Here is an 89345-nt window from a genome sequence, read left to right on the forward strand (position 1 = left end):
GAAGCACTTCGTACGCTCCGGGCATACAGGAACGCTCCAGGAATACTGGATAAACGCTTCGGGACAACTCGCCCTCTGGTGTATTGACGAGAGTCAATACTCTAAGGTGATTGGATGAACGAAGAATCCCCCGCGCTTTTAGCCGGGGGAGTGTCAATAGGTTAACATAATTGAGAAACTAACGCGGCTCCCGTTGAGCTAGTGACGATAATTTGGCGGTTGCGATCAAATAAGAGGGAACCGACTCGTACCTCTTGCTCGCTATGCTTATAAATATAGTCTTGGCAGCGTTTATCTATCGTAGACGCGATCGCACGATAAATTTGATTCACCCAATCACTCCCCTCTTTAGCGTCCAATTGCCGTAGATAGCTCAATGCTGCTTCGGTGGTGGGACTGGTAAAGACTGCCTGTAAAATCGGTGTGGGTAATCCCACTTGAGCGCAATGAGCGGTAAGAATTTCTAGGCGTCCATCGGCTAAGTGATGATGGGTATGAAAAATGCCACCCGCTAACTTTATCAGCTTACCATGATAACCAAATAATAAAATTTCTGGGATTTCCTGCAATCCCGCCGCCACTAACAACGATCCTAGCCAATTGGCTGTTTTGACTAATTGCTCCGAATTTATCCCCATTTGTCGCGCCAAACTTAAACCATTTTCTCCCACACAGAAGACTAAACAGTCGAAACATAGGGCTTTGATTTGCAGTTGTTCGCGATAAGCTTGCAGTTGTTCAGGAGCGCTTAAGGGTTGAGAAATCCCTGTCGTTCCTAAAAGTGATAATCCTTCTAGCACACCAAACGCTGCATTCGATGTCCGTTGTGCCAGTTTGCGTCCTTCGGGTAAAATAATTGTCACCTGAATTTTTTCATCTGGTGTCAGTAAGCGACTGAGATTTGTTTGTAATAATTTCTCAGCGTAGGCATAAATTGCCGCTTTTCCGGCTGCATTTAATTGTCGTCCAATTCCTTCACCACCGATTATCTGTACCTGTTCTGTTTGCTCAGATTTTCCCCATTCCACAACTGCCCAAATTGGAGTATTTCGGGTTAAGTCAAGGTTATCGCCCGGATCACTGCGGGTAATCGCTAGTGCTATTCCTTGGCGAATTCCCGCGATTTGCTCAATGGGAATTTCTGCCGTTTCTGGGGGTTCAATTAAGTCTACAGATACGGTATCGAGGGGGTTAGCTTGGCGCAACCACTGCAAAGCAGCAATCGCCGAAGCACAAGCAAAGACGGGTAGAGTATATCCAGATTTCATTGATAGTGTGAATCCTTAACCTTAATTATAATCAGTCATCCGTAGGGCGAGCTTAGGGATTAAATCGACAGATATATACCAAACTGAACAACTTGCACCCGCCCTCTTCCTAATTAACCGCGCGACGATCTTATTCATACCTATAGCAAAATAGTTTCTAAGCCTGACGGATAGCTTTCAGCACGCGCAAAACTTGCATTGACGACTCAGTTTCCATTAAATTTAGCAAGGGTAAGAGCTGATAGGTGGGTGGATTTCCCGACTGGATGTACACAAACTGATAATGCATTCCGTTTGTGGCTAATCCCCAAATCGATTCTTGATGCTCCAAATTATTATAGGCATACGTGAGTAATTGAGCCAAACCAGCCAAGGCATTCACCTGGCTATTTTTACTTTCAATAACCAACACCCATAACGATGTATGAGCCGTGAGCCGTCGCTGTTTATTTACGGCTAGAATATCCAAGCGTCCGGTAATACTGGTATCCTCATCGTCGATAGTAATCCGGGAAATATTCTCTTCCAGGGAAATTTTGACAGGAAAACGGTAGAAACCAGCCAACCGCAGTAATGGCGCGATCGCGAGAAGTTTAACTTGTCCTTCTGAGACTTCTCCGTCGATCAAATAGTTATCGAAATCCTCGCGAATTTGCCCCAATTCCTGCTGTTCAAAATCGGTTAGGGGTTCCAGGGATAACAAGGGAGTAAATGAGCTATTATATCGTCGTTGAAATCCCAGAACTCGATGAACGTCTTTTAGAGATAAATCTTTAGCGTAGAGAGTTGTCATCGGCTACTCCAACTTAAATCTTGACTCAATCTTGACAAATAAATGTACTATTCTACTTAACTTCTTGGCAGCTCAGTTGCCGCTCAGACACGCATTTGCGTAGAACAGTATGTTTCGAGCCGTTCGACACAAACGGGGGCGTGTTGCTTGCTCCCTAAGCTATTACAGGAGAAAGAGAAATCCGCAAGAGCCTTCTCTTGCTCCCAGACGTGCCATGGCACGTCTCTGCATAGCTTCCCCTGCTTCCCCTGCTTTTAGCGCTTAAGTTGACACCAATGGCAAGCCTTGCGCCCCCATACCCCACACCCTGGGTTATTTGGCATTTCCCGGTTTGTTCAACGTCGCCAAATATTTACTCAACGCTTCTCCTAACTCTTGTTCTGGGGTTTTCTTTTTCGCTGGAGGTTTTTTCGTCGGCGCAAAGCCGCCAAAGAACCACATCCAAAATAGGGCATACATTGCAATCATTAAAAAACCAGACATCATAACCGTAAATCCTAAAAGACACTCGTGAAACAAGTCTGCTGAAATTTTTCAAGATAAAATAAATTCTATCCGGATCAAAAGTCAGCTAGTTAGCACCCTCTTTTAGCGATTTCAATACGATTTTATCCTCTATTATTTCAATAGTCTGGTTTCCGACCTGAATTTGAGGATTAAATTGAGTTAAGAGAACCTCAACCTCAGGCGCTGTCCCCGATTGAACTGTCATCACCACAATAAAGCGATCGCGCCCTGTCGCCTGAATCATTCCCCCCGTCTCACTGGGTATAAATTCCAGCGTCACGCCAGAGGGTGTGATAAAGGTTCCTTGCATCGTCGCCCCTGATTCTGCCTCAAGGATAAACTGTTGACCCTGAATCGTCACGTTTTCCTGGGTATGCATAATCCAGGTTTGATCGAGTTTTTCGGCTTCAACCACTTGATCCACCAGGACAAACAACCCCGGTACACCAGATACGCCACTATAATCCACCGCCAGCGATCGCAACCAGTTATTGTGTTGTAAACTAACCATACCCGACCCATCAGCACTTGAGAGAAATCCGGTTAACTGTGCTTCATTCCCTGCCTGTTTTTCCGGTAACAACACCACATTTTCATCCCTCTGTGTCCCATCAGATGCAGATCCCGCCGTCGCCCAGCGCCCTCCTAATCCCCAAATCCGGAAACTTCCCGCATCGGGAAATGACCAATGTCCGCCTCTGGGTTTCTCTCGCTTGACAAAAATACTGGTGACAAAATCATTTTCATCCCGCCACTGATTACGGAACGTAAAGAAGCCTTTTTGTTCATCCACCAATACCCGCCCCCATACGTTTGCGGGGTTCCGGGGGGTTACATCTTGAGGATATCCAGCGAAAATATACACCGCTTCATGGGGTAATTCAATGCCAAAACTGTTATCCCCATTCTCACCCCAATGACGGTTAAAGAACCACATAACTCCCGGTAGCAGCCGTTGCGGGACTATCCCCAATCCCACCGCAAAGATAGAACCCGTGGGGCTTAAGCGATGACGCCCATAGCTGGGAATCGCCACTTCCCCTTCTTCACCCACCATCCGGGTTACATATTGGGGTAGAAACCAAGCCGCGTGCGATCGCGTCACCAACTCTTCCCCTAACACTGTCTGATACGCTTGTAGGAAGGGCATCACCGTGAGAAACCAGGGTTCTGTACTATAATGATCACCCTCAGACCCAAAGCCGCGATCGCCAATGCCAATGGTAAGATAGCGTTTAATATTCCGTTCGGCAATTTTCAGCCAACGCCGAGTCTCTACATCCCCCTCCTCCAGTAGCGCCAACGCCGCTAACCCCGCCGCCCCTCGCGCCCTAGCATTCCAGTTACTCGCCGGGTTAGGATTCCAGCCATCACCCGCCGTTCCTTTCACCAGCAGGGCGGTTTGGGAGGCTAACCAATCCGCCACCTGTTGTACCTGTTCCTCATCCCAAGCCGGATAACACAAATCATAGGCTAACGCCACTCCCGCCACTACCGTAGAATGTTCCAGTAAACGGGGTCCAGGTTGGTTCATGGAATTAATCGTAATCTGCCAAGCGGTTGCAGCGGCGGCTTGATCCTGCTGGATTAGGGAGAGGAAGCAATAACCAGCAGCGTGATAGCCCCCGTTTGGCGCATAACCCCCATAACCAATGGGTTGGTCAAGACTCCGTTGCAACTGTGCCAGAATCGCCTCACCCCTGGGCGTTTTAGCCTGTTGACGCAATTGGGGAAGTTGATCTTGGCGAAAAATTAGCCGAGGATGTTCTTGGGGACGCAGAGGACGATGATTTGCCACGGGTTGTGACCAATGGGGAAGAATAATTCCCTGGACTTCTCCCTTGACAGGTTGGTCATTTACTGTTCCAGAATAAGTGCCAATTAGTTGATTATCGTCATGCAAGCGCACTTGGATATCATAATCTGCCTGTCCTGCCAAGGATTGCCAAGGATCAGGACTAATTTGCATCTGCACATCCAGATTCCATAACCGTCCCCGTTGACTCCTCTGGAGAAGTCCCTGATGGTCAGCCTGATTGAACTTCGGCGCAAATCCCCACACTTCGCGATCGCACTTATTCGCATCACAGACTAAATCTAGAGTTATATCCTGATAAACGGGTTCCCCTTCCCACGTCTTCCACACGCCACGTTTTAGGATTAAACGGATATCCCCGGATAACATAGCTGGATCAATCATTTCTGCTGGGGAAGGATGAGAACCTCCTAGCCAGAAGAGAAATGACGCGGCTATAAAATAGAGGATTTTGTTATTCGTCATTGGTCATTCGTCATTGGTAAGGCACCTGTAGGGGCGACCCGCTTGCATAAATTAACAACTCTCATCCACTCAATTGGATCGGGTCGCCCTCTCCTCAAACTGATGCTACACAAACGAGTTTCTCCTGTGAAAAAAAAAGCGAAGCATCCTATGGCTTCCCCCATGGAACAACAAGCGAAGCATCCTCTGGCTTCCCCCTTAAGAAGCAGGGGGACGGGAGGGGGATCTATAAGGGAAGAGGGGGATCTATAAGGGAAGAGGGGGATTGCATTGTGTAGGGGCGGGTTTCACTACTATCTTTTCGGTGACACCCGGATGTGACTAAACCCGCCCCGACTCAGGTTTCTAGACTTCCCGTGAAAAGTCAGGTTAATAGGTAGGTGTTGGAAACCGCCCCTACAGACGGTCGGGTCGCCCTCTCCTTAAATTTAACTTGACACTATAGCACGTTAGTGATGATGTTTATACCCGCAAATAGTTCTGCTATTCATAACCGATACCACTCTTATTCAAGGAACGTTCAGACGTAAATTAAAATTAATTAAACCTAAATTAGCTATCGTTTTTTATATTTTTATAACATCAATGAAAAAAAGACTGGCACAAGCGAAAAAATTGAGCTAGATCCTTCATTAACTCTTACTCCGATGAAATCTGCTCAATGGTGCTTTAGCTGGTTGTTTCTGATTGCGGGTTTAATTTTGGTGGCAAAGACAGCGCCGACTACGAACGCTGAACCGATTACCGCCGCCCCTGATGGTACGGGTACAGTGATTACACCGCAGGGGAATCAGTTTTACATTTCCGGGGGAAGTCTTGATGTAAATGAGGCGAATCTCTTCCACAGTTTCCAGGAGTTTGGCTTAGATACAGGACAAATTGCCAATTTTTTGGCGAATCCAAATCTGAGGAATATTTTGGGGCGAGTGGTTGGCGGAAATCCCTCGCTGATTAATGGGTTGATTCAGGTGACAGGAGGAACGCCTAATTTATATTTAATCAATCCAGCCGGGATTATTTTTGGCACAAATGCCCAATTAAATGTTCCCGCTGATTTCATCGCCACAACCGCGACAGGTATTGGGTTTGGCGATAATCTTTGGTTTAATGCATTTGGGGATAATAATTATTCGCAATTGGTAGGAGATCCCAATCAATTTGCCTTTGATTTATCCCAATCGGGGACAATTGTCAATGCTGGAAATTTAGCCGTTTCTCCGGGACAGAGTTTAACCCTATTAGGGGGAACTGTAATTAACACCGGGGAACTAACTGCACCAGGGGGACAGATTACGATTGCGGCGGTTGAAGGGTCAAATCGGGTGAGGATTTCTCAGTCGGGACAGTTACTGTCATTAGAGATTGCTGCGCCTCGGAATCAAGACGGGATATTATTGCCAATTAGTCCATTAGATGTCGCCGAGTTATTAACAGGTTCAGCAGAAAAAGTCGAGACGGGGGTTGATGTTACCGCATCGGGAGAGGTACAACTGGCGGATTCTCAGATAACTGTGCCAAACGAAACAGGAGTCGCGATTATCTCTGGCACAATCGATGTTTCCACTATTGACGAAACCATTGACGAAACCGTAGGGGCGCACAGCAGTGCGCCCTCCTCCTCACCCTCAATTGGCAATGAAATCAATGTTATTGGCAAAAAGGTAGGGTTACTTTCCGCCAATCTTGACGCATCGGGTATCAATGGTGGCGGTACAGTGAGAATTGGTGGAGATTATCAAGGGGAAGGTACAATTCCCAATGCTGATATCACGTTCGTTAGCGAAGATTCAACCATTAATGCAGATGCTTTAACTGATGGGAATGGGGGACTGGTTATTGTTTGGGCAGATCAAATAACTCGTGCTTACGGTACTATTAGCGCCCGTGGTGGCGAAAATTCTGGTAATGGTGGGTTGGCGGAAATATCGGGTAAAGAAAACCTGATTTTCCGAGGCGTTGCTGATGTCGGTGCGGCGAATGGTGCGTCAGGACATATTCTGTTTGACCCCAAAAATATCACGATAGCTGATGGAGGGATGAATAATGTAAACCTCAATGATGCTTTTGGAGAAAATCCAGGTGAAGATGTCACCTTTGATGCAGATCAGATTTCTGGCTTAACGGGTACTGTCACTCTGCAAGCAAATAACGATATTACCGTTGATGAGGATATTGTTTCTAGCAGTATTAATGATTTAGAATTTCAAGCTGGACGTAGTATTATCCTCAATGCCACGATTGAACTCGACGGTGGCGATTTTAGTGCCTTGATTAATGATGAAAATGCGATTGCAAACTTTCACGATGCGGGAACAGCTCAATTTCAGATAAATAATGGGTCGCAGATTTTAACCAATGGTGGGAATGTCACTATTGAGCATGGAACATTTGCAGGTACAGGCGTTGGTGAAATACGTCTAGAGGGAGCAACAATTGATTCGGGAACTGGCACAATTACACTGACGGGTACAGGTAGAAATGGTACAGATAACAACTATGGACTATTCATTAATGCCAACAGCCGTATTAACTCGGACAATGGAAATATAAACCTAACTGGAACAGGGGGAAATGGTACGGGAGAAGGAAACGCTGGTATTCAAATTCAAGAGAACTCGGTAGTATCATCCACGGGAATGAGTTCGATTATCCTAAATGGGATAGGTGGAAACGGAACCAATCAAAATTATGGAATAGGATTGTTGGCTAATTCAACAATCTCTGCCGAGAATGGAGATATCAGACTAAGGGGTACAGCTGGTGGTACGGTATCCAATAATACAGGCATTAAACTTGATAACGCTTCAGTCGAATCAACGGGGACAGGGACTATTGTTTTAGACGGTACAGGTGCGAATGGGATAAATATTAATCGAGGCATATCTCTCACCGGTGGGAGTACCATCTCTTCAGTAAACGGCACGATTAACTTGACTGGTATTAGTGGTTCCGGAACTACTGGCAATGCCAGTGATGGTATTGTCCTTCGTAATAGTCTGGTAGAATCAACGGGAATAGGAAATATTAATTTAAATGGCACTGGAAGTTCAGGAGAATTATATTCAGCTGGAATAGAAATTCATGCCAACTCTACAGTTGCCGCCGTTGATGGAGATATCCGTCTGACTGGGCAAAGTGGAAGTGCTTCTAATCCTGATATGGACAATTATGGGGTTTGGATTGGTGAACTGACGCTTTTTGCAGGTACTGTCAGAACAACGGGTACAGGTAATATTACTGTAGAGGGAAATCCTAACACCAACAGCAATAACACCATCGGAATTCTCGTAGACCCTCAAGGGTTGGTTGAAACAACCGGAACAGGCACGATTACTTTACAAGGAACTAGGACTGATAATAGACCTGATATTTTGATCAAAGGGACAATCCAATCCAATAGTGGAGATATTTCTCTAATTGCTGATAGATTTCCTTTAGACACGGGCAGTTTTTCGACGGGTACGGGTTCCTTAAATTTACAGCCGTTAACTCCAGATCTAGATTTGGAAATTGGCGGAACAGGAGACGCAACTACTGTTTTCATCAACAGTAACGAACTACAAACCCTCTCAACAACCTTCACCACGATTGATATTGGTAATCCCAACAATACAGGTGTTATTACATTAAATGAGGATTCTACATCCTATCCGATTAATATTATCGGCGGGTCAACCTTAGTCGGTGCCAACCAAAACACAACTTGGGAAATAACGGGTATCGACCAAGGCAATATCGATAGCTTAACTTTCCAAAATATCGGTAATCTAACTGGTGGCAGCGCCAATGATACCTTTGTCTTTAGTGACGGTGCAAATATCACCGGCACGATTACTGGGAATGCAGGTACAGATACCCTCGATTACTCCCCCATTACCACTCCCTTAACCGTAGATTTAGCGGCACTTGGGGCAGAAGATGTGGAAGGAGTTAGGGGAAATGGCAACATCGATAGCACCTTAATCGCCACGGATACCGCCAACACTTGGATGATTACCGATACAAATCAGGGAACCGTCAATGATATAGAATTTACCAACTTCTCCAACTTGACTGGCGGTAACTCAGACGATACCTTTGTCTTCAACAATGATGCCAGTGTGAGTGGTAATTTAGATAGCAAGGTCGGAAATCTGACCTTGACTGGGGATGAAATTAATATTGCCGGAACGGTTTCTGGTACAGGAAACTTAATCATGCAACCCTTAACGCCTAGCCAAGACATTCAATTGGGGGGTGTTGATAGTGGAAATCCCGGTATTTTGGATTTAACGGCAACCAAGTTAACCCAATTGCAACCTGGGTTTACCTCAATTACGATTGGACGCACTAATAGTAGTGGTGTGATTACCTTAGCGGCTGATACTCAGTTTAACGCCCCACTCACATTACAATCCCCCACAGGTTCAGGTTCAATTGACACGCAAGGATTTAGTCTTACCACGCCTGATAATACTTCAATTACCTTACAGACAAACCAAGACATTCGCACAGGCGATATTATCAATCCCGGTGGGAAAACTGAGATTACCAGTATCGGGGGGGGTGAGATTAACCTGCTAATGAGTGGGAATTTTTCCCTCTCCAATCCCACTCTATCCACGGCTGGGGGTAACGTTACCTTAGCCAGTCCCGGAATCATCACGGCTGCGGGTTCTGGGTCAATTCAAACCCGTGGCGGCGATATTATCATCGAGGCGACTGAGATTAATCTGCCCACAATTAACTTGGATTCGAGTAACCCGAATGATACGGGAGGTAATATTAACCTAACCGCGACTACCGGGGCAATTTCTACCCGCGACTTAAATAGTTCTGGACTCAGTGGTGGTGAGATTTTCTTAAATGCAATTACAGCGATTACCACAGCAACTATTAACAGTAGTGGCAGTATTAATGATGGGGGTGATGTCACACTTGACCCCAGTGGGGATATTCAAATTGGACAGCTTAATGCTGAAGGTGGCGATAATGGCATCGGTGGTACAGTAGAGATTACAACCGGACAATTCTTCCGCGCCACCAATAGCTTCAGCAATCGCAATGAAATTGAAACCAGTCTCTCCACGGCGGGGGGTAACGGTGGCGGTGGGATTACGATTCGCCATGGTGGAAATGGCGAAATTCCTTTTATTGTCGGAGATGCAACCACGAATGGGACAATCGGCGCAATTTCCAGTGGTGAATTTACGATTAATTTAGGCGAATCTTTTCTCTTTACCCAGACTGAAGGTAATCTGCAAATTATTAGTGTTGACCGTCCAGATAACCCGCCCCCAGATAACCCGCCCCCAGATAACCCCTCTCCTGATAACCCCTCTCCTGATGACCCATCCCCTAATCCTGAAATCAATCCCGTCAATCTACTAAAATTGCCTGAAGACCCACCGCCAATACTTCAATCCCAACTTCCTGCCCGAGAATTGGATATCGTGGCAGAAGTTGAAGACTATTTTAACCGTCAGTACGAAGATTATTTGGGGCTTTTTGATACTCCGCTTATCACCCTAGCCCAATCCAAAGCTATCCTCAACCGAATTGAACAAGCAACGGGAACTAAACCTGCACTATTGTACGCTGTATTTGTCCCCAGTAACGCCCCCTCACTAATACCAACCGCCGGATTGAATCAAAACCAAAAACCAGGGAGTTCTGAGACGGAACGCGACAGGAGTCAGGATCAATTGGAATTGATTATTGTCACCGCTGAGGGGAAACCTATACGACGTTCTGTACCCGGTGCGACACGAGAAAAGGTTCTCAATACCAGTCAAGAGTTGCGTCGCGCTGTGACCAGTGTTAGCATTCCTCGTCCTTACTTACCCTTAGCGCAACAACTCTATCAATGGTTAGTTGCACCCGTTGAATCGGAGTTAAATACGCAGGAAATTAATACAATTGCCTTTCTCGTGGATAGCGGTTTGCGTTCACTACCCATGGCAATTTTACATGATGGAAATGGATTTCTATTGGAGAGATACAATATTAATTTAATGCCTAGTATCTCTTTAACCGATACTCGCTACGTGGATGTGAGAAATCTGGAAGTCTTGGCGATGGGGGCGTCTGAATTTAGTGACCAAAATCCCTTACCCGCCGTCCCGGTAGAATTATCGACAATTACTGAGAAACTTTGGTCGGGTGAATCGTTTCTTAATTCTGCGTTTACCCTAGAGAACCTAAAAGCAGTTCGCAATCGAACTCCCTTTGGTATCCTTCACTTAGCCACCCACGGTGAATTTAAATCTGGTAAACCGGAAAACTCTTATATCCAGTTTTGGGATACTAAACTATCCCTTGACCAAATCCGAGAACTGGGGTTAAGCAATCCACCTGTGGAACTGATGGTATTAAGCGCCTGTCGCACGGCTTTAGGGGATGAGGAAGCTGAGTTAGGATTTACTGGATTAGCGGTACAAGCAGGGGTAAAATCAGCCTTGGGAAGTCTTTGGTATGTCAGTGATGAAGCGACTTTAGGATTAATGACCACATTTTATTCCCAGTTAAAGCAAGTTCCGATTAAAGCTGAAGCCCTGCGACAAGCACAGTTAGCGATGATTCGGGGTGAGGTGCGATTAGAAGATGGTCAATTGGTTACTCCGAATGGTACGATTCTTTTACCGCCCCAGTTAGCTAAATTACCCGATAGAGAATTGACTCATCCTTATTATTGGAGTGCATTTACTTTAGTCGGAAGTCCGTGGTAAAAAGTACAATTGACTTATTACTTTTTCAATGCTTGTGAAATCGCCCCTTCTAATTCTCGCTTACTCAACTCAGTGATAATAAACACTTCTTGAACCGTTTTGCCAGAGCGAGCAATAATCTTATGTCCACCGCGAATGGGTACAGACACTTTTAACTCTAAGCGAGGACGATGACTCCTGGCTCGTCCAATGACAGCAGGCGTAATCGTTTGAATTCCAGTATAGGTAGTGAGACGTTCCAGAACCGGAATCAAGCCTGGTAAGTGAGTTGAGTGATTCCAAACCAATCTGCCGCCATTGGACTTACCCATGATATGTTTTTGTTTATCTAAATTGCATACTGATCCGTTTTGAGCCAAACCATTACCCCATCTCCCAGACGTGCCATGGCACGTCTCTACACAATTATGCCGCCTCCAGGGGAGCCATAGTTAATCCAGCTCGACTTAGCTGTTGGTGATAGAGTTCGGCTTGTTCCTGAGGACCAACCCAAACAATGGCTTGACCTTCAAAGTGAACCTGATTGGTCAGTTTCCAAGCATGATCACTGTTCATTCCCGGAATATACTTTACCAAGCAGTCATGGACGTGCTGAAAGGTATTGAAATCATCATCGAGAACAATCACCTTATAGTTCGGATAAAGCTTGCGGGTAACTTGACTCGATTTTTCAGGAGCTTGAGTTGGTGCAGCAGATGTCGCTGAACGAGCTGCTGAAATTATCACAGTCATAGGGCTTTTAACAAAATTCTGCTAAAAAAATTCAAAAATGCATCTTCCTAGTTTACCGCAGTTTGGGATTAGTTACTCATATTCATCATGGACGTCCACCAGAGAACCCCATCAACCAGATAAAATCCGCTGATTAGTAAAAACAGGCAATTCGATGTTCCCTGTTCCCTTTACCTAAGCCCTGAGTTGGGCAAAACCTCCATTCCATTAGGAGTTTGTAGCTTTTGTATGACAAACTCTTGATTGACCAAAGCTTGAGGATGAGCTGGATTCAATTCTAATGCCGTTTGCAAGGCTTCCAAGGCTTGAGGATATTGCTCTAAAAACCGCAGCGCAATGCCTTTCCCTGCCCAAAAATCAGCATTCTCTGCATTGATTGCGATCGCGCGATTGTAAGTATTCACGGCATCAGGGTAGCGATTTAATGCCATGAGTACCAGCGCCTTATTATACCATGCCGCCGCCGAATCTGGATTAATCCCAATCGCTCGCTCCGCTGCTGTGTTCGCCTCTTGATAACGTTGCATACGCCAATATAAGGCACTCAGATTCACCCAAATCTCTGCCAGAGTCAAGGTATCCCCCACATTCGCATCCCCTAAGAGCGCCTGTTGATAAGCCGCGAGGGCTTGATCATACTGTCCCAATGTGGTGAGAATTCGGGCATAGTTAAACCAAGCTTTCGAGGAATTGGGGTTAATATTAATCGCCTGTTCTGTCGCCCCTAGCGCCTCTTCAAACCGCCCCATAAACCACAGTGTCGCCCCCCGACTACTCCAGGGATCAGCATAGTCTGGATTGAGTGCTACCGCCCGATTAGCCGATGCCAAAGCCTCTTCAAATCGACCCAAACCTGTCAGCGCATCCGCCCGATGACTCCAAGCATAAGCCGCACCTTCTTTTCCCCAACGCCCATCTCCCTCTTGAATGGCTTGATCGCAAGCGGCTAGGGCGTCTTCATATTGACTCAGTTGATTGAGCGTGGCACATTGATTGGCTAAGGCTAAAGCATAATTGGGACTAATTTTTAGCGCCCATTCCTGAGAGGTTAATGCTTCACCCGGTTTACCAATAATTAATAAAACTTTCCCTTGTTCCGTCCAAGCCGTTGCATCCTTGGGATTAATCGCCAGAGCTTGATCATAAGAGTCGAGGGCGGCGTCATACCGTCCCAACTGAGCCAAAATTTTACCGCGATTTGTCCACGCGATCGCGGGATTTTGATTTCCCCAATCCCCATTGACTTGTAATGCGCGTTCACAGGAGGTGAGGGCGTCATAAGTCCGATCTAATTGGGACAATAACAGACACCGTTGCGCCCAAGCCAGGGAATAATTCGGATTACTTTGAACCGCTAAATCAAATGAAAATAGCGCCTTTTCCCGTCTCCCTTGTCCCCAATTGGCTAATCCTTGATGATACAACGCATAAGCCCGCGTCACTTCATCCCAGTTTTCATCAATTTGCAAAGCCGTTTCACAATCAGTCATCGCGGCTTCATAGTTTGCCAATTGAATGTGCGCCGCGCAGCGCTTTGCCCAAGCTTCAGAATGTCTCGGTTCAAGGCGAATAACCTGACCATAAGAGGCGGCGGCTTCGGCATAATTATCTAATGCCCGTTGAATATCACCTCGATCAATCCAGGCTTGAGGTTCATTGGGATTCAACGCGATCGCTTGATCACAGGCTTCTAGGGCTTGTTCATAATTTTTAGCATCTTTTTGGGTAGCACAAAGGCTAGCCCAGTAACTAAAATCTTGTAACTGTAATCCCTCTTCATTTTGGGCATTTAGACTCTGGGAGGAGGATACAGTTACCCATAAAAAGGTACTTAGAAAAATCGAAATAATTTTGTCATTTGTCATTTGTCATTTGTCGTTTGTTAATTGGTGACTCGTGACTGGGGATTGGGGATTGGGGATTGGGGATTGGTGACTCGTGACTGGGGATTGGGGATTGGGCGAAGCATTCGCGCTCTTGTGTTAGCAGAAATCCGATACATTGGGGCGCGAATGCTTCGCCCCTACAAATTGGCTTCCCCATCTTCCTATTGCCTATTTCCGACAATTATCACAATGCCCACATTTTAATCCCATCGCCTCCTTTTTAAACCCAAACGCTTTTAATAAAAACTGCCAACGACATTGGCGAGTTGTCAGGTATTGTGTCATCAGTTTCTGTACCTGAACTTGGTGGGAACTTAATTGAGCCAAAGCGCGGGAATCTGGGGATGGGTGTTTGTGATAGTGAAATGGATCTTGCCATTCCAATTGTTCAGCACTGTGCAGCAGAGCTAATGCGACTTCACCCTGGCGAAATTCCTGGGAGACGGCGGCTACATTCCCCTGTTCGGGTAGCTTTTTGACTAAGCGTTGTGCCTGTTGGTATTGCGATCGCATCTGATCGACAAAAAACTGACGCTTTTGCTTATCCTCTGAATTTAACCACCCCGTTGGCTCACTGATCAACGTCAGCGCGTCTGCGGGTTTGCCATCTCGTCCGCCGCGACCGACTTCTTGGATATATTCTGATAATAATTGGGGGGGCTGAAAATGTACCACCCAACGTACATTGGGCTTATTGATTCCCATCCCAAAGGCGCAAGTACAAACCACAAATTGAGTTTTGCCACTCAACCAAGTCTGTTCAACATCTCGGCGTTCCTGGGAACTTAACCCGGCGTGGTAGGGGGATGTAGCATAACCCCGTTCCCCAAACCATTGGGCTAATTCTTCACTATCTCGCCGCGAACGGACATAAACTAACCCAGATTGGCGATTTCTGGCTTGAATGAACTGTAACATCTTCTGGCGGCGTCCGCGTGGTGTCCAGACGATTTGCACGTCTAGGTTGAGATTTTGGCGATAGGGGCTGATTAAAAAGGCTTGGGGGTGTTTTAATTGCAACACCTTACTGATGGTGTCTTGGGCGCTAGGATCAGCCGTCGCCGTAAATGCCGCGATCGGGATTTGGCTGCCGGGGGGTTTAGACTTGAGTAGGGTGGGTCGTACTGCGCCTAGACGCCGATAAGCGGGTCGAAAGGTATCGCCCCATTGGACGAGACAATGTGCTTCATCTAGAATTAATCCATTAATTTTTAGATTGGGTTCGTGGAGTCGTTCCCAGACGGGCGCACTTAATAGGGTTTCTGGGGAGAGGTAGAGTAATCGGAGTTGCTGGTTTTCTAGGGCTTGCAGGGTTTTTCGGCGTTGTTGCGGGGCTAATTCGCTATGTAACAGGGCGGCGGGTAAGTTGCGATCGCGTAATTCCTGTACCTGATTTTCCATTAGAGCAACTAATGGTGAAATCACCAAGGTTAATCCGGTTTGTAAGAGGGCGGGAAGTTGAAAACAAATCGATTTACCACCACCTGTCGGTAAGACAATCAGTGCATCTCGCCCTTCCAAAATACTCCGAACAATCTCACCTTGAGGCGGGCGGAAATTATCATATCCCCAGATTTTTTTAAAGGCGATGCGGACATCGTTCCAGGATGTTGTTTCGGTAATGCTCATGGGTATAGAGAGACGTTAGGGATAGTTGTAGATATCTGAACCTGATCCTTGTTTGTCTTTATAGGTTATATTTTTACTGACTCAGGGAACAATGCTTTAGGGTTCGCTAGTCAGTCACTACACTAGCATAAGCCTGTTTCTATCACATTCTATAAAGTTAGATTAAATTTTTGGTGAATATTAGTTATAATTTTACATTACTAAAAGTAAAATATCTCTAACTTTAAAGATTGCTTCATTTTTAAACAAAATATGATTCTGTATCTTTGGGTTGCAGGGTAAAATGTGATCACAAGTGATCAGCTGTTCGGCATTTAAACCTTGATGTCAAAAATTGCTCTCATCCTTGGTGTGCGAGCATCTTGCTCGCTACTAATACCAACAAGAATGGAATCCTTGTCAGGGGTTTGAGGTGTAGGGGTATGCCCATTAAAGGCGTGAGAGCTGGCAAATGCATCCCCTTTATCAGGACGAAGGGGTGTTACGTTTTGCGTTTGAACGACTTCCCCTGCTTCCAGACGTACCAATTGCCTATTTCTACATGGCTGCCGCTGTTTCTTCTATTGAGAATTTAGCCAAGGTTTTGATCGACTTGTTTCAGTGCTATTTCCAGATCCGTGGTGAGCTGTTGAGCACCTTTTTTAGCCGACTGGGTGCAATACTTGGCTACATCTAAAGGAGATCCAATATTAATCTGAATATCAGAACCCCGATGAGGAATGGGTTCGCTATAACGGATGCTAACAGGTACAATTTTTAATCCCAAACCGGGTTGATTGGATTCGGCTTGCAGGGCAATTCTCGCCATACCGGGTTTAAGTGGATTAACCTCACCATGTCGAAAAATATTACCTTCGGGAAACATCACCAGTGCTTCGCCACGACGCAGGAGTTCAACACTATGCCGGATACTGCTGATTCCCGGGTGTTTCGTATTCACCGGAAACCCACCCAGGCGCCGGATAAACCAACCTTGTAATCCTTTAATTTCATCTTGCGACACCATAAACCGCAAATCCCTTCCTGTGACAGGTTTCCCAGCGGCATAAGCTATGGTTAACCCATCCCAACGCGATCGATGGGTAGGTGCTAGAATAACTGGACCAGTTTTGGGAATATTGTCTTGTCCAGTAACTTGCAGCCGCCCAAAATAAAGGGGCATGAGGATACGACGCCCCAACGGATAGAAGATTGAGGTTAACCAAGGGGAAACACTGGAGTTAACGGGAACTACTTTGGCGGAATTAACCGTCTTTAGATCGGGTTTGTCCAAGGTTGAGGACGTTTGGTTCTGTTCACGGGATTGGAGTTGCATCATAGGGGATTCAGTTTTTGCTGTGTTTCGACTCTCCACTTTTACCTTATGAGGTCTGACAACCCCTGTCGTCTACTGAAGGGACAGTTCTATTAATGTCATGGTTAAGGGTTGATTATCGCTCGCGCTGGCGTCGTTGGGCAAACCAGGATTGAAGTTGCCCTCGACACTCTGATTCCATAATGCCAGCAAGGACAGGTAAGTGATGGTTGGAGTAAGCGCTATCGGGAATATTGGCAACGGTTCGGATTGTGCCAGTTTTGGGTTCATCAGCACCGTACACCAGCAAACCTAGCCGCGCCAAAATGATCGCCCCAGCACACATGGCACAAGGTTCTAAGGTGACGTAAAGGGTACAGGTGTTTAAATGCCAGGTTTTTAAGGCTTGACCGGCTGCACGCAAGGCGAGGATTTCGGCGTGGGCGGTAGGATCATGATCGCGTTCTCGACGATTTTCTCCGGTGGCGACGAGGTTATCCTGATTATCAATAATCACTGCACCAACGGGGACTTCCCCCGCTTCACCGGCAGATTGCGCGATCGCGAGAGCCTGATTCATCCAGTGGCGATGCTTTTGATAGGCAACTTGATTAATGGGGGGTAACATTTAGAGTAGATATATGAAGAAACTTTAAACAACCCTTGACGACTTTACTCTAGTGAGAATTAAAAGCGTGTACTCTCAGAATCAATCGAGTCATTCAGCGTCTGCGGCTTCCCCAGCTTTCCAGACGCGCCATGGCGCGTCTCTACATGCTTCCCCTCACCACAATACTTATTCAGAAAGCCCTAACTATTGGGTTTTTCTGGTGCTGTGGATTATTTTACTTGTACCGTCTCTCACTGGATGTGGGATTAGTCCCAAGACAGAAGCTGGGGCGCAACCCAAACCCCCTGGTGCAGAAGAGAAAACCAGTACAGCCGTGGATGTCGCGATCGCACAAACGGGATGGGTGTTAGAACCAATAGAATATACAGGTCGAACTCAACCCCTGCGGGATGTCTCACTGCGATCTCAAATGGAAGGGCGAGTGTTGAACATCAATGTTGATATCGGTGATCCGGTTAAACAAGGACAAATTTTAGCTCAAGTTGATGACGCCTTATTGCAAACGGCTGTAACTGAAGCACAAGCCGAACTCGCCGCCCTAAATTCAGAAGTCGCCCGCGCTCAAACTCAGGTGGGAAATGCCCAAGCGAGGGCAGAACAAGCCCGGTTAGAATTGCAGCAAGCTAAAGTAGATGCGATACGGCTACAAAACCTAGCGCAAGAAGGAGCAATTTCTCGACAAGAAGCAGAATTAGCCCAAACCGCCGCCGCAACCGCGCAACAAAACCTACAAGCCACCCTTAAGCAAATTAGCACCGAACAACAAGCTGTCGCGGCGGCGCAAGGACGAGTGAAGGCGCAGCAAGCAATTTTGGCTCAAAATAAGGAACGTCAGTCCTATTCTTTACTCGCCTCCCCGATTAACGGTGTGGTATTAGAACGAGTCACCGAACCAGGAAATCTAGTTACACCGGGAAGTGAACTTCTCAAGTTAGGGGATTTTACTCAGGTGAAGGTAGAAGTTCGGGTTTCAGATAGAGAACTAGCGAATATCAAGGTGGGACAATCGGTAACGGTGAATTTAGACGCACTTGCCAATGAATCGTTTTCCGGAAAAGTGACCCGAATTTCTCCCGCAGCTGATAGTGAAGCCTTACAAATCCCTGTAGAGGTGACGATTCCTAACCCGAATCGTCAAATTGGTAGTGGACTTTTAGCACGAGTTAGTTTCACACCAAATACCCAAGCCCAAGTTGTTGTTCCGCAAACGGCGCTAGAGGTTGGCGGAGAGTCAGGGCGTGGAGATACTCAGATGGCGAAAACGAATCAGCCGACTCAAACATCAGAGAAATCAACGGTGTTTGTCGTGGTTGAAAATGGTGCTGAATCTACAGTTGAAGCACGTCAAGTAGAAATTAGCGATCGCGCCAAGGGTAGAGTGGCTATTGTATCCGGTTTAAAGCCAGGGGAACGGTTTGTAGTTCGCACTGATGCGCCGTTAAAGGATGGCGATACGGTTCGTTTGAGTATTTTATCAGTAAGCTCTTTGTAGGTTGGGCCCTTGGAACAAAACCCAACACCAACAAGCCACGGCGATTGAAATCGCTGCTACACAAACAAAGTTCGCCTACGCGGACTAAATTATAACGGGAGTATTTATATCATTTCCGGTCAAACACCGTGCATAAAAACACCTGAAACGATGGCACTGCTATATTAGTTCACGAAGCGTGGACTTGAGCTATTAGCCCGGAGTTTGAACTCCGGGCTTCGGGCGGATGTCGGGGCTATTTTAATAACACAACTTGTACAAAAACACAACCCAATCTGAATAGGTTTTCCCCTCAATCTCTCAAATAGTCTGATCACAGGCGTTACAGTGAAGAAAATAGGCGCAATCTTAAGAAAAAACCATGTCTCAAACCACGATTGAATCGGCTCCTGTTGATTTAGCTCTACCGCCAACCCAGTATGACTTACCCTGCGATGACGATATTCCCATGGAAACTCAGCGACATTTTTTACAAATGCAAATGCTTAGGGATACTCTCGTCGCGTGGTTAGCTCAACGAGAGGATGGCTATGTCGGCGGTAATATGTTCCTCTATTTTAGTGCGGCTCAAATCAAAAACCAAGACTTTCGCGGTCCTGATGTCTTTGTCGTGTTGGGAGTTACTAAAGGGGAACGACTCAGTTGGGTTGTGTGGGATGAAGGCAAAGCACCGGATGTTGTAATTGAGTTAATTTCTGATAGTACAGCCACTAAAGATAAAACCGAAAAGAAACAAATTTACCAAGACAAGGTGAGAGTACCGGAATATTTTTGGTACAATCCCTTTGATTCAGAGGATTGGGCGGGATTTAGTTTACAAGGTGGCGTGTATCAACCCATAGACTTGGATGAACAAGGGCGATTTATTAGCCAAGTATTAGGTTTAGCCTTAGTGCGTTGGCAAGGTTCCTATAAAGATATTCAAACAACCTGGCTGCGTTGGGCGACATTAGCGGGAGAGTTGTTACTCACTCCTGAAGAAGAGGCGGCGCAAGCTCAACAGCAAGCTGAACAAGCTCAACAGCAAGCTGAACAAGCTCAACAACGAGCCGAACAAGCTCAACAGCAGACTGAACAGGCTCAACAACGAGCCGAACAACTGGCTGAACGCCTACGAGAAATGGGAATTGATCCAGATGAAGTTTGAAAAGACTTAAGCCCTGAACTAAAGTTCTGGCTCAAAGCTTAAACCCGTTTAAACGGGTTCAAAGTCTTACCCCGTAGGGTGGGCATTGCCCACCAGCCAAAATTTCAGTACCATTCATAATCTTTAGGGTCAGATTATCGATGCAAAAACTTTCGGGTGCTGCGGGTGGAAGTTGGCGAGTCATTGATAAAGGAAGCAGAATTTTTGAATTATTGGAATACACGAGGCGTTTACTTGGAGAAAAACGTATGAAGACCAGTTTACTTTCAATTCAGCCTGTAGAAGGAACAAGTGAATTTAAAATTCTGATGTTGATTGGTGATAATCGCCAGCAATTTACTTTTACGGTTGAGCATCCTGAACAAGAATCATTTACAGTTATTGGTGGAGATATTGATTTCTGTAAGTTTTTCAGGTTCAATCAACATATATCAGCTAAAGTAGGGGATTTAGTCGGGCAATTTGAGCAGGGTAAAATCGTGGAATTACCTGTGAATGTGGGTGATTTTTATACTCCAGAAGCAGCGATGGAACGGCAAAGGGATTGCTGCCAAAGAGAACGGGTTTGATGATTCATCGTTGGATTTATTAGGACGATGTTCTATGTCACAGGATTTAGGCACAAACATCACATATTGTAGGGGCACGGCATTGCCGTGTCCCTACAGGTAGCAATCCATTAGGACAAACGATCTATTGTAAATTATTGTTCTTCAGGTAATTGTAATTCAGCGAAATGCTGCTTGCGTCGTTCTTCCATCACCTCAGTTCTAGGCAAATCCTCAATTGCTACTCCCTGATAAGCCAGCATCATGATATTGAGCATTAAAGAGAATTGAGCTAACTCTTGCAGTACACTATCCTCTATTATTAAGGTTCTCAATCCTATCAAGTCAACTGTGAGATTAGAGATTGTCCTTGACCCAACTTTTAAAGGCTTGAATGGCTTGGGTTCTGCCAGAACTTAGACTCTGCTGAACGTAACGATTGACTAATTCAATGATGGGGATATCTGGAAACGTGGGACTCGAGTCAGACTCTATATACTGTCCATCTGGCAAAACATTAATCTTTAGCTCTCCTCCTGCATATCGCCAGAGTTCCGGCACTCCTAGGATTTGATAATTATCCAAGTTTGTGCGAGAAGTTAGATCAATCTCTATCGCCAAGTCTGGTGGAGGATCTACTGTCAGATCAAGCCGATTTTTACCGATAATTAAGGCAGCATTTTGAATGTAAAAGCAAGCATCTGGTTCTACAGCTTGAGTCATGCACTCATTTTTTAAGGTTGTTGAACCTAATGATTCAAATACAATCTGTTGTGCGTCCAATAAAAATTTTACCATGTCGCCAATAATCTCTTTGGCTTTTTCATGTTCAGGAAGGGGAACCAGAATTTCTAATCGACCATTACTATAGGAAAGTCTCGCGGCGCGATGTTCTCCCAATTCTGTTAAAATCGTTTCAAATTGCTGCCAGCTCACATCCTCTAGTAGTAATTGATGTCCCGGTTGAACCTTTAATTGTCTTAACTCCAATAGCATGAGGATTCATCCTGTTTCTTGACAATATATCGACCTCGTAAAACACTAATTGCCGCATTCATTCCCTGACGACTCATTTCAAACATGGGTAATAAACGGGCAATTTCTCCATCCGTGATATTTTGCCACCATTGATTTGGCGTTGGATTCAACCAAGCGCAATACCGTACTGACTGCTGTACCTGCTTAATCCATACTTTAGTGCTTTCAATCCGTTCTTGGTCAAAATTCCCCCGTGCGGCTCCTGCATCGCTGACAATCAGTACAGGGATGATTGAAAATTACCTTTATTGTAGCGATCGCGCTATGGGGCATCGCGTCTGCACGGCTAGCAGTCTTGAGATTTTTTGCCTTGCTTATTGGAGTATCTTTATCAATTTAATTTACCCAAACTCATAGCCTTGATTCACCCAGTAATGCCAATCGGCGATCGCCTGCTGCGTTTGTGCATCTGCTTCTGGAGCCTCTAGCTGAATCAACGGCACTGCTAGCGTATCATCATCCCAGGTAATCTCCACAAACATTTCCTGTTCACACTCCTCTTCTGGTGCCATCCCCACCACTTCTACGGTTGCTTCTTCTTTCAGAGGGGAAATGCGTCGCTTACTGATGCAGACGGCTGTGAAGGGAAACTGCATTGTGTCCTCTAAGTAGTAGTACCAGCCCATTGCCTGCTCTTCTAGGCTGTATGCATCCACCACAATGTCCATTGTGATCCGCTCTTCTCGTTCTGCATCCCGTTCCAATTTCACCATAACCTAACTTCCATTCGTTGCTGTATGGTACACCCAAATTAAAGGTTAACGCCCCTCTGCCAAGTCAGCATAAATAAACATCTCGACTCCCAACAGGATTATAAGTCTCAGTTACTGGAGAATATAGAGTCACCGCAAACCAAGCTATATGAGGTGGATCAGCATTTAGAATCTGATATTAGTCCGAGTATAAAAGAAGTATTAGATTGGATCTCTACTAGCTCCATTAAACTAGCACAAAGGATTGTTAGTAATGCTTTAGAAGATTGCCCTAATCTGAAGCAAGTAGTAAAGAGTAACAGTAGTTTAGAGAAGCGAATAAACTGGGAGTTTGAAAAATACTTACAAAATATTTCTAACTCTTTGCGTACAAAGCATCGGAAACTCCTGGATCAACCACCAATATCTCCATTTACCACGAAAGAGGGAAGCTTATTTACTTGGGAAGAAAGAACAAAATTCAAAGCTGAGGAAGGTAGATTTTATACGTTAGCTATTCAAAGCCTTAAAGATGTCATACCTAAACGATACTCTGAAGAAATAAAACTGGAAATTATTGATTACGTCAATAATTTAAGAGACAATCTTCCCCGATAAAAATTTAAATTTATAAGCTAATTATATCTCTCCAGTACCTAGAGTGAAAAACCCAGTTTCTAAAGCATTCCACTTACGGATAATCATTAGTAAATCATATCACCATATCTAGCAGAAAGCCGTGTCTCACTCTCCTCCACTTTTCCCAATGCGCGACTTATTGAACTAATTATCCTTACTTCTTCCGGGTCTATACCTGCATCTATTGCTCGTTCTTCTGCCTGTTGCAAGTCTGCCAAAATTTGAGTGCGCCAGCTTCTCAAGACCTCAAGAGGCAAATCCTTAAAATTATCTGGATACATATTCAAATCTGCTGGTAAGTACTTACCTTAGACTTACCGTAAACAAAGCAGTCATCCGGAAAAAGACAAGTTGCTGACGTAGAGTAGCCGAAATGTAGTTCATGCTGATGTCTGTAAGCGTTTATAAGCATGAGCCTTTGCCAAACGCACCCAATGTTCTAAGAGTAAGTACCGATCGCGTTCAACTTCTTCTGAGTGGGAAAGAGTACCAGATTTATTCCGATCCAGCAATTCACTCATGCGATTCTGGAATTCAGGTGTGGGGCGAATGGCAAGGATCACGTCTGGGCTGGGTTGACTAGCCAGCAATTCGACGATCTGAATTTCGTCTTGATACGAGATGGTTTCTGCGGAGGTGAATTCCTGAAGGGCGCAATCCAGGGGTTCTGGGAGACGATCGTCCAATTGTTGCAGTTTCTCACCGAGGCGATCAGGAATTTCTAGGGTAATTTGCATAGTTCGGTGATCTAAGGATAGGAATTACATTGATTTTAACAAGCCTGCGATCGCGCTCTTTGTCAGCCATGCAGGTAATACCTAAAACCTAACATCTATCCCCACCACAGGACTTATGAATAAAGGGCGACCCGACCTAATTGAGTGGATTAGTGTTATTAATTAGATAAAGCGGGTCGCCCCTACAGGTTGTTCATTAACTCAGAAATAAAAAGCTGGCGACTTCGACAGAAGCAACCATCGGAGAACCGTCTAAGTCTAGACGCGCCCAGATGCTATTCACTTGCGGTACATTTGCCAACGCCTCTGCAACCAAGTCTGTGCGATCGCGCACATTGGCAAAGTCAGGTAAATTCTGAACAATGCGGGTGAGTTGTAGGAAGTCTGGCTGAGATAGCTGAACTGTCACAGTTACTACTCATACGGCAAGAAGACTGTTCTATTCTGGCTTAGGGTAATATTTAGTTATTACAGCTAGCATAATCCATCAGGTGTGCGTTTATTCGTCTATTTCAAAGACGACACCTTCATAAAGCAATTCAATCGGAAATTCAAATTCAATGCTGGATAGAGTGATAGTATCTCCCGCCTGGTAAGGATAGTAAAGCCACATTCTTCCCTCTCCGCGAGAGTAACGTTCGACAGAGATTGTTTCTGAGTCAATCAAGATATACTCTTGCAAACTGGGAATTGTCAAATAGTAAGTGAATTTTTCCCCTCTATCTTTAGCACTTGTACCAGGAGAGAGAACTTCTACAATAAGTTTAGGCTTTTGAATAAACTTGCGAGCGTTAAGGTCTTGAGGGTCGCAACTGACGATAACATCAGGATAGTAGTAAATGATCTTCGGACTCACTTGCACCTTTACGTCTGAGACATTAACCCGACAACCTCTGGAACCTAGATGAGGACGTAAGGCTGTGTAGAGATTCAGAGCAATATCGTTATGAGGAATCGTACTGCCTGTCATAGCAAAGACTTCACCCTTGACATATTCATAGCGAATCTCTTGCTGAGATTCCCATTCGAGATAGTCCTCAAAGCTCATTTTGGGCGATTTTTGGGGAGTGGCTATCATAACCAAAATTGTTCAAGATTGCTTTGATTGTAGCAGTAGGGGCAGGCTCAGTATCATGCGTGTCAACTTAAGCTGAAAAGTCCGGTGAGAGGGAGAGCCTGAATCATAGGGGTCAGTCGTCGGTACTCAGGCTGAGATAGCTGAACCGTTACCGTTGCTGCTCCTATAATGGTGTAAGTGTCGAGAGAATTTCTTGATTACCACAACTATTAACGTTTAGTGTGTACCCCAGGCATTAACTGACCTGGCAAAACTTTTTCTGCCACGTTAACGTTTTACAAAAGTTTACTTATTTTGATAAAATTTGTATATCTTAATACATTAATCAACCACGATTTCTGAACTGGTTTTCTAGTCCTAAGCCAATGATTGATTAATTAATCGCCAATAACCAATGACAAATAATCCATTAAGTATTAGTGCGATCGCGATTCGCCGCCATATCGGTACCCTCGTCTTAACCCTAGCCGTGATTGTGCTGGGGATATTTTTCATTCTCCAGATTCAGGTCGATTTATTACCCTCGATTACCTATCCCCGTATTGGTTTACGTTTGGGGGCGCCCGGTATCTCACCAGAGGTGGCGGTTGAGGAAATTACTAAACCCTTAGAAGAAGGATTAAGCGCGACTGAGGGCGTTGTCCAAGTCTTCTCCCAAACTCGCGAGGGACGGATCAGTTTAGACTTGTTTTTTCGACCAGGGGGTGATATTGACCAAGCACTGAATGATGCAACAGCGGCGTATAACCGCGCTCAGTCTAATTTACCCGATATTATTGAGGCACCGCGTTTATTTAAATTTGACCCCTCTCAATTACCTGTTTATGAATTGGCGCTGAAATCTCCATCCCTAAAGGATGTGGATTTGCGCGTATTTGCGGATGAAGAACTCAGCCGTGAACTGAGTGTTGTTCCCGGAGTCGCCTCCGTGGATGTGTCTGGCGGGGTAACGGAAGAGGTCAGAGTTTTGATTGACCCGAATCGTTTACAGCTATTAGGATTAGGATTAACCGATGTCCTAGATGCCCTAGATGAGCGCAATCAAGATGTGGCGGGGGGACGGATACGGGGGGAAGAGTCAGAACCCTTGACGCGGACGATGGGACGTTTCCAAGATGCGGAAGAACTGCGGAATTTGTCCTTTGAAATAGACGATACAGACGCAACAAATCCTTCTCGTCGTGTCTATCTGCGGGATTTTGCTGAGGTTATTGATGGAACGGAAGATAAACGGGTATTTGTCTTTCTGAATGGAGAACCAGCGGTTAAACTTAGTATTCAGAAGCAACCGGACGCGAATACGATCGAAGTTGTGAATGGGGTAAAAAAACGCATTGAACAGCTACGGGAATCTGGTTTAATTAAAGAGGATATTGAATTATTAGCTACCTTGGATGAGTCAATTTTCATCCAGAATTCTATTGCCAATGTGGCGAGTTCGGGGTTAGTGGGAGCCACGTTAGCGGCGTTTGCGGTGCTGTTGTTTTTGGGTTCATTGCGGCAAACCTTAATTATTGTAATTGCGATTCCCCTAGCCACCCTAGCCGCTGTGATTTTAATGCAGTTATTTGGCTTATCCCTGAACGTGTTTAGTTTAGGGGGATTGGCGTTAGGAGTCGGGATTGTCGTGGATAACGCGATCGTTATGCTAGAAACGATCGCAGCCGGGGTGTCTGATAATCCAGGTGTAGGGGCGGGTTTGACCGATACCATTGAAGAAAAAACCGATAACGGAACTAAACCCGCCCCGTCTCAATCCATCATTTCCCAAGCTGAACGGTGTTCCCAAGAGGTAGAATCAGCGCTGATTGCTTCCACCAGTACTAATTTAGTCGCTGTCCTACCCTTTTTGCTCATTGGTGGGTTTTTCTCCCTCCTGTTTAGTGAATTAATTTTAACCATTAGCTTTGCTGTCGCCGCCTCTTTGGTTGTCGCGTTGACGGTTGTACCAATGCTTTCGTCTCGCCTCTTGGCAATCCCTTGGTCAAGTGGCTTAAACCGATTTTGGCTATTGCAAGCCTTTAATCGTCGCTTTGCAGCCGCAACCCTTGGTTACAAAGGGTTCCTGGCGCGGGTGCTGCGGTATCGCCTTCTGGTAATCGCCCTCGCTGTTTTAATTCTAGGTGGGGGAAGTTTAGCCTTAGCTAGTCAAATTCCCCAAGAAATTCTGCCCCGAATTGATACCGGACAAGCCCGAATGTTTGCCCAATTTCCACCAGGAACTACCCTGGATCAGAATCGACAAGTGATGATGGCGGTGGATGATATTCTCTTAGCGCAACCGGAAGCCGAGTATGCGTTTACCACATCTGGCGGGTTTTTGTTTGGTGGGAATACATCAGAAAACCTGTTACGCGGGACGAGTACAATTGCGCTGAAATCTGATAGTAATGTCGAGACATTTATTGAACGAGTCAATCAGGAATTGCAGACGTTAAATTTAGTCCAAACTCGTCTGCGCCTGAGTCCCGGTGAAGTGCGGGGAATTATTTTAAGTAATTCGCCGGTGCGCGGGGCGGATTTAGATATTGGATTACAGGGGACAAATACGCAGCAATTAGAAGCCGCAGGGCGTCAAGTGTTAAAGGCGTTAGATGAGCGCGTTACCTTAGCAGCGTTTCGCCCGGATGCAGATGATCGCCAACCCGAAATTCAGATTCGTCCCGACTGGGAACGAGTCGCCCAATTGGGTTTAACCGCCCAGGAAATTGGCGATACGATTCAAACCGCGATCGCAGGTTCGGTATCGACTCAGTTACAACGGGGCGATCGCTTGGTCGATGTGCGGGTACAGCTTGATCAAGCGGCGATTCAGCGCGTGTCTCAGATCAAAGAATTACCCCTATTTACCAATAATAATCGTCAAATTTACTTAGGTGATGTAGCGGCGATTGATCAAGGACAAGCGCCGGGTGAAATTCAGCGGATAAATCAGCGCCAAGTGTTCTTAATAGCGGGGACATTAAATGAAGGTGCAACCTTGAGTGAGGCGTTAGCGGAAACTGATGCGGTGTTAGCCGAATTAGATTTACCAGATGGTGTATCTATTTTACCCAGTTCCGCTAGTGAAACCAATCAGCAACTCCAAAATTCACTGAAGGTGCTGGGAGGATTAGCCGCGTTTATGGTGTTTGTGGTCATGGCGGTGCAGTATAATTCCCTGATTGACCCCTTGGTGATTATGCTGACTGTACCCCTCGCCTTAGCCGGGGGAATTTTGGGACTGTATCTCACCCAAACCGCCATGGGCGCAACGGTTCTAGTGGGGGCGGTACTCCTGGTAGGGATTGTGGTAAATAACGCGATCGTGATGGTCGAGTTTGCCAATCAAATTTATGAGCGAGAAAAGGTTGACCGCAAAACAGCGATTTTGCAAGCCGCGCCTCAACGTTTACGACCGATTTTAATGACCACAATCACCACAGTTTTAGGCTTGTTTCCTCTGGCGCTGGGGATTGGGCAAGGGTCAGAGTTTTTACAACCGTTAGGTGTGGTGGTATTTTCGGGATTGTCCCTAGCAACGGGATTGACGCTATTTATTATTCCCTGTTTCTATACATTGCTTCATGATAGTTTTGGGGATAAGAATAGGAAAAAAAGAATGAAGGGAAGAACAGGGAAAAAGGTAGAGGTAACAGAGAACAGAGGTAAGACTAGAGCATCAGTGTAGTAATAGCCGTTAGAAGAAAATTATAATTGTTATAACCCGCGAAGGCGGGTTTGGTCTGTGTAGCTGCGGTTTAAACCGCCCAGCTTGATTCTCCCGCGATCGCACTTAAGGCTGGTGGGCATTGCCCACCCTACTCATCAGAATCCCCGTAAAGGACTAACTTCCAGCACACCATTCGGCTTAAACACCACCTGAAACTGAGCTAAGGGTTGGTCGGGAACAAATCCAGTTTCCTCACTGCCAATACCAGCCGCTTCTGGGTCAGCTAAATCTGCCAACGGTGTTTCCGCTACATAATCCCAAGCTGGTTGATTGGTCGGTTCGTAGTCCGCGATCGTGCCATCTTCAGTGACAGCCACTCGGTAATTTAATGGTCTTCGTGATAGCGGTGTTCCTTCCCAACGTTCGTCTAACGTGCTGTAGAGTTGATTATTTAATTGTCTCAGTAACCTCCGCTCCGTGATTTCGGGTCCTAAACCAGGTTCTTCCTGATAGCCTTGCCAAGGACTGATTTGCAACACACCACCTGGGGTAAATACCACCCGGAACAGAGCAAAGGTTTCTCGGCTTGCTGTACCGCCTTCTGTGGGAATATAGCTCAACTCCGGTAAGGGAGTTTTTGCCGCACTATCAATAGGCGTATCATCAACGGGCTTATACCCTAGAATATCTCCGTCTCCGCCAACCGTAACCTGATACTCTAAATTCTGATTTAACCCTTCCCGGTTATCCCATTCTTGATTGAGTTCTCTGTGCAGATAACGCTTCAAATAACTCAACTCCGTTGGATTCGTAATCTCTCGAGTTGAGGTTAATTCGTCCTCCAGTTCAGCCGCCGAAGGGGGACTTGAGGTGGGGGTTGGGGTGACTTGACCTGGGCTATCTGGGGTTGGAGACGTTGTTTCCGTGACCTCAGACTCAGAGGCTGGCTTGGGAGGACGCACTTCTGGGACGGGTACAAAGAATAAAGCCAACGCTGCTACAGCTAAACTCGTCACACCAATCGCAGTGGGTGCGGTTCGCTGGGCGACGGATTGGTCAGCTTTGCGATACCGTCGGGAAATCGGTTGTAAGGGTACAGCCAGATCAGGCAACGTGTGCTGATCCGCGAGGAACTGATCGATCGCCTCAACCAAATCAAATAGCTGTACCGTTGTCAAATCAAGCTGTACAGGATTTTTGCCATCTATCCCTCCCGCAGAAGTCCCTGATGCGCTATGGGAATCAGAAGTAACACCCGAAAGAACTTCTGCGGTTTGCCCCACCCTTAAATGGTGCAAGTTTTTATCCGGAAGTTGTTGTAACTGCACCAAAGGTGGTTTAGCGCCATCAAGTTGAGGGTGAGGGACGTGACTCAAAAATTCTTGAGCATACCGATTGACAGACTCAACCAAGCTCTCAAAAAAATCTCGTCCGCCGCTAATGGGCTGCGGCTGACCCATAAAACGGCATTCTGCATTAACCAGAATCGTCATCAGCGGGCGAGCATCAAGCTGGTCTCCCCCCCCTGCGGTTGTATCACTTAATCCCTCTAGAATCAGCGTACAGTTGGGCAAACTGTACTGGCGTCGAATTGTCATCGTTTTTTCCCTATGGAACCCACAACTATAGCTACGGACGCTCTCAACCTCTGGTTCGGATCATTCATCCAACTTCTCCATCAAACAAACTAATCCAAAATCGCTGCATACCAGAGGTTCCTGTACAAAACAGCAACTGAGCTAACAGCGACAATGCTAGCTCATTTAACTTTTCATCGGTATTGTACACAGAGACCTTTGCCCTTCGTGGGTTCATCCGGCTACGGAAATGCGCCCGGAACCGCTCTAGATAGGAGGACAAGCGAAAATGTTGTTCGATGGGAACCTGCTTTTGACTCAGTTGTTCGTAAGCCAGAAGCAGTTGTCGAATCACAACCGTCATGCGGCGAGCCAGATAACTGGCTATAATCACTAAGGCTTTAGCTTCTTCTAGATTCAGGGGACGGCGCGTGTGAGAGCGTCGCAAGGGATTGGTGCAGCGTAGACGCCAAAGAACCACACGATTATTGATAATGTCCTGAAGTTCTAGCTGTTTGGCGACTAGCAGCATCGCTTCAGAACCTCCCAGTTCCAACGCTTCAATGGCAAGTAAAATCAGGTCAATCTGCTGCCGACTTCGTGACGGGCATCCCCGATCTGAGATACCGGGATCGGGTAAATTATCTAAAATTACGGGATGGGATGGAGCAGTAGAACTGTTTGTCGGCATTACGCTTACAGAAAGAATCATTCTAAGTAGCGATTGTAGGTGAACTCGTCTTCTATACAGAAAGAATTTGCAAGTGAACTACCCAACACTGACCTGATCCTTTGTGATCCTTCGCTCTTCTCAGGACAGGAGGTGTAGTGTGGGCTTCTAGATTCAGGGGGGAATACCTCATGAGAGATTTACGTCCGCTCTTGGGTCTTACTTCCCCTCCACTAGCACAGACGGCTGTTCCATCCGCCTGTAATATTCTGATACCTTCTGCTCTAATATTGGTATTGGTCGAGGCGTTACTATCTCTATGATGATGAGTCCCACAGCTCGGACAAGTCCACTCCCAATACTGCTCGGATAAGCCTTGAGCAGAAGGGCAGGTAGGTTGGGTTGAGGTAACGAAATCCAACGTTTTACTGGGTTTGTTGGGTAACGCTTGCGCTCTACCCAACCTACAATTTTTCTTAACCGAGCAGTATTGAGTCCGCTCCCTCATCTCCAGTTGCATCTCATCAACCTGGTAGTAGCAGTTAGAGCAACGTTTAGAGCGAGGAAACCATCTATTAATCTCAACTAACTTACCGCCCTTTTTCTCAAGCTTGTAAGATAGGCAGTTAACCAATATTCCCCAACCCAGATCAGATATTGCCTTGGCTCGCTTGTGCTTACAAACTATGCCCTTGACATGCAGGTTCTCTACTACAACAACTTGACTTTCGTTGATGAGCTTACGAGAAAGCTGATGTAGAAAATCCTGTCGTGAGTTACTAACTTGGTTATATACCCTAGCTACGACTTTTTTATATCTGTTCCGTGAATTACCCACCTTCTTTTTTTTAGCTAATTTCTGCTGTTTACACTTTAGGTTTTTCTCATGTTTGGCTAAATGTTTAGGATTTACGTCGTTAAGTACAACCAGACTTTGACGACTTTACGCAGCACTTCATATAACCTCCTTATTGTCTATGTTACCATTACCACTTAGCTACAGTCGGTGTTAACACACTTACTGATTCGCCCTTTCCGATGCCATCATGGCACAAGGACTCACCATTGGTCTGCTTCCATCCATTTAATTGTTAAACTGTTTAGTCAAGCCCCTTATCTACCTATGGATTTAAAGTCGCTGATTCGGGATATTCCAGATTTTCCTAAACCTGGAATCATGTTTCGGGATATCACCCCCCTGCTGCGCCACCCAGAGGGTCTACGCTACACGATTGACATCCTGGCTCAAACCTGTAAAGAAGCAGGACTCACGCCAGATTATGTCGTCGGGATGGAATCCCGTGGCTTTATTTTTGGTCCTCCCCTCGCCTATCAACTCGGCGCTGGGTTTATCCCTGTCCGTAAACCCGGTAAACTCCCATCCGCCGTGCATACCATTGAATATGAACTCGAATATGGTATGGATCGCTTAGAAGTTCATCAAGACGCCTTTGATTCCGGTTGTCGTATTCTGATTGCCGATGATTTAATCGCTACAGGAGGCACCGCCGCCGCTACCGCCAAGCTGGTGCAAAAAATTGGCTGTGAACTGGTGGGCTTTAGTTTTATCATCGAACTAAGGGATTTACAGGGGCGTCAGAAGCTGCCTGATGTGCCGGTTGTTACCTTGATTGAGTATTAAGGGCATGAGCAATGGGTGATGGGTTACATTCTTCAGTAAAGCAATAAAGACGAATGACTTCTTCAACACAGGATTCTTCAATTCGCCATGGCTTAAATGAGGCGTGGGCGGGGTTCATCCGGATTGTCTCCAGTGAGACGTTTCTCTACATCGTCAAACGTCTCTTGCAAGCCTTATTAACCTTATTTCTGGCATCGGCGCTCAGTTTTGCCATCATTCAATTGTCACCGGGCAATTACTTGGATACCCTGCGGCAAAATCCCCAGATTTCCCCGGAACGCATTGAGGAACTCCGACAGCAATTTGGCTTGGATCAACCTGCCTACAAACAATATTGGCGTTGGCTGGTGCGAGTTGTGACTCAGGGAGATTTTGGTGAGAGTTTTGTTTATTTTCGTTCCGTATCATCCCTACTCTGGGAACGCATCCCAGCCACCTTACTGCTCGCCATTTCCTCGATTATTATCACTTGGGCGATCGCGATTCCTTTGGGGATTATTGCCGCCGTCAAGCAAAGCCGCTTTGCCGATCGCGCCTTACAGGTGATTAGCTATACCGGTCAAGGCTTTCCTAGCTTTATTACTGCCCTGTTGCTGCTCATTATCGCCCAATACACCTCACCGCTTTTTCCGGTGGGTGGCATGACCAGTATTAATCATGCGGATTTGTCACCCATTGGTAAAGTACTCGATATTGGATGGCACATGATTTTACCAACCCTTGCCCTCTCAATCACCAGTTTTGCCGGACTTCAACGAATTACCCGAGGGGCAATGTTGGATGTTTTGCGGCAAGATTATATCCAAACAGCCCGTGCCAAGGGACTTCCAGAAAATCGGGTGATCTATGTCCATGCCTTACGGAATGCGGTTAATCCCCTGATCACCATCCTGGGTTTTGAATTTGCTAGTTTGTTAAGTGGTGCGTTTATTGCCGAATTTTTCTTTAATTGGCCCGGTTTAGGACGGTTGACGTTACAAGCCGTCACCGCCAAAGACACCTATCTGGTGATGGCAGCCTTGATGATGGCGGCGGTGATGCTGATTGTCGGTAATTTACTCGCTGATTTGCTGCTCAAATTTGTTGATCCGCGCATTCGCCTAGAAAATCTTAAATAATCGGAATATGAATTATAAATCCCCTGTTCCTTGACCAAGAACGTCGCTTACATATCAATGCTCGAATAAAGGACAAATTTTACCCTTCGCTACCCTCGATGAAACCTGATTTGTAAAGGCGGGTTTAGGGGCGGGTTTAGTCGCATCTTTTGTGAGGGAAGAAACGATAAGAGTGAAAAGAACCACTACAGAATGCATGAAGCACGACGTAGCTTGCTTCTCGCGAAGCGAGTATGATAAATGACAAATGACCCATCAAAATGTTTAGCCAAATCTATTACTTAATTCTTTCTCGAGTTGACGGGCGCTATCTTGCTGCCAAACCTACCCCTAGGGATAGTGAGATGGGAGCAGGGTACTTATTGATGTTTCGCGAACAGTTTGAAGCCCTCAGCTATCTGAATACCCACGCGGCTGATCTGAGCGATCGCTTTGCCGTTGAGTCTGTTTCCGGAACTCAGTTAAAAGGATTGCTCCAACGCTGGGGATTTCATGGCGTGGGTATTGTGCAAGACCCCCTGATTCCCAAAATAGAGTTTCTCTCTTATGAGGGGTGATATCAATCGCTTCGTTCTAAGGATAGATATTTTCAGCAGATTCTTAAAAAAAATAATTCAACATGGCTCTAAATTCTATCTTTAGATTAGCTACAAGACTGATGCCATTAGTCCAAAATGAACGAATATATTATCGCTCAACCAATATCCTGACAATCATAATCTGAGATTGATGACTGTAATGCCTGTAGCCGAATCTCGTACATGCCTCACCACAACAAACAACCGTTGGGCGGTTGCGTTTTTGCATCAGATGGTGTAATGCAGAAAGCCGTAATACCGCTTGACGACGTGCTTTGTAGGGAATGCAGATGTATTTTTTAGCGATCGCAGCAACAAGGCAACGGAAACTTATACATAAGGCGTTGGGTCGCTTTAATTGAAACTCTTTATCTTTCAACTTACACCCCAGTCAAATCAGGACATTATGACGTTTCAAGTCAATCGGTTTGATAGCCAAGACTCTCGGCGTACTCAACCTAGAAAAGGAGTGAAGTCCAGAGGGCTAATCCAAAAACTTAAACACTATATCTTTTTATTGGGCGTAGGAATTTCTTGGGGAATCGCCACCCCCCTGAATGCGGCTGAACGAATCACCTTGCAATTAGGACCGTTTCAGCAATTGGTGGCAATCGAGGATCTAGAAACATGGGCGCAAACGGGTCAGTTACCGCCAACTCTCACACCCTACCGTTCCTTACTCACCCCCCAAGTCCAGCAGGTACTCAACAGACGCCTGCAACTCGACCCCAATCTGGCTGAGAAATTTATCAATGACTTGCTGCTTTCAGCCGATGGCGCCCGCTTACTGGATCAAATTGGTGGGGTACTTCCTGATAGCAGTCTCGATCAGTTAAAAGCCGCTCTATTTTTAGCTGCACGCCAAGCGAATGGATTGTCGGTGCTAAGTTTTTTAAGAGCTTACCCGGAGGAGACAGTCACGATCAATGCCTCATCTGCGATCGCGATTGTTTTGCAAATGAATAGACCTTACTTACAAAGTCAACTGGTCAATCCGATCCTGGAGGAGGAACTCACTGTTGCGGATACCCCAGAGTTTTCGGCGGACTTTGATCCGACGGTGACCGGTTATCAATATGTACGGGAACGAACTCTGAGGCTACGCGATCCCGATCGCGATCGTTCTATTCCTGTAGATATTTACTGGGTTGGTGATACTTCAGGACCTTTGGTCATTCTCTCCCACGGTTTTGGTTCTGACCGCAAATTTTTAACCTACCTAGCGCGTCATCTGGCGTCTAATGGTTTAACCGTTGCGGCTATAGAACATCCCGGCAGTAATTTTAGCTGGCTCAGTGGGGTTTCTCTAAGCAGTAACATTGGGGAGGTGCTACCCCCATCGGAGTTTATTGACCGTCCTAAGGATGTCAGCTTTGTCTTGGATCGTCTGGCGAGAATTAATCAAGGCTATGGAGCATTCCGGGGCAAATTGAATACGGAACAAGTTACTGTTATCGGTCACTCTCTAGGCGGCTACACGGCTTTAGCTTTAGCAGGAGGACAACTAAACCTAGAGGAATTGCGGCAATTTTGTCACAAGCGTAGTCCTCTAGAACGCTCACCCGCTGACTGGTTTCAATGTTCCGCCACAGACTTACAGGAAGACAAGGTGGAGTTACGCGATCGGCGGGTGGTTCAGGTGATGGCTCTTAATGCCGTCACTGGACATTTATTTGGCAATACGGGTCTAGCTGAGGTAGAAATTCCTACTTTGATGTTAACGGGAACCGATGACGCGATCACTCCCTCTCTGGAACACCAACTTCGAGCCTTTGATCAGTTAAGCGGACCTAAGTATCTGCTGGTGGCGCTGGGGGGGACTCACTTAAGTGTGACAGATCGCGCCAGTCTCAATGAAGCGATAACTAACAGTACGTTGGTGAGGGAACTAACGGATAAAGAAGCAGAACCCCTGCGCCAGCTTTTTCGAGGTGTGAGTTTAGCCTTTATTAAACAGCTAACCCCTGAAGCCCAACTCTATAAACCCTTCTTGACACCAGCTTACGCTCAATCTCTTTCGAGTCCCAGCTTATCCCTACGCCTGAGTACTCAACTCCCGCCAAGCTTAACCACTTGGTTCCAAGTGTTAACCGTGAGTAACCAGAAGATTGCCATCCGCTTCCCCACCCTAAATCACGGTGCGATCGGGACGCTTTTTTCACCCTTTGCCAACTCTCCCAAGGTTCTTACCCAGACAGATTGCTGCACAGGACAACTTAATCAGATTTTTACGAATTTTATGAATACCTATAATCGGCGTTTAACGGGTATTAGCTAACCGCTTCTATCCCTTGCCAGCTTAAACTACACCCTCTAGAGCGTCGAGCCAGTAACCACTGGTGAACTGCTCAGGCTTACTTCGTAGAAGCCTGAGCTTCTGATCTCACAGGGGAATGCCTCAGCTTGGGCTTACGTCCTAGATGCTAAGATAACCATAGATTGCTTCCGTTCCTCTATAAATCCGCTGTCTATCCCTACCCTACTTCGCCCTTGGGTAGAGACTTCCGCGTCACGTTAACCGGGATAAGAAGTACCGGGACTAGCGCTCTAGGAGATTTCAGATGTGGACTCGATTGGCTTAATTGTACGCTATTGATATATAATTAAAGACTGGCGATATTAAACGCTCTGACCCCAGGTAGGCTAAATAAAATTTATTTGTGATCGGACTTGCCAACACTTGGTTAAGTTTGCTACCTTAGTTAAGCGAGTTAAGCGCCAAGGATAACAAGCCGGGATAGCTCAGTCGGTAGAGCAGGGGACTGAAAATCCCCGTGTCGGCGGTTCAAGTCCGCCTCCTGGCATCAATATATCATACTAAAAAGCGCTGCACTGCGAGAGTGTAGCGTCTTTTGGTATTTGTGTACTAATTGTTGCTAAAGGGAGGTTTTTAGGGGTTTTGGGCTGAAATGAATATCGTTTGGATATTATTTGTCCCTTGGGTCAATTTGCTGCATCCATTGCCTAGCTAGATCGAGTGGTTTCGGAGCGAATTTTTCTGGTACTCGAATGGCGATCGTTTATGGCTCCGGAACTGCGATCGCACTCACTATTCCCGCGTAATGCTGCCAGATTGTTTTCGGCGAATTTCCAACCCAGGCAGCAACCTGCGCCACCGGGACACCCTCCTCAAGGCAAAGAGTAATAAAGGTCGCCCTGGTGCAATACTGTTTTCGGTATCTGATGGGTAATTCCCCCAACACCGATCGCCATGCCCGATTCAGAAAATTGTGTGGGTCAATAGCTAGTCCCTGTTTGGATTGAAAGATTAGTTGGTTTGGGTCGGGCGGATCGGGCGCTCTGTCTTCCAGCAAAAACCGAATGGCTTGGTTAATCGGGAAGCGTCGGGGCTTATGGGTCTTGGTGTCTTTGCGGACTCCATTTACCAGCGCCTCTTTAAATGTTATGAACTTGAAGCTTTGATCAACGTGCCGCCATTGGAGAGCGATCGCTTCGCTTGTCCTGCACCCAGTCCAAAATAAAAACCTCACGAAGTCCGTATAATAGCTGTAGTAACGGTTCGACTCAAACCCTTTGATAATGGTGTACTGTTCCATTCGGGTGAATGGGTCTGGTGTAGAGGTGCTGGGTTGAGATTTTGGAAGCATAGCAAACGGATTGGATTCAATTAAGCCTTCCTCTACTGCCCACTCACACGCCGATCGAAGCTGGCTTAAAATTCGCCGCACGCTTCCCGGCTTGTAGTTTTTAGTCAGCCAGTTTTTAAAAATTATAGCTTTATCCAAGGTTGCGGGGTAGGCGGTCAGTCGATCGCGTACCCGTTTGTAGTCAGTGTCCTTGGTGGTCTGACTTACTGTCCGAGTCTCAACGTATGCGTCCCAAATTTCCACTAGTGGGGTTTTGTTCTGGGGAAGCTGCAATGGGTTTCTGTATCGATTGAGAGTGATATCGAATCGCTCAAATACGATGTCTGACTCTATTTGTCCGGCTTTGGCTAAGGCTATTTTACGGTTTCGGGCAGTGTCAGCGAGATTTAAAGAGAGATATCTCGTGGGGCAAAATCGGGGAAGGCGTAGACGCAGCCGTCCCCGCACTGACTCAACAGTTACCGACCCCTTAGGGTTACGACTCATCGATCACCTCCAAGTCCTGGGGCGCGATAGCCTTCTTTGGCGGCTCACCATATTTTTTGCGAATCCCTTTACCGGGAAATCCATCCCAGAAAACGTACCATTTGCCGTTTTTGCATTTTGAAGAAAGTTTGCCAGTCCAAGACCCAAACTTAATCCTAGTACCCGTCCTTAAATGACATAGAATTTTTATCCTTAATGCCTCCAGTTCCTCTGGGGTCGCGGTTCTTAGTTTTGACGAACCCACGGAGTCGGGGAAACGAATTTCAATTTGGCGGGGGCTAAGTATCTTCTTTGTAACAATTCCGGTTGTACCCAAGTCGCCATTTTCCCTAGATCGGCAAACCCTATCCCCTACTTCTATCTGATCAAATATATCTGGAGTGGTAACGGTTTCAGCGCCAGGGGCTTCATTGTCGGTATCGGTAACTGGTTCAGCGCCAGGGGCTTCATCGGTATCAGTAACTGGTTCAGCGCCAGGGGCTTCATCGGTATCAGTAACCGGTTCAACGCCAGGGGCTTCATCGGTATCAGCAATTGAAGTGATGCGGCGCATCACCTCATCTTTCTGACGCTGGGACATAACCGTGGTAAATGCTGCCAAGACTTCTTCTTGAATATCTGGATAGTTAGCCAGTTGAATCAGGCATTTCTGCACACATTCCCATCGTTCCGTGCTGGGGTTATTTGGATCGTCTACGCGATCGCACAGTTCCGCACCCCCTAGCCGATCCATCAAAAGATCATTCGGCTTCCACAAACCCAACGCTCCGGTTCCCATTACTGATTGTTTGAGCGGGCGGATATTTTCAAGCTTCCATGCCCAGCGTCCAGGCTCCCACAATCCATAAGCCAATTCCTGGTCTGGCTGTTCGTTGATGAATCTTTCATCCATGAAAATGCAATCAGCTAATTCCGCCACGGCTATTACCTGGCTGGTGGGGAAAAGCGCTGGGTCATCCTGCTCTTTGACGATCCGCTTAAATGAATGCTTATCAATTTCCTGAGGAGCATGAATAAGAACCGTCCCACGATAATTTGTCTTTTGCCCACGGGTTTCATATCGTTTTCGCCCCTGGGCGATAAGGGTGGCGAACGGTTGCCGAATTGATAGGCCGCGACAGTTGGCTAACTGATCTTTAGTGATCACTTCAGGATCGGTAGTGGATCGGGGGGTGATCGGCAGAGGATCTTTTGGGTGATCGCTTGTATCTGACGGCTGTTCCTCTTGCTGTGATTGGGTTTCAGGTTCCACCCCTTCTCGTGCGATCGCACCTTCTGAATTTTCCTCGGTCACCTTACTTAATTGAAGATTTGGATTTTCAGTGATCACTGGATCTTTCGCCGTACCCAAGTCGCTGCAATCCCCTGGTAGAGCGAGTCCCGAGAAAGATCCATTTGAGTGATCATCAAAAGATCCGCTAGTGATCCGATCCTCAGGCGATGGATCACTTGGAGCATCGATGCCATCGCCGTCCCAATCGCCACCGCCATTATCATCGCCGTCCCACTCTAAGAAATAGACCGTTTTCCGATCCTGGGACTTGCGGCACGAGCTGATTATTCCAGCGGCGGATAGCTGCCCCGCCGCACGGCGTATCGAAGCTTTTGCTCCTCCGCAAAACTCCATTAGCTCCTCAATTTCGTATCGGGTATTGCGATGAGCGGATAAAAACTTGACGATCCTATCTTTTAAGCTGGAAGACTCATCCTGCTTTTTGTACTCGCCGTGCCAAATAAAGCGGCGGAACTCGGCAACAAACTCTAACAAGTAACGGGCTAAGCATCGACCTCTAAATTTTTCAATGGACAATATCTTCCAGGGGCTATCTTGTCCAGGATGATCTGGGTCTGGAGCTAGTGACAGGACTGCTGTAGCACTGGCTTTAATCGCTCCAGTTCCACGCAATCCGCCCTCAGCGTTACTGTGATGGATCATAAGCACCTGTTTGCCCCGTTCCTGAGCGATTTTGTTGATCAGCAGGATTGGGCGGGCGTATTCAGCATCATTTTCCGAATAAAGGCTCCCACTAGAAACAGAGAATAAGGAATCAATAAGAACAATATCCGGATCAAATTCCGATAGGTATCTGTTGAAGGCTGCGCCATTTTGAATGTTCCAGCGATCAACAAAGCTTACGTCAAGGGATTCATCATAACCCCGAGCCATCAAGGTGGGTATGGTATCCGAGATGTTTTCATCGGTTTGGATGATTAAAACTCTTCTTTTCTTCGATGTTACGGGGAACCCCTCCCAAGGGATTCCCTTGAGAAGACAGTACAACAAATCATAAGCAAATGTTGTTTTGAATCCTCCTCCTGGGGCATGAAGAATCGTAAGCCCGACCTGTCTTAGCAGTCCCTGGAGAACCCACTTAGTATAGTCAACACCTTTCGCTAAAAGTTGGCTAAAGCTCTGTAGTTCTCCAGCCCCCTCGCTGTAAATAAGATACTTCATCCATATTTCATCGACCTCTTTGGCTGAAAGCTTGAAGCTTTTGGCGCATTCCTTTAATTTGAGGTACTTTAAGCTCGGGTCTTCTTCTGTTAGTTCGATCCGTTCAATCGCTGCAATAAGGCGCTTGTGGTATGCCCCTATCTTGTCCTCCTTTTTCAGGGGAATGGCGAAAGTTTCTTCTAGTCGATTTCGAGCTTTCTCTATGCACTCTTCTACTGTGTAATATGGATCGGCTCCAATGGTCGCGATGAAATTACCGGATTCAATAAGTTTACGGCAAAAAAACTTATTCATCACTAACATTGCGTAACGGTCAATGTTGACCGCTGACACCGTGCGTCCTATCAACTGCGCTATCTTGCCCTGTCCTCCTACTTTGTCTAACTTTTTATGGTCATACAAGTAAGAGGTGATAGTCATGAAATCTGTCGGCTTTTCCTCTTCGTATAGAGTTAATGCCGCTCGGTAGATTTCTTGGTGAGCGCCGACAAAGAAGGCTTCTGGGGTCAGGATGTTGACCACTCTAGTCATGGCTTCGGGGTCAAGTATGATGCCCCCTAAGATGTCTTCTTCCGCATCTATATTTGATGGTGGAAGCGTGCTAAGATAGGAGTCAAGTTGAAGATTAAGTGTAGATTCTGTCATTTTTTTGGGGGGGTATTTTGTTACCCCCTTTTCCTTGGTTTGGTTTACAGCAAAAGTTAAAGGCGAATATCTTTGACTTCAAAAGGGATGTCGTCGTCCTCGACCTCTCCCGTGGCAACGATAATGGATTCTCTCTCTGGTTCCTTTGAAGGCCGCAACAACTTCAAATACTCTGGGATTGGCGGCATCTCTGCAATGCCTTGAGCGCGAAAAAAATCTCTCAGTTGATTGTACTGATTTGTTAGTTCTTGCAATTTGTTGATCGACAATTCCACGGCATTCTCAAGTCGATATTTTTCGCGATAAAGGTCTTCAGCGGGTTTTCCGATTGCCGCCGTCGCCTTTTTTCTCAAGGTATCTACAATTTCATTTATCGATTCCTGCCACTCTTCATCCGTTGCCAGTGATTCCGGATCTAAATCTTTGAAGTCGGGTTCAACTTCAAAGCCAATCCGCTCATTACAGTAGTTTCCGGTGGAAACTAAAAATTCTGCGGTTATTTTTGTGATTCGTTTTATTCTGGGCATTTTATTCTTTCTTCTGTCCTTCTAGATGGGCTAATCTTTCCGCTCGATCAAAAAGAGACAAATAATCATCTCTATGCAAATCGCGATCAAATCCAGCAGATCCGATTAGTTCAGCGAAAAGCACACAAGTAGTGAAATTCGATTCAGAGCAAAGATTCCAGGCAGAATCACAATAGGTCTTGGCTCTATCAATTAAGGAGCCAATGCCCCAAGCGGTCAGATCGCTATTTCGCCTCTTATATCTTTCTGCGGATGCACTACCAATTAGGGCAATCACGATAAACTGCTCAAATTTTCCTCGATCCATTGACTTCCTCTATTCGCTCATTATTAAGAAGTGATTGCAGATCCGCTTCGTTAATTACCCTCCAGTTAGTTTTCCCAATAGTTTGAAAGAGCTGATAGTAATAGCCTTTTCCCTCCCAGCAAGGCTCGAACCAAGCAGTTTGTGCTTTGTTTAAACCGAAGTAAGCTGAGACGGTTTCCAAAAGATAAGGAAAGTCATCGCAAACCGTAAAGAAGCTGTCGGGTAAGTCGTCGGCTATTACTACGGCTTTATTCGCCCTTAGGGGGTGAATTTTAAGCAGGCATTTTGACGCTTGTGGCGTGTTTCGTCGCCAATAAAAAAGTTGTCGATGAGCAATAGTGTTGTTGGATTGGGTGTCTTGTTGGTCTTCCTCAAAGAATTCTTCTAGTGCTCCCATGGTTTTTAGGTAAAAAAGGGGAGTTGCCTCCCCTACTCCAATAGAAAAAATAAGATTCTTGTTCGCTTTTAGGCTAGAACTCGCCGGCTATCGGGCGATCGCGTGATTGTTCATGGGCAAAATTTGTCAATTGAGGTCAGGGTATTGTTGCTAAGGAGTAGAGAAAAGATGAGCTTGTGACACGGGCGTGGTTGCTCGCCGGCTATCGGGCGATTAGCGAAATTGGCTCATAGGCAAAAAAGTTAAATGCGATCGCGCTCACACAGAACGCGGTATCCTATAGGGCGCATAAGAGGAGTCCCCGTACCACCGAGCTCCTCTTTTGCGCTTGTGGTTTGGCTAAAACCGGGCGATTCGCCCGGTTATGTGTACAATGGTAGAGCGAAACGTCGGTTTTGACAACCTTGGAAAAGTGCTGGAGCTAATAAGAAAAAGAAACGGTATGACCCAGGCTGAATTTGGACGTGTACTCGGATGGGACGAGCGCACGGTTCGTCGCTACGTGCGTGGCGAGTTAAATGCACGGCTGGATGTTGTCCGAGTCAAAGCTTTCTTTAAGCTTTTAGCCGAAGCAGGAATGAGTCTTGACGACCTACCAGACCCACCACCATGAACCAAACATCACGATTTCTCAAACTCTCAACGCTAACCCTTAACTTAGACCGCATTGACTGGATCGACTGGAACTCCCAAGGCGACTCAGGCGAAGATTCCACGCCATGCATTCAGATCGTCTATGGATGCGAGTACCTGTTTTTGTCGCAGGACAGTGAGGACGCGGCAATCCTTCGCGACTACTTCAAATTGATATCGATAGAGCACACGGTGCCTCAGCAAAAGGTAACAGGCTTGGATTCTGACTCTGACCAGCAACAAATCTATCAAGTCATAGGAGAGGCGTTAGCAAAAGAACTGGAGGCATTCGACGATGAGACAGCTTAAACCTAATGGCGCAAGCCGCATTCAATTTGAAGTTAGGTTTTACGGGCTTACCTGGCAAGAAGCCCGATCAATTCCGCGTCATATCAACGACCAGCTCATCAAGGCAAAAAAACCGGAAGAAATAGAGCGAATAATTTCCGAGTTTGAAGCGGAACTTGCCGCTTTGCTAAATCCCTGTGACGACTTTTTGATCTGCGACTCGGCGACGGAATTGATGGCAGATGTCTTACGCAGTAAGGAGTTTGAATTTTCAGTCGTTTGCGGCATCAACGACATTGGCGATTCCCACTCGTATATTCAGATAGGACAAGATCGGTACGACCCGACACACCAAAAATTCGGAGATGAATACAAGGAAGATGCCGACGAACCACATATTCCATATCCGATAAGGGAATGGAACCTTCTTGGACAACTTCAGGAACAGCAAGTGAAACATCAAATTGATACAGAGTTGAAAAGTAAAATTCAGGATTTTCTTGAACGTGAATTACTGGTTACGTCCTATATTTGGGAAAAACAATCAAATCCTTTTGATGACACTACCGCCGAATCTGTGAGTTCACATGCCCCCTCAGAAGCTGGTTTTGATTCGTGGGTGGAGACGCATCAGATCGTTATAAATGATGTTACTTTATTTGAGGAAGACGAAGATAGCATTTTAGTAAAAGTTGACCTCACGGCTTTTTACTCAGAAGGCAATGAAGATGATGAAGATAATGTTCCGGAAGACAAATGGGATTCAAGTCCTTGTACTTATTATGTGAGAGTCCAAGGAAAAAGTATGGAAATTGAGGCAATGGACTAAGTAAGGTAATTATGCCGATGAAACGTGAGCTATACCCGCCCGATTGGGACGCGATCGCACTGGCGATTAAGTCCGCAGCCGGGTGGCGCTGCGAGTTTTGCAGCAGAATTTGCCGGCGACCGGGGCAGGACTGGAAAGCTTTCATCCATGAAAATCACCTGGAGCAGTTGAGCGCGATCGGCTTGGACTTAAAAAAGCAGCGATACACTCTCACCACCGCCCACTTGAACCATCAGCCCCATGACTGCCGCCCCGAAAACCTTCGGGCAATGTGCAGCGGTTGCCACCTTCGATACGACAACCGCCACAGACAGCGGGTAAGTCATGCCCTGCGATCGCGTTCCAGATCACCAATCGCCTTCTCTTGACACCACCGCGTACTTTTCTTAGGGTTACTGCGGGCTACAGCTATCACTAACCGTCGCGCCGTCTCCTTACTTCCCGCCAGTAATTCCAGTCGTCTCTGTAATTGTGGATCTAACTTGCGCCCCTTTTTGCCCGCTGGCGGTTTCCACCCAGGTTTCCGTTGTTCACGGGCGGTCACTATCAACCAAACCATCAACGCTCCAGCTACCAGTAGACACAAGCCGACAAACGCTACAATCATGGCAGTACACTGATTTAGGTCATACTTCAGTTGTACTGCGATCGCTAAACTTCCGTCACTTCCAAATTATAGTGAGCAAAGTTTAGCGATTGTTTAATATGCGGCTAATTATTTGTCTAGTCGTCGCTGCGATTTTGGCAACAGCTTATCTAAGAAAACGACACAAACAACCCACGCCATTTCAAAGATTAGCATTACCCCGCCAAGAACCCAGCCCACAGTTAAAGGCTAAATTGATCAATGCCGTTGGAGCGGAAAAGGCAGAAGAGCTAGTTTCCAGAGCCAGATTCAGCGACCCAGACAGAACCGAGGCGTACTACTGGTGGAAAGCCTGGATAGGGCTTAATCGCCGCGAATAATTCCAATTGGAATGGAACTACTTATGTTTTCAAAAATTCGATAAGTTTTGAAGCCAAAAACAAGCTTGTAAAATCTATCGCGAACCCATATATGCCCAACGCCTGAAAAAGTCAACTCGTATTTTTTTTCCAGGAAAACGGGTGACGGCAGTTGAGTGATTGGATTAAGTTCAAGAATGTCTTTTTTGAAATTCTTTAGATCTAGCGAATTTTGCAAATCTTTTGTGCAGTTAGGAACTTCAAATCGTGGAAACTGCCGACGCCATCTTTGCATTAGCCTGATAGAGGCTTCGTTCCGCCAAACAACAAGGTCATTCTTATTGTAAATTATTCCTGCTGGTCTTTGAAGTGTATGCAAGTATTCAAAGATCGTCAAAATTTGAGTCAGATTCAAATGAGTCTGCATTTTTATGTAAAATAGAAATATTGATATTTTTGTCTAGCTGATTATCCGTCGCATTGGCGATCGCCTCAACTCGCCGTACAAAAGACTCAATTTCATCGCATCGTTTGTCTAGCGATGATTTGAGTCGATCCATTTCGCCACGCAACTCAACAAATCGTTTATCAATTGTGGTCTTGGAGACGTAGAGCCCAACAACCACAGCCACTATTATTTCTATGATTGATGAATCCATTTATAAAGTAGAATTCCCCTCATCGGTGACTTTAGAAACCATAAACTTAACTGTGTGATTTGCTATGTTTACAAAATCACCATGATACACGGGACAGCCTTTGTCAGTTTCTTGTACTGCCGAACCATCTAGTGATCGCAACCCGTTAACTACAGTTTTATTCTTAGACCCAGTTTTCCCGTCCCCATCCCAAATCCAAAAGTGTGGATTTTTATTGTCGTTGACTAATGAAACGGTACAATGGGTTGCAGAGATAGTCCTGTCGTTAATTATAAACTTGATTTCCCGTTCTTTGGTAAAGATTCTGCCAATCCTAAAAGCCTTGAGATTGGTTACTTCTACAGGATTTAATTTATCAATCTGAATGTAAAACTCATGCATTACAAAATTATATCTGGGTATTGAGCAAAAGAAGCTGTCCCATCTTTCTTGATCACTTCTGCCGCCGTTGCTGTTCCTTGAACATATTGAAGTGCATTAGATATCTTTAATGAGCTAAATTCCGTTAACTCAATAAAACTTTCAAAATTTATTCCCGCAGGAAAATTAAATATAAGTCCGGCATTGTAATTACTGAGGTTGGCAAAACCTACATTGCTAAAGTTTGCATCTGATCTGCTCCTAATTTTTATAAAGCCCTTCTGTTGTAGTTGATTGGTAGATATTTTCATCTCTTTGATTGCCTTCAGTCTACTGTCAGATGATAGATCAATGCACCAAATGCTACCTTCCGGGAAAAATTCAATATTTTCTAATGAAACACGAGAATTTCGGCTTACTGTCATTAAATCATTTAAATTCCTAAATCCTAGATCTTTTAAAGTAACTTCCCGCGCCGTTATATAGCAGCACCTTAGAAATTGCGTTCGTTCATCTTCTTCCCCCTCTACTGGAGGGGAGTTCAGCCTAACCGTGTCAAAAACTGGCTTTGCTCCAGTTTCTGGATTGATCAAACCTTGCAAAGTAATCCCAAAATCGGGGAGATCAACAAGGTAACAATGTTGCTCTACAACACCTTCCTCTACTTCGATTATTACTGAGTTGTCTGGGGAATCTTGCTTGTACCTGGATGGATTATTGGTGTACAGAAGATTGCGCCTTACCCAATTCAATGCCCCAACGTCTTCCGGACTTTTTCCATTCAATGTTAGGAATGGAGTTTCTGGGTTGCCGTCGTTCACCCCATTGGGGGACAATCTCAAGGTTAAAACCCCGTATTCAATAGGAACGGCTTCTTTATATGTGGTAGACCATTCGATTGTATTTGAATCATAGATAAAATCCAGTATTGTTCTTCCATTTCGATTTACTCGATAGTCACCATCCCAGGCGATTCCATCGCCAACAAAATTGTCAAACAGGTCATATTTTGTCGCCCCTGAATTATCTATGATTAATCTTCCCGTAGCCCCGTTTATTAAATTAGTGAATTTAAGCTTAAGAGGGAAATCTGCCAAGAAATTACCTGGACTGGCTACGTCTTCTATATCGCCAGATATTTTCCCTTTCAGGTCAAGCTTAAAGGCGGCATCCCAATTGGCAATTTTTGTAACACTGTCAATTGCTATTCGTGCACCCGAAAACTCAGCGTCTAACCGAAATAGGTCTGGTGTATTGTAAAAAATGGTAGTCATCTTATCCTAAAAATTATATCTAGCTTGTACGGCGGACTTCCAGACAAAATAATTATTTGTCCATTTGAAAAAATAGTAAAAGTTCCAAACTTATCTCCATCTAAGTTTGTGTAAGTTATTTGATTGACTGGTCTAAAGGATTCTGGCAGAATTCCCGCAAGATCGTTTGTTAGGTTAACAGATGTGATAGTTGCCTTGAGTTCCGCAAAATCTCCAGACGAAACAAGACTCGTTGACAAAATAGACCATTCTGGCTGCCAAGCAACCAAGCCCGACTCAATATTTTCGTAAATAGTCCAGTGATATCGAGTTACCACTCGTTTTAGCTCGATATAAAGCCTATAAGGAACTCTAGCGGAGTCGAAAATTACCCTGACAGGCTCATCGCTTCTAAACGGAAAGCTCTCAGAAGCCCAAGTTAAGCCTTGAATTCCGACTTCTTTCCAGTAAGCTCGAATATACCCTAAAAAATCTCCTTGTTTCCCAAATTCAGAAAAGCGAAATATCAAGTCAGAACTACTTAGCTGCTCTGTGGGTTGTAAAAGTAAAAATCCTTCTTGGCTCTTGACTTCTCTGACTTGATATGACATTAAGGCGCAACGATTGTTTTTCCGGCTGGAACTGCTGTCGTCCGTGTCGTCCGCAAAATCGTCAGGGCATCGTTTGGGCGTGCACTTTGCAGATCGGCTTCAAGTACTTTAACGACCTGCTGTGCTGTCGGATCGTCAGCTAAGTAAGCCACTGCCAAATCTGGTAAGTCGGCGTTATTTGTCCCGTCTGCATAAATAAAATCCGTCCCGTCCCACACGGCGTTAATATCAGACCCAATTCCGTTTAAATTCGCTGGATCAGGAGATCCTAGTACTATTATGTTTACGTCTGCCATTTGTTTCTGTAACCTCTCTTAAATGGGCGTCTTCTCTTCCAACTCCGATAGGTTAGTCTATCGTGGAGTTTTTGCAGACACGATTTTTTTGCCGTCCCATGTCTGACCAATAATTGCCTTGAAAGCCGTGTCAGCCTTGTCGGTCGCCACTGGGACAGTAGCTACCTGTGTTTTTCCTCCGGCTACCTCGTAAGAGATGTCCAGGAAAAATACACCATTTCTGCTGGCATCGTTTAAGGAATCCGCCTTAATACCATTGGCGGGGGCTGTATTTGCAAAATCTATGCCTAATGTCGCGGCGATGCTGCTGTATTTTCTTTTAGCGAGTTTTATCCCGATAGGCACTCCTTCCGCGCCCTTAATCCATGCAGTCTCTTTTGAGATAGTTTTGCTTGCAACTGCCATAGTCTATTGTCTTTCACTTTACATCTAAACCAATTTACCCTATTCCCATCTCGCAACTCAGCAGTTAAACACCTAGGTGTTTTGTTAAAGTTTTAAGAAATCTTTAAATTAGCTAGCTTGACTAACGCTAGCGAACAAGTGGATTTGCCAGCAACCCAGAATCATCCACCAGCACAATTGGCTGATTTCTTCCAGCGAAGCAAACCGCGTGCCGAAATCGAACCCTTGCTGTGGGACGATACACTGGTTCTTTCTGAGTCTGATTGTTGTAAGCTATAACGGTCTCCGTGGGGTTATTATTTGATCGTTTGTTCGGAGTCAGTCCCAATTTCAAAACTTTTTTGTCAAATCTTTTATCTGCGACTCGACAAACTTTGCCGAAGACTTCTTCTGCTTGAGCTTTATTCCGACTAAAGCATTTGGAACCAAAAAAGCCGTCAAGGGGGACGTCGTAAATGTATAATTCGTCCCCCTTAGTCCAGACGTAATTTCTGAATTCTGATCGGATGCGAATAGCAATCGCCCTTAATTCGGCTTCGTCAATGACATCTCCCAATTCCCCTGGCTTTTTGTAATTGAGGTATCGCGTAAGCCTAAACGAGATCTGTGCTGTAATTGCTATCTTTTTAACAGGTACTGCCCCATCATCTTGGGAAAAGAATAAAAGTATCTTGGGGTGATTTACTGCTCTAAGGTGGTATTGAGGAATGAGTTCCTGTTCAAGCCCCTCTTTGGCTCCAATCAAGATAAAAAGCTGCTCTAGCTTTAAGGTCAAATACAAGATCAACTTCCCGACAGTTAGCACAAGGGTATCCTTTTCGGCATGGAATGCCGCACGTTTGAGCTGTCCACGATCAGAACTCAAATCATCATCTAGGTTTACGTCCTTAAAGTGCGCCCTTACCCTAGGGTTCATGACCCGCCTCAGGGTATCTTGGAACTGTTCTGTTGGGCTGAAATTTGATGGTAACGGCATTAAATGTCCCCCTAAACGTCCCCTAATCCTGTAAAAGTTTGATCGTCTATCAAATGAGAGAGTGATTCTGCTTTTTGTTCCTCAGCCAACGTCTTGACCGGTTGATTGTCATTTCGCAATCGAGGGGCTTCTTCCTCTATCACTCGTTCAAATTCTTCATTAGCCTTCTTCAATTCTAGCCATTGTTCTCTCACGTCAAGCGGTACCTGGAATATTTGCTGAACCGTACTGGCTGCCTCGTCTAAATTTTCAATCCTTTCAAAAAGCAGAGATCCGCGCGTTACCTGTTCCGGCATCCATCTGTAATCGTCTTCAGCTACAACCCTAGCTCGTTTTAATGCATTACCAATTTTCCCCGTGTTTTCACTAACAAGCTCAATCCCATTCAGAACATCGTTACTAAGATTGGTTACAATCCCCGCCACATTAGCCCCGGCTTGATAAATTCGGTTAGCCGCTTTCCATTTAGCCACTGCATTATTCCATACACTCTCTCCGAGAATAGACCGCATAAAGTCGGTAGCTTGCCTGCCCAACACTTCACCAATGTTAATTGGCGAGCCATCTTCATCTTTTATGCCAATAACCGCCAATCCGGTTGACGCCACATCCGGTAATGTTTTCCCAATATCAACAGCGAGCATGGCTGCGTTGTGCAGCACTGTTATTAATGTAAGTACGTTGATTACTTCTGGCAGCTTCAATCGTTTAGACAACTTATCAAAACGTTCTTGCGTTTTTTTAAAACCTGAATCAACCTGTTCTTGCGTTTTCTTAAAACCTGAACCAACTTGTTCTTGCGTTTTCTTAAAACCTGAACCAACCTGTTCTTGCGTTTTCTTAAAACCTGAACCAACCTGTTCTTGCGTTTTCTTAAAACCTGAATCAACCTGAGTCTTTGCTTGCCGCAACAAACTTTTGTTATCGCGGGTATTTGTTTCAATGCGTTGCAACTGAGATCTCATTGCTGGGTCCAATTTTGCGTCCTTCCCTGGTTTACCTTGTATTCCCGGTTTACCCGCTGGTCCTGGTTTACCATCAACTCCCGGTCTACCTGCTGGTCCCGGTCTACCTGCTGCTCCAGGTCTACCTGCTGGTCCCGGTCTACCTGCTGCTCCAGGTCTACCTGCTGGTCCAGGCGTACCTGCTGGTCCAGGTCTACCTGCTGGTCCAGGCGTACCTGCTGGTCCAGGTCTACCTGCTGGTCCTGGTTTACTATCAACTCCCGGTTTACCTGCTGGTCCAGGTTTACCATCAACTCCCGGTTTACCTGCTGGTCCAGGTTTACCATCAACTCCCGGTTTACCCGCTGGTCCAGGTTTACCATCAACTCCCGGTTTACCCGCTGGTCCAGGTTTACCATCAACTCCCGGTTTACCCGCTGGTCCAGGTTTACCATCAACTCCCGGTTTACCATCAACTCCCGGTTTACCTGCTGATCCAGGTTTACCTGCTGATCCAGGTTTACCTGCTGGTCCTGGTTCACCCTTAGGTCCTGGCACTAACGCTCTAGTTAAAGCGCGTTGCGCTGTTTCTAACGCACGTTGAGCCGTTGATTTGATTGGCGTAATTACGCTATAAAGTTTGCTTATGTCTGAAGCTAACGAGTCTATTCGCCGTTCCAAAGCGTCAATTCGGCTACCCAAAACTTTGAGTGCCGCAATACTTGCAAGGATGCCCGCGATCGCTGCCGCTGCCGCCGCCGCAATAGACATCGCTTTAGCTGCTAAACTAGCCGCGCCAGTGGCAGCAGTAGCTGCTGATTGAGCGGTATTTTGAGCAACTGAAGCCGTCCCCCAGGCTTGCTGAGCTTTACCCAATGCGGTGGTAGCAGTCGCCCGCACGGGACTTACTTGAGTCGCAATCATTCCCCCAACGAGTGGAAGTGTGATAGCTTTCCCTAAATTGCCACCTTCTTTAATGATGGAGCCGCGATCGCTCTTGCGGATAAATTTTCCGTCAAGCTTTGCTATCTCTCTTCTTAATGCCGAGATTTCTCTTCTAAGATCGGCACAGCAATCAGCCATTGTTAATCCCCTTAATCGTATTAACCATTCCCTTCAGGGGTTCCAAAAAAGTCGAGCAAGGAACGCATTTCACCTTCTCGTTTTCCACACATTTAATCGTGTTTGGCGGACAAGGATCACAATCGACGTTGTAACTTAGAGGACATTTTCCTTGGTCTTGGTGAATCACCTCTCCCTTGTAAAAGATTTTTATATGGCAAGTATTTCCCATTGCCTGCGGGCATTTTATGGATTTATCGATTTCCAAGGTACTTGGTCTGATACCTGTCCCGGTAATTGTTCCATCTGATGCTCTTTGATAATCGGTTTTGCCACAACCTAATCGTGCTATACCTGCGTATGGAAGTCCGTCCCAAGTTTTCGTTGTGCTTTCGTAAATTATGAAGTCTATTACCCTACTCCTAATCCAACCGTAATTATTGGGGCTGTAAAAATAAATCTCAAACCCGCTCGGATCATAATTGTCGCTAGCAAAAACTGGAATTGATCCTGTCGTTACCTCAAAAGGGGTTTTTTCCGTTTCAAATCTGCGGATCTGGGAATTTTCCTCTCCTTTAAACTCATACTCAACTATTGCCCTAGAGAAGTTTTTACAATAGCTCATAGTTATAATCCTTTGGTTCTATTAAGGTACTCGCCTGCAAAAAACTGTAGTCAGTTGGTTCTGTTACTTTTCTAAATTTAACACTCACCCTTAGCTTGCGCCAGTTTAGGTCATTTCTTTTTACGAAAGTAGTCCCTTCTAAAGATATAAATAAAAAATTGCCATTGTTTCCAGATTCTTCTTGAAAAGCTTTAGCCAAAAGGCTCACTAATAACGATTCTGGACTATTTATATTCGGCAGTAAACCTAGACCATTCTTTTTTATTGTCAATACAGAATCATTTTGAGATCCTCCAACTCCAAAAATCCTTGTAAATAAACAATTGTAATTTTGGTAGTAAGAATTTCTAATTTTTTGATAATTTCCGTTTGATATAAGGGCTGCTGAGTCTTGGTAAATGTTAATAATTTGATTCTGGGCTTTACATCTTAATTGCCCTCCCGAAGCTAAATAAGAAGAACTCAAAAAAAACATCAGCTTGCTCTGTATAATTATTCTGAAATTTGGCAACATAATCCCCCGCCCTCGCTGCCATCGTGAAGAACCAGAAACTGTTCAGTTGACTCAGGTATATCCAAGATATTAAACAAATTGGTTCCTGACGTTGAGGCGGAGGCTAATGAATCAGAGGACCTCCCACTTATGCCTTGCCCAGATTGAGAAAAAAATAATATTCCTCGCAGAATATCTCGCCGTCCAGTATAAATATTCGCTGACTTCATGCGAGGATTGTTTAAATTTACATCGTGATAAACGTTACCATAAGGATTTAAAGTGGTCGTCCTAAATCGTCGATAATCATTAAAATCAGGAACAAAATAATAGTTCCAGCTATTCAAAGACCACCAATCAGGTTTTTGGTCTGGCGATATACCACCCAAGCAAACCCTTCGAGTTCCTTGGGAAATAATTACAAGTTGAAATTCAGCACCTCCGTTTACGGTACAGACCTTAATACCCTGCGTTCCATCTAAGTCTGAGTGGAAGTAATTGCCACTACTATTTACTCCTGAATGAGTGGCAACAGTCCAATCAGAAAATAAATCAGCGTAAATTCTTCGATCGTCTCTGATTTGCCAACGCAAATAGACTTTTCCGTAAGCTGCTACGATATCTTGAGTGATTTGAAAAACCAAGAATTTATCTGTTCCAGACGCATAAGCGTCTATTGGCTCCCCCAATCCCGCCCTACTAGCTGCCAGCACCAATTCATTGACAAGAATATTCTGATCAATAGGTGCAGAGATAAAAGATTCCGTTGTAATAGCAATCATTAGAAGTTATCCGGATCAATTTCACTCCCAGAATCAGGAGTTTCCAAGTAAACATTGAACGATCTTTGGCGATAAGTTATTCCATTTCGCTCAACAAGAGATGGAAATCCGTCTTCGATGGTTACTTGAATGTCTGGGTTTGTTTGCTGATTTATTTGATTCAAATAAATCTTTGCCATTAAAAAAAGTGCTACAAACAATGACTCAGCTGTATTGGTGGCACTTGGGGTTAATCCTACAGATTGTAGATCGGACTTAGAAATTACCCAGTCATCTAAATTCTGAGTTGAGTTTGCCCCAAATACTTGCTCAATCGTTGGTTCAGCCATAAATCCTTTCCCTTACACTACACTTGTTGCAACGGAATTTTTGCTTTTGACTTTTTATGCAATATACGTTACGATACAATGTACCGAAACTACCGTACTAGGACTGAAAATCCCCGTGTCGGCGGTTCAAGTCCGCCTCCTGGCATTCCCAAAAGCTTATTTATATAGATTTAGGTAGGGCGAGAACGGTTAGTATCCTGGAATTAATGGTGCATCTGTTTGATATAGATGCGACAGTTCACTGCCCAATCCCTAAACATGCTAATTGTTGTTATAATTTTCAATCTGCTGATCTCGCTATTTGGTTTTTATCTGGCGTGGCGGATTTGGAAGTTACGACGGGTGCTAGCAGCGGCGGCTGATATTGTCGCCTTGGCTGAACGAAGTACCTATAGGGTCTTACATGGCGCTCCCCAAGCCATCTCTAGAGGGCAGATCGGTGTCCATGGATTAAAAAAACGCTATCAGCATTTAGAGTTTCAGTTACAACGAGTGCAGCGGGTCTTGATGGTGTTGGGCTTGATCCAAAAGACCTATCGGTCTAGGCGACGCCGTCATGGGAAGCGATCGCCTGCCAAAAGTTGAAAACTCTGAACCTTGCGCCAATTTCCCCCCTTTATCAAAGTCCGGCAAGAAGACCTACATCATAATCTAAGATTTGATGTGGGATGAATCGTCAGTAATTGAGTTAAAATTGCAGCATGATAACTCTAAACTACTGCTACCGGATCTATCCAGACGTCGCTCAACAAAGGTTGATAACCGAGTGGCTGGAAGTCTGTCGTGGTACATACAACTATGGACGGCGACAAATCAAGGATTGGTGCAATAGTAGAAAGACTCCAATTGATAGGTGTTCTCTAGTCAAGGAGTACATAACCCCCGCCGATGAACCGTTTCCAGACGAGTACAGGCAGATAAACAGTTTGCCTAAAGCCAAGAAACAGTACCCTCAACTGAAGAAAGTGCCATCCCAAGTATTGCAGCAAGCGATTAAGCAGTTGCATAAAAGTTGGGAATTTTTCACAAAAAGAGGGTACGGGCTTCCGATGTTTAAGAAATACGGGCAGGTTAAATCCTTACTGTTTCTCCAGTTCAAGGAAACTCCGGTAATTGGCAATCAATTAAAGCTGCCCAAACTAGGGGCAGTAATAATCAACCTGCATCGCCCGATACCCGATGGATTTAAGGTGAAGCAGGTGCGGCTGGTACGCAAGGCAGATAAGTGGTACGCGGTACTGGCAATTCAATGCAATGTAGACGTACTAGACTTTGAGCCGACGCCAGGGGGAAACGCCATCGGGGTGGATATTGGGTTAGAAAAATTTTTGGCAACCAGCGACGGTGAAATTGTCGAGCCAGCAGGCTTTTTCAGAGAACTACAGAGCAAGTTGAAATTACTGCAACGTAGGCTAGCCCGGAAAAGTAAGCGGTCAAGTAACTACGAAAAAGCCCGGTTAAAGGTAGGCTGGACACATCACCAAATCGCTAACACTCGCAAGGACTTCCATTATCATACTTAGAAGCCCTCACTATATTTTTAGAAATTAGTGAGGGAGAATGTCACGCTACAAGGGAGCTATCGAGAACACAAGTTAACTGTGATCTGCGTTCTTGAGCAGAGTCTTCAGGGATTTCTCATCAAATTCCCCGAGCAAATCTGCCTAAAATTGGTGTAAGGATAGAGATCAAACGATGTCAAAAAAGAGTGCTGGAGCATTTATTGGGGGTTTAGTTGTGGGGGGTGTCATTGGCACTCTAACCGGATTGCTAATTGCCCCGCGTCCAGGTCGGGATACACGACGGTTGTTGAAAAAGTCCACAGATGCCCTACCTGATTTGGCTGAAGATCTATCAACAACTGTACAATTACAAGCCGATCGCCTTTCAGAATCTGCCCTACGCAACTGGGATGGAACCCTGACACGACTGCGAGACGCGATCGCAGCCGGACGAGAGGCTTCCGCCCGGACACGAGACGAACTCAACTCGTCTCCATCTGACGTGGCGACTGAATCCCCCATGTCCGCTTCTGACCATCAAGTGTAGGCAACCTGTCGGTGATTGATCCTCTATTTTGGCTCGGACTATCCATTTTATTAGTAGCGGTCAGCTTAACGGCTGTTTTAGTGGCAGCATTACCGGCGCTGCAAGAGTTAGCACGAGCAGCCCGTAGTGTGGAAAAGTTAGCGGATACGCTGCGGCGGGAATTACCGCCAACTTTAGAGTCGATTCGCCTGACGGGTTTAGAAATTAGTGATTTGAGCAATGATATGAATGAGGGCGTTAAAAGCGCCGGTCAAGTGGTGCAACAAGTTGATCAAAGCATCCAGGGTGCAAAAAATCAGGCGAAAAAAGCGCAAATCGGCACTCGTAGTGTTGTCGCCGGTGTCAAGGCGGCTTGGAAAACCTGGAGGAACCCTGCTACTAGGCGTCGCTCCCTTGATCGCTTACCTCTGTCTGAACGCAAGGCTGTTGATCTGCAAAAACAAGATGCTGAACTGGATAGGGTTGAACCGCAGTATGAGCGTTCCTACGAGGAAATTCAGGATAATGCTCCTGTTCCTCGGCAATATGAAGGTATCAAATCTTCTGAGGAACCCTTGGAGTAGGAGTGATCCTGGAGCGGAGGGGCTTCAGGAGCAGCGGAGCAAATAAAGGACGAATGACGAATGACAAATCCCAAATATTAGAGTAAAGTAAACAAGTGTAAAGAAATCTTTACCTTAACCTGACCTTATCTCCCGTTTAAGATATCCCGTCCCTGTCCATTGTTTTGTGTATCGCAATGCTGGATCTTTTAAAACGATTTTTGGTAATCTTGGCAGCATTTTGTATTGCTGGCTCTGTTTGGGCGATCGCACCATCCGCCCAGGCTTATAACAACCCAGACCTACTCCCGAAAACCCAGACTCCCATTATTGATTTGGCGAATCTGCTGCCTCAGCTTCAGGAAGAAGCCCTAATTCAAGACATAGAAACCTTTGAAGCACAAACAGGTTGGAAGCTGCGGGTATTAACCCAATATGACCGTACACCCGGTTTAGCCGTTCGCGATTACTGGGGACTCAATGATAAAAGCGTTTTACTGATTGCTGACCCACGAGGCGGTAATCTGTTGGGCTTTAATGTGGGCGACGATTTATATCAATTTCTACCTCGTACCTTTTGGGTAGAACTACAGACACGCTTTGGTAACCTCTACTTTGTACGCGAGAATGGGGAAAACCAGGCAATTGTCAATGCATTAGATACGGTTAAAACTTGCCTAAATAAAGGTGGATGTCAGGTTGTTCCAGGCTTGCCTCAAGAACAGTGGATTCTCACCCTGATTACCTCATTGGTAGGTGGTGTGGTTTTAGGATTTGCGGCGATTCCTCGCAAAGATGGACAACTTGTGGCTTGGCAATGGGCGTTAATCTTTTCTCCCTTGTGGGGTATTCTGTTCATTGCTTTCGGAATCGGTCCAGTTGTCACTCGAACTGCTGAATGGTTGCCCTTATTCCGAAATGTCCTGGCTTTTGCACTAGGGGCGTTAGTGGCTTACCTGTCACCATTTATTGGTCAAACGACAGCGTCGGAAATGTAATTATGGGTTGGCTGAATCAGTAATAACTTGGTTGGGGCGCATGTCTATGCGCCCTGATCATGTCTGCTTGCTGCTCTGGAGCCTTAGTTGCTGACAATTCCTGACCACTGCACATTTTTTTGCTGAGTGCGACGATAGGAGAAGAAATACTCCGGTTGCTGATAGGTACAGTGAGACGCGATCGCAACTTGCTCGTGATCTAAGCCGAGTTGTTCGAGTTGTATCGCGTTCACCCGTCGCACATCTAAGCGGACTCGTCCCGGATGGGGATCATCGAAAATGGGGGAATGGGGAAGCTGCTGTAATTCATCCAAAATCGATTCAGGGGTATTTGTTTTATCCTTAGGGATAATAGTAGAACCCACTTCTATGGCAACGGTTTCCGAGACTTGATACACTTCTGGCGCGATCGCAGGTCCCATGGCAACCCGGAGATTTTCTAGGCGGCTACCTACCTCCAGGAATCGCGCGATCGTATTTGGCACAATTCGAGTCGCGGTTCCTCGCCATCCCGCATGAATAGCCGCGACTCGTCCCGTTTTTTCATCTCCAATCAGCACAGGCGTACAGTCAGCCGTGCAAACCCATACAGCTTGCTGGGGCTTTTCAGTGAAGATACCATCAGCCGCAGGTTTTTCAGGTGTCTGATTCTCCCCTTGACCAACTGCACCAATCGTGATAAATTCCGACGGCGTTAGGACTGTATTGCCATGAACTTGGCGTACCCGATAAACCGTCGCTTCGGGTTGCAGGGCTTCAACGATTTGGTCAGGGGGACGGGGTGAAAAAGCGGAGGTGAAAAAGCCATGATGCCAAGGTTCTAGAAGGCTACAGGTTAGATACGGTAAGTTGTCCCAAGTTTGCCAGTGCCACGTATGCATTGTTCAGGATAAAAGGGTAGAAGAGCCGTACAATAAGCTAGCTTAGCTAACCTTTAAGCTGTAGTGGTACTTAATCAACAAGCTCTGGAAATAGCCATCCAAACCGTCACGCAACAGTTATCCCATTCTGGACTCCCAGGACTTCAAGAAATCCGAGGGCTTCCCGTCTATTTATTTGATAGCCTCTCGTCTACAAATCAAACCCTTTGGGAATTGCTGGATAGAGGAACAACACCGCCCATCGTGGTTATCGCCGATCAACAGACGGCTGGACGAGGACAGTGGGGACGGCAATGGCAATCCGCTCCGGGTGGGTTATACTTATCCTTGGCTTTAACCACTAATTTGGCAGCATCCAATAGCGCCCAGCTCACAATGTGCAGCGCTTGGGGCGTTGCTACCGCGTTGAGAAGCTATGGTATTCCCGTCCTGATTAAATGGCACAATGACCTGCTGTTGCTGGGCTATAAGTTAGGTGGAATTCTTACCGAAACCCGCCTATCTCAGGGGCAAATCACCAAAGCTGTTATCGGTATAGGCATTAACTGGAGCAATCCTGTGCCAGAAACAGGGATTAATTTACAATCCTTTTTTGAGACTCAACCAACGAGTCCAGCCGTAACTTCAAGAGAAATGTTAGCGGCAATCGTGATACAGGGATTGCGATCGGGGTATCACTACGGGTTAGAATCAGGCATTGACAATTTACGGTTGTCCTATCAAGGGTTACTGTTTCATCAGGGAGCCTCGATTCAGGTCAACGGAAATCCTGGCATCGTCAAAGGAGTCACGTCAAGGGGTGATCTAAGGGTTGGGTTGACCTCAGCTGATGCAACGGATGCAAATGCTGACGCCGCAATCCGTCCAGAAATTCACCTCAAGCCCGGTACAATTAGTCTGGGTTATCCTCAAGACGTGCCTTGAATGTCCTTGTCTGTCAAACGTCAACAAATCAGGTTGGAGTCGCCAATGTTACTGGGTTGAGACGCTTCAGTTTATGGTTTTGATTAATGAATCGGTGTTCTAGTCCAATTAAATCCCTTTAAATTGACTGAAAATTTTTACTCGATATTGATAGACAGTGAGGATGAGGAGTGAGTCGCAAATGAATAAAAAAACCGTCGCCAATTCCACCCCAACAGGCGTATTTTACCGATATCCCTGGCTTAAGCAAGGAATCAGTTTGATGGGAGGGCTGGGTGTGATCAGTAGTGGTCTAGTCGTTGCTCAAACCGATGCACCAATAGATACAGGTATAGCCCCAGCTGCACCGCCTGCTCCCCCTGTAATTAAATTTACCCCGCCGCCCCCAGCACCTCCAGCCCAACCTAAACCCGCAGCGCCAGCAGTCGTTGTCGCCCCCCCAGCACCTGCACCTAAACCCGCGTACCAACCGCCTGCTCCCCCTGTCCCTAAACCCCCAGCCCCCGCACCGGTTAGTGTGAGCAAGCCTCCAGCACCTGCTCCGGCTCCCGCCGCACCTACACCAACAGTGGCGACACCCCCGGCTCCCAAACCGAGACTTGACGCGCCGAATCTATCGATTCCAGCTCCCGCCACCCTAGCCAAACCCCCGAAAGTTATTATTAATCCTTCCCCCACTCAGGAAGCCGCTCAAACCCCAGCCGCACCGAATAATAGCTATATTGACCGGACAAACTACAGCCTGGGCGCAACCCAAAGTCCTGCTAAACCAGCCGTGATTCTTACCGAGCGGTCAACGGGTTGTCAAACGGTGTCGCGCAATGGACAACTGGTGAGTGGGAGCTGTGGAGGTCAAGCTGCGCCAAGACAACAAACACAAACGGTTCAGGCGGGAGTTCAGGCGGGAGTTCAGGCGGGGGTTCAGGCGGGACGCATTCAACGTCAACCTCATCAACTCCCAGGAGGAACTGGAACCCAAATAACTCGACTCCCTGCACCTCCGGTTGCCTTCAGCGCCAGTGTGAGTCCGCCAGTCAGGTCAGTTCAACGGGTGACAGCGTATGTGAATCCTCGGAGCAGACAGTTTACTCGCCCTCCTGGTGTCTCCTCTATGCCCACAACGGCATCACCCAAAACCACTCCCACGGGTCTGACTTACTATAATTTCTCTAACCGACCTCTAGGGCGTCCTCTAGTCGGCAATGCCAGCTTTATCTTTCCCTTAACCATTCCGGCGGCAATTACCTCAGTATTCGGTTGGCGGATGCATCCAATTGCTGGGGCTTATCGTTTCCATTCCGGTACAGATATAGCCGCCCCGACAGGTACACCTGTTTTGGCTGTTGCTCCTGGTGAGGTGGCGACGGCTGATTTCTTGGGCGGCTACGGACTGACGGTGATCTTGCGCCATGAGGAAGGCACTCAAGAAAGCCGCTATGCTCACCTGTCGGAAATTTTTGTTCAACCCGGTGAATCGGTGGATCAAGGCAGTGTTATCGGGCTTGTCGGTAGTACTGGTTTTTCTACCGGTCCCCATCTCCACTTTGAGTGGCGTCACCAAACCACCGATGGCTGGGTGGCGGTTGATGCTGGCGCTCATTTAGAATATGCTATGGCTCAACTGATTGAGGCGCTGAAGGTGGCGCAGGCGATCCAGCAACCGGACTCCTGAATATACAGGTAATGTAGAGACGTTGCATACAACGTCTCTACATTCACAAGGGGCAGGTTCTGTACAAAGGTTTAGCGCCTTATTCAAGGCATCAGAAGCCCACGCTGTCCCGTAAGGGCAGCTCTGGGTACGTCACCTAGACTTTGGCTTCCAGAGACTTGAGATATTCGGTATTGACACCGGATTCGCGGATCAGGGCGATTTTTCCAGTCCGGGCTATTTCCCGAAGTCCGAACTTGCTTAAAATCTGGATAATCGCGACCATTTTTCCAGGGTCTCCCACAACTTCGATCGTCAGGGAATCCTCGGCAATATCCACCACCCGCGCCCGGAACACTTGGGCGAGTTCAATGATCTCTGATCGCGTGGAACTGGTGCCGTTGACTTTGATCAGCATCAATTCCCGCTCAACACAAGGGGTGGTGGTAATGTCTTGAACTTTGATCACGTTGATCAGTTTGTAGAGTTGCTTGGTTAGTTGCTCAATCGATGGCTCATCCCCAGGCACTACCATCGTAATCCGTGAAATCCCAACTTTTTCAGCAGGACCTACGGCGAGACTTTCAATATTGAAGCCGCGACGGGCAAATAAACCAGCGATGCGAGTTAAGACACCGGCTTCATCTTCGACTAAAACTGAAAGGGTGTGTTTCATCAGCTAACACCAAAATGGCACAAAGGCAATTGCCTCTTGCTTATGTATAATCGGGTCTTGGCTTGACACTCTCCGGTCTAAAGACACGGAGATTCTGCTGACGGAACGTATACGTTCCCGCTGCGACTGTCAAACGTCGCCTAAACAGGCTTTTATATCTTACCTTGGTCTGAAAAAATAACAAGACTTCAGTCCGGATAAATTTGTCATTCGTCAGGGTCAGTGACCCGATTTAGCCGAATAATCTCCCTGAACCCCAAACCCCGTCGTCGGGTATGGCAAAATTAAACGTAAAACCCACGATTTCCATGACAGCAACCACTCCCTCCCTACCCACTCAATACGATCCCACGACCACTGAAGCCAAATGGCAGACATTCTGGGAAGAACAGGGTGTCTTCCAAGCCCACCCTGAACAAGGTGGTGAACCCTATTCCATGGTGATTCCACCGCCCAACGTTACGGGTAGCCTGCACATGGGTCACGCCTTGGGACAAACGATTATGGATATCCTCGTCCGCTATAACCGGATGAAGGGGTGTAATACGCTGTGGTTACCGGGGACTGACCATGCGAGTATTGCGGTTACCACGATTTTAGACCGAAAACTGAAAGCAGAAGGCAAGACTCGTCAAGAGGTGGGACGGGAAGATTATTTAAATCGCGCTTGGCGATGGAAGGAGGAATCAGGGGGTTGGATTGTTAACCAATTGCGTCGCTTAGGCGTGTCGGTGGATTGGTCGCGGGAACGGTTCACTATGGACGAAGGTTTGTCTAATGCAGTACTTGAAGCCTTTGTCCAACTCTACGACGCTGGACTGATTTACCGGGGTGAATATATGGTGAATTGGTGTCCCCAGTCTCAGTCGGCGGTTTCGGATTTGGAGGTGGAAAATAAGGAGGTTAATGGACATCTGTGGCATTTTCGTTATCCCCTGAGTGAGGGAAATGGGTCAGTGGAAGTGGCGACAACTCGACCTGAAACGATGCTGGGTGATACAGCGGTGGCGGTTAATCCCCAAGATGAACGCTATCAGCATTTAATTGGCAAAACCTTAACCTTGCCGATTATGGGGCGAGAGATTCCGATTATTGGGGATGAGTTGGTTGACCCTAGCTTCGGTACGGGGTGCGTGAAAGTGACTCCGGCTCATGATCCCAATGACTTTGAGATGGGCAAACGCCATGACTTGCCGTTTATTAATATCCTGAATAAAGATGGCACGCTCAATGAAAATGCTGGGTCTTTTCAAGGACAAGACCGATTTGTAGCTCGGAAAAATGTGGTGCAGCGACTAGAGGCGGATGGATTCCTGGTCAAGATAGAAGATTATCACCATACTGTTCCCTATAGCGATCGCGGCAAAGTCCCCGTTGAACCTCTATTATCTACCCAATGGTTCGTTAAGATTCGTCCCCTGGCTGATAAAGCGCTCGAATGGCTGGATCAGCATAACTCCCCCGACTTTGTTCCTGAACGCTGGAAAAAAGTTTACCGAGACTGGTTAGTAAAATTAGAAGACTGGTGCATCTCTCGCCAACTCTGGTGGGGACACCAAATTCCGGCTTGGTATGCGGTGAGTGAAACCGGGGGAGAAATTACCGATAGGACACCGTTTATCGTGGCTCACAATGAAGCCGATGCTCAAGAAAAAGCAATATCACAATTTGGCGAAGATGTCAAGCTTATCCAAGACCCCGATGTGCTCGACACTTGGTTTTCATCCGGCTTGTGGCCCTTCTCAACTATGGGTTGGCCCCAACAGACGCCGGATTTAGAAACCTACTACCCCACCACCGTGTTAGTTACAGGCTTTGATATCATATTCTTCTGGGTTGCCCGGATGACGATGATGGGGGGTTATTTTACGGATCAAATGCCATTCCAAACCGTTTACATCCACGGCTTAGTCCGGGATGAAAATAACAAAAAGATGTCCAAGTCGGCAAATAATGGTATTGATCCGCTGATCCTGATCGAGAAATATGGTACAGATGCACTCCGTTATACCTTAGTCCGAGAAGTCGCTGGTGCGGGTCAAGATATTCGTTTAGAGTATAATCGCCAGACCGATGAGTCGGCGTCAGTGGAAGCCTCGCGCAACTTTGCCAATAAACTGTGGAATGCGGCGCGGTTTGTGATGATGAATCTAGATGGCAAACCTCCCCAAGGGTTGGGTTCGCCACTGGAGAAGGAAAGGGATAAATTAGAATTAAGCGATCGCTGGATTCTCTCCCGCTTTTATCAAGTTGTCACTCAAACCCGTCAACAACTAGAGGGTTACGGTTTAGGAGAAGCCGCCAAAGGACTCTATGACTTTATCTGGGGTGACTTTTGTGACTGGTATATTGAACTGGTTAAACAACGGTTGCGACAAAAAGGAACTCAATCGCGGCAAATTGCCCAGCAAACCCTGGCATACATCCTCGATGGTATCCTGAAACTCCTGCATCCCTTTATGCCCCATATTACCGAAGAAATCTGGCATACCTTAACCCAAAAAACGGATGAATGTTTGGCGCTGCAACCTTATCCCGCCCTGCCCGACTCGGAAGCAGAATCAGGCGCATTCCCTATTGATCAACAACTGGAAAACCAGTTCGAGTTATTAATTGGGACAATCCGCACCATCCGTAACCTGCGTGCAGAAGCTGGGATTAAACCTGGGGCAAAAGCACCCGTGATTTTGCAAAGTGAAAATCCTGATGAACGTGAGATTTTAGACAAAGGTGAATCCTACCTGCAAGACTTAGGCAAAGTCGATACCTTAACCATTGTGCCAGCCTTAGAGGAAGAACTCAAAACCACAATGGCGGGTGTGATTGGCACCATTCAAGTGATTATTCCGCTAGCGGGTTTAGTCGATGTCGAGACACTTCGCGCTAAGTTAGAAAAAGACCTCAGCAAAATCGATGCCGAAGTCAAATCTCTATCTAGTCGTTTGGCGAATCAAAACTTTGTCAACAAAGCCCCCGCCCCTGTTGTGCAGGGCGCTAAGGATGCATTGAGTGAGTCTGTGCATCAAGCCGAAATTTTGCGCGATCGCCTAAAAAGACTCTAACTCTAAAGCGATGATAAATTATTCCTTCTTGACGATCAATTCCTTACTGATTAACGACCAACAACTAACAGGCTATGCTACATCTGGGTGAAGTGCAAAACAACGACAATGGCGGCGGCATTGAACTGCAATTGCTAGCCCGTCAAGAATCTGATGACTCCTGGGCACTCATTAATCCACCAAAAAGCCTTTCGTTCTCATCAAATGAGGCGAACTCCTTTAATCAAGGCTTGTTAGTGTTGGTAGATATTTCTGACAATCAAGACGTTGTGAGTATTTACTCGGCGAAAGAGTGGGTGTTAAACTTCATCCAACGATATCTAACCATCGGGATTACGCCCATCTTCTTACAGGAAGAATTGACTCGCACTGAACAATGGCGACAGGATTTGACCCTACAAAGTCAAGATTTAACCCGCCAGCGTGCCGAAATGGAAGCCCGTCGTGAAAACATTCAAGCCTTAGAAATTGAATTAAAACTCAAAGAGCAACAACTTGAAGAACGGGAAGCTAAGTTACAGGAACAATTAAAAAATATTGAGCATCCCGATGAGGGAGATGAGGGAGATGAGGGAGCAGGGGAAGCAGGGGGAGCAGGGGAAGCAGGGGAAGCAGGGGAAGCAGGGGAAGCAGGGGAAGCAATGTAGAGACGTAGCATGCTACGTCTGGGAGCAGGGGGAGCTGAGACGTTCCGATGCATCTTTTGTAGGGGCGGGTTTTACTACTAACATTTCGTTGTCACCCTGATGTAACTAAACCCGCCCCGACCTAACCGTTCAATTATTGCAAATGATATCATGTCCAGACCCATCACCCCTACTAAAAATGTACGGGCTTGGTTACCAAGCCCCTACTTCCCATCACCGTAATTATGGGTATTCAACCGGACATGATATGACAAATGACAAATTACCAATGACAAATGACGAATGACAAATCACCAATCGCCGAACTCAGGATTATTTGAATCATCACGATTAGGATCAGATATAAACCTTGAGCGATAACGATTGACTGCAATCGCAAAGTCATCCTCAATATAAAATGTCACCTGCACCGGACCATATTGTTCCTCAATCATGCCCTTAATTCGTTCCACAAGTACGGAGGTTACTCCGGCAAATTCAGGATGTATGATCAGGTGCATTTGAATATACACATAACGCCCCACAATTCCCCGTGAGCGAATGTGATAACAGTGAGTGATTCCGCCAACTTGGTGAGCGATTTGCGCGAGAATTTCTGGGGCGATCGCAGTTGGCTCAACCAGTAGGGGAAACTGCCAATTCACAACCTGCCAGCAATTCCTCACCGCCACCAGAACCAGTACAATGGCTAACACCACATCCAGCCAAACTAACCCCGCCCCGACTCCCACAAGCCCAAGGAGTACGACGAGAGTTAGGCAGACATCCAGCAAGAGTTGTCGGGCATTAAACTGCACAGCCGCACTTCTGAGTAGTTTAGCTTGATACAGTCCCACTAATGCCAACCCTAAACTGGTAATTACTACGACGCCGATTAATTGAATCAGGGGTAAACTCACCCGAACCGGCAACGTCAGCAAGTCGTCGAAAGCCCAGTTAAGCAACTGTTGACTCGATATCCCCCAGACATTCAATCCGGTAAACCCGAAAAAGCCAATCAGTAAGAATAGGATCAGGGTTTCCCACTTACCATGACCATACACCGATCGCCGTATGGGATGCTCATTCCCGATCAGCTTATATAAACTCAGCAGGGTACTGAAGCTAACCAGCAACGTCTGCATCGATTCTGCCATAAGACTTAGCGATCGCGTCGCCCAAGCCGCAGAAACTTTTACCGATAAAATAAATAAGGTTAGCCAAAGCGTCGTGAATAGTATCAGACGAGTTGTCTGAATGCGATTTGATCCTTCACTCATCTGTCAGAAGGTAGTGAACCCAAACGGGGAAACTACCCAATAGTAAGCCCAATCTGTGCTTTCTTTCGCCAAGATTGCTAGGGATAGGGGAGATGAGGGAGCAATGTTCCATATTCTCGGTTTCCCATTCCTTGTCGTCTTTATGTTCAACCCTATTAAATCTTTCAACAGTATCCTAACTAACGTGGCGGGAAACCTTCCCTTGGGAACCGTTCTGATTGTACCTTTTGTTCTGCAAATTGTGGGAACGGTGGGATTGGTGGGGTATCTCTCCTATAAAAATGGTCAAAGGGCAGTTGAAAACATAGCCTATCAGTTAATCGATGAGGTGGACAAGCGCGTCGAGCAAAATGTGTACCATTATCTGGAAACTCCTCACCAGGTTACTCAAAACCTTGCCGCTGCTATTCGTACTGGAGTTGTAGACTGGAAAAATTTTCCGGGTTTAGAACGCTACTTCGCCCAGCAACTCCAAATCTATACCACGGTGAGTAGTATGGCAATCGTCACTGAGGAACGAGAATTCTTGAATGTAGGCAAATTATTAGCAAGTGATTCTTTAGTTATCCGTGTTTTAGATCAATCGACGAACTACGCCTTTCACTACTATACTGCCGATCTTCAGGGTCAGCGAATTAAACGAACCCAAGTTAGATATGACTTTGATCCCCACAATGATCCACCCGATGGTGATTCTTGGTATCAAGCGACAAAGCAAGCAGGTAAAGGAATTTGGCATCCGCTTGTTAGTTTATCCCAGGGCGTTGATCAACCCCTATTTCTGATCGCTAATTTTTTGCCGTTTAATGACTCAGAGGGGACGTTTCAAGGGATTTTGGTAGCTACCTTTTTTGTACCTGAGTTGGCTGAGTTTCTAGAGAATGTGGAAGTGGGACAAACGGGTCAAGTCTTCATTATTAATCAAAAAGGAGAACTGGTTGCTAGTTCTACGGGTGAAATCCCCTTTAAGCCAGATTTAAAGGCAGATTATCGGAAAAACTTAAATCCTCAAGACTGGCGGATACCTGTTCAACAGAGTAGGAATCCTCTGACTAAAGCGTCTGTAAAATTTCTATTGAATCAGGTTAATAACTGGTCTGAAATCAAGCAGGCTCAAGAATTTAAGTTTACGTTTAAGCACAATCACTATTACTTGCATATTAATCCGATTCAGGAGCAATCTGGGTTGAATTGGTTAATTGTCACCGTTGTTCCTGAATCTGACTTTATGGCAGAGATTCATGCCAATACTCGCACCACGATAGGATTGTGTGTTGCGGCATTAATCCTGTCTATTATTATGGGAATTAGTACCGCTCGCTGGGTGACGAAACCGATTCTACAATTAAATAAAGCCGCTGACGCGATCGCGCGGGGAGAATGGCAGCAATCAATCGCCATGAACCGGGGGGATGAAGTCGGTCAACTGGCAGAATCATTCCAGACTATGGCAGCGCAACTACAACAGTATTTTACTCAACTTCAATCCTCCAATCAAGCCTTAACTGAAAGTGAAAGCCGATTGACTCAAATTCTGGAAGCGATACCGGTAGGGATATCCGTTCATGATATTAACGGACAATTAACGTATGCCAACGAAAAGTCAAAAGAGTTACTGGGAATTGAGACATTACCCGACGCCAAAACTGAGGAATTAGCCGCGACTTATCAGGTTTATCAGAGCGAGAGTAATCAATTGTATCTGGTGGAAAATCTGCCCGTCGTTCGCGCTCTGAACGGGGAAAAAACAATAGTGGAAGACCTAGAAATTCATCAACCGGATCATATTGTTCCCTTGGAAGTTTATGGAACACCGCTATTAGATCAAACCGGGACAATTATCGGCGCGATCGCAGCCTTCGCTGATATCACGGAACGCAAGCGAGCCGAGACTCTCCGACGGAATTACAATCGTACCCTAGAAGCCAACGTCGCTCAACGAACTGCTGAATTAGTTGAAGCTAACCAACGATTACAACAAGAAATGGCTGAGCGTCAGTTACTCGAAGGCAAACTTTATAGTTCTGATCAACAAATCCGGACAATTTTTGAAGCCATTAACGATATTGTCCTGATAATTGATCATCAAAAAAGCGTTCAAGTTGCACCGACGAAGCGAACGTACTTGTCCCCGGAAGACAGTAACCTGCTTAATGTAATTATTGAGCAATTTTTTGAGGATGCACAGGATTGTTGGTTTACCCAAGTTCAACAGGTATTAGAAACCGGGCAGACAATCTATTTTGACTATAATTTAACCTGGGATAATCGCCAGACTTGGTTCACTATCTCCATTGCTCCCTTGTCTGATCAGTCGGTGATTTGGGTAGCGCGGGATATTAGCGATCGCAAACTTGCCGAAGACGCTCTCCGTACCAGTGAGTACCTGTATCGCGCCATGGCTAGGAATTTCCCCAATGGGGCAATTTTCCTGTTTGACCCTAATCTACGCTATCTGGTGGCGGATGGTCAGGCGTTAGCACAAGCGGGATATAGCTGGGAAGCGTTGCACGGGAAAACCATCTGGGAGGTTTTACCCCCAGCAACTTGTGTCATGGTTGAGCCACTCTATCATGCTGCTTTGGCTGGAATTGAGCAGACTCAAGAAATTAGCATCGGAGGTTTAACCTATTTGTGTCAGAGTACGGCGGTGAGAAATGATGCGGGTAACGTAATCGCCGGGATGGTTGTCACCCAGGATATCACCGAGCGTAAGGAGTTTGAACAAGCTTTAATCAGGAGCGAGAACCGCTTCCAAGAAATTGCTAGAACCGTGAGTCAATTCTTCTTTGTCCGCTCCACGAGTTCCGGTAAGTTTCTTTACGTCAGTCCAGCTTACGAAACAATATGGGGACGCTCCTGTGAGAGTCTATCTCAAAACCCCGAATCTTGGATAGAGGCGGTACATCCAGAGGATCGCCAATTGGTTCTCGATTCCCTTAGCCAACAGTTTCAAGGACATCCGGTGAAGCGAGACTATCGGATCATTCGAGCCGATGGTGAACAACGCTGGATTAACGCTGATATTTCCTTGGTGCGAGATGAGACAGGAGAACCGTTGCGGTTTGTCGGTTTGGTAGAAGATATTACCGAACGGAAACAGGCGGAGATAGAACTCCAATCTACTAAAGAACGCTTACAATATCTGCTCACCGCGAGTCCAGCGGTTATTTTTAGTTGTCAAGTCGCAGGCGATTTCTCCGCCACATTTATGAGTGAAAATGCCAGTACAATTCTTGGCTATGATGCTGAGAACTTTATCCACAATGCCCAGTTTTGGGCGATGCGGGTTCACCCGGAAGATATGGCGGTGATTAACGAGGTTGTACCGCAACTGTTTGCTCAGGGATATTGTACCTACGAGTACCGCTTTCACCATGGGGATGGTACCTATCACTGGTTCGCCACGCAACTGATGTTAGTTCGGGATGAAACTGGGATACCCCTGGAATGTGTTGGGTATTTAATTGATATCACCGAACGTAAACAAGCTGAGGAATCTCTCAGAGAAAGTGAAACATTTTTACGCAGTATTTACGAGGGTATTGAAGCGGCTGTCTTTATCGTTGACGTTCTGGAAACGGGTGAATTTCGCTATGTTAGCATTAACCCGACTCATGAACGGATGTCTGGTCTTCGCTGCTCAGAAATACAGGGGAAAACACCACAAGAAATATTAGCACCAGACATTGCCGAGGCGGTGTGTCAACGGTATCATCACTGTCTGGCGGCGGGAGAGCAGATCACTTATGAACATTCGCTACAAATTAACGAAAAAGACTCTTGGTGGATTAGTAATTTAACTCCCCTGAAAGACAGTAACTCCCGCATCTATCGACTAATTGGCACGAGCTTGAATATTAGCGATCGCAAACAGGTTGAACTTCAACTTAAGGAAAATCAACGGTTTATCGAAAAAATCATCAATACTTCGCCACAACTGCTCTACCTGTTTGACCCAACAGCGAGAACAGATCTGTATATTAATCGACAATCCCTCGATATATTAGGTTACACCCCCGAAGAAATTATCTGCCGGGGGATAGAGTTTTTCCTGGATGTTCTCCATCCCGATGACTTGCCTTTGATTGAGCGGAATATAAACTTTTGGCAAACGGCATCAGATAGCGATATTTTATCCACCGAGAGTCGATTTCGCCACAAAGATGGCTCTTGGCGCTGGTTACTGTCACGGGAAGTGGTGTTTGAGCGGGATGAAACGAATCGGGTGATTAAAATTTTGGGAACCTCTCAGGATATCACCGAACTCAAAGAAGCCGAAGATGCTTTACGACGGTATGAACGGATTGTTTCATCGACAACCGATGCCATTTCTTTGCTGGATATGAATTACACCTATCAAGTTGTCAATCAAGCCTATCTAGATTGGAATCAAAAAGGATCTGACGAGATTGTCGGATATTCGGTGAGTGACTTGATGGGAGAGGAGGTATTTGAACAGGTGATTAAACCGAATTTAGATCGATGTCTGGCGGGTGAAACCATAAACTATCAAGAATGGTTTAACTATCCGGGAGGGAAACAGGAATTTATCAGCGTCACCTATATCCCTTACCTGGATGCTAATCAGCAGATTTCCGGAGTTATCGTCAATTGTCGGAATCTCACTAAATTGAAACAGGTGGAAACCAAATTGCGGCAAACGAATCAGGAAATGCAAGCCATTTTTGATGCGTTTCCCGATATCCTGTTTCGTCTGGCGGCGGATGGTACGATTCTAGATTTTCGTACCAAAAACTCTGAGTTCTCTACCTCACCAGAATCATGTTTGAATCATAACATTCAAGAGGTATTACCGACTTCAGCAGGCGCAAAACTATATGGGGCGATTCAGCAAGTTTTGGCAACGGGATCACTGATCAGTTTAGAGTATTCTTTACCCCTTAATCAGGGGGAACAATACTTCGAGGCGCGAATGGTTCCCCTGAATCACAATGAGGTAATTGCCCTGACTCGCAATATTAGCGATCGCAAACAAGCTGAACTTGCCCTAGAAGCCTCTCAAGCTCGATTTTCTGGGATTCTAGAAATTGCTAATGATGCGATTATTTCTGTCAACGAACAGCAACAAATTACCCTATTTAATCAGGGTGCGGAAAAAATGTTTGGCTACAAAGCCGATCAAGTATTAGGTCAACCTCTAGATTTACTCTTACCTCCTCGCGCCGCTAGAATTCACCGCCATCACGTCAGTAATTTTGCTGAATCTGTCGGTACAGCACGACAAATGGGAGAACGCAACGAACTTTTTGCTCGCCGTCAGGATGGGACAGAGTTTCCCACAGAAGCCTCAATTTCTAAGCTGGAGATCAACGGCGAAATCTTATGTACAGCCATATTACGAGACATTAGCGATCGCAAAGCGGCTGAATTGCAACTGAGCCAGCAAAAAGAAATTCTCCAGACAATTTTTGATTCTATTCCGATCATGTTGTGCTTCTATAAAGAAGGGGTTGAGGTAGAATTCATTAACCCAGCATTGGAGCAAACATTGGGATGGTCACTGGCAGAAATGCGAGATATTGATATTATGGCAGAGATTTATCCTGACCCAGACTATCGCGCCTCAGTGTTAGACTTTATGATCAAAGCCGATGGAACTTGGCAAGACTGTCAGACTCGAAACCGCAGGGGTGAAGTTCTCGAAATTACTTGGGCAAATATTCGCTTACCCGATGGTTCTACTGTGGGAATCGGTCAAGATATTACCGAACGCAAACAGGCAGAATTAGCCTTACAAGAGCGCGAATATAGGCTGCGTACCTTGGCAGATAATCTACCGAATGGTTTAATTTATCAACTCGTTAGAGAACCCAATGGCAACTTTCACTTCTCCTATATCACCGCCGGAATTGAACGATTAGTCGGAATTAAACCAGAGGTAATTATCCAGGATGCTAGTGTTTTGTTTAATCTAATTGTTGACGAAGATCGCCAGCTTAATTACCAACGAAATGAAGAATCCTGGCGTAATCTTTCGCTTTATGAGATGCAGATGCGAAAGCGAACACTTAGCGGTGATATTCGATGGTCTTATGTACGTTCCGCCCCCCGTCGCTTAGAGGATGGAAGCACCGTTTGGGATGGCATTGAAATTGATATTACTGAACTCAAGAAAACCGAGATAGAATTAGCCAAAGCCAAAGACGCTGCTGAAGCCGCTAATCGTGCCAAAAGTGCGTTTTTGGCGGCTATGAGTCATGAACTTCGCACGCCCTTGAATGGGATTTTAGGCTATGCTCAAATTCTCAAACCCCATTCAAATTTAACCCAAAAACAAAAGGATGGAATTGAGATCATCTACCAATGCGGTCAACATTTACTTACTCTCATTAATGATATTTTAGACCTGTCAAAAGTGGAAGCTGGCAAACTGGAACTCTATCCCGAAGAGTTTCATTTCCCCTCCTTTATTGTCGGACTCTGTGAAATATTCCGCCTCAAAGCTACTCAAAAAGACATTACCTTTATCTACCACGCTCCCACACCCATGCCCCAAGTGATTTATGGGGATGAAAAGCGACTGCGCCAAGTCTTAATGAACCTGCTTTCTAATGCGGTTAAATTCACGGATAAAGGGAGTGTTACTTTTACAGTCATTGTTGAAATTATCACCACTCAAGACTATGGAATTGAGCCAAAATTCACTCAGGGCGGGTTGAGTCACATCCGGGCGAGTCACGAAACGATAGAAGTGAAACCCGCCCCTACAGACTCAACAATGGCGGGTTTTGAACAAAGCTTATCATCAACAGATCCACAAGATAGGCTAAACCCGCCCCGACACACTCAAAAATTACAAAAAATTCGCTTCCAAATTGAAGATACGGGAATTGGCATGAGTTCCGAAGACTTAGAGAAAATCTTCTTACCCTTCGAGCAAATTAAGGATAGTTCTCGCCGCCATGAAGGAACCGGATTAGGATTAGCAATTACTCACAAACTCGTCGCCCTCATGGGGAGCAAAATTGGGGTTGAGAGTACTCTTGGCGTGGGGAGTAAATTCTGGTTCGAGGTTGATTTACCCGAAGTTCCTTCTTCAGCAGAAGTCATCCTCGCAAAACCGATGGATATGATTGTGGGTTATTCTGGTGCTAAACGCAAAATCTTGATTGTTGATGATCGGTGGGAAAATTGTGCCGTTCTCAAGAGTATTTTAGAACCCCTTAGCTTTGAGGTTCAAGACGCCACGAATGGACGAGAGGGATTAGAAAAAGCATTGGCATGGCAACCCGATTTGATTCTGGTTGATATTGTTATGCCAATCATGGATGGACACCAAATGACGCAACAGCTACGCCAACTCTCTGAGTTTAGAAATACGCCAATTATTGCGATTTCTGCCAATGCGTTTGCCAATAACCGCGTTGAAAGTTTGGATGCAGGCTGTACGGATTTCCTGACTAAGCCGATTGCTACAACAGATTTGCTCCAGAAAATTCAGGTGTATTTAAATGTGTCCTGGGTTTATCAGGCGAAAGCAGAACAATCAAAACTATCTTCTGAATCTGGCGATATGGTAATCCCCTCTCAGGAGGAGTTAGCGGCTCTCTATGAAGCGGCGAGTATGGGGGATGTCGCTGGCGTTGAACAGGAAACTATGGGACTCCAGGATATGAATCCTGATTATATTCCCTTTGCCCTGGAAGTATTGGAAATGGCGGCTAATTTTGACTATGAAAAAATTGTTGATTTATTGGATAATTGTTTTGGAGATTGGTGATTTGTCTTCCTTCGTTATTTTTAGCCCTGCCTTTTGCTATATGTTTTATGGCTTTCTGATAGACAAGCAGCAAGACATAGAAGTCTGGAACCGGGCTGTCGATTGGGACATAAGGATAGTCGAATAGATGCTGGGAAAGTTAAATAAATTTTGAGTAAATTCCCACTTCCCTATCTTCCCGATAGTTGGGCGAAGCGAATAGAATAGCAGTGCTGGGCAAGGGAAACTAATATAAAATGTCACTTTATCAAAAATCTCAGTTAAATCCAGATTCCCTCAACGAGTTGACGAACGTCTGTGGAGAGATGGGGAATTGCTCTAGAGAGCCACAAATTCTCGTCATCGACGATACGCCCGAAAATCTGAAACTGGTTTCGGACTTTTTGAGAGACGCTGGCTTTGAGGTGCGGATAGCTAAAAGTGGTGTGCAAGGGCTCAAACTCTTAGAGAAACTTGATCCCGATTTGATCTTACTCGATGTGATGATGCCGGAAATGGATGGCTTTGAAACCTGTCGTCATCTCAAAGCATGGGAGAAGACGCAGGATATCCCCGTCATTTTTATGACAGCGGCGGTGGATACGTCGAATACTGACGCAAAAGTCAAAGGATTATCCTTAGGGGCAGTAGACTATATTAGTAAACCGATTCAACTCGATGAGGTATTAGCGCGGGTCAAAATTCACCTGCATCTCAAATTATTAACCCAGCAACTCCAGGAACAAAACGCCCAGTTGCACCAAGAAATTCGCCATCGCCAACTTGCACAAGCACAGTTGACGGAACATGCGCGGCGCTTAGCCTTGCGTTCAGATATCGGATTTGCCTTGAGTCAGGAAAGTGATTTATCCACGATGCTGTTTCGCTGTACTCAGGCTTTCGTTCAACACCTCGATGTCGCCTTTGCCCGAATTTGGACGCTCCACCCAACTGAAAATATCCTGGAATTACAAGCCTCGGCGGGACTATACACCCATCTTAATGGCACTCATGCTAGAATCCCCCTGGGTGAGTCGAAAATTGGTCGCATCGCCAGTCAACGCCAACCCCATTTTACCAATGATATCCTTCGTGATCCCGAACTCAGTGATCCAGAATGGGCGCAACGGGAAGGTATTGTATCCTTTGCTGGTTATCCCCTAATTGTTGAAGATGAACTTGTGGGGGTAATGGGGATGTTTTCCCGTCATCCTTTATCCCCAAACACCCTGGATACCCTCGCCTCGGTTGCGAATGAAATCGCGGTGGGAATTGAACGCCAGCAACTGGCTCAAGCTTTGCAAGAGTCTCAGCGCTGGCTACAGGCGATTAATGATGCTAATCCCAATATTATTTATGTTCATGATTGGATAAAGCAGCGCAATGTCTATGCTAACCGGGAAATCTATACTACTTTAGGCTACACCCCCGGACAAATCCAGGACATGGGGAACCAGGTTCTCTCAATGCTGATGCATCCCGATGATTTGGCCATCCTCACGGATCATCAAAACCGGATTAAATATGCCCAAGTGGGTGAAGTCTTTGAGTTAGAATACCGGATGCGCCACAAAAATGGGGAATGGCGTTGGCTATTTGCCCAAGAGATGGTGTTTAAACAGGATGCAGACGGGACAACGCGACAAACCCTGGGTGCTGCGATTGATATTAGCGATCGCAAAGAAGCGGAGATGTTGCTGGCACAACAAAATTATATCTTGCAGTGCATCGCTTCAGATGCGTCACTCCCGGATATTTTGGCAGCCTTAGCTCGGTTTGTTGAGGAACAGTCTGAGCAAATGCGCTGTTCTTTTCTCTTAGTCGATGAACAAGGTAAACTGCGCTTAGGTGCTGCTCCTAGTTTACCTCAGGAATACAACCAAGCGATCGATGGTGTGGAAATTGGTGAGGGCGTAGGTTCCTGTGGTACGGCGGCTTATCGCCAAGAAACGGTTATTGTCACCGATATTGCTACTGATCCGTTATGGGCAAATTATAAAGACTTAGCCTTATCTCATGGACTCAGAGCCTGTTGGTCTGTACCGATTTTATCCCGTGATGGCAACATATTAGGCACCTTTGCCGGGTATTATGACTACCCGCAAACCGCAACTAACCTCGATCAAGCCTTAATTAACCAAACCCTCTACCTTGCCAAGATTGCCATCGAACGGACGCGATCGCAAGCCGCCTTACGCGAAAGTGAAGAACGCTTACAACTCGCCTTAGACGCTTCAGGAGATGGGTTATGGGATTGGAATATTAATACCGGAGATGTGTATTTCTCCCGTCACTGGTTTGATATGCTCGGCTATGAGTATGATGAACTCTCAGGACATGTCAATACTTGGCAAAAACTGATCCATCCCGATGATCAACCTGGGGTGATGGAACTATTGCAGGCGCATTTAAAAGATCACTCCATTCCCTACAAATTGGACTATCGACTGTTGACTAAATCCGGGGTGTATAAATGGATTTCCAATTATGGGAAAGTCGTCGCTGATGATCAAAACGGTTTACCGATGCGGATGACGGGTACTCACCGGGATATTAGCGATCGCAAACAAATAGAACTAGCATTACAAGCATCGGAAACCCGGGAACGGGAAAAAGCTCAGGCGCTAGAAGAAACCCTGAAAGAATTGAAACGCACCCAAGCTCAACTCATCCAAACCGAGAAAATGTCCAGTTTAGGGCGCATGGTTGCAGGTGTGGCACATGAAATCAATAACCCCGCCAATTTTATCCATGGCAATATTACCTATGCCCGCGCTTATTTTCAAGATGTATTAAAACTCCTACACCTGTATCAGCAAACCTATCCTCACCCCACCGCCGAGATTGAGCAACTGAGTGAGGATCTCGATTTAGAGTTTCTCGTCGGGGATTGGTATAAGCTGATCAAGTCTATGCAAATAGGCGTTGAACGCATCGAGAAAATTGTGCGATCGCTCAAAACCTTCTCTAAGTTGGATGAAGCTCAGTTAAAAGCCGTTGATATCCATGAAGGTATAGATAACACCCTCTTCATGTTACAGCCCCGACTCCGGGCTCAAGGCAATCGCTCAGAAATTCAAGTGATTAAACACTATAGTCAACTTCCCCAGGTTACCTGTTATGCCAGTCAGTTAAATCAAGTCTTTATCAATATCTTTGATAATGCCATTGAAGCCTTAGACTGCCAACCCGAACCTCGGTTGATTACGATCACGACTGAAGTGTCTAATAATACAAAAGCAGAACACATAAGTCAAACCCATGCCCTTGAAAAAAGCGAAGGATCATGTATTCCTAGGGGCGTTAGCGAAGCGGTAGAGACAAAAGGAGCGTCAGTATTCACGCCCAGACATCCCGGTTTTCTGCCCACATCCCAATGCGAATGCTTCACCCAATCCCCAATCCCCAATCCCCAATCCATTATTATTCGGATTCGCGATAACGGAATTGGCATGAGTGAGAACGTGCGTCAGCATATTTTTGACCCTTTTTTCACCACCAAACCTGTCGGGAGTGGCACCGGTTTAGGCTTAGCGGTAAGTCATCAGATTATCGTAGACAAACACCAGGGTAAAATTAGCTGTATTTCTGATTTAGGCAAAGGCTCAGAATTTATTATCGAAATTCCCGTTAATTTGAGTGAATCTAGGACATGATATCCAGCGCGATCGCATCTCCAACCTCCCACGATGGCGGCGTGACACAGCTAAAATGGTGGAATACATTTTACCATTGAATCGGGCGCACGCCATGCGCCCCTACGGTTTCCAGGTGGACAATCAAATCGGGTTTATTTGCCCAAAATCGACTGTTGCTCAACCGCTTGTTCCCATAACACCTCTGAGGATTCTGGCACTAAACTCAACTGCACCGCACAAGCTTTTAACTCCGGTTGTCCAGAATCCGGACAAGACTCTGGGTGCGTCAAGGTGTTTGCTTCTGAATTGGCTGCCCACAGCGCCCCCCAATGCATGGGGACAAATAGTGTCCCTGGCGCGATCGCAACAGTAACTTTCGCCGGAAAACGACTTTTGCCGCGACGCGATCGCACCTCCACCCAATTTCCCTCTTCAATCCCTAGTTTCTGGGCATCACGGGGATGGATTTCCAAAAACGGTTGTGGATGCATTTGCCGAATCTTGGGAATATGACCCGTCCGAGTTTGAGTGTGCCAGTGACCATAAAGGCGTCCCGTTGTCAAGACTAAAGGATAATTCGGATCAGGGGGTTCTGCCAATCCCCGTGAGTGATAGGCGGCAAACTTTGCCCGTCCATCGGCGGTGGGGAAGCGCCAATCGGTATACAATCGTTTTGAAGGGGTCAGGGCGGGTTCAGTCACGTTAGGGGTTGTGGGCAAAACGTTATCAGTAAAACCCGCCCCTACATCCGGGTTTTCTTCCGGATGGGGCCACTGAATCGGACCCTCCTTTAACCGCTCATAGCTAATACCCGTCATATCGCAAACCCGCCCCCGGGTGAGTTGCACGAACTCCCGATGCACCGCCGCCGAATCCGCAAAGTCAAAGTGTTCCGTAAACCCTAGACGCCGCCCGACTTCGGCAAAGATTTCCCAATCGGCTCTAGATTCGCCAACTCGGTTGCGGAATTGAGGACATAAGGTTACCACCCGTTCAGAATTCGTCATCGTCCCCGTTTTTTCACTCCACTGGGCGGCGGGAAGGATGACATGAGCATAGGCTGCTGTTTCTGTAGGATAATAGGCATCCTGATACACCGTAAACGGTGACTGATTCAACGCCGCTTTCGTGCGTTCTAAATCGGGCATACTCACCGCCGGATTCGTCGCCGCAATCCAGAGGAACCCTACCGCCCCCGTCTCTAACCCCAGGATCATCTCCCAAGCCGTTAAACCCGGTTCTGGGGAAATTTGTCCCGGCTTGAGTCCCCACAACTGTTCCAATTCTGCCCGATGCTGGGGATTTTTTACCAAGCGATAACCGGGGAGAATATGTGCCAGTCCCCCAGCTTCCCGTCCCCCCATCGCATTGGGTTGTCCGGTGAGGGAAAACGGTCCCGATCCCGGTCTACCAATGGTTCCGGTCATCAGGTGTAAATTAATCAACGTGCGGACTTTCGCGGTTCCTTCCGAGGATTGGTTCATCCCCATTGACCACAGAGATAGCACCCGTTGGGAATCACCCCAATATCGAGCCGCCGTCTCCAGTTCATCTAACCGAATCCCACATTTACGCGCGACAAGTTCGGGGGGATAGTGGCGAATGATATCGGCGTAGAGGGGAAAATCTCTGGTACATTCATCAATAAATAGGGTATTAATTTTACCCCAACGCATGAGTAAATAGGCAATTCCATTCAGCAGATCAATATCCGTACCCGGGCGAATCGCTAGATGTAAATCGGCGGCTTCTGCGGTGGGAGTACGCCGAGGGTCAACCACAATCATTTTCACCTTACGGTTCTTTTTACAATGCTTGTGCAGGCGATTAAATACGATTGGGTGACATTCGGCTGTATTTGTACCGATTAAAAAGGCACAATCGGTTTGTTCCAAATCCTCATAGCAGCACGGCGGACCATCTGATCCGAGACTTTGGATATAACCCGATACAGCCGAGGACATGCATAGGCGAGAATTGGCGTCAAAATTGTTTGTACCGAGACAGCCTTTGAGTAATTTTTGGGCGATATAATAGTCTTCGGTTTGAAATTGACCAGAACCATACATGCAGATGGCTTCAGGTCCTTGGGTAAAGCGGACAGTTTGCAGTTGCAAGACGATGCGCTCTAGGGCTTCATCCCAACTGACTTGTCGAAATGGCTGATCTAGGGAGTCTCGCATCATCGGATATTTCAGACGGTTTTTATCCAAGGATTCACTCACCGTTGCTCCCTTGACACAAACCTTTCCCTGGCTGGAGGGATGATCGCGATCGCCCCGCACTCGCCATATTGGTGTTCCTTCACTATCGCGATGGGTGGCTTGACCGAGTTGTGCGGGTGGTGTTACCTCTAAACCACAGCCCACACCGCAATAGGGACAAAGTGTTTTTGTGGAGTTAGTCATAGATTTTTTCAGGGAACAGGGAACAGGGAACAGGGAATTAAAATTTAGAAGTCATATCTTTTTGACTATCTTTGGGTTCAGGTTAAAGAAATTAATCAGGGCTTTTGGTATAAACAGCAACAAAAATTAAGGGGATATGAAAGAAATACATTGGAGAAATGCTAATTTTACAGAATGGTGTGAATCCCGTTACCGGGATTGAAACTCCAATACAAGCAAACTAATCCCAATTGCCGATAAGAGACGTAGCAGGCTACGTCTCTACAGATTTAACAATTAATAATTAACCATCAATGGTGTTGTTCATCCGCCAGAACCGGCAGACTTTCGAGTGCCATTTCGGTTTCTTCACCTTCATGATGGCTAGCAAAAGATCCTTTAGGTTCTCTGAGGAAGAACCAACAGAGGAAGGTAACAACTAATGCAGTAACTCCTAAGGTTTGGAAGAAAACTCGGTTACCGATATCGCCTTCGGGGAGCAAACTAAATAGAGTCAGATAAGCCACAGCACCAACATTACCATAAGCCCCAACATTACCCGCAATCTGACCCGTGACTCGGCGCTTGATTAACGGTACCATGGCAAAGGTAGACCCTTCACCGGCTTGGACAAAGAAGGAACACCCCATAGTGAGAATTACAGCCAAGGGTAGCCACCAACTCCCATTTACGGTACTCATCATCAGATAGCCAATTCCCATGCACCCTGTCAACACCGTCATCGTCCATTTACGGCTTCCTAAAGTATCTGAAATTAATCCGCCACCGGGGCGTGAAACTAGGTTCATAAACGCATAGCTAGCTGCAATCATTCCCGCTAATTGCCTACTTAACCCAAATGTTCCTTCAAAAAAGGCGGGAAGCATGGAGACAACGGCTAATTCTGAACCGAAGTTAACCACGTAAGTCATTTCCAGAAGAGCGACTTGAGAGAAGTTATACCGATCCTCAGCAGAATACCGTTTTTTACCCGTCATTAGCTCTTTATTCACATCCCAGCATTTGTAAGCTTGGAACAGATATAAACCCAACAGCGCTAACCAGGTAATAATTAATCCCGTTTGATCTAGGAAACCCACTTGACTCAAGCGCCAAGCCAAGACAGCCAGAATCCCCACCAGAGGAACATTCATCAGCATCAAGAATCCAAAGTCCCGCTTTGTGGTTACTTCTAAGCCACCGTGACGCTTGGGTTTCTGATAAACTTTACCAGGAGGGGTATCTTGAACGCTTCTGTAGTAGATGATGCCATAGATTGCTGCAATAATACCTGTAAGTGCGATCGCGAGTCGCCAGTTGACCATTCCACCCCCAGCGCCAATCGTCAATAACGCCGCGATTGTGGGTAGGGTAAAGGCGGATGCAGCGGAACCAAAGTTACCCCATCCCCCATAAATTCCTTCAGCCAAGCCAATTTCTTTGGGGGGGAACCATTCCGCCACCATGCGGATACCAATCACAAAGCCTGCGCCCACAATACTCAGCGCTAAACGGCTGATCACTAATTGGCTAAAGTTTTGAGCTAGGGAGAAGGCGATACAAGGAATTGCTGCATAAATCAGCAGTACGGAGTAGGTTAACCGTGGACCAAAACGGTCGAGTAACATGCCGATAATAATCCGAGCCGGTACAGTCAGCGCCACGTTACAAATCGCCAAGGTGCGAATTTGTGCCGCACTTAAACCTAACTCTTCTTGTACGGCTGTCGCTAGTGGAGCAAAATTGAACCAAACGACAAATGATAGAAAGAAGGCAAACCAAGTTAAATGTAAGATGCGGTATCGACCGCGAAATGACCATAATTCTTGCAGCATCAGTTACTTACCTATGTGTAAAAATTCCAGAATGGGGGTCTAATTTAATCGAGCAATTTTCTCATCCACTGAATGCGTCAATGGCTAAGGCAATCATCGCTCAAGGATAGACTTGTACCCTTTTCCATCGCTCTCAATTAACCGAAGTAATTTGTTTACGGTTCCCCGCTCTCAGGTACAACAATCACACCCTTGCCTGATATGTTTCGTATATTTAATTACAAAATTTGATTAAATATGCACTGACCGCATAAAATTAATTCTTTTATTGCATGATTATTTTCCTACATAACTGTTCCAGACGTAGCCTGCTACGTCTGGAACAGGAAGGCATGGCAAATCACCGGTGTGAATTATCCAAACAACTAATCTGGGCGGGTTTAGAGGCATCTGTTAGGTGTCAATCAATGTTAATCGTGAAACCCGCCCCTACCATTCCAACTAATCTGGGCGGGTTTATAGACATCTGTTAGGTGTCAATCAATGTTAATCGTGAAACCCGCCCCTACCATTCCAACTAATCTGGGCGGGTTTAGAGGCATTTGTTAGGTGTCAATCAATGTTAATCGTGAAACCCGCCCCTACCATTCCAACTAATCTGGGCGGGTTTATAGACATTTGTTAGGTGTCACTCAGTGTTAATTGTGAAACCCGCGTGTCAACTTAAGCCAAATCAGTTAGTGAGCAGGCTTCCAGGCACACTCTCGTTCCCAGGCTCTGCCTGGGAATGCCTCTGTTGAGGCTCCGCCTCCTTTGACAAGCGGCTGGAAACGAGAATGGGTAAGGGTTGTGACTTAAGTTGACACCAATGCACACCCCGTGCGCCCGATTTAATCGTAAAATCTATGCCACCATTTTAGCTATTAAATTCTGTACAAGATTTGGCGAATCGTTGATTGGGGATCAGGCTGAAATAAAGCCGTGATTAAATTGCCTCCTATATAAGGAATAGCACAGAAAACCCCCAGGATAGAACGCCATTTCTGCCAATTCAGCCAAGCGCGTCTGGTGGGATAAATGCGCCAGAATCGATTAACTGAACAGATCATAGTGTGATCAATTCCGCTGACATCATGCCACCATCCGGCAGGCAAATAAAGCGTGTCTCCTCGTTCGAGAATCACCTCTTGTTTATGTTCTAGGGCTTGCTTTAATTTAGGAAAAGCGGCAAAATCTGGCTGCTCTAAGGACACCTGACTAAAACAGCACCGCAATTTCATCCCATGGCGTAAATGAGCGAGAATGGGAAAGGGATAAAGATTGTAGGTTTGAGAGGGAGGAAATAAGACGATTTTTTTGACCCCATGAACTTGGATGAGGGTATTGTCCATAATATCGTAATGCAATCCAGAGCGATGGATGCCTGAACCCATATACATCTTAAAATCAGTGACAGGATGAGTTAACCCCAGTTTTTTGCCCAAGGTTTTCCAGCCAGATGTATTCGTCAGGGTTGTATTTTTTAGGGGAACTTTTCCTAGATAAAGGTCATTCTCTTGAACGTTACCACAGCGTAAAAGTTCGGCATAATTCGAGAATCCCATTGTTTCCAACGCAACGCCGCTGCCTACAGGAGAACGTTTAGACTGTCCGGTCTTATACTTAGCCCGCTCATAATTGCGAACGATAACCTGACAATCGCTAATCTTTGCACAAAGATACTCCAAAGTCCAGTCCGGTTCATTCTCCAGCAATCCGGTAATGACGACAGGTGTACCCGTTTGTTGATAGCGTTGGCTAAACTGTTCGGGTGTGAGTGTGGATATATCGACAAGCGGTATAGAAGAAATTGAAAGGTTCATTGGCATATCAAACTCCGCCAGAATAGATTGTCAATGGTTAGGTAAGCCACTGAAACCTCTAGCCTATGTCGGGAAGGTTAAACCGGGAATCGGGAACAAAAACTAAATAAACCCCATCTTGGCAAGGGTTCAACTTCATCCCAATCAACAGTTTCACTGAAATTAAAGAGTAGGGGAGGGAAAGATGACTGAGAGGATGTTGAAAAAACTTGACAATTTATGTAAGCAATGACAAAAATGATGGAATTTGTGATCGGTCATTGGCAAACAAGGACATGACTATGGGCAAGGGTTCGGTATGAAAAAATACCATAAAATGCCGGAAAATGTCGGCAAAACTGCCAAAAACGGATTTGGCTGGCGAGAAATGCCCAATGTCCGCTCAAATGTAACTGGTGTGAGGATGTTATGTCAAATTATGTACTGCCCCTGTTAACCGCGCTAACCCGACGGGTTAAAGCCAATTTCGTGAATAAGACGCATCAGACGGAGGCGGTACAGGAAAGGTTTCTCCTCACCCTGTTGTGGAGGTATCAGAACACGGAACTAGGGCGTAAATGGGGGTTGAGGGAGATTGGAACCATTGACCAATTTCGCGATCGCGTCCCGGTTTTGCCCTATAGTAGTTATGAACCCTACACGGAACGTATTTTCAACGGTGAGTCGAATATCTTAACCCCTGATCCCGTTGTTTATATCAATCTCACCAGTGGTTCCACGGGTTCAAAGAAGCTGATTCCAGTGACTAAGCGGTTTCAGAATTCCTTGCGCGGGGCTAATCTAACCAGTATGGGTTTTTTAGCCGATGCACTGAGAGTTCGTAACCGTAAGTTTGGTAAACTCTTGATTACCAACTCTGTACAACCCCTGGGACAAACCCCAGAAGGGATTCGGTACGGTTATGCTAGTGTTGGCGTGCTGCGGATGGGTAAGTTTCTGTACCAACAACTGTTTGCCCATCCCTTTGAAACCCTACAACCGGGGGATAGCCTAGTCCGCCACTATGTTTGTTTACTCTTTGCTCTACGCGATCGCACCATGCGGGGAATAATTGCTAATTTTCCCATGCTCCTGCTGCGAACGGCAAGTTATTTGGAAACTTACGCCGAAGATTTAATTCGGGATTTAGAAAAAGGGACAATTGCTGGCTGGCTGGACTTAGAATCAGGAATTCGGTTACAACTAGAGCATCAATGGTCTGCTGATCCCCAACGGGCGCAGGAACTACGAGACATTTTAAACCACGAGGGACGCCTAACCCCGAAACGGGTTTGGTCAGATTTATCCTTTGTCGCCACCGCACGCGGCGGTACATCGGATTTTTACTTTCACCGCTTTGGCGATTATTTTGGGGATACGCCTGTATTTGGGGCGGTTTATTCCTCCGCAGAAGCCACATTTAGTATCTATCCTGATGTAGACACCGATGGGAGTGTCTTAGCGATTGAAAGCGGTTTCTTTGAATTTGTCCCCGAAGACCAATGGGACGCCGAACATCCGAAAACTCTACTGGCGACTGAGGTTAAACTTGGGGAACACTATCGCCTTTTAACTACAAATTATAGTGGGTTTTATCGCTATGATATTGGCGATGTGGTAGAAGTTATTGGATTTTACAATAAGACGCCTTTGATTGTCTTCCGCTATCGTCGCGGCGGAACAATGTCGGCGACTGCGGAGAAGACAACAGAACACCATGCAACTCAGGTGATGCAAGCCTTACAACAGGACTTTGACGTACCTTTAGAAGACTTTTGTCTGACGCTATCGGAGAGTATTACCACCACTCACTATTTAGTCAATATTGAGTTAGCACCGGGTCAACATCTGGAAAATCCCCAAGGTTTTCTGGCTAGTTTTGACCGCAAACTGCAAGACGCCAATATGTCTTATGCGGTAAAGCGACCTGATAATTATATTCCAGCGCCCCGCCTACGGATATTAGCACCGGGTAGCTTTGCCATCGTGCGTCAGCGTCAGTTAGAACGCGGCGTTCCTGATTCTCAGTTGAAGTTTCCTCATATTAGCAATGATCGGCAGTTTTTGGCAGGGTTAGAAGTGTTAGAGGAAATCAGATTACCAGAAGATTGAAAAATGAAAAATGCCGTAGGGGCGAAGCTTATGCGCCCAGATTTCTCGGTTTTATACCAACGTACCAACGCATAAGCTTCGCCCAATCCCCATAGGCTATTATCTTTTCGGTTACACCCAGATGTAACTCGCGCCCGCCCCTCCCGTGAAACCTTAGGAAGATAAGGGAACAAACAAAGGACTAATGACCAATGATTAAACACTATTGGCAATCTGCTATTCTCACAATTTTGTTAGGGGGTCAAATTTTTGGGCTCGGTGCTGTTCAAGGGACAGAAAGACCGAAACGCACCTCTTGCCAAGCCCAGGATGAACTGACTGATACTGGCGGGGTGATAACGCCGGATTCCCGATTTCTGGAGGAATTAGTCACCCATTACCTCAACCGCATCCCCCTAGAAAAGGCGTCACCCAACTTAACTGTAACCTCAGCCGAACAATTACGCGATCGCTTTATAGAAAGACTCACTCCTATTTTAGGACAAAGTATTGGTTACAAGGCAGGACTCACGAGTACAACCGCGCAGAAACAGTTTAATGTCTCTCATCCCTTACGCGGGATTCTCTTAGCACAAATGCTCCTACCCAGTGGGTCAATCGTACCCGCTAATTTTGGCGCACGTCCACTGTTTGAAGGGGATTTAATCGTGAGAGTGGGGAGTGAGGCGATTAATGAAGCGACGACTCCCCAGGAGGTTTTAGCCGCCTTAGATGCGGTGATTCCGTTTATTGAATTGCCGGATTTAATCTATGAATCGGGGGTAAATTTAGACGCCGCTGACTTAATCGCGATTAATGTGGGGGCGCGTTTGGGGATTGTGGGTGAACCGATTCCCCTGACGGCTACTCCAGAATGGCAAGAACGGTTAGGTAATATTAAATTGGTGATAGTGGATGAAACCGGGAAAGAATTAGCCACAGGTAAAAGCAATGTATTATTAGAGCATCCCTTAAATATCGTTTTATGGTTGCGGGATGACCTGAAATCTGGGGGTAAGCGACTGAAAAAAGGCGATTTATTATCCTTAGGAACAATAACACCGTTAATGCCCGTAGAATCAGGAAAAACTATTCGCGCTCAATATTTCGGCTTAACGGAACAGGATGCTGTTGAGATATCCGTGAGTTTTGAATAGTTAAATTGCTTTGGGTTAAAACTGTTATAATTTATAAAATATATTTCTAGTTGCTATTTATGGTTGCTTCAATGAGATGATTATTAAACAGGAACCCGATTTATTGGATTGATGAAATAAGGCGGGGGAGCAGGGGGAGCAGGGGGAGCAATGATACATTTTCCCTGATAGCGGTGCAAGGGTATGAAAGTGTCAAAACTTAATTTAGAGGCGGGTGTATAGGTAGCTCAATGATAAATTCTGTTCCTTGACCCGGTTCGGAAATATAACGTAGCTGTCCGCCGTGTTTTTTAACAATAATTGAATGGGAAATCGATAAGCCCAAACCCGTACCGACGCCCACAGGCTTAGTGGTAAAGAAAGGGTCAAAGATGTGTTTGTGTAAGGCTTTGGGGATACCAATACCATTGTCGGCAATGCGAATGATTACCTGAGAAGAATTGAGATGATTATCGTGAGTTCTAACACTGGTACGGATTGTGATGGTTTTGGTAAATTCTAAATTATCATAATGTTTTGTCTTCTGTTCTAAGGCATCAATTGCATTATTGAGTAAGTTCATAAACACCTGATTTAGCTGACTTGGATAACATTGAATCAGGGGAAGTTTACTATACTCTTTGATCACTTGTATTTCTGAAGAAAAGACAGTCTTTTTTAATCGATGTTGCAAAATAAGTAAGGTGCTATTTATCCCTTCATGAATATTGACGACCTTTTGATCTGCTTCATCTAACCGTGAGAAGTTACGCAAAGATAATATAATTTCACGGATGCGTTCTGCTCCCTCTTGCATAGACTTGAGGAGTTTGGGAAAGTCTGCTCTTAAAAAATGCAGATCAATTGCCTCAATCTCATCTTGGATTTCTGGTATGGGTTCTGGATAGTGTTTCGCATAGAGTTCGAGTAAATGGAACAGGTTAAAAGCATAGTCACGGGCATAACTAATATTGCCATAGATAAAACTGATCGGATTATTAATTTCATGGGCTATACCAGCTATCATCTGACCCAAACTGATCATTTTTTCATGTTGAATCAGTTGGGCTTGAGTTTGTTTGAGTTGGCGTAAGACTTGCTTGAGCTTTTGGTTTTTGAATTTCAATCGGCTTTCCGACTGGCGCAAAGCTTCTCGGGTTTTCTTTTGCTTACTAATATCACGACCTTCTGGAATTAGTAGCACAACTTGTCCGGTCTCATCTTTCACAGGTTTGAGGGAAAAATCAATCGTAATTACCCGTTCTTCAGCGCCGACAACCTCCACTTCATACCGCACAAATTCACCCGCCGCCGCCGCCGCGATCGCATCTTTTAATTGTTCCTGGATTTGGGAAGAATGACTCCACCATCGGGTTTGCCAGAATGGACGCCCCGCCACATCTTCGCGCTGCAATCCGCCAAAATTTAATGCGGTTTGATTGGCTTCTAAAACTGTACCATCGGGTTTAAGCAAACCAATAAATTGAAACATTGCATCAAAAATCGCCCGGAATCGCCGTTCACTCTCTCGCAATGCATTTTCCGCCTGTTGGCGTTGCGCGGATTCCTGATGGGTATCGCTAATGTCGGTAATCATCCTCAACACACCGACAAACTCACCCTGAGCGTCTAAAATAGGCGTGGCAGAAACAATTGCCCATAACTCTGAGCTATCTTTGCGGCGAAACTTAAACGGGTGACGTTCTTGGATACCGTGGCGACGACGCAAGATATAGGTTCATGAACCGCGCCTTACTTCGTGAAGACGCGGATTGGCAGAGGGAACCTGCTCCGAAGTCATGAATAGGGCATGA

General features: G+C 46.0%; 74 protein-coding genes, 1 tRNA gene and 3 pseudogenes. 28 read left to right on the top strand and 50 right to left on the bottom strand.

Annotation, left to right across the window (positions count from 1 at the left end; translation table 11 throughout):
* Positions 1 to 161 precede the first annotated feature (161 nt).
* The 4 genes from cbiD to ACLGGO_RS08380 form a co-directional block, all read right to left on the bottom strand.
* Positions 162 to 1268 carry a cobalt-precorrin-5B (C(1))-methyltransferase CbiD gene (gene cbiD, locus ACLGGO_RS08365; protein ID WP_446418951.1) on the bottom strand — a complete coding sequence of 369 codons (1107 nt, stop codon included), beginning with the start codon at positions 1266 to 1268 and terminating at the stop codon, positions 162 to 164.
* 157 nt (positions 1269 to 1425) lie between these two features.
* Positions 1426 to 2061, bottom strand: coding sequence for a restriction endonuclease subunit R (locus ACLGGO_RS08370; protein ID WP_446418952.1), 636 nt, complete (start codon positions 2059 to 2061; stop codon positions 1426 to 1428).
* Between the two features lie 312 nt (positions 2062 to 2373).
* Complete coding sequence (locus ACLGGO_RS08375; protein ID WP_446334757.1) at positions 2374 to 2547, bottom strand: hypothetical protein; 174 nt, start codon at positions 2545 to 2547, stop codon at positions 2374 to 2376.
* Positions 2548 to 2632: 85 nt separating this feature from the next.
* Positions 2633 to 4849: a hypothetical protein gene (locus ACLGGO_RS08380; RefSeq protein ID WP_446418953.1), complete on the bottom strand. Its 2217-nt coding sequence runs from the start codon at positions 4847 to 4849 to the stop codon at positions 2633 to 2635.
* Between the two features lie 647 nt (positions 4850 to 5496).
* On the opposite strand from ACLGGO_RS08380, the gene ACLGGO_RS08385 reads away from it, so the two are divergent.
* Positions 5497 to 11556 (top strand): CHAT domain-containing protein, encoded by a 6060-nt coding sequence (locus tag ACLGGO_RS08385; RefSeq protein ID WP_446418954.1) that lies wholly within the window; start codon positions 5497 to 5499, stop codon positions 11554 to 11556.
* A gap of 17 nt (positions 11557 to 11573) precedes the next feature.
* On the opposite strand, the gene ACLGGO_RS08390 is transcribed toward ACLGGO_RS08385, so the two are convergent.
* From ACLGGO_RS08390 to tadA, 7 genes are all read right to left on the bottom strand, one after another.
* Positions 11574 to 11867: a DUF2103 domain-containing protein gene (locus ACLGGO_RS08390; RefSeq protein WP_446335917.1), complete on the bottom strand. Its 294-nt coding sequence runs from the start codon at positions 11865 to 11867 to the stop codon at positions 11574 to 11576.
* A gap of 94 nt (positions 11868 to 11961) precedes the next feature.
* Positions 11962 to 12288, bottom strand: coding sequence for an ATP-dependent Clp protease adapter ClpS (clpS, locus tag ACLGGO_RS08395; RefSeq protein WP_446335918.1), 327 nt, complete (start codon positions 12286 to 12288; stop codon positions 11962 to 11964).
* Between the two features lie 170 nt (positions 12289 to 12458).
* Positions 12459 to 14153, bottom strand: a complete 1695-nt coding sequence (locus ACLGGO_RS08400; protein ID WP_446418955.1) for a tetratricopeptide repeat protein — start codon at positions 14151 to 14153, stop codon at positions 12459 to 12461.
* Between the two features lie 189 nt (positions 14154 to 14342).
* Positions 14343 to 15803, bottom strand: a complete 1461-nt coding sequence (locus ACLGGO_RS08405; protein WP_446418956.1) for a RecQ family ATP-dependent DNA helicase — start codon at positions 15801 to 15803, stop codon at positions 14343 to 14345.
* A 314-nt stretch (positions 15804 to 16117) separates the two neighbouring features.
* Positions 16118 to 16330 (bottom strand): hypothetical protein, encoded by a 213-nt coding sequence (locus ACLGGO_RS08410; protein ID WP_446335922.1) that lies wholly within the window; start codon positions 16328 to 16330, stop codon positions 16118 to 16120.
* Positions 16331 to 16374: 44 nt separating this feature from the next.
* Complete coding sequence (locus tag ACLGGO_RS08415) at positions 16375 to 17118, bottom strand: lysophospholipid acyltransferase family protein (RefSeq protein ID WP_446335937.1); 744 nt, start codon at positions 17116 to 17118, stop codon at positions 16375 to 16377.
* Between the two features lie 115 nt (positions 17119 to 17233).
* A complete protein-coding gene (gene tadA, locus ACLGGO_RS08420) occupies positions 17234 to 17725 on the bottom strand; it encodes a tRNA adenosine(34) deaminase TadA (RefSeq protein WP_446418957.1) in 492 nt (163 codons plus the stop codon).
* 52 nt (positions 17726 to 17777) lie between these two features.
* On the opposite strand from tadA, the gene ACLGGO_RS08425 reads away from it, so the two are divergent.
* The 3 genes from ACLGGO_RS08425 (at position 17778) to ACLGGO_RS08435 (ending at position 20936) form a co-directional block, all read left to right on the top strand.
* Positions 17778 to 19220 (top strand): efflux RND transporter periplasmic adaptor subunit, encoded by a 1443-nt coding sequence (locus ACLGGO_RS08425; RefSeq protein ID WP_446418958.1) that lies wholly within the window; start codon positions 17778 to 17780, stop codon positions 19218 to 19220.
* 361 nt (positions 19221 to 19581) lie between these two features.
* Positions 19582 to 20367 carry a Uma2 family endonuclease gene (locus ACLGGO_RS08430; RefSeq protein ID WP_446418959.1) on the top strand — a complete coding sequence of 262 codons (786 nt, stop codon included), beginning with the start codon at positions 19582 to 19584 and terminating at the stop codon, positions 20365 to 20367.
* 140 nt (positions 20368 to 20507) lie between these two features.
* On the top strand, positions 20508 to 20936 hold the full coding sequence (locus tag ACLGGO_RS08435; protein WP_446418960.1) for a hypothetical protein: 429 nt from the start codon (positions 20508 to 20510) through the stop codon (positions 20934 to 20936).
* A 134-nt stretch (positions 20937 to 21070) separates the two neighbouring features.
* Here ACLGGO_RS08435 and ACLGGO_RS08440 read toward each other — a convergent pair whose 3' ends face one another.
* The 4 genes from ACLGGO_RS08440 to ACLGGO_RS08455 all read right to left on the bottom strand — a co-directional run bounded on the left by ACLGGO_RS08440 (position 21071) and on the right by ACLGGO_RS08455 (position 22666).
* The gene (locus ACLGGO_RS08440) at positions 21071 to 21250 is read right to left on the bottom strand and encodes a hypothetical protein (protein ID WP_446335927.1); all 180 of its coding nucleotides are present in this window, start codon (positions 21248 to 21250) and stop codon (positions 21071 to 21073) included.
* A 22-nt stretch (positions 21251 to 21272) separates the two neighbouring features.
* Positions 21273 to 21911, bottom strand: a complete 639-nt coding sequence (locus ACLGGO_RS08445) for a Uma2 family endonuclease (protein WP_446335928.1) — start codon at positions 21909 to 21911, stop codon at positions 21273 to 21275.
* The gene (locus tag ACLGGO_RS08450; protein WP_446418961.1) at positions 21896 to 22063 is read right to left on the bottom strand and encodes a hypothetical protein; all 168 of its coding nucleotides are present in this window, start codon (positions 22061 to 22063) and stop codon (positions 21896 to 21898) included. The genes ACLGGO_RS08445 and ACLGGO_RS08450 overlap by 16 nt, the downstream gene beginning before the upstream one ends.
* 231 nt (positions 22064 to 22294) lie before the next feature.
* Positions 22295 to 22666 carry a calcium-binding protein gene (locus ACLGGO_RS08455; protein WP_446418962.1) on the bottom strand — a complete coding sequence of 124 codons (372 nt, stop codon included), beginning with the start codon at positions 22664 to 22666 and terminating at the stop codon, positions 22295 to 22297.
* 153 nt (positions 22667 to 22819) lie between these two features.
* Between ACLGGO_RS08455 and ACLGGO_RS08460 the strand changes: the two genes are divergently transcribed.
* A complete protein-coding gene (locus ACLGGO_RS08460) occupies positions 22820 to 23263 on the top strand; it encodes a hypothetical protein (protein ID WP_446418963.1) in 444 nt (147 codons plus the stop codon).
* An 86-nt stretch (positions 23264 to 23349) separates the two neighbouring features.
* Here ACLGGO_RS08460 and ACLGGO_RS08465 read toward each other — a convergent pair whose 3' ends face one another.
* The 4 genes from ACLGGO_RS08465 to ACLGGO_RS08480 form a co-directional block, all read right to left on the bottom strand.
* Positions 23350 to 23565, bottom strand: coding sequence for a hypothetical protein (locus ACLGGO_RS08465; protein ID WP_446418964.1), 216 nt, complete (start codon positions 23563 to 23565; stop codon positions 23350 to 23352).
* A gap of 99 nt (positions 23566 to 23664) precedes the next feature.
* A complete protein-coding gene (locus ACLGGO_RS08470) occupies positions 23665 to 24021 on the bottom strand; it encodes a hypothetical protein (RefSeq protein WP_446418965.1) in 357 nt (118 codons plus the stop codon).
* Between the two features lie 196 nt (positions 24022 to 24217).
* Positions 24218 to 24430 carry a hypothetical protein gene (locus ACLGGO_RS08475; protein WP_446418966.1) on the bottom strand — a complete coding sequence of 71 codons (213 nt, stop codon included), beginning with the start codon at positions 24428 to 24430 and terminating at the stop codon, positions 24218 to 24220.
* 90 nt (positions 24431 to 24520) lie between these two features.
* Positions 24521 to 25099, bottom strand: a complete 579-nt coding sequence (locus tag ACLGGO_RS08480; RefSeq protein ID WP_446337330.1) for a Uma2 family endonuclease — start codon at positions 25097 to 25099, stop codon at positions 24521 to 24523.
* A 394-nt stretch (positions 25100 to 25493) separates the two neighbouring features.
* Here ACLGGO_RS08480 and ACLGGO_RS08485 point away from each other — a divergent pair, with 394 nt between their 5' ends.
* Entirely contained in the window at positions 25494 to 28769 is a 3276-nt protein-coding gene (locus tag ACLGGO_RS08485; protein WP_446418967.1) for an efflux RND transporter permease subunit, read from the top strand.
* A 137-nt stretch (positions 28770 to 28906) separates the two neighbouring features.
* On the opposite strand, the gene ACLGGO_RS08490 is transcribed toward ACLGGO_RS08485, so the two are convergent.
* From ACLGGO_RS08490 to ACLGGO_RS08505, 4 genes and pseudogenes are all read right to left on the bottom strand, one after another.
* A complete protein-coding gene (locus tag ACLGGO_RS08490) occupies positions 28907 to 30349 on the bottom strand; it encodes a DUF4335 domain-containing protein (RefSeq protein WP_446418968.1) in 1443 nt (480 codons plus the stop codon).
* Between the two features lie 64 nt (positions 30350 to 30413).
* Positions 30414 to 31040, bottom strand: a complete 627-nt coding sequence (locus ACLGGO_RS08495) for a DUF3038 domain-containing protein (protein ID WP_446337333.1) — start codon at positions 31038 to 31040, stop codon at positions 30414 to 30416.
* Between the two features lie 31 nt (positions 31041 to 31071).
* Positions 31072 to 31353 (bottom strand): annotated as a pseudogene (locus ACLGGO_RS08500) (zinc ribbon domain-containing protein); the annotation flags it as partial.
* A 138-nt stretch (positions 31354 to 31491) separates the two neighbouring features.
* Positions 31492 to 31908, bottom strand: a pseudogene (locus tag ACLGGO_RS08505) (RNA-guided endonuclease InsQ/TnpB family protein); the annotation flags it as partial.
* Positions 31909 to 32121: 213 nt separating this feature from the next.
* Here ACLGGO_RS08505 and ACLGGO_RS08510 point away from each other — a divergent pair.
* From ACLGGO_RS08510 to ACLGGO_RS08530, 5 genes are all read left to right on the top strand, one after another.
* Positions 32122 to 32640, top strand: coding sequence for an adenine phosphoribosyltransferase (locus ACLGGO_RS08510; protein ID WP_446337360.1), 519 nt, complete (start codon positions 32122 to 32124; stop codon positions 32638 to 32640).
* A 53-nt stretch (positions 32641 to 32693) separates the two neighbouring features.
* Positions 32694 to 33758, top strand: a complete 1065-nt coding sequence (locus tag ACLGGO_RS08515) for an ABC transporter permease (protein ID WP_446337334.1) — start codon at positions 32694 to 32696, stop codon at positions 33756 to 33758.
* Between the two features lie 260 nt (positions 33759 to 34018).
* Entirely contained in the window at positions 34019 to 34315 is a 297-nt protein-coding gene (locus ACLGGO_RS08520) for a hypothetical protein (protein ID WP_446337335.1), read from the top strand.
* 427 nt (positions 34316 to 34742) lie between these two features.
* Entirely contained in the window at positions 34743 to 36614 is a 1872-nt protein-coding gene (locus ACLGGO_RS08525) for an alpha/beta hydrolase (RefSeq protein ID WP_446418969.1), read from the top strand.
* Positions 36615 to 37067: 453 nt separating this feature from the next.
* Positions 37068 to 37140, top strand: a tRNA-Phe gene (locus ACLGGO_RS08530).
* Between the two features lie 216 nt (positions 37141 to 37356).
* On the opposite strand, the gene ACLGGO_RS08535 is transcribed toward ACLGGO_RS08530, so the two are convergent.
* The 5 genes from ACLGGO_RS08535 to ACLGGO_RS08555 are packed head-to-tail and all read right to left on the bottom strand — an operon-like array spanning position 37357 to position 42761.
* Entirely contained in the window at positions 37357 to 38430 is a 1074-nt protein-coding gene (locus ACLGGO_RS08535; RefSeq protein ID WP_446418970.1) for a site-specific integrase, read from the bottom strand.
* Positions 38420 to 41530, bottom strand: a complete 3111-nt coding sequence (locus tag ACLGGO_RS08540) for a DnaB-like helicase N-terminal domain-containing protein (protein WP_446418971.1) — start codon at positions 41528 to 41530, stop codon at positions 38420 to 38422. The genes ACLGGO_RS08535 and ACLGGO_RS08540 overlap by 11 nt, the downstream gene beginning before the upstream one ends.
* 56 nt (positions 41531 to 41586) lie before the next feature.
* On the bottom strand, positions 41587 to 42057 hold the full coding sequence (locus tag ACLGGO_RS08545; RefSeq protein WP_446418972.1) for a hypothetical protein: 471 nt from the start codon (positions 42055 to 42057) through the stop codon (positions 41587 to 41589).
* Between the two features lies 1 nt (position 42058).
* A complete protein-coding gene (locus ACLGGO_RS08550; protein WP_446418973.1) occupies positions 42059 to 42364 on the bottom strand; it encodes a hypothetical protein in 306 nt (101 codons plus the stop codon).
* Complete coding sequence (locus tag ACLGGO_RS08555; RefSeq protein ID WP_446418974.1) at positions 42345 to 42761, bottom strand: hypothetical protein; 417 nt, start codon at positions 42759 to 42761, stop codon at positions 42345 to 42347. Before ACLGGO_RS08555 ends, ACLGGO_RS08550 begins: the two co-directional genes overlap by 20 nt.
* 373 nt (positions 42762 to 43134) lie before the next feature.
* On the opposite strand from ACLGGO_RS08555, the gene ACLGGO_RS08560 reads away from it, so the two are divergent.
* Genes ACLGGO_RS08560 through ACLGGO_RS08570 form a run of 3 tightly spaced genes read left to right on the top strand, consistent with a single transcriptional unit; the run spans position 43135 to position 44511 of the window.
* Positions 43135 to 43374 (top strand): helix-turn-helix transcriptional regulator, encoded by a 240-nt coding sequence (locus ACLGGO_RS08560; protein WP_446418975.1) that lies wholly within the window; start codon positions 43135 to 43137, stop codon positions 43372 to 43374.
* On the top strand, positions 43371 to 43703 hold the full coding sequence (locus ACLGGO_RS08565) for a hypothetical protein (RefSeq protein WP_446418976.1): 333 nt from the start codon (positions 43371 to 43373) through the stop codon (positions 43701 to 43703). The genes ACLGGO_RS08560 and ACLGGO_RS08565 overlap by 4 nt, the downstream gene beginning before the upstream one ends.
* Complete coding sequence (locus ACLGGO_RS08570; RefSeq protein WP_446418977.1) at positions 43690 to 44511, top strand: hypothetical protein; 822 nt, start codon at positions 43690 to 43692, stop codon at positions 44509 to 44511. Before ACLGGO_RS08565 ends, ACLGGO_RS08570 begins: the two co-directional genes overlap by 14 nt.
* A 210-nt stretch (positions 44512 to 44721) precedes the next feature.
* On the opposite strand, the gene ACLGGO_RS08575 is transcribed toward ACLGGO_RS08570, so the two are convergent.
* Both ACLGGO_RS08575 and ACLGGO_RS08580 read right to left on the bottom strand, forming a co-directional pair.
* A complete protein-coding gene (locus ACLGGO_RS08575; RefSeq protein ID WP_446418978.1) occupies positions 44722 to 44865 on the bottom strand; it encodes a hypothetical protein in 144 nt (47 codons plus the stop codon).
* Positions 44834 to 45118, bottom strand: coding sequence for a hypothetical protein (locus tag ACLGGO_RS08580; protein WP_446418979.1), 285 nt, complete (start codon positions 45116 to 45118; stop codon positions 44834 to 44836). Before ACLGGO_RS08580 ends, ACLGGO_RS08575 begins: the two co-directional genes overlap by 32 nt.
* A 98-nt stretch (positions 45119 to 45216) precedes the next feature.
* Here ACLGGO_RS08580 and ACLGGO_RS08585 point away from each other — a divergent pair, with 98 nt between their 5' ends.
* On the top strand, positions 45217 to 45477 hold the full coding sequence (locus tag ACLGGO_RS08585; RefSeq protein WP_446418980.1) for a hypothetical protein: 261 nt from the start codon (positions 45217 to 45219) through the stop codon (positions 45475 to 45477).
* Here the strand turns inward: ACLGGO_RS08585 and ACLGGO_RS08590 are convergent.
* The 13 genes from ACLGGO_RS08590 to ACLGGO_RS08650 form a co-directional block, all read right to left on the bottom strand.
* Entirely contained in the window at positions 45461 to 45853 is a 393-nt protein-coding gene (locus ACLGGO_RS08590) for a hypothetical protein (RefSeq protein ID WP_446418981.1), read from the bottom strand. The genes ACLGGO_RS08585 and ACLGGO_RS08590 overlap by 17 nt on opposite strands.
* Positions 45840 to 46115, bottom strand: coding sequence for a hypothetical protein (locus ACLGGO_RS08595; protein ID WP_446418982.1), 276 nt, complete (start codon positions 46113 to 46115; stop codon positions 45840 to 45842). Before ACLGGO_RS08595 ends, ACLGGO_RS08590 begins: the two co-directional genes overlap by 14 nt.
* The gene (locus ACLGGO_RS08600; protein ID WP_446418983.1) at positions 46116 to 46496 is read right to left on the bottom strand and encodes an FHA domain-containing protein; all 381 of its coding nucleotides are present in this window, start codon (positions 46494 to 46496) and stop codon (positions 46116 to 46118) included. It lies immediately after the preceding gene.
* Positions 46496 to 47749, bottom strand: a complete 1254-nt coding sequence (locus ACLGGO_RS08605; RefSeq protein WP_446418984.1) for a hypothetical protein — start codon at positions 47747 to 47749, stop codon at positions 46496 to 46498. The genes ACLGGO_RS08600 and ACLGGO_RS08605 overlap by 1 nt, the downstream gene beginning before the upstream one ends.
* A complete protein-coding gene (locus tag ACLGGO_RS08610) occupies positions 47746 to 48339 on the bottom strand; it encodes a hypothetical protein (RefSeq protein ID WP_446418985.1) in 594 nt (197 codons plus the stop codon). Before ACLGGO_RS08610 ends, ACLGGO_RS08605 begins: the two co-directional genes overlap by 4 nt.
* Positions 48339 to 48635, bottom strand: coding sequence for a hypothetical protein (locus ACLGGO_RS08615; protein WP_446418986.1), 297 nt, complete (start codon positions 48633 to 48635; stop codon positions 48339 to 48341). Before ACLGGO_RS08615 ends, ACLGGO_RS08610 begins: the two co-directional genes overlap by 1 nt.
* A gap of 57 nt (positions 48636 to 48692) precedes the next feature.
* Positions 48693 to 49040 (bottom strand): hypothetical protein, encoded by a 348-nt coding sequence (locus tag ACLGGO_RS08620; RefSeq protein ID WP_446418987.1) that lies wholly within the window; start codon positions 49038 to 49040, stop codon positions 48693 to 48695.
* A 127-nt stretch (positions 49041 to 49167) separates the two neighbouring features.
* A complete protein-coding gene (locus tag ACLGGO_RS08625) occupies positions 49168 to 50016 on the bottom strand; it encodes a hypothetical protein (RefSeq protein ID WP_446418988.1) in 849 nt (282 codons plus the stop codon).
* A gap of 11 nt (positions 50017 to 50027) precedes the next feature.
* Complete coding sequence (locus tag ACLGGO_RS08630) at positions 50028 to 52043, bottom strand: hypothetical protein (RefSeq protein ID WP_446418989.1); 2016 nt, start codon at positions 52041 to 52043, stop codon at positions 50028 to 50030.
* Positions 52036 to 52647 carry a hypothetical protein gene (locus tag ACLGGO_RS08635; RefSeq protein ID WP_446418990.1) on the bottom strand — a complete coding sequence of 204 codons (612 nt, stop codon included), beginning with the start codon at positions 52645 to 52647 and terminating at the stop codon, positions 52036 to 52038. Before ACLGGO_RS08635 ends, ACLGGO_RS08630 begins: the two co-directional genes overlap by 8 nt.
* The gene (locus ACLGGO_RS08640; RefSeq protein ID WP_446418991.1) at positions 52634 to 53122 is read right to left on the bottom strand and encodes a hypothetical protein; all 489 of its coding nucleotides are present in this window, start codon (positions 53120 to 53122) and stop codon (positions 52634 to 52636) included. Before ACLGGO_RS08640 ends, ACLGGO_RS08635 begins: the two co-directional genes overlap by 14 nt.
* Positions 53123 to 53139: 17 nt before the next feature.
* Positions 53140 to 53922: a hypothetical protein gene (locus tag ACLGGO_RS08645; RefSeq protein ID WP_446418992.1), complete on the bottom strand. Its 783-nt coding sequence runs from the start codon at positions 53920 to 53922 to the stop codon at positions 53140 to 53142.
* A complete protein-coding gene (locus ACLGGO_RS08650) occupies positions 53922 to 54251 on the bottom strand; it encodes a hypothetical protein (RefSeq protein WP_446418993.1) in 330 nt (109 codons plus the stop codon). Before ACLGGO_RS08650 ends, ACLGGO_RS08645 begins: the two co-directional genes overlap by 1 nt.
* Positions 54252 to 54509: 258 nt before the next feature.
* On the opposite strand from ACLGGO_RS08650, the gene ACLGGO_RS08655 reads away from it, so the two are divergent.
* The 5 genes and pseudogenes from ACLGGO_RS08655 to ACLGGO_RS08675 all read left to right on the top strand — a co-directional run bounded on the left by ACLGGO_RS08655 (position 54510) and on the right by ACLGGO_RS08675 (position 57840).
* Positions 54510 to 54836: a hypothetical protein gene (locus ACLGGO_RS08655; RefSeq protein ID WP_446418994.1), complete on the top strand. Its 327-nt coding sequence runs from the start codon at positions 54510 to 54512 to the stop codon at positions 54834 to 54836.
* Positions 54837 to 54952: 116 nt separating this feature from the next.
* Positions 54953 to 55765: pseudogene (locus tag ACLGGO_RS08660) on the top strand (RNA-guided endonuclease InsQ/TnpB family protein); the annotation flags it as partial.
* 181 nt (positions 55766 to 55946) lie between these two features.
* A complete protein-coding gene (locus ACLGGO_RS08665; RefSeq protein ID WP_446359876.1) occupies positions 55947 to 56300 on the top strand; it encodes a YtxH domain-containing protein in 354 nt (117 codons plus the stop codon).
* 11 nt (positions 56301 to 56311) lie between these two features.
* On the top strand, positions 56312 to 56863 hold the full coding sequence (locus tag ACLGGO_RS08670; RefSeq protein WP_446337339.1) for a DUF948 domain-containing protein: 552 nt from the start codon (positions 56312 to 56314) through the stop codon (positions 56861 to 56863).
* A gap of 176 nt (positions 56864 to 57039) precedes the next feature.
* A complete protein-coding gene (locus ACLGGO_RS08675; protein ID WP_446337340.1) occupies positions 57040 to 57840 on the top strand; it encodes a TPM domain-containing protein in 801 nt (266 codons plus the stop codon).
* 83 nt (positions 57841 to 57923) lie between these two features.
* Here ACLGGO_RS08675 and pgeF read toward each other — a convergent pair whose 3' ends face one another.
* Positions 57924 to 58721, bottom strand: coding sequence for a peptidoglycan editing factor PgeF (gene pgeF / locus ACLGGO_RS08680; RefSeq protein WP_446418995.1), 798 nt, complete (start codon positions 58719 to 58721; stop codon positions 57924 to 57926).
* A 63-nt stretch (positions 58722 to 58784) separates the two neighbouring features.
* Here pgeF and ACLGGO_RS08685 point away from each other — a divergent pair, with 63 nt between their 5' ends.
* Positions 58785 to 59645, top strand: coding sequence for a biotin--[acetyl-CoA-carboxylase] ligase (locus ACLGGO_RS08685; RefSeq protein ID WP_446418996.1), 861 nt, complete (start codon positions 58785 to 58787; stop codon positions 59643 to 59645).
* Positions 59646 to 59826: 181 nt separating this feature from the next.
* Entirely contained in the window at positions 59827 to 61317 is a 1491-nt protein-coding gene (locus ACLGGO_RS08690) for a M23 family metallopeptidase (protein WP_446418997.1), read from the top strand.
* A gap of 136 nt (positions 61318 to 61453) precedes the next feature.
* Here ACLGGO_RS08690 and ilvN read toward each other — a convergent pair whose 3' ends face one another.
* On the bottom strand, positions 61454 to 61972 hold the full coding sequence (gene ilvN / locus ACLGGO_RS08695) for an acetolactate synthase small subunit (RefSeq protein ID WP_446337344.1): 519 nt from the start codon (positions 61970 to 61972) through the stop codon (positions 61454 to 61456).
* 308 nt (positions 61973 to 62280) lie between these two features.
* On the opposite strand from ilvN, the gene ACLGGO_RS08700 reads away from it, so the two are divergent.
* A complete protein-coding gene (locus ACLGGO_RS08700; protein WP_446419008.1) occupies positions 62281 to 65034 on the top strand; it encodes a valine--tRNA ligase in 2754 nt (917 codons plus the stop codon).
* Positions 65035 to 65108: 74 nt separating this feature from the next.
* Complete coding sequence (locus tag ACLGGO_RS08705; RefSeq protein ID WP_446418998.1) at positions 65109 to 65681, top strand: hypothetical protein; 573 nt, start codon at positions 65109 to 65111, stop codon at positions 65679 to 65681.
* A 290-nt stretch (positions 65682 to 65971) separates the two neighbouring features.
* Here the strand turns inward: ACLGGO_RS08705 and ACLGGO_RS08710 are convergent, their stop codons facing one another.
* On the bottom strand, positions 65972 to 66940 hold the full coding sequence (locus ACLGGO_RS08710) for a cation transporter (RefSeq protein WP_446418999.1): 969 nt from the start codon (positions 66938 to 66940) through the stop codon (positions 65972 to 65974).
* A 184-nt stretch (positions 66941 to 67124) separates the two neighbouring features.
* Here ACLGGO_RS08710 and ACLGGO_RS08715 point away from each other — a divergent pair, with 184 nt between their 5' ends.
* Positions 67125 to 74684, top strand: a complete 7560-nt coding sequence (locus ACLGGO_RS08715; protein ID WP_446419000.1) for a PAS domain S-box protein — start codon at positions 67125 to 67127, stop codon at positions 74682 to 74684.
* A gap of 236 nt (positions 74685 to 74920) precedes the next feature.
* Positions 74921 to 78319, top strand: coding sequence for a PAS domain-containing protein (locus tag ACLGGO_RS08720; RefSeq protein ID WP_446419001.1), 3399 nt, complete (start codon positions 74921 to 74923; stop codon positions 78317 to 78319).
* Between the two features lie 134 nt (positions 78320 to 78453).
* On the opposite strand, the gene ACLGGO_RS08725 is transcribed toward ACLGGO_RS08720, so the two are convergent.
* The 3 genes from ACLGGO_RS08725 to ACLGGO_RS08735 all read right to left on the bottom strand — a co-directional run bounded on the left by ACLGGO_RS08725 (position 78454) and on the right by ACLGGO_RS08735 (position 84325).
* On the bottom strand, positions 78454 to 80709 hold the full coding sequence (locus ACLGGO_RS08725) for a molybdopterin oxidoreductase family protein (protein WP_446419002.1): 2256 nt from the start codon (positions 80707 to 80709) through the stop codon (positions 78454 to 78456).
* A 290-nt stretch (positions 80710 to 80999) separates the two neighbouring features.
* Entirely contained in the window at positions 81000 to 82523 is a 1524-nt protein-coding gene (locus ACLGGO_RS08730; protein ID WP_446419003.1) for an MFS transporter, read from the bottom strand.
* An 863-nt stretch (positions 82524 to 83386) separates the two neighbouring features.
* Positions 83387 to 84325, bottom strand: coding sequence for a cupin-like domain-containing protein (locus tag ACLGGO_RS08735; protein WP_446419004.1), 939 nt, complete (start codon positions 84323 to 84325; stop codon positions 83387 to 83389).
* 408 nt (positions 84326 to 84733) lie between these two features.
* On the opposite strand from ACLGGO_RS08735, the gene ACLGGO_RS08740 reads away from it, so the two are divergent.
* A complete protein-coding gene (locus ACLGGO_RS08740; RefSeq protein WP_446419005.1) occupies positions 84734 to 86416 on the top strand; it encodes a GH3 auxin-responsive promoter family protein in 1683 nt (560 codons plus the stop codon).
* A gap of 191 nt (positions 86417 to 86607) precedes the next feature.
* The gene (locus ACLGGO_RS08745) at positions 86608 to 87552 is read left to right on the top strand and encodes a 2-keto-4-pentenoate hydratase (RefSeq protein WP_446419006.1); all 945 of its coding nucleotides are present in this window, start codon (positions 86608 to 86610) and stop codon (positions 87550 to 87552) included.
* A gap of 199 nt (positions 87553 to 87751) precedes the next feature.
* Here the strand turns inward: ACLGGO_RS08745 and ACLGGO_RS08750 are convergent, their stop codons facing one another.
* Complete coding sequence (locus ACLGGO_RS08750; protein WP_446419007.1) at positions 87752 to 89260, bottom strand: PAS domain-containing sensor histidine kinase; 1509 nt, start codon at positions 89258 to 89260, stop codon at positions 87752 to 87754.
* Between the last annotated feature and the right edge of the window lie 85 nt (positions 89261 to 89345).

It is taken from the genome of Coleofasciculus sp. (assembly GCF_046565525.1).
In the GTDB taxonomy this organism is placed as follows: domain Bacteria; phylum Cyanobacteriota; class Cyanobacteriia; order Cyanobacteriales; family Coleofasciculaceae; genus Coleofasciculus.

Excerpts from the sequence above, each read along its gene's own strand:
- cbiD (WP_446418951.1), bottom strand. The coding sequence starts at position 1,268 with ATGAAATCTGGATATACTCTACCCGTCTTTGCTTGTGCTTCGGCGATT.
- ACLGGO_RS08370 (WP_446418952.1), bottom strand. The coding sequence starts at position 2,061 with ATGACAACTCTCTACGCTAAAGATTTATCTCTAAAAGACGTTCATCGA.
- ACLGGO_RS08375 (WP_446334757.1), bottom strand. The coding sequence starts at position 2,547 with ATGATGTCTGGTTTTTTAATGATTGCAATGTATGCCCTATTTTGGATG.
- ACLGGO_RS08380 (WP_446418953.1), bottom strand. The coding sequence starts at position 4,849 with ATGACGAATAACAAAATCCTCTATTTTATAGCCGCGTCATTTCTCTTC.
- ACLGGO_RS08385 (WP_446418954.1), top strand. The coding sequence starts at position 5,497 with ATGAAATCTGCTCAATGGTGCTTTAGCTGGTTGTTTCTGATTGCGGGT.
- ACLGGO_RS08390 (WP_446335917.1), bottom strand. The coding sequence starts at position 11,867 with ATGGGTAAGTCCAATGGCGGCAGATTGGTTTGGAATCACTCAACTCAC.
- clpS (WP_446335918.1), bottom strand. The coding sequence starts at position 12,288 with ATGACTGTGATAATTTCAGCAGCTCGTTCAGCGACATCTGCTGCACCA.
- ACLGGO_RS08400 (WP_446418955.1), bottom strand. The coding sequence starts at position 14,153 with ATGACAAATGACAAAATTATTTCGATTTTTCTAAGTACCTTTTTATGG.
- ACLGGO_RS08405 (WP_446418956.1), bottom strand. The coding sequence starts at position 15,803 with ATGAGCATTACCGAAACAACATCCTGGAACGATGTCCGCATCGCCTTT.
- ACLGGO_RS08415 (WP_446335937.1), bottom strand. The coding sequence starts at position 17,118 with ATGCAACTCCAATCCCGTGAACAGAACCAAACGTCCTCAACCTTGGAC.
- tadA (WP_446418957.1), bottom strand. The coding sequence starts at position 17,725 with ATGTTACCCCCCATTAATCAAGTTGCCTATCAAAAGCATCGCCACTGG.
- ACLGGO_RS08430 (WP_446418959.1), top strand. The coding sequence starts at position 19,582 with ATGTCTCAAACCACGATTGAATCGGCTCCTGTTGATTTAGCTCTACCG.
- ACLGGO_RS08435 (WP_446418960.1), top strand. The coding sequence starts at position 20,508 with ATGCAAAAACTTTCGGGTGCTGCGGGTGGAAGTTGGCGAGTCATTGAT.
- ACLGGO_RS08445 (WP_446335928.1), bottom strand. The coding sequence starts at position 21,911 with ATGCTATTGGAGTTAAGACAATTAAAGGTTCAACCGGGACATCAATTA.
- ACLGGO_RS08455 (WP_446418962.1), bottom strand. The coding sequence starts at position 22,666 with ATGGTGAAATTGGAACGGGATGCAGAACGAGAAGAGCGGATCACAATG.
- ACLGGO_RS08465 (WP_446418964.1), bottom strand. The coding sequence starts at position 23,565 with ATGTATCCAGATAATTTTAAGGATTTGCCTCTTGAGGTCTTGAGAAGC.
- ACLGGO_RS08470 (WP_446418965.1), bottom strand. The coding sequence starts at position 24,021 with ATGCAAATTACCCTAGAAATTCCTGATCGCCTCGGTGAGAAACTGCAA.
- ACLGGO_RS08480 (WP_446337330.1), bottom strand. The coding sequence starts at position 25,099 with ATGATAGCCACTCCCCAAAAATCGCCCAAAATGAGCTTTGAGGACTAT.
- ACLGGO_RS08485 (WP_446418967.1), top strand. The coding sequence starts at position 25,494 with ATGACAAATAATCCATTAAGTATTAGTGCGATCGCGATTCGCCGCCAT.
- ACLGGO_RS08490 (WP_446418968.1), bottom strand. The coding sequence starts at position 30,349 with ATGACAATTCGACGCCAGTACAGTTTGCCCAACTGTACGCTGATTCTA.
- ACLGGO_RS08495 (WP_446337333.1), bottom strand. The coding sequence starts at position 31,040 with ATGATTCTTTCTGTAAGCGTAATGCCGACAAACAGTTCTACTGCTCCA.
- ACLGGO_RS08510 (WP_446337360.1), top strand. The coding sequence starts at position 32,122 with ATGGATTTAAAGTCGCTGATTCGGGATATTCCAGATTTTCCTAAACCT.
- ACLGGO_RS08515 (WP_446337334.1), top strand. The coding sequence starts at position 32,694 with ATGACTTCTTCAACACAGGATTCTTCAATTCGCCATGGCTTAAATGAG.
- ACLGGO_RS08520 (WP_446337335.1), top strand. The coding sequence starts at position 34,019 with ATGTTTAGCCAAATCTATTACTTAATTCTTTCTCGAGTTGACGGGCGC.
- ACLGGO_RS08525 (WP_446418969.1), top strand. The coding sequence starts at position 34,743 with ATGACGTTTCAAGTCAATCGGTTTGATAGCCAAGACTCTCGGCGTACT.
- ACLGGO_RS08535 (WP_446418970.1), bottom strand. The coding sequence starts at position 38,430 with ATGAGTCGTAACCCTAAGGGGTCGGTAACTGTTGAGTCAGTGCGGGGA.
- ACLGGO_RS08540 (WP_446418971.1), bottom strand. The coding sequence starts at position 41,530 with ATGACAGAATCTACACTTAATCTTCAACTTGACTCCTATCTTAGCACG.
- ACLGGO_RS08545 (WP_446418972.1), bottom strand. The coding sequence starts at position 42,057 with ATGCCCAGAATAAAACGAATCACAAAAATAACCGCAGAATTTTTAGTT.
- ACLGGO_RS08550 (WP_446418973.1), bottom strand. The coding sequence starts at position 42,364 with ATGGATCGAGGAAAATTTGAGCAGTTTATCGTGATTGCCCTAATTGGT.
- ACLGGO_RS08555 (WP_446418974.1), bottom strand. The coding sequence starts at position 42,761 with ATGGGAGCACTAGAAGAATTCTTTGAGGAAGACCAACAAGACACCCAA.
- ACLGGO_RS08560 (WP_446418975.1), top strand. The coding sequence starts at position 43,135 with ATGGTAGAGCGAAACGTCGGTTTTGACAACCTTGGAAAAGTGCTGGAG.
- ACLGGO_RS08565 (WP_446418976.1), top strand. The coding sequence starts at position 43,371 with ATGAACCAAACATCACGATTTCTCAAACTCTCAACGCTAACCCTTAAC.
- ACLGGO_RS08570 (WP_446418977.1), top strand. The coding sequence starts at position 43,690 with ATGAGACAGCTTAAACCTAATGGCGCAAGCCGCATTCAATTTGAAGTT.
- ACLGGO_RS08580 (WP_446418979.1), bottom strand. The coding sequence starts at position 45,118 with ATGATTGTAGCGTTTGTCGGCTTGTGTCTACTGGTAGCTGGAGCGTTG.
- ACLGGO_RS08585 (WP_446418980.1), top strand. The coding sequence starts at position 45,217 with ATGCGGCTAATTATTTGTCTAGTCGTCGCTGCGATTTTGGCAACAGCT.
- ACLGGO_RS08595 (WP_446418982.1), bottom strand. The coding sequence starts at position 46,115 with ATGGATTCATCAATCATAGAAATAATAGTGGCTGTGGTTGTTGGGCTC.
- ACLGGO_RS08600 (WP_446418983.1), bottom strand. The coding sequence starts at position 46,496 with ATGCATGAGTTTTACATTCAGATTGATAAATTAAATCCTGTAGAAGTA.
- ACLGGO_RS08605 (WP_446418984.1), bottom strand. The coding sequence starts at position 47,749 with ATGACTACCATTTTTTACAATACACCAGACCTATTTCGGTTAGACGCT.
- ACLGGO_RS08610 (WP_446418985.1), bottom strand. The coding sequence starts at position 48,339 with ATGTCATATCAAGTCAGAGAAGTCAAGAGCCAAGAAGGATTTTTACTT.
- ACLGGO_RS08615 (WP_446418986.1), bottom strand. The coding sequence starts at position 48,635 with ATGGCAGACGTAAACATAATAGTACTAGGATCTCCTGATCCAGCGAAT.
- ACLGGO_RS08620 (WP_446418987.1), bottom strand. The coding sequence starts at position 49,040 with ATGGCAGTTGCAAGCAAAACTATCTCAAAAGAGACTGCATGGATTAAG.
- ACLGGO_RS08625 (WP_446418988.1), bottom strand. The coding sequence starts at position 50,016 with ATGCCGTTACCATCAAATTTCAGCCCAACAGAACAGTTCCAAGATACC.
- ACLGGO_RS08630 (WP_446418989.1), bottom strand. The coding sequence starts at position 52,043 with ATGGCTGATTGCTGTGCCGATCTTAGAAGAGAAATCTCGGCATTAAGA.
- ACLGGO_RS08635 (WP_446418990.1), bottom strand. The coding sequence starts at position 52,647 with ATGAGCTATTGTAAAAACTTCTCTAGGGCAATAGTTGAGTATGAGTTT.
- ACLGGO_RS08640 (WP_446418991.1), bottom strand. The coding sequence starts at position 53,122 with ATGTTTTTTTTGAGTTCTTCTTATTTAGCTTCGGGAGGGCAATTAAGA.
- ACLGGO_RS08645 (WP_446418992.1), bottom strand. The coding sequence starts at position 53,922 with ATGATTGCTATTACAACGGAATCTTTTATCTCTGCACCTATTGATCAG.
- ACLGGO_RS08650 (WP_446418993.1), bottom strand. The coding sequence starts at position 54,251 with ATGGCTGAACCAACGATTGAGCAAGTATTTGGGGCAAACTCAACTCAG.
- ACLGGO_RS08655 (WP_446418994.1), top strand. The coding sequence starts at position 54,510 with ATGCTAATTGTTGTTATAATTTTCAATCTGCTGATCTCGCTATTTGGT.
- ACLGGO_RS08665 (WP_446359876.1), top strand. The coding sequence starts at position 55,947 with ATGTCAAAAAAGAGTGCTGGAGCATTTATTGGGGGTTTAGTTGTGGGG.
- ACLGGO_RS08675 (WP_446337340.1), top strand. The coding sequence starts at position 57,040 with ATGCTGGATCTTTTAAAACGATTTTTGGTAATCTTGGCAGCATTTTGT.
- pgeF (WP_446418995.1), bottom strand. The coding sequence starts at position 58,721 with ATGCATACGTGGCACTGGCAAACTTGGGACAACTTACCGTATCTAACC.
- ACLGGO_RS08690 (WP_446418997.1), top strand. The coding sequence starts at position 59,827 with ATGAATAAAAAAACCGTCGCCAATTCCACCCCAACAGGCGTATTTTAC.
- ilvN (WP_446337344.1), bottom strand. The coding sequence starts at position 61,972 with ATGAAACACACCCTTTCAGTTTTAGTCGAAGATGAAGCCGGTGTCTTA.
- ACLGGO_RS08700 (WP_446419008.1), top strand. The coding sequence starts at position 62,281 with ATGACAGCAACCACTCCCTCCCTACCCACTCAATACGATCCCACGACC.
- ACLGGO_RS08705 (WP_446418998.1), top strand. The coding sequence starts at position 65,109 with ATGCTACATCTGGGTGAAGTGCAAAACAACGACAATGGCGGCGGCATT.
- ACLGGO_RS08710 (WP_446418999.1), bottom strand. The coding sequence starts at position 66,940 with ATGAGTGAAGGATCAAATCGCATTCAGACAACTCGTCTGATACTATTC.
- ACLGGO_RS08720 (WP_446419001.1), top strand. The coding sequence starts at position 74,921 with ATGTCACTTTATCAAAAATCTCAGTTAAATCCAGATTCCCTCAACGAG.
- ACLGGO_RS08725 (WP_446419002.1), bottom strand. The coding sequence starts at position 80,709 with ATGACTAACTCCACAAAAACACTTTGTCCCTATTGCGGTGTGGGCTGT.
- ACLGGO_RS08730 (WP_446419003.1), bottom strand. The coding sequence starts at position 82,523 with ATGCTGCAAGAATTATGGTCATTTCGCGGTCGATACCGCATCTTACAT.
- ACLGGO_RS08735 (WP_446419004.1), bottom strand. The coding sequence starts at position 84,325 with ATGAACCTTTCAATTTCTTCTATACCGCTTGTCGATATATCCACACTC.
- ACLGGO_RS08740 (WP_446419005.1), top strand. The coding sequence starts at position 84,734 with ATGTCAAATTATGTACTGCCCCTGTTAACCGCGCTAACCCGACGGGTT.
- ACLGGO_RS08745 (WP_446419006.1), top strand. The coding sequence starts at position 86,608 with ATGATTAAACACTATTGGCAATCTGCTATTCTCACAATTTTGTTAGGG.